At 72.4% G+C, this 115,343-nt stretch carries 99 protein-coding genes, 2 tRNA genes and 1 pseudogene (2 of these 102 running past the window's edge); 36 read left to right on the top strand and 66 right to left on the bottom strand.

The features are described 5' to 3' along the window. Positions 1-336, bottom strand: partial view of an ABC transporter permease gene (locus IE248_RS15925; RefSeq protein WP_190031006.1) — the 5' portion only. Its footprint begins 459 nt before the window's first position; only the first 336 of its 795 coding nucleotides appear in the window; the start codon lies at positions 334-336; the stop codon falls past the left edge of the window. A gap of 143 nt (positions 337-479) precedes the next feature. On the opposite strand from IE248_RS15925, the gene IE248_RS15920 reads away from it, so the two are divergent. Continuing rightward, positions 480-1,442: an ABC transporter ATP-binding protein gene (locus IE248_RS15920; protein WP_008742507.1), complete on the top strand. Its 963-nt coding sequence runs from the start codon at positions 480-482 to the stop codon at positions 1,440-1,442. 26 nt (positions 1,443-1,468) lie between these two features. Here the strand turns inward: IE248_RS15920 and IE248_RS15915 are convergent, their stop codons facing one another. Beyond that, positions 1,469-2,578 carry an alpha/beta hydrolase gene (locus IE248_RS15915; protein ID WP_073797944.1) on the bottom strand — a complete coding sequence of 370 codons (1,110 nt, stop codon included), beginning with the start codon at positions 2,576-2,578 and terminating at the stop codon, positions 1,469-1,471. Between the two features lie 152 nt (positions 2,579-2,730). Here IE248_RS15915 and IE248_RS15910 point away from each other — a divergent pair, with 152 nt between their 5' ends. From IE248_RS15910 to IE248_RS15885, 6 genes are all read left to right on the top strand, one after another. Next, positions 2,731-4,581 (top strand): phosphatidylglycerol lysyltransferase domain-containing protein, encoded by a 1,851-nt coding sequence (locus IE248_RS15910; protein WP_008742509.1) that lies wholly within the window; start codon positions 2,731-2,733, stop codon positions 4,579-4,581. A gap of 176 nt (positions 4,582-4,757) precedes the next feature. Continuing rightward, complete coding sequence (gene folP / locus IE248_RS15905; RefSeq protein ID WP_008742511.1) at positions 4,758-5,630, top strand: dihydropteroate synthase; 873 nt, start codon at positions 4,758-4,760, stop codon at positions 5,628-5,630. Positions 5,631-5,691: 61 nt separating this feature from the next. Beyond that, a complete protein-coding gene (locus IE248_RS15900; protein ID WP_008742512.1) occupies positions 5,692-6,135 on the top strand; it encodes a nuclear transport factor 2 family protein in 444 nt (147 codons plus the stop codon). A 129-nt stretch (positions 6,136-6,264) separates the two neighbouring features. Continuing rightward, complete coding sequence (folB, locus tag IE248_RS15895) at positions 6,265-6,624, top strand: dihydroneopterin aldolase (protein WP_037794153.1); 360 nt, start codon at positions 6,265-6,267, stop codon at positions 6,622-6,624. Further along, on the top strand, positions 6,621-7,229 hold the full coding sequence (gene folK / locus IE248_RS15890) for a 2-amino-4-hydroxy-6-hydroxymethyldihydropteridine diphosphokinase (RefSeq protein ID WP_229895340.1): 609 nt from the start codon (positions 6,621-6,623) through the stop codon (positions 7,227-7,229). Before folB ends, folK begins: the two co-directional genes overlap by 4 nt. Before the next feature lie 53 nt (positions 7,230-7,282). Continuing rightward, entirely contained in the window at positions 7,283-7,771 is a 489-nt protein-coding gene (locus IE248_RS15885) for a DUF3180 domain-containing protein (RefSeq protein ID WP_008742514.1), read from the top strand. A 64-nt stretch (positions 7,772-7,835) separates the two neighbouring features. Here the strand turns inward: IE248_RS15885 and folE are convergent, their stop codons facing one another. The 6 genes from folE to dacB all read right to left on the bottom strand — a co-directional run bounded on the left by folE (position 7,836) and on the right by dacB (position 15,374). Continuing rightward, positions 7,836-8,444, bottom strand: a complete 609-nt coding sequence (gene folE, locus IE248_RS15880; protein WP_073797943.1) for a GTP cyclohydrolase I FolE — start codon at positions 8,442-8,444, stop codon at positions 7,836-7,838. 116 nt (positions 8,445-8,560) lie between these two features. Beyond that, positions 8,561-10,588: an ATP-dependent zinc metalloprotease FtsH gene (ftsH, locus tag IE248_RS15875; protein WP_190031005.1), complete on the bottom strand. Its 2,028-nt coding sequence runs from the start codon at positions 10,586-10,588 to the stop codon at positions 8,561-8,563. A 196-nt stretch (positions 10,589-10,784) separates the two neighbouring features. Next, positions 10,785-11,345, bottom strand: a complete 561-nt coding sequence (gene hpt / locus IE248_RS15870; RefSeq protein ID WP_037794157.1) for a hypoxanthine phosphoribosyltransferase — start codon at positions 11,343-11,345, stop codon at positions 10,785-10,787. Between the two features lie 65 nt (positions 11,346-11,410). Next, positions 11,411-12,442, bottom strand: a complete 1,032-nt coding sequence (gene tilS, locus IE248_RS15865) for a tRNA lysidine(34) synthetase TilS (RefSeq protein WP_073774283.1) — start codon at positions 12,440-12,442, stop codon at positions 11,411-11,413. 286 nt (positions 12,443-12,728) lie between these two features. Then, positions 12,729-13,847 (bottom strand): Rv3626c family coenzyme F420 biosynthesis-associated protein, encoded by a 1,119-nt coding sequence (locus tag IE248_RS15860; protein ID WP_190031004.1) that lies wholly within the window; start codon positions 13,845-13,847, stop codon positions 12,729-12,731. Positions 13,848-13,886: 39 nt separating this feature from the next. After that, positions 13,887-15,374, bottom strand: a complete 1,488-nt coding sequence (gene dacB, locus IE248_RS15855; RefSeq protein WP_190031003.1) for a D-alanyl-D-alanine carboxypeptidase/D-alanyl-D-alanine endopeptidase — start codon at positions 15,372-15,374, stop codon at positions 13,887-13,889. 163 nt (positions 15,375-15,537) lie between these two features. Here dacB and IE248_RS15850 point away from each other — a divergent pair, with 163 nt between their 5' ends. Together IE248_RS15850 and IE248_RS15845 are read left to right on the top strand one after the other, a co-directional pair. Continuing rightward, positions 15,538-16,032, top strand: a complete 495-nt coding sequence (locus IE248_RS15850) for an inorganic diphosphatase (RefSeq protein WP_008742522.1) — start codon at positions 15,538-15,540, stop codon at positions 16,030-16,032. Positions 16,033-16,200: 168 nt separating this feature from the next. Then, positions 16,201-17,850 (top strand): threonine/serine exporter family protein, encoded by a 1,650-nt coding sequence (locus IE248_RS15845; RefSeq protein ID WP_073797941.1) that lies wholly within the window; start codon positions 16,201-16,203, stop codon positions 17,848-17,850. Between the two features lie 127 nt (positions 17,851-17,977). On the opposite strand, the pseudogene IE248_RS15840 reads toward IE248_RS15845, so the two are convergent. From IE248_RS15840 to IE248_RS15820, 5 genes and pseudogenes are all read right to left on the bottom strand, one after another. After that, positions 17,978-18,649 (bottom strand): annotated as a pseudogene (locus IE248_RS15840) (VTT domain-containing protein); the annotation flags it as partial. A 190-nt stretch (positions 18,650-18,839) separates the two neighbouring features. Further along, entirely contained in the window at positions 18,840-19,598 is a 759-nt protein-coding gene (locus tag IE248_RS15835; protein WP_100581120.1) for a MerR family transcriptional regulator, read from the bottom strand. A 75-nt stretch (positions 19,599-19,673) separates the two neighbouring features. Beyond that, positions 19,674-20,240 carry a DinB family protein gene (locus IE248_RS15830; protein ID WP_190031002.1) on the bottom strand — a complete coding sequence of 189 codons (567 nt, stop codon included), beginning with the start codon at positions 20,238-20,240 and terminating at the stop codon, positions 19,674-19,676. A gap of 106 nt (positions 20,241-20,346) precedes the next feature. Continuing rightward, positions 20,347-21,804: an aldehyde dehydrogenase family protein gene (locus IE248_RS15825; protein ID WP_008742527.1), complete on the bottom strand. Its 1,458-nt coding sequence runs from the start codon at positions 21,802-21,804 to the stop codon at positions 20,347-20,349. Positions 21,805-21,893: 89 nt separating this feature from the next. Then, positions 21,894-22,772 (bottom strand): Sco1979 family transcriptional regulator, encoded by an 879-nt coding sequence (locus tag IE248_RS15820; protein WP_047960644.1) that lies wholly within the window; start codon positions 22,770-22,772, stop codon positions 21,894-21,896. Positions 22,773-23,126: 354 nt separating this feature from the next. Here IE248_RS15820 and IE248_RS15815 point away from each other — a divergent pair, with 354 nt between their 5' ends. Next, entirely contained in the window at positions 23,127-23,636 is a 510-nt protein-coding gene (locus IE248_RS15815; protein ID WP_190031001.1) for an ATP-binding protein, read from the top strand. 191 nt (positions 23,637-23,827) lie between these two features. On the opposite strand, the gene IE248_RS15810 is transcribed toward IE248_RS15815, so the two are convergent. Next, entirely contained in the window at positions 23,828-24,064 is a 237-nt protein-coding gene (locus tag IE248_RS15810; RefSeq protein ID WP_008742531.1) for a DUF397 domain-containing protein, read from the bottom strand. 108 nt (positions 24,065-24,172) lie between these two features. Then, entirely contained in the window at positions 24,173-26,218 is a 2,046-nt protein-coding gene (locus IE248_RS15805) for an FUSC family protein (protein ID WP_190031000.1), read from the bottom strand. Between the two features lie 104 nt (positions 26,219-26,322). On the opposite strand from IE248_RS15805, the gene tatA reads away from it, so the two are divergent. Beyond that, positions 26,323-26,541 carry a Sec-independent protein translocase subunit TatA gene (gene tatA, locus IE248_RS15800; RefSeq protein ID WP_190030999.1) on the top strand — a complete coding sequence of 73 codons (219 nt, stop codon included), beginning with the start codon at positions 26,323-26,325 and terminating at the stop codon, positions 26,539-26,541. Here tatA and IE248_RS15795 read toward each other — a convergent pair. Continuing rightward, positions 26,538-27,716: a DUF2786 domain-containing protein gene (locus tag IE248_RS15795; RefSeq protein WP_073797935.1), complete on the bottom strand. Its 1,179-nt coding sequence runs from the start codon at positions 27,714-27,716 to the stop codon at positions 26,538-26,540. The genes tatA and IE248_RS15795 overlap by 4 nt on opposite strands. A 136-nt stretch (positions 27,717-27,852) precedes the next feature. Here IE248_RS15795 and IE248_RS15790 point away from each other — a divergent pair, with 136 nt between their 5' ends. Beyond that, positions 27,853-29,721, top strand: a complete 1,869-nt coding sequence (locus IE248_RS15790; RefSeq protein ID WP_190030997.1) for a bifunctional 3'-5' exonuclease/DNA polymerase — start codon at positions 27,853-27,855, stop codon at positions 29,719-29,721. A 4-nt stretch (positions 29,722-29,725) separates the two neighbouring features. Here IE248_RS15790 and IE248_RS15785 read toward each other — a convergent pair whose 3' ends face one another. The 6 genes from IE248_RS15785 to IE248_RS15760 all read right to left on the bottom strand — a co-directional run bounded on the left by IE248_RS15785 (position 29,726) and on the right by IE248_RS15760 (position 35,918). Then, positions 29,726-30,985: a hypothetical protein gene (locus tag IE248_RS15785; protein WP_190030996.1), complete on the bottom strand. Its 1,260-nt coding sequence runs from the start codon at positions 30,983-30,985 to the stop codon at positions 29,726-29,728. 77 nt (positions 30,986-31,062) lie between these two features. Continuing rightward, complete coding sequence (locus IE248_RS15780) at positions 31,063-31,581, bottom strand: SigE family RNA polymerase sigma factor (RefSeq protein ID WP_073797932.1); 519 nt, start codon at positions 31,579-31,581, stop codon at positions 31,063-31,065. 56 nt (positions 31,582-31,637) lie between these two features. Further along, on the bottom strand, positions 31,638-32,123 hold the full coding sequence (locus tag IE248_RS15775) for a GNAT family N-acetyltransferase (protein WP_229895339.1): 486 nt from the start codon (positions 32,121-32,123) through the stop codon (positions 31,638-31,640). Positions 32,124-32,189: 66 nt separating this feature from the next. Then, the gene (locus IE248_RS15770) at positions 32,190-33,458 is read right to left on the bottom strand and encodes a serine hydrolase domain-containing protein (RefSeq protein WP_190030995.1); all 1,269 of its coding nucleotides are present in this window, start codon (positions 33,456-33,458) and stop codon (positions 32,190-32,192) included. 90 nt (positions 33,459-33,548) lie between these two features. Then, positions 33,549-34,403, bottom strand: coding sequence for a mycothiol conjugate amidase Mca (mca, locus tag IE248_RS15765; protein WP_373301523.1), 855 nt, complete (start codon positions 34,401-34,403; stop codon positions 33,549-33,551). 105 nt (positions 34,404-34,508) lie between these two features. After that, a complete protein-coding gene (locus tag IE248_RS15760) occupies positions 34,509-35,918 on the bottom strand; it encodes an MDR family MFS transporter (RefSeq protein WP_229895338.1) in 1,410 nt (469 codons plus the stop codon). 104 nt (positions 35,919-36,022) lie between these two features. Here IE248_RS15760 and IE248_RS15755 point away from each other — a divergent pair, with 104 nt between their 5' ends. Then, entirely contained in the window at positions 36,023-36,685 is a 663-nt protein-coding gene (locus IE248_RS15755) for a TetR/AcrR family transcriptional regulator (RefSeq protein ID WP_190030993.1), read from the top strand. A 294-nt stretch (positions 36,686-36,979) separates the two neighbouring features. Beyond that, positions 36,980-37,053, top strand: a tRNA-Thr gene (locus IE248_RS15750). Between the two features lie 120 nt (positions 37,054-37,173). Here IE248_RS15750 and IE248_RS15745 read toward each other — a convergent pair. From IE248_RS15745 to bldG, 10 genes are all read right to left on the bottom strand, one after another. Then, positions 37,174-38,739 (bottom strand): alpha/beta hydrolase, encoded by a 1,566-nt coding sequence (locus tag IE248_RS15745; protein WP_073797925.1) that lies wholly within the window; start codon positions 38,737-38,739, stop codon positions 37,174-37,176. Between the two features lie 183 nt (positions 38,740-38,922). After that, on the bottom strand, positions 38,923-40,134 hold the full coding sequence (locus IE248_RS15740) for a DNA polymerase III subunit delta' (protein ID WP_073798014.1): 1,212 nt from the start codon (positions 40,132-40,134) through the stop codon (positions 38,923-38,925). A 120-nt stretch (positions 40,135-40,254) separates the two neighbouring features. Beyond that, entirely contained in the window at positions 40,255-43,461 is a 3,207-nt protein-coding gene (tmk, locus tag IE248_RS15735; protein ID WP_190030992.1) for a dTMP kinase, read from the bottom strand. A gap of 198 nt (positions 43,462-43,659) precedes the next feature. Further along, positions 43,660-46,524, bottom strand: a complete 2,865-nt coding sequence (topA, locus tag IE248_RS15730; RefSeq protein WP_008743043.1) for a type I DNA topoisomerase — start codon at positions 46,522-46,524, stop codon at positions 43,660-43,662. 267 nt (positions 46,525-46,791) lie between these two features. Then, positions 46,792-46,989 carry a hypothetical protein gene (locus tag IE248_RS15725; protein ID WP_008743042.1) on the bottom strand — a complete coding sequence of 66 codons (198 nt, stop codon included), beginning with the start codon at positions 46,987-46,989 and terminating at the stop codon, positions 46,792-46,794. A gap of 101 nt (positions 46,990-47,090) precedes the next feature. Beyond that, complete coding sequence (locus IE248_RS15720; protein ID WP_008743041.1) at positions 47,091-48,629, bottom strand: DUF7059 domain-containing protein; 1,539 nt, start codon at positions 48,627-48,629, stop codon at positions 47,091-47,093. 170 nt (positions 48,630-48,799) lie between these two features. Beyond that, complete coding sequence (locus IE248_RS15715; protein WP_008743040.1) at positions 48,800-49,363, bottom strand: hypothetical protein; 564 nt, start codon at positions 49,361-49,363, stop codon at positions 48,800-48,802. Between the two features lie 138 nt (positions 49,364-49,501). Next, positions 49,502-51,910 carry a sodium-translocating pyrophosphatase gene (locus tag IE248_RS15710; RefSeq protein WP_190030991.1) on the bottom strand — a complete coding sequence of 803 codons (2,409 nt, stop codon included), beginning with the start codon at positions 51,908-51,910 and terminating at the stop codon, positions 49,502-49,504. 385 nt (positions 51,911-52,295) lie between these two features. Continuing rightward, positions 52,296-52,724, bottom strand: coding sequence for an ATP-binding protein (locus IE248_RS15705; RefSeq protein WP_008743038.1), 429 nt, complete (start codon positions 52,722-52,724; stop codon positions 52,296-52,298). Positions 52,725-52,813: 89 nt separating this feature from the next. Beyond that, positions 52,814-53,155: an anti-sigma factor antagonist BldG gene (gene bldG, locus IE248_RS15700; protein ID WP_008743037.1), complete on the bottom strand. Its 342-nt coding sequence runs from the start codon at positions 53,153-53,155 to the stop codon at positions 52,814-52,816. A gap of 81 nt (positions 53,156-53,236) precedes the next feature. Between bldG and sftH the strand changes: the two genes are divergently transcribed. Beyond that, positions 53,237-55,708, top strand: a complete 2,472-nt coding sequence (sftH, locus tag IE248_RS15695; protein WP_190030990.1) for a DEAD/DEAH box helicase — start codon at positions 53,237-53,239, stop codon at positions 55,706-55,708. A 519-nt stretch (positions 55,709-56,227) separates the two neighbouring features. Here sftH and IE248_RS37390 read toward each other — a convergent pair. The 7 genes from IE248_RS37390 to ssd all read right to left on the bottom strand — a co-directional run bounded on the left by IE248_RS37390 (position 56,228) and on the right by ssd (position 61,291). Beyond that, positions 56,228-56,527 carry an Rv3654c family TadE-like protein gene (locus IE248_RS37390; protein ID WP_229895337.1) on the bottom strand — a complete coding sequence of 100 codons (300 nt, stop codon included), beginning with the start codon at positions 56,525-56,527 and terminating at the stop codon, positions 56,228-56,230. Positions 56,528-56,712: 185 nt separating this feature from the next. Further along, complete coding sequence (locus IE248_RS15685; protein ID WP_308438149.1) at positions 56,713-57,069, bottom strand: TadE family type IV pilus minor pilin; 357 nt, start codon at positions 57,067-57,069, stop codon at positions 56,713-56,715. 28 nt (positions 57,070-57,097) lie between these two features. Next, complete coding sequence (locus IE248_RS15680; RefSeq protein ID WP_190030988.1) at positions 57,098-57,295, bottom strand: DUF4244 domain-containing protein; 198 nt, start codon at positions 57,293-57,295, stop codon at positions 57,098-57,100. Positions 57,296-57,331: 36 nt separating this feature from the next. Beyond that, entirely contained in the window at positions 57,332-58,108 is a 777-nt protein-coding gene (locus tag IE248_RS15675; protein WP_190030987.1) for a type II secretion system F family protein, read from the bottom strand. Beyond that, positions 58,108-58,977, bottom strand: a complete 870-nt coding sequence (locus IE248_RS15670; RefSeq protein WP_373301519.1) for a type II secretion system F family protein — start codon at positions 58,975-58,977, stop codon at positions 58,108-58,110. Before IE248_RS15670 ends, IE248_RS15675 begins: the two co-directional genes overlap by 1 nt. Positions 58,978-58,988: 11 nt before the next feature. Next, positions 58,989-60,137, bottom strand: coding sequence for a TadA family conjugal transfer-associated ATPase (locus IE248_RS15665; protein WP_190030986.1), 1,149 nt, complete (start codon positions 60,135-60,137; stop codon positions 58,989-58,991). Continuing rightward, the gene (ssd, locus tag IE248_RS15660) at positions 60,134-61,291 is read right to left on the bottom strand and encodes a septum site-determining protein Ssd (RefSeq protein WP_190031041.1); all 1,158 of its coding nucleotides are present in this window, start codon (positions 61,289-61,291) and stop codon (positions 60,134-60,136) included. The genes IE248_RS15665 and ssd overlap by 4 nt, the downstream gene beginning before the upstream one ends. A 488-nt stretch (positions 61,292-61,779) precedes the next feature. On the opposite strand from ssd, the gene IE248_RS15655 reads away from it, so the two are divergent. Then, positions 61,780-62,646, top strand: coding sequence for an HAD family hydrolase (locus IE248_RS15655; protein ID WP_047960639.1), 867 nt, complete (start codon positions 61,780-61,782; stop codon positions 62,644-62,646). Positions 62,647-63,334: 688 nt separating this feature from the next. Here IE248_RS15655 and IE248_RS15650 read toward each other — a convergent pair. After that, positions 63,335-64,156: a Fic family protein gene (locus tag IE248_RS15650; RefSeq protein WP_190030985.1), complete on the bottom strand. Its 822-nt coding sequence runs from the start codon at positions 64,154-64,156 to the stop codon at positions 63,335-63,337. 109 nt (positions 64,157-64,265) lie between these two features. On the opposite strand from IE248_RS15650, the gene IE248_RS15645 reads away from it, so the two are divergent. Beyond that, complete coding sequence (locus IE248_RS15645) at positions 64,266-65,273, top strand: ATP-binding protein (RefSeq protein WP_100581394.1); 1,008 nt, start codon at positions 64,266-64,268, stop codon at positions 65,271-65,273. A gap of 36 nt (positions 65,274-65,309) precedes the next feature. Here the strand turns inward: IE248_RS15645 and IE248_RS15640 are convergent, their stop codons facing one another. After that, positions 65,310-66,614 (bottom strand): polysaccharide deacetylase family protein, encoded by a 1,305-nt coding sequence (locus tag IE248_RS15640; RefSeq protein WP_073797913.1) that lies wholly within the window; start codon positions 66,612-66,614, stop codon positions 65,310-65,312. 234 nt (positions 66,615-66,848) lie between these two features. Here IE248_RS15640 and IE248_RS15635 point away from each other — a divergent pair, with 234 nt between their 5' ends. The 6 genes from IE248_RS15635 to IE248_RS15610 all read left to right on the top strand — a co-directional run bounded on the left by IE248_RS15635 (position 66,849) and on the right by IE248_RS15610 (position 74,833). Next, positions 66,849-69,236, top strand: a complete 2,388-nt coding sequence (locus IE248_RS15635; protein ID WP_190030984.1) for a SulP family inorganic anion transporter — start codon at positions 66,849-66,851, stop codon at positions 69,234-69,236. Between the two features lie 193 nt (positions 69,237-69,429). Continuing rightward, a complete protein-coding gene (gene acs, locus IE248_RS15630) occupies positions 69,430-71,385 on the top strand; it encodes an acetate--CoA ligase (RefSeq protein ID WP_190030983.1) in 1,956 nt (651 codons plus the stop codon). 224 nt (positions 71,386-71,609) lie between these two features. Then, positions 71,610-73,031 carry a Na+/H+ antiporter NhaA gene (gene nhaA / locus IE248_RS15625; protein ID WP_190030982.1) on the top strand — a complete coding sequence of 474 codons (1,422 nt, stop codon included), beginning with the start codon at positions 71,610-71,612 and terminating at the stop codon, positions 73,029-73,031. Positions 73,032-73,089: 58 nt separating this feature from the next. Continuing rightward, entirely contained in the window at positions 73,090-73,548 is a 459-nt protein-coding gene (locus IE248_RS15620) for a phage holin family protein (protein WP_008742426.1), read from the top strand. Further along, positions 73,545-74,531, top strand: a complete 987-nt coding sequence (locus IE248_RS15615; RefSeq protein ID WP_100581184.1) for an alpha/beta fold hydrolase — start codon at positions 73,545-73,547, stop codon at positions 74,529-74,531. The genes IE248_RS15620 and IE248_RS15615 overlap by 4 nt, the downstream gene beginning before the upstream one ends. A gap of 128 nt (positions 74,532-74,659) precedes the next feature. Beyond that, entirely contained in the window at positions 74,660-74,833 is a 174-nt protein-coding gene (locus tag IE248_RS15610; protein ID WP_008742428.1) for a hypothetical protein, read from the top strand. Between the two features lie 128 nt (positions 74,834-74,961). On the opposite strand, the gene IE248_RS15605 is transcribed toward IE248_RS15610, so the two are convergent. From IE248_RS15605 to nth, 3 genes are all read right to left on the bottom strand, one after another. Beyond that, positions 74,962-76,164 (bottom strand): MarP family serine protease, encoded by a 1,203-nt coding sequence (locus tag IE248_RS15605; protein WP_008742429.1) that lies wholly within the window; start codon positions 76,162-76,164, stop codon positions 74,962-74,964. Positions 76,165-76,177: 13 nt separating this feature from the next. Further along, entirely contained in the window at positions 76,178-76,888 is a 711-nt protein-coding gene (locus IE248_RS15600; RefSeq protein WP_008742430.1) for an NUDIX hydrolase, read from the bottom strand. Positions 76,889-77,120: 232 nt separating this feature from the next. Next, positions 77,121-77,939, bottom strand: a complete 819-nt coding sequence (gene nth, locus IE248_RS15595) for an endonuclease III (protein ID WP_086025418.1) — start codon at positions 77,937-77,939, stop codon at positions 77,121-77,123. 293 nt (positions 77,940-78,232) lie between these two features. Between nth and IE248_RS15590 the strand changes: the two genes are divergently transcribed. After that, complete coding sequence (locus tag IE248_RS15590; protein WP_003981529.1) at positions 78,233-78,907, top strand: Crp/Fnr family transcriptional regulator; 675 nt, start codon at positions 78,233-78,235, stop codon at positions 78,905-78,907. A 148-nt stretch (positions 78,908-79,055) separates the two neighbouring features. Beyond that, positions 79,056-79,901, top strand: coding sequence for a nucleotidyltransferase domain-containing protein (locus tag IE248_RS15585; protein ID WP_190030981.1), 846 nt, complete (start codon positions 79,056-79,058; stop codon positions 79,899-79,901). A 115-nt stretch (positions 79,902-80,016) separates the two neighbouring features. Here the strand turns inward: IE248_RS15585 and IE248_RS15580 are convergent, their stop codons facing one another. From IE248_RS15580 to sp36, 5 genes are all read right to left on the bottom strand, one after another. After that, positions 80,017-80,298: a hypothetical protein gene (locus tag IE248_RS15580; RefSeq protein ID WP_073797907.1), complete on the bottom strand. Its 282-nt coding sequence runs from the start codon at positions 80,296-80,298 to the stop codon at positions 80,017-80,019. Further along, positions 80,295-81,140 (bottom strand): MBL fold metallo-hydrolase, encoded by an 846-nt coding sequence (locus IE248_RS15575; protein WP_073797906.1) that lies wholly within the window; start codon positions 81,138-81,140, stop codon positions 80,295-80,297. Before IE248_RS15575 ends, IE248_RS15580 begins: the two co-directional genes overlap by 4 nt. Further along, positions 81,137-82,051: an NUDIX hydrolase gene (locus tag IE248_RS15570; protein WP_008742435.1), complete on the bottom strand. Its 915-nt coding sequence runs from the start codon at positions 82,049-82,051 to the stop codon at positions 81,137-81,139. The genes IE248_RS15575 and IE248_RS15570 overlap by 4 nt, the downstream gene beginning before the upstream one ends. 232 nt (positions 82,052-82,283) lie before the next feature. Beyond that, positions 82,284-82,754, bottom strand: a complete 471-nt coding sequence (locus IE248_RS15565; protein WP_008742436.1) for a RidA family protein — start codon at positions 82,752-82,754, stop codon at positions 82,284-82,286. Further along, positions 82,751-82,912 (bottom strand): Sp36 family protein, encoded by a 162-nt coding sequence (gene sp36, locus IE248_RS15560; protein ID WP_008742438.1) that lies wholly within the window; start codon positions 82,910-82,912, stop codon positions 82,751-82,753. Before sp36 ends, IE248_RS15565 begins: the two co-directional genes overlap by 4 nt. Positions 82,913-82,996: 84 nt before the next feature. Here sp36 and bagA point away from each other — a divergent pair, with 84 nt between their 5' ends. Together bagA and bagB are read left to right on the top strand one after the other, a co-directional pair. Further along, entirely contained in the window at positions 82,997-83,980 is a 984-nt protein-coding gene (gene bagA / locus IE248_RS15555; protein ID WP_073774245.1) for an ATPase BagA, read from the top strand. Further along, the gene (gene bagB / locus IE248_RS15550) at positions 83,977-85,272 is read left to right on the top strand and encodes an ATPase BagB (protein WP_229895334.1); all 1,296 of its coding nucleotides are present in this window, start codon (positions 83,977-83,979) and stop codon (positions 85,270-85,272) included. The genes bagA and bagB overlap by 4 nt, the downstream gene beginning before the upstream one ends. Positions 85,273-85,335: 63 nt before the next feature. On the opposite strand, the gene IE248_RS15545 is transcribed toward bagB, so the two are convergent. After that, the gene (locus IE248_RS15545) at positions 85,336-85,686 is read right to left on the bottom strand and encodes a WhiB family transcriptional regulator (protein ID WP_008742440.1); all 351 of its coding nucleotides are present in this window, start codon (positions 85,684-85,686) and stop codon (positions 85,336-85,338) included. 386 nt (positions 85,687-86,072) lie between these two features. On the opposite strand from IE248_RS15545, the gene IE248_RS15540 reads away from it, so the two are divergent. After that, positions 86,073-88,406, top strand: coding sequence for a transglycosylase domain-containing protein (locus tag IE248_RS15540; protein WP_073774243.1), 2,334 nt, complete (start codon positions 86,073-86,075; stop codon positions 88,404-88,406). 81 nt (positions 88,407-88,487) lie between these two features. Here the strand turns inward: IE248_RS15540 and IE248_RS15535 are convergent, their stop codons facing one another. Further along, complete coding sequence (locus tag IE248_RS15535) at positions 88,488-88,949, bottom strand: GatB/YqeY domain-containing protein (RefSeq protein ID WP_073774358.1); 462 nt, start codon at positions 88,947-88,949, stop codon at positions 88,488-88,490. Positions 88,950-89,017: 68 nt separating this feature from the next. Between IE248_RS15535 and IE248_RS15530 the strand changes: the two genes are divergently transcribed. Next, on the top strand, positions 89,018-89,956 hold the full coding sequence (locus IE248_RS15530) for a metallophosphoesterase (RefSeq protein WP_008742444.1): 939 nt from the start codon (positions 89,018-89,020) through the stop codon (positions 89,954-89,956). A gap of 104 nt (positions 89,957-90,060) precedes the next feature. Next, a tRNA-Pro gene (locus IE248_RS15525) sits at positions 90,061-90,134 on the top strand. Positions 90,135-90,204: 70 nt separating this feature from the next. Here the strand turns inward: IE248_RS15525 and IE248_RS15520 are convergent. The 5 genes from IE248_RS15520 to IE248_RS15500 form a co-directional block, all read right to left on the bottom strand. Further along, a complete protein-coding gene (locus tag IE248_RS15520) occupies positions 90,205-90,624 on the bottom strand; it encodes a DUF7144 family membrane protein (protein WP_008742445.1) in 420 nt (139 codons plus the stop codon). Positions 90,625-90,728: 104 nt separating this feature from the next. Beyond that, on the bottom strand, positions 90,729-91,307 hold the full coding sequence (locus IE248_RS15515; RefSeq protein ID WP_190030980.1) for a DUF5956 family protein: 579 nt from the start codon (positions 91,305-91,307) through the stop codon (positions 90,729-90,731). Positions 91,308-91,340: 33 nt separating this feature from the next. Next, positions 91,341-92,642: a cytosine deaminase gene (gene codA, locus IE248_RS15510; protein ID WP_280922478.1), complete on the bottom strand. Its 1,302-nt coding sequence runs from the start codon at positions 92,640-92,642 to the stop codon at positions 91,341-91,343. Between the two features lie 37 nt (positions 92,643-92,679). Further along, the gene (locus IE248_RS15505) at positions 92,680-95,541 is read right to left on the bottom strand and encodes a stealth family protein (RefSeq protein WP_190030979.1); all 2,862 of its coding nucleotides are present in this window, start codon (positions 95,539-95,541) and stop codon (positions 92,680-92,682) included. A 78-nt stretch (positions 95,542-95,619) separates the two neighbouring features. Further along, a complete protein-coding gene (locus tag IE248_RS15500) occupies positions 95,620-96,675 on the bottom strand; it encodes a hypothetical protein (protein WP_190030978.1) in 1,056 nt (351 codons plus the stop codon). Positions 96,676-97,232: 557 nt separating this feature from the next. Here IE248_RS15500 and IE248_RS15495 point away from each other — a divergent pair. From IE248_RS15495 to IE248_RS15475, 5 genes are all read left to right on the top strand, one after another. Beyond that, positions 97,233-98,921, top strand: a complete 1,689-nt coding sequence (locus IE248_RS15495) for a stealth family protein (protein WP_190031039.1) — start codon at positions 97,233-97,235, stop codon at positions 98,919-98,921. Between the two features lie 165 nt (positions 98,922-99,086). Continuing rightward, entirely contained in the window at positions 99,087-101,000 is a 1,914-nt protein-coding gene (locus IE248_RS38180) for a PIG-L family deacetylase (protein ID WP_268254061.1), read from the top strand. After that, entirely contained in the window at positions 101,000-102,136 is a 1,137-nt protein-coding gene (locus tag IE248_RS15485; RefSeq protein WP_008742452.1) for an acyltransferase family protein, read from the top strand. The genes IE248_RS38180 and IE248_RS15485 overlap by 1 nt, the downstream gene beginning before the upstream one ends. Positions 102,137-102,247: 111 nt before the next feature. Beyond that, positions 102,248-104,053, top strand: a complete 1,806-nt coding sequence (locus tag IE248_RS15480; protein ID WP_008742453.1) for a S9 family peptidase — start codon at positions 102,248-102,250, stop codon at positions 104,051-104,053. 77 nt (positions 104,054-104,130) lie between these two features. Continuing rightward, entirely contained in the window at positions 104,131-104,922 is a 792-nt protein-coding gene (locus IE248_RS15475) for an SURF1 family protein (protein ID WP_037794081.1), read from the top strand. A gap of 56 nt (positions 104,923-104,978) precedes the next feature. On the opposite strand, the gene IE248_RS15470 is transcribed toward IE248_RS15475, so the two are convergent. From IE248_RS15470 to IE248_RS15440, 7 genes are all read right to left on the bottom strand, one after another. Continuing rightward, positions 104,979-106,088 carry a hypothetical protein gene (locus tag IE248_RS15470; protein WP_190030976.1) on the bottom strand — a complete coding sequence of 370 codons (1,110 nt, stop codon included), beginning with the start codon at positions 106,086-106,088 and terminating at the stop codon, positions 104,979-104,981. After that, entirely contained in the window at positions 106,085-106,801 is a 717-nt protein-coding gene (locus IE248_RS15465) for a SigE family RNA polymerase sigma factor (protein WP_190031038.1), read from the bottom strand. Before IE248_RS15465 ends, IE248_RS15470 begins: the two co-directional genes overlap by 4 nt. 307 nt (positions 106,802-107,108) lie before the next feature. Further along, positions 107,109-108,182 carry an aspartate-semialdehyde dehydrogenase gene (locus tag IE248_RS15460; RefSeq protein WP_008742458.1) on the bottom strand — a complete coding sequence of 358 codons (1,074 nt, stop codon included), beginning with the start codon at positions 108,180-108,182 and terminating at the stop codon, positions 107,109-107,111. Then, a complete protein-coding gene (locus tag IE248_RS15455) occupies positions 108,179-109,453 on the bottom strand; it encodes an aspartate kinase (protein WP_008742459.1) in 1,275 nt (424 codons plus the stop codon). Before IE248_RS15455 ends, IE248_RS15460 begins: the two co-directional genes overlap by 4 nt. A 124-nt stretch (positions 109,454-109,577) precedes the next feature. Further along, positions 109,578-110,246: a DUF5063 domain-containing protein gene (locus tag IE248_RS15450; RefSeq protein ID WP_008742460.1), complete on the bottom strand. Its 669-nt coding sequence runs from the start codon at positions 110,244-110,246 to the stop codon at positions 109,578-109,580. After that, positions 110,239-110,838: a recombination mediator RecR gene (gene recR / locus IE248_RS15445; RefSeq protein WP_008742461.1), complete on the bottom strand. Its 600-nt coding sequence runs from the start codon at positions 110,836-110,838 to the stop codon at positions 110,239-110,241. The genes IE248_RS15450 and recR overlap by 8 nt, the downstream gene beginning before the upstream one ends. A gap of 108 nt (positions 110,839-110,946) precedes the next feature. Beyond that, positions 110,947-111,291, bottom strand: a complete 345-nt coding sequence (locus tag IE248_RS15440; protein WP_008742462.1) for a YbaB/EbfC family nucleoid-associated protein — start codon at positions 111,289-111,291, stop codon at positions 110,947-110,949. Between the two features lie 272 nt (positions 111,292-111,563). On the opposite strand from IE248_RS15440, the gene IE248_RS15435 reads away from it, so the two are divergent. After that, positions 111,564-112,310, top strand: coding sequence for an SLATT domain-containing protein (locus IE248_RS15435; RefSeq protein WP_008742463.1), 747 nt, complete (start codon positions 111,564-111,566; stop codon positions 112,308-112,310). 79 nt (positions 112,311-112,389) lie between these two features. Here IE248_RS15435 and IE248_RS15430 read toward each other — a convergent pair whose 3' ends face one another. From IE248_RS15430 to IE248_RS15420, 3 genes are all read right to left on the bottom strand, one after another. Then, positions 112,390-113,040: a putative DNA-mimic protein gene (locus IE248_RS15430; protein WP_073797883.1), complete on the bottom strand. Its 651-nt coding sequence runs from the start codon at positions 113,038-113,040 to the stop codon at positions 112,390-112,392. Between the two features lie 231 nt (positions 113,041-113,271). Beyond that, positions 113,272-113,940 carry a GntR family transcriptional regulator gene (locus IE248_RS15425; RefSeq protein ID WP_073797882.1) on the bottom strand — a complete coding sequence of 223 codons (669 nt, stop codon included), beginning with the start codon at positions 113,938-113,940 and terminating at the stop codon, positions 113,272-113,274. Between the two features lie 97 nt (positions 113,941-114,037). Beyond that, positions 114,038-115,343 carry the 3' portion of an aspartate aminotransferase family protein gene (locus tag IE248_RS15420; protein ID WP_073797881.1) on the bottom strand. Its footprint extends 47 nt past the window's final position, so only the last 1,306 of its 1,353 coding nucleotides appear in the window; the start codon falls outside the window, past its right edge; the stop codon is at positions 114,038-114,040.

Raw genomic sequence — 115,343 nt, 5'->3', positions numbered from 1 at the left:
GGCCAGCACATTGCGGACCAGGATGGTCAGCGAGTAGAGCACCAGCCCGGTCACCACCAGCGACGCCGACAGGCCGAACAGCGGCAGCAGCAGCGAGAACATGGCGAGCGAGGGAATCGTGTAGAGCAGGGTGGTCAGGCCCAGCACGGGGGCCGCCCAGCGGCGGCCGCGGCGGGCCAGCAGCGCGAGCGGGACCGCCACGATCAGGCCGATCAGCACCGATATGCCCGTGATCCAGACATGCTCGACGGTGGCGTCGGTGAGTTCCCGGGAGCGGGAGGTGACGTACTCCCAGCAGATCCAGTCGTTCGCCACCAGGCAGCTTTGCCCCGCCATGCCCCTCACCCCCTGTCACCGAACATACGTCTGCACGAAAAACTCGCGATCGAACCCGACCCTAACCCCCGGCACCGACATTGGCCTGAATCCTTCGCAGGGGGGCAACACTGCCTTTACAAAACTGGTGAAAGAGTGGGGCTGTGATCCGATTCGAGCATGTGACCAAGCGCTACCCCGATGGGACGACCGCCGTCGAGGACCTGGACTTCGAGGTCGCCGAGGGTGAGCTGGTCACGCTCGTGGGCCCGTCCGGCTGCGGCAAGACGACCACGATGAAGATGGTCAACCGGCTGATCGAGCCGACCTCCGGGCGGATCCTCCTCGGCGGCGAGGACATCGCCGCCGCCGATCCGGTCGAGCTGCGCCGCCGCATCGGGTACGTGATCCAGCAGGTCGGGCTGTTCCCCCACAAGACGGTGCTGGAGAACACGGCGACCGTCCCGCAGCTGATCGGCACCCCCAAGGCCAAGGCCCGCGCGCGGGCGGCCGAGCTGCTCGAACTCGTCGGCCTGGACCCGGCCGTCTACGGGGGCCGGTACCCGGAGCAGCTGTCCGGCGGGCAGCGCCAGCGCGTCGGCGTGGCCCGCGCGCTCGCCGCGGACCCGCCGGTGCTGCTGATGGACGAACCGTTCGGGGCGGTGGACCCGGTGGTCCGCGAACGCCTCCAGAACGAGTTCCTCACCCTCCAGAAGACGGTGCGCAAGACGATCCTGCTCGTCACGCACGACCTGGAGGAGGCCATCCGGCTCGGCGACCGCATCGCCGTCTACGGGAACGGCACCATCGAGCAGTTCGCCCGCCCGGCGGCGGTGCTGGCCGCGCCGGCCACCGAGTACGTCGCGGGGTTCGTCGGCGCGGACCGGGGGCTCAAGCACCTCGCGGTCACCGCGGTGGCGCCGGCCGACGTGGAGGCGGCGGACGGAAAGGCCCCCACCGCCGAAGTGGCGCTGGGGGCGAGTCTGCGCGAGGCGCTCGCGCTGCTGCTGCGGGAGGACTCCGGCCGGATCGGGGTCAAGGATCCGGACACCGGCGCGCTGGTCGGCGTACTCACCCCGGAGGGGGTGCACCGGGCGCTGCGCCGGGCCCAGCTGCAGGAGGCGTAGGTACGGCGCCGCAGGGGCGCCGGCGGTCAGGCCTGGATGCGGCCGCTCATCCACACCAGCATCGGGGCGATCTCGCGGCGCCAGGTGTTGAAGTTGTGGCCGCCGCTGTCGAGGATGATCGAGGACACCCGGTCCGGGCCCTTGACCTTCTTGATGAACTTCTTGGTGTCGCCGAGGTTCGGCTCGCCCTTCTGGCTGCTGGTGACGAGGAACGACGTACCGCTCGGCTTCTTGTTCGCGACGCTGTGCAGGACGTCGGCACGCTTCTTCAGCTTCTCGTCCCCGTGGAACAGATTTCCGGTGGTCGGGTCGTCCGGGGCCTCGTAGTACGCGGACAGGCCGGCGGCGGCGCCGAAGGTCTGCGGGTAGTGCGTGGCGATCTTCAGGGCGCAGTAGCCGCCGGTGGAGTTGCCGATGAAGCCCATGTTCTGCGGCTTGTCACCGACCCGGAAGGTGCTCTGGATGGCCTTCGGCAGGTCCTGCCCGAAGAACGTCTCGGTCTGCGGGCCATCGGGTATGTCCACGCACTCGGTGTCGCGCGGCGGCGCGACGGTCGGCCGCAGCATCACCAGGATCATCGGCTTCATCTTGCCCGCCTTGGCCTGCTTGAAGGCCGTCATCGGGTAGTTCAGCCCTTTGATCAGGTTCTCGGCGGTGCCCGGGTACCCCGTCAGGACGACGGCCGCGGGGAAGTTCTTGTCCTTGTGCTGGGGCTGGAAGTACTCCGGCGGCAGCCACACGTAGCCGGGGCTCGTTATCTTCGACTTCTGCCCGGTTATGGCAATCTTCAGGATCTGTCCGCCGACCTGCGGCTTGCCGCCACCGGGCACGTCCAGCTTCTGCTTGTCGACGACCTTGATGTCCTCGCTGCTCATCGAGTGGTCGACGACCTTGCCCATCGACGTCTCCTGACCGAACAGGTCGGCCCAGGATCCATAGAAGAGGAACGACTTGTTAGCCGCGAGACCGACGGCCGAGAAGAGCGCCAGCTGGGTCACCAGCAGGAGGCCGATCCGGCCGACGAGGGCACGCCAGGTGCGGCCGGAAAGCTTTGGCCAGAACCAGACCGTGGCCGCGAACAGCAGCACACCGGCGACGATGGCCAGCGCCAGAACCGTATTACTGGTGAGACCCATGAGCAGTCAGTCGTCTTTCTGATGGCAGGACGAGTTTTTCTCGGCGGAAGAGTGAACCCGCTCCCCTCCGATGTCGTCCTAAGGGACGCACCACACTCCGGAGGCTGTCGCGGCCTTCGGCCACATGATCTCTCGCGGAGCAACGGGAAGCGATGTCTAGCAGGATAGATGGCGATAAGTCCGGACAGGTTCCGAGTCGGGCCGGGCGAATCTTGCGCGGACCACGACCGGAGACGGTGCCCGGCCTGGTGGGGATGGCCGTCACGGTCGTCGGTCTCCTGGACATCGCGGCAGGGGTGTTCCCGCGGTTCAGGCACAGCAGGATCCACGCGGTCACCGAGGTGCTGCCCGGATCCCTCGGCCCCTTCGCGGCGGCCCTCGCGCTGAGCGCGGGCGTCCTGCTGCTGCTGCTCGCGCACGGCCTCAAGCGCCGCAAGCGGCGGGCCTGGCGCGCGGCCGTGGTGCTGCTGCCCGCCGGCGCCGTGGCGCAGTTCACGTACCGGCACTCGGTCATCGGCGTGGTCATCGCGGCGGTGCTCCTCGCGCTGCTGCTGCGCCACCAGGGTGAATTCAAGGCGCTGCCGGACCCGCGCAGCCGCTGGAAGGCGCTCGCGAACTTCGTCCTGATGAGCGCCGGGTCCATCGGCCTCGGCCTGGTGATCGTCAACTCCCACCCGGGCAAGGTCGTCGGCAACCCCGGCATCTACGAGCAGATCAGCCACGTCGTCTACGGGCTCTTCGGCTTCGAGGGACCCGTCGACTACGCCGGCCGGGTCTCCTGGATCGTCGGCTACTCGCTCGGCGCCCTCGGCATGCTGACCGCGCTCACCACGATCTACCTGGCGTTCCGCCCCGAGCACCCGGCCGCGCGGCTCACCGCCGACGACGAGGTCAAGCTGCGCGAGCTGCTGGCCCGCCACGGCGGCCGCGACTCCCTCGGCCACTTCGCGCTCCGCCGCGACAAGGCCGTCGTCTTCTCCCCCAGCGGCAAGGCGGCCGTCACCTACCGCGTCGTCTCCGGCGTGATGCTCGCCTCCGGCGACCCGATCGGCGACGTCGAGGCCTGGCCCGGCGCCATCGAGCGGTTCATGGAGGAGGCCAAGGCCCACTCCTGGACCCCGGCCGTCATGGGCTGCAGCGAGACCGGCGGCGAGGTCTGGACCCGCGAGACGGGGCTGGACGCCCTGGAGCTGGGTGACGAGGCGATTGTCGATGTCAAAGACTTCTCCCTCTCGGGCCGCGCCATGCGCAATGTCCGCCAAATGGTGAAGCGCATCGAGCGCAACGGCTACACCACCAAGGTCCGCCGGGTCAGCGAGCTGACCGACACCGAGCTGGAGCAGGTGCGCGGCGCCGCCGCGGCGTGGCGCGGCACCGACACCGAGCGCGGGTTCTCCATGGCGCTCGGCCGGGTCGGCGACCCGGGCGACGGCGACTGCTTCATCGCCACCGCGCACCGGGTGGAGGAGGGCGACACCTCGCCGTTCGGCGACCTCAAGGCCGTCCTGCACTTCGTCCCGTGGGGCAAGGACGGCATGTCGCTGGAGCTGATGCGCCGCGACCGCGCCGCCGACCCCGGCATGAACGAGCTGCTGATCGTCGCCTCGCTGGAGGCGTCGCCGTCCCTGGGCATCGAGAAGGTCTCGCTGAACTTCGCGATGTTCCGCTCGGCCCTCGCCCGCGGCGAGAAGATCGGCGCCGGCCCCGTGCTGCGGATGTGGCGCAGCCTGCTGGTGTTCCTCTCGCGCTGGTTCCAGATCGAATCGCTGTACAAGTTCAACGCGAAGTTCAAGCCCCGCTGGGAGCCCCGCTTCGTGGTCTTCCGCACCACCCGTGACCTGCCCCGCATCGGCTTCGCCGCGATGCAGGCCGAGGGCTTCGTGACGCTGGCGCTGCCGCGCCTGTTCGCGAGCCGCCGCCGGCCCAAGCCGGTCCGTACCTGCGCCCACACGCACGTGAGCGCCGTCCCGTCCCCGTCGGACCGCGAGGTCGCCGCCGCCTGACCCGCCGGGGCGCGGGGCGTGGAGGAGGCCGGGGCTCGCACGAGCCCCGGCCTCCTCCGCGTCCGGCGGCCACCCCGCCCCGCCTGCGGCCGCCCCCGCCCGCGTCGCGCCTGGCCAGGGCGCCGGGCCGGTCCTCGCGTACCGGCCGCGCCGGGCACCGGCTCTACCCTGGGACCATGAACACGCACCGCGCGGCCACCGACAGGGGCCGGGTCACAGGTCTGCCGGAGTGGGACCGCTGCGGGGTCATGGGGGTCGTCAACGTCACCCCCGACTCCTTCTCCGACGGCGGCCGCTGGTTCGACACCACGGCGGCCGTCAAGCGCGGTCTCGACCTCGTCGCCGAGGGCGCCGACCTCATCGACGTCGGCGGTGAGTCCACCCGCCCCGGCGCCCCCCGCGTCGACGAGGAGGAAGAGCTGCGCCGGGTCGTCCCCGTCGTGCGCGGCCTCGCCTCCGAGGGCGTCGTCGTCTCCGTCGACACCATGCGCGCCTCCGTCGCCGCGCAGGCCGTCGCCGCCGGCGCGGCCCTGGTCAACGACGTCAGCGGCGGCCTCGCCGACCCCGGCATGATCCCGGCCGTCGCGGCCGCCGAGGTGCCCTTCGTGGTCATGCACTGGCGCGGCTTCAGCGACAACATGAACAGCCTCGCCGTCTACGACGACGTCCTCGCCGAGGTCACCGCCGAACTCCGCGCCCGCGTCGACGCCGTCATATCCGGCGGCATCGCCCCCGAGCGGCTCCTCGTCGACCCCGGCCTCGGCTTCGCCAAGAACGCCGAGCACGACCTGGCCCTCGTCGCCCACCTCGCCGAGCTGCGCGCGCTCGGCTTCCCGCTGCTGGTCGCCGCCTCGCGGAAGCGTTTCCTCGGCCGCGTCCTGGCCGGCGCCGCCGACGCCGCCCCGCCGCCCGCCCGCGAGCGGGACGCCGCCACGGCCGCCGTCTCCGCCCTCGCCGCGTACCAGGGCGCCTGGGCCGTACGGGTCCACGAGGTACGGGCGACCGCCGACGCGGTTCGGGTGGCCCGCGCCGTGGAAGGGGCTCTGTGATCCGGACACGCGTCCGGGCCGGCACCCGCAGCAGCATCCGTACAGGCAGGAAAGGGGCACGGTGAGCCGTACCGACATCGAAGCCGTCGAAGAGGCCAATACGGCCTTCTACGAGGCCATGGAGCGGGGGGACTTCGACGGACTGTCGGCGCTCTGGCTCGAAGACGAGATCTCCTGCGTGCACCCGGGCTGGCCGGTGCTCTCGGGCCGCGGCGAGGTGCTGCGCTCCTACGCGCTGATCATGTCCCACACGGAGTACATCCAGTTCTTCCTCACCGACACCAAGGTGGCCGTCATAGGCGACACCGCCCTCGTCACGTGTACGGAGAACATCCTCAGCGGGGGACCCGCCGAGGACGGCGGGGAACTCGGCCCGCTGGTCGGCCAGCTGGTCGTCGCGACAAATGTGTTCCGTCGCACACCGCAGGGCTGGCTGCTCTGGTCCCACCACGGTTCCCCGGTGCTCACGGACTCCGAAGAAGAGGACGAAGAGGACACGGACTGACCCCTCGCGCGGGAGGCGGGGTATATCGCGGGTAAATTCGAAGGTGGACGACGCCGACCGCACTCGGCGTAGGCCTATGGCCCCGGGAGTCCCGGGACCGGAAGAACCTACGAAACAGGAGTGATTCGCGTGGATCGTGTCGCGCTGCGCGGCCTCAAGGCTCGCGGGCACCACGGCGTCTTCCCCAGGGAACGCGAGGAAGGCCAGACCTTCATAGTCGACCTGGTGCTGCACCTCGACACCCGCCCCGCGGCGGCCGGGGACGACCTGGCCAAGACCGTGCACTACGGGGTCGTGGCCGAGGAAGTCGTCGACGTGGTCCAAGGCGAGCCCGTCGACCTCATCGAGACCCTTGCCGAGCGGATCGCCCAGCAGTGCCTCAAGCACGACGCCGTGGCACAGGTGGAGGTCGTCGTCCACAAGCCGGACGCGCCCATCACCGTTCCCTTCGACGACGTGACCATCACGATCACCCGGAGCCGCGCGTGAATCACGGACTGAACGCCCAGAGCGACCCCACCGTCCAGCCGGTACCGGCGTCCGTCGTCGAGACGGTCGACGCGGCGGACGTCACCCTGTCCAACCCGAGGTGGGCCGTCATCGCGCTCGGCTCGAACCTCGGCAACCGCCTGGAGACCCTCCAGGGCGCCATCGACGCCCTCGGTGACACGCCCGGCCTGCGGGTCAAGGCCGTCTCCCCCGTCTACGAGACCGAGCCCTGGGGCATCGAGCCCGGCTCGCAGCCCTCGTACCTCAACGCGGTCATCGCGCTGAAGACGACCCTGCCGCCGTCCTCGCTGCTGGAGCGCGGGCACGCGATCGAGGAGGCCTTCGACCGCGTCCGCGAGGAGCGCTGGGGCCCCCGCACCATCGACGTCGACATCGTCTCGTACGCCGAGGTGGTCTCCGACGACCCCACCCTCACCCTGCCGCACCCCAGGGCCCACCAGCGGGCCTTCGTCCTGGCCCCGTGGCACGACATCGACGCCGAGGCGCAGATCCCCGGCCACGGCCCGATCGCCGAGCTCCTGGCCGACGTCGGCCTGACGGGCGTGACCGCGCGCCCCGACCTGGAACTCCACCTCCCCGAGTAGTCGTTAGCCTGTTCACTGCTGACGAATCGGCTCAGAAAGCGGGGAACGGGCACGTGAAGCAACTGAGGCCGGCGGTCCTGGCGGGCATCTTCTTGGTCGCCGGGGTCCTGTCCTGGGCCGGCGCCCGCCTGTGGAACGCCTACGGCACCCTGCCGGGCGTCCCACTGGCCGCGCCGATCGTCCTGGCCGTCATCGCGGTGGTGCTGCTCGCCACGGCGCTGTCCCTGCGCGGCCGCCTCAAGGCGCAGCGCGAGCGGCGCCCGGGCGCCAAGGGCGTCGAGCCGCTGATGGCGGCCCGCGCGGTCGTCTTCGGCCAGGCCAGCGCGCTGGTCGCGGCCCTGGTGGCGGGCATGTACGGCGGCGTGGGCGTCTTCCTGTTCACCGACGCCCTCGACGTCCCGGCCCGCCGCGACCAGACCTGGTACGCCGGTGCCTCGGTCCTGGCGGGCGCCGCGGTCATCGCCGCCGCCCTCTTCCTGGAACACGTCCTCAAGCTCCCCGAGGACGACGACACCGCCACCGAATCCCCGTCCCACGCCTGACCGGCCCCCTCCGGGGGCCGGCTTCGGACCACGGACATCGCGGGGTGCTCCCCCGCCGCGGACGCTAGCGGGCCATGATCAGGCTCATGGCCTCGTTGCGCGTCGCGGGGTCGCGGAGCTGGCCGCGGACGGCCGAGGTGATGGTCTTCGCGCCCGGCTTGCGGACGCCGCGCATGGTCATGCACATGTGCTCGCACTCGATGACCACGATGACCCCGCGCGGATCCAGGATCTCCATGAGGGAGTCGGCTATCTGCGTCGTCAGCCGCTCCTGCACCTGCGGACGGCGGGCGAACACGTCCACGAGGCGGGCCAGCTTCGACAGCCCGGTGATCTTGCCGTCGGTGGACGGGATGTAGCCGACGTGGGCCACACCGTGGAACGGCACCAGATGGTGTTCACAGTTCGACATGACCTCGATGTCCTTGACCAGGACCATCTCGTCGTGGCCCAGGTCGAACGTCGTCGTCAGGACTTCCTCGGGCCGCTGGTACAGGCCGGCGAATATCTCCTTGTACGCGCGCGCGACCCTCGCCGGGGTCTCCAGGAGGCCCTCGCGGTCCGGGTCCTCGCCGACCGCGATCAGGAGCTCTCGGACTGCCGCCTCGGCGCGCTTCTCGTCGAACTCGCCGATCGTGCCCTCGCCACCGGTCAGGGTCACTGGGTCGGTCATCTCATCCTCGTTCCTGTGTGCCTGTGCGCTCGCGCTCGCGGGCACGCCAAAGTGCCGCGCCCCCCAGGCTAGAACCTGGGGGGCGCGGCATCCATTCCGGAGGGGTCGACCGCCGATTACTCGGGGCGATCCTCAGGGGCGGGCTCCGGGGCCTTTTCCACCGACACGGCCGGCGGGGTCGCCGAGGTGCCGTTCGCCGAGTTCGTCAGCTGGAGCTCCTTGGGAGAGAGCACCGGCGGACGGGTCGACGGGGTGCGGCGGGAGGAGCCGGTCCACGCGGGGCGGGCCGGACGCTTCACGATCGTCGAGAAGACCTCGGCGATCTGCTCCTTGTTCAGCGTCTCCTTCTCCAGCAGCGCGAGGACGAGGTTGTCGAGCACGTCGCGGTTCTCGACCAGGATCTCCCAGGCCTCGTTGTGCGCGGTCTCGATGAGCTTCTTGACCTCTTCGTCGACCAGCGCCGCGACCTCTTCCGAGTAGTCCCGCGGGTGCGACATCTCGCGGCCCAGGAACGGCTCGGTGTTGTCGCCGCCGAACTTGATCGCACCGAGACGCTCGGTCATGCCGTACTGCGTGACCATCGCGCGGGCCGTCGCCGTGGCCTTCTCGATGTCGTTCGCCGCGCCCGTGGTCGGGTCGTGGAAGACCAGCTCCTCGGCCGCGCGCCCGCCCAGCATGTACGCCAGCTGGTCGAGCATCTCGTTGCGCGTGGTCGAGTACTTGTCCTCATCGGGCAGGACCATGGTGTAACCCAGGGCCCGGCCGCGGGACAGGATCGTGATCTTGTGGACCGGGTCCGAGTTCGGAGAGGCCGCCGCGACCAGGGCGTGACCGCCCTCGTGGTACGCGGTGATCTTCTTTTCCCGGTCCGACATGATCCGGGTCCGCTTCTGCGGGCCCGCCACGACGCGGTCGATCGCCTCGTCCAGCATGTGGTTGTCGATCAGCTTCTTGTCCGAGCGGGCCGTGAGCAGCGCGGCCTCGTTCAGGACGTTGGAGAGATCGGCACCCGTGAAGCCGGGGGTGCGGCGGGCGACGGCCGAGAGGTCGACGTCCGGCGCGACCGGCTTGCCCTTCTGGTGGACCTTGAGGATCTCCAGACGGCCCTGCATGTCGGGACGGTCGACCGCGATCTGCCGGTCGAAACGGCCCGGGCGCAGCAGCGCCGGGTCGAGGATGTCCGGACGGTTCGTGGCGGCGATCAGGATGACGCCGCCCTTCACGTCGAAGCCGTCCATCTCGACGAGCAGCTGGTTGAGGGTCTGCTCGCGCTCGTCGTGACCGCCGCCGAGACCCGCACCGCGGTGCCGGCCGACGGCGTCGATCTCGTCGACGAAGACGATCGCCGGCGCGTTGGCCTTGGCCTGTTCGAACAGGTCACGGACACGCGAGGCACCGACACCGACGAACATCTCGACGAAGTCGGAACCGGAGATCGAGTAGAAGGGCACACCGGCCTCGCCCGCGACGGCACGCGCGAGCAGGGTCTTTCCGGTGCCGGGCGGGCCGTAGAGCAGCACGCCCTTGGGGATCTTGGCGCCGACGGCCTGGAACTTCGCCGGCTCCTGGAGGAACTCCTTGATCTCGTGGAGTTCCTCGACGGCCTCGTCGGAGCCCGCGACGTCGGCGAACGTCGTCTTCGGGGTGTCCTTGGTGATGAGCTTGGCCTTGGACTTCCCGAAGTTCATGACCCGGGAGCCGCCGCCCTGCATCTGGTTCATCAGGAACAGGAAGACCACGACGATGAGGACGAAGGGCAGGAGCGAGAGCAGCACGCTGAGGAACGGGCTGGCCTTGTCCGGCGAGACGGTGTACCCGTCCGGGATCTGACCCGCTTCGTACTTGGTCTGGAGGTTCTGGGCGAGCTGGACGCCCTGGTCCCCGATGTAGTTGGCCTGGAACTTGGTGCCGTCGTTGTCGCCGAGCTTCTGGCCCTTCTTCAGCTCGATCTTGATCATCTGGCTGTCACCGGTGGTCAGCTTGGCGCTGTCCACCTGGCCACTGTTGATCGCCTTGATGACCTCGCTGGTCTCCACCGACTTGTAGCCGCCGCCGGAGCCGACGACGTTCATCAACACGACCACGGCGAGGACGGCCAGCACGATCCACATGACCGGCCCACGGAAGTATCGCTTCACGTCCATCCATACGGGGCGCTGAGCACCCCGTCCCTCCTGCCCGTAGGTAAATGCTGCTGTGAGTAAAGACTGTTCTTCGGAATGTACCCCTGAATTGTCACCCGCGGCCTCGTGGGACGGCTGACAAACCCGCCTTCGCATGCTTCAACGGCGGGCGACGCCCTCAGGTTCCCCGTCCGGGGCCCGAGGGCGCGGGTGCGTGTCAGCCGCCGTACACGTGCGGGGCGAGCGTGCCCACGAACGGCAGGTTGCGGTACTTCTCCGCGTAGTCGAGGCCGTAGCCCACGACGAACTCGTTGGGGATGTCGAAGCCGACCCACTTCACGTCGATCGCGACCTTCGCGGCGTCGGGCTTGCGCAGCAGCGTGACGACCTCCAGGGAGGCCGGCTGGCGGGAGCCCAGGTTCGACAGCAGCCAGGACAGCGTCAGACCGGAGTCGATGATGTCCTCGACGATCAGGACGTGCTTGTCCTTGATGTCGGTGTCCAGGTCCTTGAGGATCCGGACCACGCCCGAGGACTGGGTCCCGGCGCCGTACGAGGACACCGCCATCCAGTCCATGGTGAGCGGGGTGGACAAGGCGCGCGCCAGGTCCGCCATCACCATCACCGCGCCCTTGAGCACGCCGACGATGAGCAGGTCCTTGCCCGCGTACTCCGCGTCGATCTTCGCGGCCAGCTCGGCCAGCTTCGCGTCGATCTCTTCCTTGGTGATGAGCACCGACTGGAGGTCGTCGCCCATGTCCTTCTCGTCCACCCGCATCACTTTCGTCGACGGCCGGGTCTCCGGGGGTGCCCCCGGAGGGCTCAGCCGTGTTTCAGCACCAATCAGCCCTGCCGGATGACAAGTCTGCCACCCTGCCGCTGGGCCTCCACCCGGCCGGGCAGGTTGATGGCGCCCTGACCGCGCCATCCGGTGATGAGGCGGTCGACTTCCTCGATGTGGCGGGCGAAGAGGGAACCGGCCGGGGAACCCGCCGCGACCACGGCCCGGCGCAGCACGCGGCGGCGCACGGCGGGGGGCAGGGCGTACAGCTTGGCGCACTCCAGCCGGCCGTCCGCGTCCCGTACGCCGGCCTCGGCGTCGGCGGCCCAGGAGTCCAGGGCGTCGGCGTCGTCGCGGGAGAGCTGGGCGGTGCGGGCGAGGGCCTCTACGACCCCTTTGCCCAGGGCCTTCTCCAGGGCGGGCAGCCCCTCGTGGCGCAGCCGGGAGCGGGTGTAGGCGGGGTCGAGGTTGTGCGGGTCGTCCCAGACGGGGAGGGACTGGACCATGCAGGCCTTGCGGGCGGTCTGCCGGTCGACCTGGAGGAAGGGGCGCCGGTAGCGGTTGGTGCGGCCGGGGCCGCCGGGGCCCGCCGAGACCTCGGGCATGCCGGACAGCGAGCGGATGCCGGAGCCGCGGGCGAGGCCCAGCAGGACGGTTTCGGCTTGGTCGTCCCGGGTGTGGCCGAGCAGTACGGCGGCGGCTCCGAGCCGGTCGGCGGCCTCGTCGAGGGCGCCGTAGCGGGCGTCGCGCGCGGCGGCCTCGGGGCCGCCCTCACGGCCGACGCGCACGGCGACGGACTCCACCGGGTCGAGGCGGAGTGCGGTCATGCGGGTGACGACCTCGGCGGCGCGCAGGTCCGAGCCGGGCTGGAGGCCGTGGTCGACGGTGACGCCGCCGGCCCGGATGCCGAGCTTGGGGGCCTCGAAGGCGAGGGCGGAGGCGAGCGCCATGGAGTCGGCGCCGCCGGAGCAGGCGACGAGGACGAGCGGCGCGGCGGCGCCGGGGGTGCGGCTGTCGGTGAGGTCGGTCAGGACGTCGTGGAGTACGCGGCGGACCGCCAGGCGTATCGCCGCGACCGCAGGATGGGGACCCATGTCCGGTGCCCTTCGGTGGAGTTCGGATGCCTCGGAGGCTTCGGGGTGTGCGGTGGGTGGTGCGTGCTCGGCGGGCGGGCCGCCGTGGTGCCGTGCTGCCCGCCCGGCCGTCCCCGCGGGGGCCGCCCGCGGGGAGAGGGTTGTCACTCAGAGTGCGTCGATGGTGACAGAGCCGAGCCGTTCCCCGAGCATCGCACGCCCTTCCACGCCCCACGGTCCCTCGGAAGGGTGACGCTGCTTCCCCCAGAGGGACACGTTTACGCCTCGCGGGCCGCTCTCGGTCGCCTCACTTCCCGTGTACGCGCGCCACCCAGTCCGACGGCTTGGCGATCTCGCTCTTGGTGGGCAGTGTGTTCGGGGAGGTCCACACCCGGTTGAAGCCGTCCATCCCCACCTCGCCGACGACGGCCCGTACGAACCGCTCCCCGTCCCGGTACTGCCGCAGCTTCGCGTCGAGCCCGAGCAGCTTGCGCAGGGCGGCGTCGAGGCGGCCCGCGCCGCTCGCCCGGCGCTGCTGGAACTTCTCCCGGATCTCGGCGACCGAGGCGACCACCCCGGGGCCGACGCCGTCCATCACGAAGTCGGCGTGCCCCTCCAGCAGGGACATGACGGCGGTGAGCCGCCCGAGCACCTCGCGCTGCTCGGGGGTCTGCACGAGCTCCACCAGCGAGCGGCCGTCCTCGCCGTGCTCGTCGGCGGGGCGGGCGCCCGCGAAGGACTGGGCGGCCTCGCGCAGCCGCTCCAGGACGTTCATCGGGTCCATCTCGGTGGCGCCGAGGAACGTCTGGATCTCGCCCTCCAGGTGGTCCCGGAGCCAGGGCACGGCGGTGAACTGGGTGCGGTGGGTCTCCTCGTGCAGGCACACCCACAGCCGGAAGTCGTGCGGGTCGACGCCCAGCTCGCGCTCCACGTGCACGATGTTCGGGGCGACGAGCAGCAGGCGCCCGCCGGTGGCCGGGCCCGGCAGGTCGAGGGCGGCCGGCGCGAAGGTCTCGTACTGGCCGAGCACCCGGGAGGCCAGGAAGCTGAGCAGCATGCCCAGCTCGACGCCGGTGACCTTGCCGCCGACCGCGCCGAGCACGGCGCCGCCGGGGGCGCTGCCGCGGCGTTCCTGCATCTTGCCGAGCAGGGGGCCCAGGAGTTCCCGGAAGCCGGCCACGTTGGCCTTGACCCAGCCGGCCCTGTCGACGACCAGGACGGGCGTGTCCTGCACCGTCGCGTTCTCGGGCACCATCCGCGTGTACTCGCGCACGTGCCGTTCAGAGGTCTTGGCGTGCCTGCGCAGCTCCGCCACCACGGCCCGGGCCTCGTGGCGGCTGACCTCCGGACCCGGCCGCACCAGCCGGGTCGCCGTCGCCACCGCGAGGTTCCAGTCGACCATCTCCGCACCACCGATGCTCGTCATGCGTCAACCGTACGTGGACCGGCGCCGCCGCGGACCCCCTCAGCGCGTGCCGGCGACGGCGGCCGCCAGCTTGTCGAGGGCCTTCTCGGCGCCTTCGGGCCCCGGGGTGTTCGCGGCCAGGAAGGCGAAGGCGAGGAGCCGCCCGGAGGGGTCCACGACGGTGCCCGCGAGGGCGTTCACGCCCGAGAGGGTGCCGGTCTTGGCCCGGACCAGGCCGGCGGCCGGGGAACCGCCGCTGTTGCGGCCCCGCAGGGTGCCGTTGAACCCGGCGACGGGCAGCCCGGTCAGGACGGGCCGCAGCTCCGGCCGCTGGGGGTCGGCGGCCTTGGCGAGCAGTGCGGTCAGCAGGCCGGCGCTGACCTTGTCGCTGCGGTCCAGGCCGCTCCCGTCGGCGAACCGGGCGCCGGTGGTGTCGATGCCGAGGGAGGCGAGCGTGGCGGCGACGGCATTCCCGGCGCCCTCGAAGCTGCCGGGCTGCCCGGAGGCGAGGGCGCTCTGGCGGGCGAGGGCCTCGGCGATGTCGTTGTCGCTGTTGGTCAGCATCCGCTCGACGAGGCCGCCGAGCGGGGTGGACAGGGTGGTCGCCAGCGGTTCGGCGTCGGCGGCGGCCCTGGCCTTCGCGGGCGCGCCGGTGACCTTGATGCCGCGGTCCGCCAGCAGGTCGGCGAAGGCGCGGGCGGTGTCCCCGGACGGGTCCTCGGAGCGGTCGGCGGGGCCCGAGAGGGAGTCGTTCAGGCGGCCCTCGTCGGCCGTCAGGGCGCTCAGCGGCGCGACGTTGGGGTTGAGGCCGATCGGGTGGCGGGCGGGCCCGGAGTAGAGGGAGTCGTCGTAGCCGAGGCTCACGCTGTCCGTGCCGGCCGCCTTGAGCGCCTGGGCGGTGTCGGCGGCGAGGGCGACGAGGCTGCCGCCGGAGCCGGCCGGCGGCTTCTTCCGCGCGGTCAGCGAGGGGTCGCCGCCGCCGACCAGGATGATCTGCCCGGGCGCGGCGCCCGGGGTCACGGTGGTGCGGAAGCGGTGCTCGGGGCCGAGAGCGGCCAGTACCGCCGTCGCGGTGGCGATCTTGACGGTGGAGGCGGGGGTCATCGGCTCGCGCGGCTTGGCCTCGTACAGCACCCGCCCGGTGGCGGTGTCGATGACGGAGGCGCTGCGCAGGCTCCCGAGCGCGGGGTCGGCGAACAGCGGCCGCAGCGCCCCGGCGAGGGCGTCGGAGCCGGAGCCGGTGCCCTCTCCGGTGCCGGTGCCCGGCTGCCGCCCGGCCTGCTCCCCCAGCGGGTTCCCGGCCTGCTTTTCGGCCTGGAGGGCCGCCGCGAGGCCGGAAAGCACCCCCGGGGCGCTGGGTGCGGCCTCCGGGAGCCGTCCGGAGCCGTGATCTACGCCACCCATCCGGCTCCAGGAGGCGGCCCTGTCCCGCTCGGCCTTACGCTGGCCGGAGTCCCAAGGGCCGGTGACGGAGACCGTCGCCGCCGACAGGACGAGGCCGGCGACGGCCGATGCCGCGATGAGCTGCCAGGTCTTGACCAAGGGCACCTCGGACCAGCCCCTTTCGCGATCACGGATATGCGTGAGGGACACTTAACCACTGCGACTTGCCGCGAGCATGGCACCCCACCCGGCAGGGCCGGGACGGACGTGCACGCAGGTGAACCAACGCAGTCTCGAAGCAATGAAGCTGATCATGGAGGAGCAGGACGTGGAGTTCGACGTCACCATCGAGATCCCCAAGGGTTCGCGGAACAAGTACGAGGTGGACCACGAGACCGGCCGGATCCGTCTGGACCGTCGCCTCTTCACCTCCACCAGCTACCCGGCCGACTACGGCTTCGTCGAGAACACCCTCGGTGAGGACGGCGACCCGCTGGACGCGCTGGTCATCCTGGACGAGCCGACCTTCCCGGGCTGCCTGATCAAGTGCCGCGCGATCGGCATGTTCCGCATGACGGACGAGGCGGGCGGCGACGACAAGCTGCTCTGCGTGCCGGCCTCGGACCCGCGTGTCGAGCACCTGCGCGACATCCACCACGTGTCGGAGTTCGACCGCCTGGAGATCCAGCACTTCTTCGAGGTCTACAAGGACCTGGAGCCGGGCAAGTCCGTCGAGGGCGCGAACTGGGTCGGCCGCACCGAGGCCGAGGCCGAGATCGAGGCCTCGTACAAGCGCCTGGAGGCGCAGGGCGGCCACCACTGAGCCGTCGCGCTCCGCTGGACGCCGGGTAGGCGGCACGTTCCGCCCGCCCCGTGACGTCCCGGGCGGTACCCCCCTCACGCGGGGGGTGCCGCCCGTTGTCGTTTGGTTTCGCCGGAAACGGACACGTTCCGCATACTGATACCCGGGCTGACCAGGACGGGAGGACGCGTGACGGAGGCCGATGGCTCCGGAGGCACCGAGGACCGGAAGCCGAAGTCCGATGAGGCGCGCAGCGCTTTCACGACCCCGGCCGGAATGGTGCCGGAGGCGATCGAGGAGGACCAGCCGACCTCGGAGTTCTCCGTGCCCGACGGTCTCGCGGCGCAGCTGCCCGAGCCGGAGGGATCGGCGTTCGCGCCGCCCGCCACCTACAGCGCCCACCACTCGCCGCCCGCCTTCACCCCCGTCCCGGGCATGCCGGTGTCCCGCATGACGGACTCCCTCTGGCAGGACCGCATGCGCACCATGCTCCGGATGCCGGTCGACGTCCGTCCGGTGCCCGAGCCCGCGCAGCGGCTCAGCGAGAGCGGGCCGGCCGTGGGCCGCGTCCTCGACCTCACCCTGCGCATCGGCGAGCTGCTGCTCGCGGGCGGCGAGGGCGCCGAGGACGTCGAGGCAGCCATGTTCGCGGTGGCGCGCAGCTACGGGCTCGACCGCTGTGAGCCGACGGTCACCTTCACGATGCTGTCGATCACCTACCACCCGTCCCTCGTCGACGACCCCGTCTCGGCGAACCGGACGGTGCGCCGCCGCGGTACCGACTACAACCGGCTCGCGGCCGTGTTCCAGCTGGTGGACGACATCAGTCACGCCGAGACCGACACCTCCCTCGAAGAGGCCTACCGCCGTCTCGCCGAGATCCGCCGCAACCGGCACCCGTACCCCGGCTGGATGCTGACCGCGGCGGCCGGCCTGCTGGCCGGGGCCGCCTCCACCCTCGTCGGCGGTGGCGTCGTCGTCTTCCTCGCCGCCGCGCTCGGGGCGGTCCTGGGCGACCGGCTCGCCTGGCTGTGCGCCGGCCGCGGGCTGCCGGAGTTCTACCAGTTCGTCGCGGCCGCGATGCCGCCCGCCGCGATCGGCGTGGCACTGAAGCTGGCCGAGATCGACGTCAGGGCCTCCGCGGTGATCACCGGTGGGCTGTTCGCGCTGCTGCCCGGGCGGGCCCTGGTCGCGGCCGTCCAGGACGGTCTGACCGGCTTCTACATCACCGCTTCCGCCCGGCTGCTGGAGGTCATGTACCTCTTCATCGGCATCATCACGGGCGTGCTGGTGGTGCTGTACCTGGGGCTCCAGCTGGGCGCCGCGCTCAATCCGGAGGAGGCCCTCCTGATCACGGAGCGGCCGCTGATCCAGATCGCGGCGTCGATGGTGCTGGTCTTCACCTTCGCGATCATGCTCCAGCAGGAACGTTCCACTGTGCTGATCGTGACCCTGAACGGCGGGGTCGCCTGGGTGACGTACGGGGCCCTGCACTACGCGGGCGGGATCGCCCCGGTCGCCTCCACGGCCATCGCCGCCGGGCTCGTCGGCCTCTTCGGGCAGCTGTTCTCGCGCTACCGGTTCGCCTCCGCGCTGCCGTACGTGACGGCAGCGATCGGCCCGCTGCTGCCCGGCTCGGCCACGTACTACGGGCTGCTGCTGATCGCCGAGAACAAGCTGACCGAGGGCATCGGCTCCCTGACCAACGCCGCCGCCATCGCCCTGGCCATCGCGATCGGGGTGAACCTCGGGTCCGAGACCTCCCGCCTGTTCATGCGCATCCCGGGCGCCACGAGCGCCGCCAAACGCCGCGCGGCGAAGCGGACCCGCGGCTTCTGAGGGCGGTACGGGTACGCGAACGCCCCGGGGACCACAGCGGGTCTCCGGGGCGTACGGGCGGGCCCGCAGGGGCCCGGCGGGGGCGGCAGGGGCGCCGCCCGCCGCGTCAGCGCTTGGCGTGACGGCCGCGCGGGGCCTGCGGCTGCTCGGCCGGACCGCCGCCCTCGGCGCCGCCGGCCGCCTTGGACTCCTTGCGGGCCTTCATCACCTCGAAGATCACCGGGATCAGGGAGATGAGGACGATCAGGACCAGGATCGCCTCGATGTTGTTCTTGATCAGTTCGATCTGGCCGAGCCAGTAGCCCGCGATCGTGATGCCCGCGCCCCAGCCGATGCCACCGATGACGTTGTACGTCAGGAAGGTGCGGTACTTCATCGAACCGGCGCCCGCGACCATCGGAGCGAAGGTGCGGATGATCGGCACGAACCGGGCGAGCACGATGGCCTTCGGGCCGTGCTTGTCCATGAACTCGTGCGCCTTGTCCAGGTTCTCCCGCTTGAAGACCTTGGACTTCGGACGGTTGAAGAGCTTCGGGCCGAAGAACTTCCCGATCATGTAGCCGACCTGGTCACCGATGATCGCGGCGGCCACGATCAGCGTGCAGACCAGCCACAGGGGCTGCTTGATGTACTCCCCGTTGGCGACCAGCAGGCCCGCCGTGAACAGCAGGGAGTCGCCGGGAAGGAAGGCGAACAGTCCCGATTCGGCGAAGACGATGACCAGGATGCCGATCAGGCCGAAGTGCGAGATCAGATAGTCCGGGGACAGCCACTCAGGGCCGAGCGCAAGCGTGTACACGAGTTCCGGGCTCTCCTGGATCGGGGGGGTCTGCGGGCGTCTGGGGGAAGTCCACAGGCCGGCACGGGCGGGCGGGCACGGGCAGGCAGGCGGACGCGACGGTGGTCCTCAATTTAGCAACGCCCACGGCCCCCACCGGGTTCCAGGTACCCGGTGGGGGCCGTGGGCGGGCGGTGACGCGGATATCCGGCTACACGCCCCGGACCGCGTTGGCGAGGATCGCGTCCCGCAGGAAGACCGCCAGACCGGGCCGCACGGCGTCGTAGAAGGCCGTGAACCGCTCGTCCGCGACGTACATCTCCCCGAGGCAGGTGTGCATCTCGTACGGGCACGCGTAGTGGTTGCGGCCCAGCCAGCCCCGGTGCTCCTCGGCGAGGTCCATGGCCCCGGCGGAGTCCGCCGCCGCGCCCGAGGCCATCAGCTCGCCGAGCCGCCGGTTCAGGTCCTCCATCTCGCTCTGGATCCGCTGCCAGTCGTCCTTGGAGTACGTGGCCGCCCGCCGGGCGGACTCCCGGTAGGCGTCGGTGCCGCCCCAGCGCCGCTCCGCCTCCCCGGCGTACTGGTCCGGGTCGAAGTCCCCGAAGACCTCGAACTTCTCCTCGGGCGTGAGGTTGATGCCCATTCTGTGCGCCTCCATGGCGTGCTCAACGGCCTCGGCCATCCGCTGGAGCCGGGCGATCCGGCCGGACAGGAGGGCGTGCTGCCGGCGCAGGTGCTCCCTCGCGTCCGCGTCCGGGTCGTTCAGCAGGACCGCGACCTCGTCGAGCGGGAAGCCGAGCTCCCGGTAGAACAGGATCCGCCCCAGCCGGTCGAGGTCGGCGTCGTCGTACCGCCTGTGACCCGCATGGCTGCGGCCGCTCGGGGAGAGCAGCCCGATCTCGTCGTAGTGGTGCAGCGTGCGCACCGTCACTCCGGCGAATCCGGCGACCTGGCCGACCGAGTAGCCCATCGCTTCCCGCTCCTCTGTTGGGGTACGCCCTTCACTGTGGCCCCTCACGTGACGTGAGGTGCAAGTCCGGAGCCCCTACGCTGTCCCGGCCGCGTTCCCCGCGTCCGCCTCCGCGGCCTGCGCCACCAGCTCGAAGGCCGTCTTGCCGTCCAGGGACTCCCGCACGATGTCCGCGTGCCCCGCGTGCCGGGCGATCTCCTCCACCAGGTGCAGCAGCATCCACCGCATCGAGACCTTGCCGTCCTTCGGGAACCACGGCGCCGGAGGCAGCGGGAAGGTCTCGTCCAGACCGGGCAGAGCGGCCACGAACTCCGCCGTCTGCGCGGCCACGTCGTCCCAGAAGGCGAGGATCTGCGGGACCGTCTCGTCGCCGACGAGCCGGAAGCTGTCACCCCAGGTCTCCTCGGTGCGCTGGAGCTCGTTCGGCCGCTGCTGCGCCAGCCGCAGCCAGTTGAGCTCGCACTCCGCGACGTGCTTCAGCAGCCCCGACAGGGACAGCTCGCTCGCGCTCGGCCGGCTCGCCGCCTGCGCCTCGCTCAGACCGAGCACCGAGCGGCGCAGCCCGCCGCGCTGGGCCTCCACGAAGGACAGGAGCGCGCCGCGCTCGTCGCCGTAGGACTCGGAGGGAACGTGAGTGACCATGCTGACCAACCGCCTTCGTGGGTTTCTCCTGCTGACGAGAACCACGCTACGGAGGGTTGCGGTCAGTTCCTGTCCTCAATGGACACCGGGAACCCGCGCGCCGGAACTAGAAGGGGAAGTGGCTGCGCCCGTGCTGGACCGAGATCCACTTCTGGGTGGTGAAGGCCTCCACCGTCGCGTCGCCGTTCAGCCGGCCCAGACCCGAGGCCTTCTCCCCGCCGAACGCGGCCAGCGGCTCGTCCCCGATGGTGGAGTCGTTGACGTGGATCATCCCCGTCTCGATGCGCTGCGCGAACCGGACCCCGCGCTCCACGTCCCGCGTGTGCACGGCGCCGCTCAGCCCGTACGGGGTCGCGTTGGTCAGCCGTACGGCCTCCTCCTCGCCGTCGAAGACGACCAGCAGCGCCACCGGGCCGAAGATCTCCTGCCCCAGCAGCGGGGAGTCCTCGGGAAGGCCGGCCAGGACGGTCGGCTCCACCAGGTTGCCGCGCGTAGACCCCCGTACGAGCGCTCGCGCGCCTTCCTCGACGGCGCGGTCCACCAGCGCGGTCAGGGCGTCGGCCTGGAAGGAGTTGATCAGCGGGCCGATCTGGGTGTCGGCCTCGTGCGGGTCGCCGGTCTTCAGGCCGCGCACCCGCGCGATGAACTTCTCGGTGAACTCCTCGGCGATCGAGGCGTCCACGAGGATCCGGTTGGCGGCCATGCAGACCTGGCCCTGGTAGACGAACCGGCTGAAGACGGCCGCGTCCACCGCGTAGTCGAGGTCGGCGTCGTCCAGGACGACCAGCGCGCTGTTGCCGCTGAGCTCCAGGACCGTCCGCTTGAAGTGCCGGGCGGCGACCTCGCCGACGTGCCGGCCGACCCGGTCGGAGCCGGCGAAGGAGATGACCTTCGGGACGGGGTGCGTCAGGAGGGCGTCGCCGATCTCGGCGATGTCGGTGACCAGCACGTTGAGCAGGCCGGCCGGCAGCCCGGCGTCCTCGAAGATCTTGGCGATGAGCCCGCCGCCGACCACCGGGGCGTTCTGGTTCGGCTTGATCACGACCGCGTTGCCCAGCGCCAGCGCCGGGGCGACCGACTTCAGGGTGACCAGGAACGGGAAGTTGAAGGGGCTGATCACGGTGATCACGCCGACCGGGAGGCGCTGCACCCGGTTCTCCTTGCCCGCGACGGGCGAGGAAAGGATCCGGCCCTCGGGGCGGACGGCCAGCTGGATCGACTCGCGGATGAACTCCTTGGCGAGGTAGACCTCGTACTCGGCCTTGGGACGGGTCCCGCCGAGCTCGTCGATCATCGCCTCGACGATTTCCTTCTCGCGCTCCTCGGTGATCCGCAGGGCGCGTTCGAGGATCTCGCGTCTGGTGTACGGGCTGGTGGCCGCCCATTCTCTCTGGGCACGCTCGGAGGCGCGGTAGGCCTGGTCCACCTGCTCGACGGTGGCCACGGTGATGGCCGCGAGCTTCTCACCGTTGTACGGATTGACGTCGATGATGTCCCACGAACCGGTTCCGGCCAGCCATTCGCCGTCTATGTACTGGTGGGCCACGTCGGTGAATATGGACATGCCATCCCTTACTGCGAGCGCGCACCCGTGCGCTGCACCGGAGACCGATCGGTCATCATGCACTGATCAGACGTCATACTACGTGCGAATCAAGACAGTTGGAGCAGGCCGCGTAGCAGATCCCGGGTCCGTTCGGGATCCGGGCAATCGGCCTGGAGCCGCTCCATCGCCCTTGCGTACTGCGCCACTTCCTCTTCTTTGTCCAGGTAGAGGGCACTGGTGAGCTGTTCCAGATAGACGATGTCCTGGAGGTCCGACTCGGGGAAACGGAGCAGGGTGAAGGCTCCGCTCTCGCCCGCGTGACCGCCGAAGGAGAAGGGCATCACCTGGAGCTGGACGTTGGGGCGCTGGGAGACCTCGATGAGGTGCTCCAGCTGACCCCGCATGACGTCCCGGTCGCCGTACGGGCGGCGCAGCGCGGCCTCGTCGAGGACGGCGTGGAAGACCGGGGCGTTCTCGGAGACAAGAACCTTCTGCCGCTCCAGGCGGAGCGCGACGCGGCGGTCGATCTCGGCCGCGGCGGCGCCGGGCATGCCGCGCTTGACGACGGCGTGCGCGTAGGCCTCGGTCTGGAGCAGGCCGTGGATGAACTGGACTTCGTAGATGCGGATCAGGGAGGCGGCGCCTTCGAGACCGATGTACGTCTGGAACCAGTTGGGCAGTACGTCGCCGTAACTGTGCCACCAGCCCGCCGCGTTGGCCTCGCGGACGAGCCCGAGGAGGGACTCCCGCTCCGCGCCGTCCGTGACCCCGTAGAGCGTGAGGAGGTCCTCGACGTCCCTGGCCTTGAAGCTCACCCTTCCCAACTCCAAGCGGCTGATCTTCGATTCGGATGCGCGGATCGAGTAGCCGGCCGCCTCACGTGTGATGCCGCGGGATTCTCGGAGTCGCCTGAGCTGTGAGCCCAGGAGGATGCGGCGCACCACAGAACCACTGGCTTCTGCGGTCACTTGTCCTGCCCTCCCCATCGCGATGGTTGCGCGTTGGTCTACGCGTGCGTGCTGCGTGTGCGTCGCGGGGCCCCCGCACCCCTAGGGGCCGCAGTCTGCCACCAAAACGCTTCGCTCCGTACTCGTTCTGTAACGGAATCCGGCACCCCGGAAAAGAAGTCCGTCAGGATGCGTAGGAAGAAATGAGCAAGAACCGTCACGGGAGTGGACAGGTCCGGCGCGTGCACGTGCATCTGCCCTTGCATCTGACTTCCGCATTCGGAACGATGGTCCCCGCGCACCTGCGTGCTCTTCGCGCCGGCGCCGGACCCACCCCGCAGTTCTTTTTGGACAGAGTCACCGCTCAGTCCGCGAATCCCGGGAGTGCCTCGCATGGGGACGAATGGATCGACCATGCTCGAGCCGTTACGGCAGGGGCTTCCCCCGGTCGACCCCACGGCTGTCTCCGGGTCCGCCTCCTGCGCTCTGCCCGCCCGCTACGAGGCGGTGCGGGGCGCCCGTTCGTTCACCAGGTCCACGCTGTCCCAGTGGGGCCTGGACGAGCGCTTCGACGACGTGGCCCTCGTCGTCTCCGAACTCGTCACCAACGCGCTGCGCCACGCCCTGCCGGACGACGCGCGCGGTACGGCGGGCGAGCCGGAGGCGCCGGTACGGCTGCACCTGATGCGGTGGAGCACCCGCCTGGTGTGCGCGGTACGGGACCCCAGCGAGGACCGGCCGGGGGGCTCGTTCACACCCGAGCGGACGGACGAGAACTGCGACCTGGAGTCCGGGCGCGGGCTGTTCCTGGTGGACTCGTACAGCGACACCTGGGGCTGGCACCCGCTCGCGGGACGGCTGACCGGCAAGGTGGTCTGGGCGCTGTTCATGCTCCAGGACTGAGCACGGGATCCGGCCGGGATCCGGCCGGAGGCCCGGCCCGGGGCCGGCTGGGGACCGGCCGGGGGCGACGGGGTGCCGCCCGGGGGACGAATCGTCAGACAAGCGACAACTGGCCGGGGTTGATCATTTCGATCAGTCCCGGCCAGTGCACGTGCATGGCGCGATCACGGCGCTGTTCCCTCGAATGCCCGTCAGGCGATCAGGTGGTCGAACTCGCCGTCCTTGACGCCCAGCAGCAGCGCCTCTATCTCGGCCGGCGTGTACACGAGTGCCGGGCCGTCCGGAAAGCGTGAATTGCGCATGGCGACACCGCCGCCCGGCAGTTTGGCGAACTCCACGCAGGATCCCTGCGAATTGCTGTGTCGGCTCTTCTGCCAGGTCACGCCGCCGAGTTCTGCAGCTGCCATCCCGTTGTACGCGTGGTCCACAGGAAGCCCCCGATAGTGCAGATGTCAACTCCACCGGATCATAGCTGTGTTCATAAGCGCCTGCATGGGCAGATGCACGTGCACGCGCAGTGCTCCCTTGATCACAGTTCAGGGGCGCAGCGCCTCGGAGAACGCCTCCAGCGATTCCAGCAGCTGGTCTGCGGCTCCCCGCAACACCCCTGACTCCGGGGCGTCCCAGCTGGTCAGCAGGGTGCGGACGTCCTCCCACTCCGGCACCCGGCGCTCGCGCACCGCTTTCGCCCCCGCCTCCGTCCGCGTCCGCAGGACCTCCGCGAGGGCGGCCGCGCCCGGCACCGGGGCCTGGGCCCGGTCCGGGACGTGGGCCTCCAGCAGCATGGCGCCCCGGCCCAGCGCGGCCAGGGCGTCGCCCGCGCCGTCGGCGGCCTCCCCGGAGGGGCCCCGGTGGCGCACCGGCTCCCCGGCCGCCCGCTCCAGGGCCTCCTGCCAGGCGATCCGGGCGTCCCGGGCGGCCAGCAGCGCCGCCCGCACCTCGGCCGGGCGGGCCCCGGCCGGATCGGCGTACTGGCCGAGCACGGCGGCCGCGTACCGCCCGGCGGCGGCGAGCCAGTCGGCGAGCCTGCCGTGCAGCCGGGGGCTCTCCCAGGCCGGGTAGACGGCGTACGCGAGCATCGCGAGCAGCCCGCCGACCAGGGTGAGGGCGACCCGGTCGGGCACGGTCTGGTCCCAGCGGAGGCCGCCCATGCCGAGCAGGAAGACGACGTACGCGGAGACGAAGGCCTGCGCGACCGCGTACCCGGTGCGCATCAGTACGTACATCAGGCCCGCGCTGACCACCGCGAGGAGGCCCGACAGGTACATCCCCGGCTGGGCGAGCCGCACGATCGCGGTGGCGGCCGTGACGCCGGCCAGGGTGCCGCCGAAGCGGGCGACGGCCCGCGCGTACGTCTGCGTGAAGTCGGGCCGCATCGCCATCACGCAGGCCATCGGCGCCCAGTAGCCGTGCCCGAACGGCAGCGCCTGCCCGATCAGGTACCCGGCCGAGGTGGCCGCCGTGAGGCGCACCGCGTGCCGCAGGATCGTCGACCCCGGGTGCAGTTCGCCCCGTACGTCCCTCAGCACCACCGGCACCAGGGACCGTAGGGTGGGCCGCAGCATCGACGCCGCGGGATCCGCGGTGCGGCCGGAGCCGGGCTCGGCCGTCTCCAGTACGCCGTCCAGCAGGGCGGCGAGCCGGCGCGCGGCCCGCAGGGGCGGGCCGGTCAGGACGTCGCCCAGGTCCGGGGCCTTCAGCACGGCCAGCGCCGGCGCGGGCAGCCGGACCGGCGCACCGCGGCGGATCGCCCGCGCGGCGGCGTCGAGCACCTCCGCCGCCGCGGCCAGCAGTTCCCGCACCCGGTCGCGGGCCGGGCCCTCGGCGGGCGCCCCGACCGCCGGGTCGGCGAGCGCGGCCAGCACGGGCCGGACCCTCTCCGCGAGCCCCCGCGCCCCGTGCAGCTCGGCGGGCCGCCGGCGGGCCTGGCGCACCGTCACGGCGGCGGCGTCCCGCGCCTTCATCAGGGGCTGCGGGTCGAAGGGCGCGGCGGGGTCCTGGCGCAGCCGCCGGGCGTAGTCGGCCTCGGCGGCGAGCGCGTCGGCCAGGGCGTCGCGGTGGGCGCCCCAGCGGCGGACCGGGAACACCACGATGAGCAGGGCCTGCACCACGCCGCCGGCGGCGATCATCGCGGCGTGCCCGGCGGCCTGGGCCACGGAGGTGGGCAGGGTGACGGTGACCAGCATGATCGCGACGTTGCCGGAGGCGATGATCCCGGCGGTGGCGCCGGCGGCCCACACCAGCCCCGTCAGGAAGGTCCAGACGGCGAGCAGGGCGAGGAACAGGGCGGTGTTCGAGGCGCCGACGAGGTAGCCGACGAAGGTGGAGACGGCCAGCGTCAGCCCGGAGGCGAGGGCGAGCACGGGGCGCGGGCGCCAGCTCGGCTGGAAGGCCGCGATGGCGGCCATGAAGGCGCCGAACGCGGAGCTGGCGGCGGCGCCGGGCCCGAGGAGGGCGAGACCGGCGCCGATGACGAGGGCGAGGCCGACGGTGGCGCGGAGGGCGACGAGGGGTTCGAGGGAGGCGCGCTCGATCGTCATGCCGGTGCGGACGGTGTGCTTCAGCGCCCGCGTCCAGCTCATGATGTCGAGATTAGGGCCTTCGTGACCTTTCAGGACTTCTTCAGCCGTGTCCCGCTACCGTCGGGTGGCCGCCGGCCGGCGGTCCTTGGAAGGTGGGTACGCGCATGCTCCGGAACGCCCTTCAGCCCTGGCACCTGGCGATCCTGCTGATCGTCTGTCTGCTGGTGTTCGGTTCGAAGAGGCTCCCCGACATGGCTCGCGGGGTCGGCAAGTCGCTGCGCATCCTCAAGGCGGAGACGCGGGCGCTGCGCACGGAGGAACAGCCTCCGCCGAAGGCGGCCGCCCGGGCGGAGGAGACGGCCCGGGCGGAGGAGACGGCCTAGCGCGGCAGGGGGGTGTGGCCGGCGCCCATCCGGGCCCGGTCGGCGGCCGCCGTGCCGTCCTCCCAGCCCGCGTGGTCGGTGGCGCCGCGCAGCCGGGTCGTGGTGGTCCGGGGGAACATCTCGTCGGCCCGGGAGGTCACCGCGACGTCGCGGGCGACCAGGGCGGGCAGGTTGTCCGGGGCCTCGCTCGCGGTGTGCTCGGCGGTCTCGGCGAGCCGCTGGCCGAGCCGGCTGGCGTAGGCGAGCAGGAAGGACTGCCTGAAGGTCTTGGTCCGCTTGCGGCCGCCGGAGCGCTGGGCCGCCTCGGCCCGGGTCATGGCGGCGTTCCCCTGCACGAGCAGCGAGGTGTGGAGCAGCTCGACGGCCTCCAGATCGCTCTCGAACCCCACCACCGTGGAGAACTCGAAGGCGCTGTTCCACACGGCCCGGCAGCGGTTCGCGGTGGCCACCGCGTCCAGCAGGACCGCCTTGGCCTCCTCGTACGGCGGCTCGACCCCGATCCGGCGGGCGCCGGGCAGCTGGGCCGGGCCCCTGCCGCTCGCCGCGAGGAGCGCCTCGTCCACGGTGTGCCGGGCCATCAGCTCCTGCGCCTTGGCGCTGAGCGCCTCCGCCTCCTCCGGGAAGGTGGTCGCCTCGGCCTTCGCGAGCAGGGCGCGGATCCGCCCCAGCATGCGCGGCTCGATGTGCGCGTGTTCCAGCGCGTCGGCCGCCGGGTCGCCCGGGACGGGGCCCACCGGTTCGATGGAGGGCAGCCGGACCAGCAGCCGCAGCACCTCCAGCAGCGCGGTCGCCAGGCTGAACCGGTCCGCCTTCTCGCGCCGCGCGAGCCGCTCCCCGTACGCGGCGTCGTCCGCGCCGTCCGTCCACCAGACCTCGGCGTCGGTCCACCCCTCGGGCAGCCGGGCGTAGCGCCGCGCCTCGCCGGCGATCAGGTCGCCGGTGATCCGTATGTGCCGCTCTTCGAGGTCCCGCCGCACCAGCCGCAGGACGTCGGCCGGCTGCCAGCCCCGCTCCCAGGCCTGCCTCAGGTACCCCTCGCCGCGCGCCAGCAGCTCCCGCCCGGCCTCGCCCCACCGGCCGGGATCGGCGGCGAGCAGCGAGGCGCCGGTGTCGAGCCCGGTGTCGTCCTGGGCGTAGAGGGCGGCGGCGAAGGCGCGGTCGACGGTGTCTTTCACACCACCCAGCTTGGCACGCCCGCCCCACCGCCCCCGCCCTGGCCGGACGCCGCCGATCCGGGCCGGGCCGGGCGGCGGGGGCGCCGCGCGGGGCGGTGGGCGGGCGGTGTCAGACCCGGGTGGGACACTCGCACCCATGAGCGACCCCACCCCCCACTGGGCCCTCGCCGAGGACGGCGACGGGTGGTGGCACGCCGCCCCGGTCGGCGGGGCCGGGGCGGCGGGCCCGTATCCCGGCCCGGCGCCCACGCCCGGCGGCGGGCCGGCGGGGCCGTACGCCGACCCCGCGCTGGGCGGCGGGCCGGCGGGGCGGTACGCCGACGGCGGCGGTGCGGCGGCGGGGTCGTATGCCCGCCCGGCCCCCGCGCCCGGCGCCGCCGGGGCGGCGGGCCGGTATGCCGACCCCGCCGCCGCGGTCGCCGCGGCGCCGGCCGGCACCCGGTGGATCTGGCGCTCCACCTCCGCCGTCTACCCCCGCCTCCTCGCCTCCGGCGTCACGGTCGAGCGCTGCTACGACATCGAGAACTCCGAGCTGCTCCTGCTCCGCCACGAGGGCCGCTACGGCGAACCCCGCTCGGCCGCCGCCGCCTGGGCCCGCCTCACCGGCGGCCCCATCCCGCCCGACCCCCCGCAGCGCGCCGCCGAGCCCGGCGCCCAGGACTCCCTCTTCGACCCCCGGCCGGCCCCGCTCCCCCTCGACGCCCTGCTCGCCGTCCACGCGGACCAGAGCGCCCGGCTCGCCCGTACCGCCCATCCCGACCGGATGCGCCTGCTGACCGCCTCCGAGTCGGCCGCGTTCCTCGTCGCCGCCGAGATGCACCGCGCCGGTCTGCCCTGGCGGGCCGACACCCACCGCGCCCTGCTCACCGAGCTGCTCGGCGAGCGCTACGCCGGCGGCGGCCAGCCCCGCCGCCTCGCCGAGCTCGCGGACCGGATCTCGGACGCGTTCGGCCGTCGCGTCCGCCCCGATCTGCCCGCCGACGTCATCAAGGCCTTCGCCGAGGCCGGCATCAAGCTCAAGTCCACCCGCCGCTGGGAGATCCAGGAGATCGACCACCCGGCCGTGGAGCCCCTCGTCGAGTTCAAGAAGCTGTACCGGATCTACACCGCGCACGGCTGGTCCTGGCTGGCCGACTGGGTCCACGACGGCCGGTTCCGCCCCGAGTTCATCCCCGGCGGCACCTTCACCGGCCGCTGGGTCACCAACGGCGGCGGGGCCCTGCAGATCCCGAAGGTGATCCGGCGGGCGGTCGTCGCCGACCCGGGCTGGCGGCTCGTCGTCGCCGACGCCGACCAGATGGAGCCCCGCGTGCTGGCCGCGATCTCCCGCGACCCCGCCTTCATGGAGGTCGCCGGCCGGCCGGAGGACCTCTACACCGCCATCTCCCGCCAAGGCTTCGCCGGTGACCGGGACATGGCCAAGCTCGCCGTCCTCGGCGCCGTCTACGGCCAGACCTCCGGGGACGGCCTGAAGAACCTGGCCGCGCTGCGCCGCCGCTTCCCCCGGGCCGTGGCCTACGTGGACGAGGCCGCCAAGGCCGGCGAGGAGGGCCGTCTCGTACGGACCTGGCTGGGCCGCACCTGCCCGCCCCCGGCCGCCTCCGAGCACGGCGACACCGACGGCGAGGCCGGGATCCCCCAGGCCGCCCCGCAGTCCTCCGCCCCGGACCGCGAGGACGGCCGGACCCCGGCCTACGCCTCCTCCCACAGCCGCGCCCGCGGCAGGTTCACCCGTAACTTCGTCGTCCAGGGCAGCGCCGCCGACTGGGCGCTGCTCCTGCTCGCCGCGCTCCGCCAGGCCATCGCCGCCGCCGGCATGCGCGCCGAGCTGGTGTTCTTCCAGCACGACGAGGTGATCGTGCACTGCCCCGCCGAGGAGGCCGAGGCCGTCGCCGAGGCCATCCGCGCGGCCGGGGACCGGGCGGGCCGCATCGCCTTCGGCGACACCCCGGTCCGGTTCCCCTTCACCACCGCGATCGTGGAGTGCTACGCCGACGCCAAGTGAGGCGTCAGCCGAACCACTTCGGGTCGAGCGCGATCGTCCTGAGCTGCTCCATCGTCAGGACGGGTTCCTTCCGCGTCGCCGGCTTGGACTGGTTGCCGGTGTTGAAGGCGGAGACCACCACCCGGCGGCCGTCGGGGCGCAGCGTGTCGGCCGACCACCAGAGCACGCCCTTGCCACCCTTCTCGCCGGGCTGCTTCGTCTCCAGCACCTTGGTGCCGTCGGGCAGGGTGGTGGCGCCGCTCATGTGGCCGCCGAGCGCCGCGCCCATCTGCTCCTGCACGTTGACCTGCACGAGCGAGGCGCCCTTGCCGTCGTCGAGCACGAGGTACGCGTAGTCGCCCCCGCCGCCCTTGGAGGCGACCGTGATCCCGTTCTTCGGGACGAGCGACTCCAGGACGGCGCGCGCGTCCGCCCCGACGGGGTCCGGGGCGGGGCCCTCGGCCGGGGCGGCCGGCAGGTCCCCGAGCGCCGGGTGCCACAGCGGCGAGGCGGCGAACGCCTTCAGCTGGGCGGGGCCCAGCGGCGGCGCGGGCCGCGAGACCTTCGCGCCCTTCTCGGCGGGGGCGTTCCACTCCATCACCTCGACCTGGAAGCCCTGCCTGGTCACCAGCGTCGCCCGCCACAGCTTCGTGGGCTCGCGGCGGTCGGGGTACTCGTACCCCTGGAAGACCATGACCTTCGAACCGTCGGCGAGCGTCTCGGTGGCGCAGGCCTCGTAGTCCGTCGTGTTCGCGTCGGGGCACTCCAGCGCTCCCGCCGTGGTCCGGCCGTCCGGGTCGGTCCGCGTGAGGGTGACGCCGATCTGCGCCGCGCCCTCGCCGTCGTCGTAGACGCCGCGGACGCTCGGGCCCTGCGGGGCGCCGGTGCCGCTCGCCTCGGTGTCCGTCACCTTCCCGCCCGGCAGCAGCTCCTTGAGTACGGAGACCAGCTGCGCGCCGGAGACCGCCCCGCTGCCGGTCCTCGACGACGGCCCGCCGCGGGCCGGTGCCTTCGTCGGGCCGGCCGACAGCTCCGGCGGTGCGGCGACATCGACCCGGCCGGGGCCGCCGCTGCCTCCCGCGCCGCCGAACAGGCCGCCGGTGTAGGCGCCGCCGGTGGCGACCACGGCCAGGGTGAGCACCGACCCGCCGACCACGGCCGCCCGGCGGCGCGCCACGAGGCGTCGGCCGCGCCGCTCGCCGGCCTCGACGAGGGCGTGCCCGTCGGTGGTGAAACCGTCCCCGGCCCGCCGGAGGGCGTTGCCGAGCTCATCTTCGAAGGGCATGCGGAACCAGACCTTTCCACTTCATGGTTACGGGGCAGGAACGGGCGGAAGGAGGGCCGGAAGGAGGGACCGCTCGTTCAGAGTTCGGCGAACTCGGCCAGACTGCCGCCCAGTTGCTCCCGCAGCCGGGCGAGCGCCCGCGTGCTGCGGGTCCGTACGGCCGCCGAGCTGGCGTTCATCGCATCGGCGGTCTCCTCGACGCTGCGGTCCTCCCAGTACCGCAGCACCAGCACCGCCCGGTCCTTCGGCGCCAGCCGCCCCAGGGCGTCCAGCAGCGTCAGCCGCAGCGCCGGATCGGCGCCGCCGGCCGCCCCCTGCGCATCGGGGAACTCCCCGACCGGGCGCTCCCCCGCCGAGCGGCGCCGCCGGTGCGTCAGGAACGCCCGCACCAGCACCGTCTGCGCGTAGGCCGCGGGGTTGTCGATCCGCGAGACCCGCCCCCAGAGCAGGTACATCCGCCCCAGGGTCTCCTGTACGAGGTCCTCCGCGAGGTGGGTGTCCCCGCTCGTCAGCAGACAGGCGGAGCGGTACAGGTGCCCCGACCGGCCCGCCGCGAACTCGCGGAACCCTGATCTGTCCCGGCGCCCCTGCCGCATGAACTCCCCCTCGTGTCCGTCTCATCCCACTGACGCGGTGACGGCACGGGAATGTTTCAGTCCAGCTCGTGGAAGTAGACGTGGAACTCCTCGCGCACGAAGCCCTCCGACTCGTACAGCGTCTGCGCGGCGTCGTTGTCGTACGCCGTCTCCAACTGCACGCCCGCCACCCCGGCTTCTCCGGCGCGCCGCAGCACCTCCCGCAGCAGCGCCCGGCCCGCGCCGCCGCGCCGCCCGGAGGGGGCCACGTACAGGTCGTACAGGATCCACACGGGCCGCATCGCGAGCGACGAGAACGTCCGGTAGACCTGCGCGAACCCGACCGTGCCGGCCCCGGGCAGGTCGGCGAGCAGGACCAGGGACTCGCCGGCCCGGATCCGCTCGGCGAGGAAGGCGCGGGGGCGGTCCGGGTCCTCGACGGCGACGCCGTAGAAGTCCAGGTAGCCGCGGAACAGCCCGGCCGCCGTCTCGATGTCGTCCTCGCCCGCGACGCGCAGCCCGACCGTGGGGTCGCCCTGCGGCGGAAGTGCCTGACCGCTCATGTACGTCTTCTCCCTCGCCCCCGGGCGCACGCCGGGGCCGGGGTCATTGTGCGCGGGAGCGGGGGTTCAGTGCGTTCCGGGGACCGGTTGGGCGCTGAGGCTGTAGACGTGGTCCGGGGTCACCGTTTCGGTGATGGCCTCGCCGAACAGGGAGCTGGGTTCGCGGCCCTGGTAGGAGATGTCCGTGTTGAGCAGCACCACCAGCGTCGCCTTCGCCCCGGGGAGGTACAGGGTCAGGGACTGGTAGCCGGGCAGCGAGCCGTTGTGCCCGATCCAGCCGCCCACGTTGAAGATGCCCAGGCCGTAGCCGGCGTCCGGCCGGTCGCCGGCCCGGGTGACCTTCAGCCGCTGGGCCTGGGTGGCGGGCGTGAGCAGCTCGCCGGTGGCCAGTACCTTCGCCCACTGCTTCAGGTCGCCGAGCTGGGAGATCATCGCTCCGGCCGCCCAGCCCCAGGAGGGGTTCCAGTCTGCGGAGTCCTCGACCTTGCCGGTCGCGGTCTGGTTCGTGTAGCCCTGGGAGTGCGGCCGGGGGAACTCCGCGCCCTTGGGGAAGAGCGTGTGGGTCAGCCCGGCGGGTTTGACGACCTTCTCGTTGATGTAGTCGGCGAGCTTCTGCCCGGTCAGCTTCTCCACCACCAGCCCCAGCAGGATCAGGTTGGTGTTGCAGTAGTCGAACTTCGCGCCGGGCGCGAACAGCACCGGGTGCTTGAAGGAGTAGCCGAGCAGCTCCTGCGGGGTGAAGGGGCGCCGCGGATCGCTCGTCAGGGCCTTGAAGAAGTCCGGGTCCTCGGAGTAGTTGTAGAGGCCGCTGCGCATCCCGGCCAGTTCGCGCAGGGTGATCCGGTCTCCGTTGGGCACGCCCGCGACGTACTTCCCGATGGGGTCGTCCAGCCCGGCCTTGCCCTCGTCGACGAGCTGGAGCAGGGCCGTCACCGTGAAGGTCTTGGTCTCGCTGCCTATGCGCATGTACATGTCGGTGGTGATCGGCGCGCGCGTCGCCTTGTCGGCGATCCCGAAGGTGCGGACGTACTCGCCCTTGCCCGGGGCCGACAGGGAGACCATCACCCCGGGCACCTTGGTCTCGGCCATCACCTGACGCACGACCTGGTCCAGCTGCCGGGCCACCTCCGGCGTCAGCCGGGGAAACGCGTCGGACCGAGGCTGCGGAGCCGGGGAGACCGCGGAGACCGAGGTCGAGGTCCCGCGCGCCGGGGCCTGCCCCGCGCTCCCCGCGTGGACCGCTCCCGCTCCCGCTCCCGATCCCGCTCCCAGGGGCACCACCACCAGCCCCGCCGCGACCGCTCCCACCGCGGCACCGCGCCACCGTGTCACCATGCCCGGCCTCCTGCCGCACGACGCCCAGGCCCCCCTGCCCCTCCAACGTATCCCCGCCCCCACCCCCCGGCGACCGGTGGGTGGGAGCCGTCAGCCGGCGGCGGGCGCGGTGGCGGCGACGCCGGCGAACAGGTCGTCCTCGGGCAGCGTCGTCGCCACGTGCGAGCGCGCCAGGTGGTAGTCCTCGGTGGGCCAGGCCGCCTGCTCGATGTCGAGGGGGCAGGACCGCTCGGGCCCGTCGGGGTTGATCTGCGTCTCGTGCGCGAGCAGGGCCCGCAGCCTGGCCGGGAACCACGCGGCGCACTCGACCTGGCTGGTGATCGCCCAGGGCTCCTCGAAGTCCGCGAGCTCCTTGAGCACCTCGCCGTGCGGGGAGTCCAGGCCGGCGGCCGTCATGGCCTCGTAGATCGCGCGGAAGTACGCCTTGCTGAAGGCGAGGGTGTAGTAGAGCTTGAGCGGCTGCCACGGCCCGCCGGTGCCCGGGTAGCGCTCCGGATCGCCCGCGGCGGCGAAGGCCTCGGCGCTGACCTGGTGGGTCTTGATGTGGTCCGGGTGCGGGTAGCCGCCGTTCTCGTCGTACGTGACCACCACGTGCGGCCGGAACGCGCGGATCGCCTCGACCAGCGGGCGGGCGGCCGTCTCCAGCGGCTCCAGGGCGAAGCAGCCGTCGGGCAGTTCCTCGCCGGCGGCGGGCAGTCCGGAGTCGACGAAGCCCATGAACTCCTGCCGTACGCCGAGGATCTCGCGGGCCCGGTCCATCTCCAGCCGGCGCAGCCGGGGCAGGTCGGCCCACACCTCGGGGCGGTCCATGGCCGGGTTGAGCACGTCGCCGCGCTCGCCCCCGGTCATGGTGCACACCAGCACCTCGGCGCCCTCGGCCACGTAACGGGCCATGGTCGCCGCGCCCTTGCTGGACTCGTCGTCCGGGTGGGCGTGCACGGCCATCATGCGCAGTCCGCGGCGCAGTCCCGAGGCGGCTGCGGGCGTGGGCTCGTCGGCGGGGGTGGTCTTGGTCATGGGGTTCTCCGATCGGCGGGAGGGGACGGGGGGTCAGGACCGGCCGGGTGCGCGGCGCGGGTAGAGGGCGGCGGGCACCAGGGTGAGCACGCCGAAGGCCAGCGCCCAGCCGAAGGTGTGGGCGTAGGCGGTCTGCGGCTCGGCTCCGCCGCCGCCCGCCAGCGCGTTCTGGAGGATGACGGCCAGCACGGCGGTGCCGACGGAGCCGCCCACCCGGTTCAGGACGGTACGGGCGCTGGTCGCGGCCGGGGCCTGGGAGCGGTCGACCGAGGTGTACGTGGCCGCGACGTTCGGCGGGACCACCGCGCCCAGGCCCACGCCCCGCAGGAACAGGGCGGCGATCAGCAGCGCCTCCGGCAGCGGATCGCCGGTCAGGACGAACGGGACGGTGCCGAGCACGGTGAGCCCGATGCCCGCGAGGACCACGCTGCGCGGCCCGTGCCGGTCGGTGAGCCGGCCGGCCAGCGGGGTGATCACCGCGCTGCCCAGTGCCTGCGGGGCCAGCAGCAGCCCCGCGTGCAGCGGGTCCATACCGCGGACCTGCGTGAAGTACAGCGGCAGCAGCATCATCGAGGAGTAGAGGGCGGCGCCGAGCAGGAAGGTGTTGATCCCGGCGAGGGTGAACCCGCGCCCCGCGAAGAGCCGCAGGTCGAGCAAGGGGGTCCGGGTGGTCCGCAGCGCGTGCGCCACGTAGCCGGCCAGGAGGGCGCACCCGGCCGCCGGCGCCACCGCCCGTACGGGGTCCCAGCCGCCCGTCCCCGGCTGCGCGAGCCCGTAGACCAGTGCGGCCAGGCCGGTCGGGAGCAGCGTCAGCCCGAGCACGTCCGGTCGTACGGCGGTGTCCCGTTCGGCCCCGTCCGCCGGTACGATCCGGGCGGCCAGCAGCAGCGCGAGCAGTCCGACGGGCACGTTGACGAGGAACAGCCAGCGCCAGCCGGCCCCTTGGACGATCAGTCCGCCGACGACGGGGCCGAGGATCGGCGCGACGGAGACCGGCACGGTGATGACGCCGATCAGCCGGCCGATCCGCCGGGGGCCCGCGTGCCGGGCCACCAGCGCCTGGCCGACGGGCTGCATCAGCCCGCCGCCGATGCCCTGGAGCAGCCGGAAGGCGATCAGCGAGGGCCCCGACCAGGCCAGGCCGCACAGCGCGGAGGCCGCGATGAACAGGGCGACGGAGCCGAGCCAGACCCGCTTGCCGCCGTAGCGCTTGTGCAGCCAGCCGGACAGCGGGGCGGCGAAGGCGACGGTGAGCAGGTATCCGGTACTGACCCACTGCACGGTGGTCACGGTGGTGCCGAGGCCGTCGGCCATGGCGCCCATGCCGACGCCGACGATCGTGGTGTCGAGCTGGGCGAGCACGGCGCCGAGGACCAGCACCGCGCCGAGCCTGACGAGGGCCGGATCGAGGCGGTCCTGCTCCTGCGCGGTCAACGTGCTCACGGAACCTCCTCCGATCAATGGGGACGACCGAAAATTATGTCGATCATGAATTTATGTCAAACCAAAATTTATGACGACTCAAGAGTCTGGCTAGGATGGTGCGCATGACCACCACACCCGCCGCATCCGCCGAGCGGGGCCTGCGCGACCGCAAGAAGCGCGAGACGCGTGACCGGCTGGCCCATGTCGCGACCCTGCTCTTCATCGAGCGCGGGTTCGAGCAGGTCACCATCGCGGAGATCGCCGAGGCCGCCCACGTCTCGAAGATGACCGTCAGCAACTACTTCCCCCTCAAGGAAGACCTGGTCTTCGACGCCGGCCAGAGCGTGCTGGACAGCCTCGCCCGCACGGTCCGCGAACGGACCCCCAGCGAATCGGCCCTGCACGCGCTGCGCCGCGCCTACCTCGCCACCCTGGGCGAACAGCACCCGCTCAACGGCCGCTGCACGCCCGGGTTCGCCCGGCTCGTCCACGACAGCCCCCGGCTGCGCGCCCGCGAGCGGGAGATCGACGAACAGCGCGAGGCCGCCCTCGCCGCGGCGCTCACCGAGGCGACGCGGGCCGCCGCGGAGGATCCCACGCCCGACTTGAGCGCGGCGCAACTGGCCTGCGTGCACCGCGTGCTGCACCGCACCGCCCGCGCCCTGATCCGACAGGACACCCCAGAGGACGCACTCGTGCAGCAGCTCACCTCCCTCGCCCACACCGCCTTCGCCGCACTGGAGCCCGCACTGGCCACCTACGCCACCCGGCCGGCGAACGACTAGCCCCTCTCACCCAGACCTACGCCCCCGCCTACGCGGCCTCGACCGACAAAGCCCTCCACACCGCGCCACACAGGGCTGAACTCCCGACCCTTGAACCGCCGAACCGCGCACGATCAAGCACCCCCTCCACCAGGGGCCACCACCCCGTTCCGGAGCCGGGCCCGAAACGCCCCGAAAAACCCCTTTCACCCCCCGCCCCAGAACCCTGTTCGGGGCACCCCGATTCACCCTGTAGACTTGGCGCCGCTGCTGATGAGCGCCTTCCTCACCCGGAAGACGTGTCTCCGCAGCGGCGCCGCCTTAGCTCAGTTGGCCAGAGCAACGCACTCGTAATGCGTAGGTCTCGGGTTCGAATCCCGAAGGCGGCTCTGTAGAAGCCCCAGGACTCACTCGCCGTGACCTGGGGCTTTTGCTATGTCCGGAGGAGCGGGTGGAGGCGGGGCGTCGTCAACGCCCCGCCGGGGTCACCGCGCCGGGTGTGGGTGCGCTCAGCACTTTTTGCCGGGAGCCGGGGGCTTGCCTTCCAGGAGATAGCGGTTGATCGCGGTGTCGATGCAGTCGCTGCCGCGTCCGTACGCCGTGTGGCCGTCGCCGTCGTAGGTGAGGAGGGTGCCCGACTCCAGCTGGTCCGCCAGCGCCTGCGCCCACTTGTACGGGGTCGCCGGGTCGCGCAGGGTGCCCACCACCACGATCGGCGGAGCGCCCTTCGCCGCCAGCGCCCGCGCCTCGCCCGTGGCCTTCACCGGCCAGTAGCCGCAGTTCAGCGAGGCCCAGGCGAGGCCCGCTCCGAACACCGGGGAGGCCTTCTCGAACGACGGCAGGGCCTTGTCCACCGCCTCCGGGCCGCTGAAGGCGGCGGGCTGGTCAACGCAGTTGACCGCGGCGTTCGCGAACATCAGGTTCGCGTACTTGCCGTCCGCGTCCCGCTCGTAATAGCTGTCGGCCAGGCCCAGCAGCCCGGATCCGTCGCCGTTCATCGCCCCCGTCAGCGCCTCGCGCAGCTGCGGCCAGGCGCTCTCGTCGTACAGCGCCGCGATCACCCCGGTGGTCGCGAGGGACTCGCCCAGCGGGCGGGCCGGGTCACCGGAGGGCACGGGCTGGGCGTCGACCTTGCGGAAGAACTCCTTCAGGCGCTGCGCCACCTCCTGCGGGCTGCCCTTGCCGAGCGGGCAGTCGGGCTGCTTGGCGCAGTCCTTGGCGAAGGAGGTGAAGGCGGTCTCGAAGCCCGCCGTCTGGTCCCGGTTGAGTTCGAGCGCCGGACGGGAGGGGTCCATCGCCCCGTCGAGGACCAGCCTGCCGACACGGCCCGGGAAGAGCTCGGCGTACGTCGCGCCGAGGAAGGTGCCGTAGGAGGCGCCGACGTACGACAGCTTCTTGTCGCCCAGCGCCGAGCGCAGGATGTCCATGTCGCGGGCGGCGTCCACGGTGGAGACGTGCGGCAGGATCCGTTGCGAGTGCTTCTCGCAGCCCGCCGCGAACTTCTTGAACGCCTCCACCAGCTTCGCTCGCTCCGCCGCGTCGTCCGGGGTCTGGTCCACCTGCGTGAACTGGTCCATCTCCGGGCCGGTCAGGCATTCGACGGGGCTGCTGCGGTCCACCCCGCGCGGGTCGAAGGAGACCATGTCGTACTGGGCGCGGACGGCCGCCGGGTAACCGATGCCCGCGTACGCCTGGAGGTACCCGATGCCGGAGCCGCCCGGTCCGCCCGGGTTGACCACGAGCGAGCCGAGCCGCTTGCCGGGCCCGGAGGCCTGGCGGCGGGCCACCGCGATGTCGATGTCCTGCCCGGATCCGGGCTTCGCGTAGTCCAGCGGGGCCTTCATCGTGGCGCACTGGAACCCGGGGACACCGCAGTCGCGCCAGCTCAGCTTCTGGTCGTAGTACGGGCGCAGCGCCGCCGGGATCTCGCCGGGCGCGGCGGAGCCGGCACCGGTCCCGGAGGACGACGCGGCGGCCCGGGGTGCTCCCGAACCGCCCGAGGTACACCCGGAGAGCAGCAGCCCGGCGGCTGCGATCACGGTCCCGGTGGTACGCAGCAGGCGACTGGTGTCCATGCCCGGGAGCCTACGGCCTGCCCGCGCCGCCCGCCGGGTGACGCCGGTCCCGCCCGGGCCGGCCCGCGTCCGGGACGGGCCCGCCGCCGCGCGCGGACCGGCACCCTCACGCGAGGGCCGCCGGATCACTCGGACGGGTGGGCCCGTCAACCGGGCGCCTCGGGCCACACCGGCCCGGCCCGCTCAGCCCGCCCGGAGCGACATCGTCATGGCCTCGACGGCGAGGAGCGGGGCCACGTTCCGGTCGAGGGCGCTGCGGCAGGCGATGATCGCCTCGATGCGCCGCAGCGTGCGCTCGGGACCCGACGCGCGGGCGATCCGGTCGAGGTCGTGGCGTATCTCCTCATTGGCGATGGCCACGGCCGAGCCGAGCTGGAGGGCCAGCACGTCCCGGTAGAACCCGGTCAGGTCGGTCAGAGCCAGGTCGAGGGTGTCGCGCTGGGTCCTCGTCCGGCGGCGCTTCTGCCGGTCCTCCAGCTCCTTCATCACGCCCGCCGTACCCCGGGGCATCCGGCCACCGGTCCCGGCGGCGGCGCCGAGCGCGGCCCGCAGCTCCTCGGTCTCCTTGGTGTCGACCTCCTCCGCGACCTGCTTGGCGTCCTCCGCGGCGGCGTCGATCAGCTCCTGCGCGGCCTTGAGGCAGCCGCCCACGTCGTCGACGCGGAGCGGGAGCTTCAGCACGGCGGCCCGGCGGGCCCGCGCCGCCTCGTCGGTGGCGAGCCGGCGGGCCCGGCCGATGTGGCCCTGGGTCGCGCGGGCGGCGGCCTCGGCGACGGCGGGGTCGATGCCGTCGCGCCGGACCAGCACATCGGCGACGGCGGAGACGGGCGGGGTGCGCAGGGTCAGATGCCGGCAGCGGGAGCGGATCGTGGGCAGCACGTCCTCCAGCGAGGGCGCGCACAGCAGCCACACCGTCCGCGGAGCGGGCTCCTCCACGGCCTTGAGCAGGACGTTGCCGGCGCCCTCGGTGAGCCGGTCGGCGTCCTCCAGGACGATGACCTGCCAGCGCCCCACGGCCGGCGACAGCTGGGCCCGGCGCACCAGGTCGCGGGTCTCCTTCACACCGATGGACAGCAGGTCGGTGCGGACGATCTCCACGTCGGCATGCGTACCGATCAGGGTGGTGTGGCAGCCGTCGCAGAATCCGCACCCGGGCTCGCCGCCGAGCGCGCGGTCCGGGCTGGTGCACTGGAGGGCGGCCGCGAAGGCACGGGCGGCGGTGGACCGCCCGGAGCCGGGCGGCCCGGTGAACAGCCAGGCGTGGGTCATCTTGGACGCGGCGGGCGGCGCGGTCCCCTCCGTGACGGCCGTGACGAGACCGTCGGCGTCACGGGCGGCGGCGGCCAGCTGCGTCTGCACCCGCTCCTGACCCACCAGGTCGTCCCATACGGGCATCCCGCCCACCGCCTTTCGCCGTTCCGTCCGGTACCGATGCGCCGCCGCCGGTCCCGTCCCCGGACGGAACCGACGGCGACCGTCTGCTCACAGTGTGGCGCGCGCCACTGACAATCCCCGTCAGCGGCGGCGGGACCGGCCTTCGCCGTCCTCGTCACCCCGCTGCGGACCGAGCAGTTCGTCCGCCAGGGACGGGAGGTCGTCCATCGGGGTCTCCTCGGCCCAGGCCGGGCGGCCCCGCCTCGGGCGGCCGTCCTCGGCGACGACCGGGAGCTCGCGGGTGGCGTCGTTGCCGGAGTCCCGGAAGATGCCCGGCGGCACGCGGCCGGCGGGGTCGTCGTCCGGGCGCCGGCCGGTCGGCCGCTCGGCCGAGGCCCGCCGCCCCGCCGCCCCGGCGCCCGCCTCGGGCGCCGCGGCGTCCCCGCGCTCCGGACGTACGGGCGGCAGCACCGCCGTCTCGTCCGCCGAGCCGGCCGGACGTACGGGCGGAAGCACCGCGGTCTCCTCGACGGAGGCCGGGTCGACCTTCGGCACGGGGACGGTCTGGGTCTCGTCGTCCGGCTGTACGACCCGCTTGACCATCCGGGTCTCGACGGTCACGGAGTCGTCCGGAAGCGGATCCTTGCGCATCGGCACCTTGGGAGCCGGAGCCGGAGCGGGCGCCGGATCCGCCGGAGCGGGCGCCGGAGCAGCGGCCGCGGCGGCAGCCGCGGCATCGGCGGCGGCCTTCGCGGCGGCCGCGGCAGCCGAGGCCTCCGCCAGCCTGCGCGCCTCCTCGGCCCGCACCAGAGCCTCCTCGGCCCGGCGCTGCTTCTCCAGCCGGCGCTCCTCGGCCTCGGCGCGCAGCCGGGCCTCCTCTTCGGCCTGCCTGCGCAGCCGCTCGGCCTCCGCCGCGCGGGCCCTCTCCTCGGCCTCCGCGCGCAGCCGCTCGGCCTCGGCCCGGGCCCGGGCCTCCTCCTTGGCGCGCAGCCGCTCCTCCTCCGCCTTGCGAGCGGCTTCCTCCTCGGCCTTGACCCGGGCTTCCTCGGCCTCGCGGGCCTTGCGGGCCTCCTCCTCGGCGCGCAGCCGCTCCTCCTCCGCCTTCCGGGCGGCTTCCTCCTCGGCCTTGCGCTTCGCCTCTTCCGCGGCGAGCCGGCGGGCCTCGATCTGCGCGGCCACCTCGGCCTCCGAGAGCGGGAGCATCCGGTCCAGGCGGTGGCGCACGACCGTGGACACCGACTCGGGGTCCTGGCCCGCGTCGACCACCAGGTAGCGCCCGGGGTCGGCGGCGGCCAGCGTCAGGAACCCGGCCCGCACCCGCTGGTGGAACTCCGCCGGCTCCGACTCCAGCCGGTCCGGGGCCTCGGTGAACCGCTCCCGCGCCGCCTCGGGCGACACGTCGAGCAGCACCGTCAGGTTCGGGACGAGCCCGCCGGTGGCCCAGCGCGAGATACGGGCGATCTCGGTCGGGGACAGGTCGCGCCCGGCGCCCTGGTAGGCCACCGAGGAGTCGATGTACCGGTCGGTGATGACGACGGCGCCGCGCTCCAGGGCGGGCCGGACCACCGTGTCCACGTGCTCCGCGCGGTCGGCGGCGTACAGCAGCGCCTCGGCGCGGTTGGACAGCCCGGCGGAGGACACGTCGAGCAGGATCGAGCGGAGCCGCTTGCCGACGGGGGTCGCCCCCGGCTCGCGCGTCACGACGACCTCGTGGCCCTTGCCCCGGATCCAGTCGGCGAGCGCCTGGACCTGCGTGGACTTGCCGGCCCCGTCGCCACCCTCCAGGGCGATGAAGAACCCGGCGTCGGAGGCGGCCTGTACCGGCTCCCCGCCGCGCAGCGCCTCGCGCAGGTCCCGGCGCAGCGGTACGCCGCCGCGGTCGTCGCCCTTGATCAGCACGACCACGGCGACCGGCAGCAGCAGGGCGCCGACCAGCATCAGCGTGAAGGCCGCGCCGCCGTGCTCGAAGACGACCTCGCCGTCGCCCAGCCGGTGCGGGCCGATCAGCGCCGCCAGGACGGGAGCGAGGATGGCGCCCACGCCCACGGCCACGCGGACGACCGCCTGGAGGTGCTCGGTGACCCGGGCCCGGCGCAGCTCCTCGGTCTCCTGGTCGAGCAGGGTGTGCCCGGTGTTGGCGACGACGCCCGCGGCGGTGCCGGCGAGCAGGGACAGGAACAGGACGGTCGCCGTGTCCGGGACCAGGCCGCTCAGCAGCAGCGCCAGCCCGGTCACCCCTATGGCGAGGGCCAGCAGCCGGCGCCGGGACAGGGCGGGCAGTACCTTCCCGGCCTGGGTGGCGCGGATGCCGAGGCCGGTACCGCCGATCAGGGCCAGCACCAGCAGGGCGAAGGTGGCCGGTCCGCCGCCCAGGTCGAAGGCGTGCAGGACGGCCACGGCAGCGGCAGAGGCCACGGCTCCGGCAACCGCCGCGCAGGCCAGGACGAGGAGCGGGACGGCTCCCGTACGCCCCTTCTCGGGCCGGTCGCCCACCTTGGGGGCGCGCAGGCCCTCCAGCGGGGAGCGCGGGCGCGGGGTCTTCGCGCCGGGCAACACCAGCGGCAGCAGCAGCGACACGGAGGCCGCGAACAGGCCGGCGGCCACGTACGAGGCGAGGGCGGCCTGGTTCGCGGCGAACCAGTCCACGCCGAGGCCGAGGGCCTTGCCGACCAGGGTCGCGGCGAGCAGTGCGGCGGCCGCGGCGGGCAGCGTCGCGAAAGCGGTACGCAGGGTCAGCCGGCGCAGCGCGTCGAGGTGGTCCGGCAGCGGCCGTACGGCCGCTCCCTCCAGCGGGGGTTCGGGCAGCAGGGCGGGCGCCGCGCTCTCCTTGGCCAGGGTCCACATCCGCTCGGCGGCGCCGGCGACGAAGACGGTGGCCAGCAGCGCGGTCAGCGCGTGTTCGGGGATCCAGTCGAGCCACAGCGGGGCGACGACGAACAGCGCGATGCGGACCCCGTCGGCTCCGACCATCGTCCAGCGGCGGTCGAGACGGCCGCCGGACTCCTTCGGGGCGAGGAGCTTGGCGAAGGGCCCGAGCAGGACCGCGCCGAAGGTGAGGGTGGCCAGCACCCGGACCCCGAAGACGGCCGCGACGGCGAGCGCCCAGCCCCGGTAGCCGTCACCGAAGGTGCTTTCGGAGACGGCCGCCTGGAGCGAGAGCAGCACCAGGACCAGCAGGGCGAGGGCATCGCCGATGCCGCTCACCAGCTGGGCGCTCCACAGGCGGCGGAGTCTGGGTGTGCGCAGCAGGGCGCGCACCGCTCGCTCGCGGGAGTCCGCGGCTAGGGCTTCGTCGTAGGTGGGGTTCTCGGCGGCGGTCACGACCGTTGGCTGCTCGGCTCGCGTCATCCGCCCAGCCTATCCGCTGTGCTTGGCAGGTGCGGAGGCCTGTGGACAACCTCGGATGTGACCCCCGTCCCCCTTCCGACCTGCGCCTCGAACACCGGCGGACCGGGCGGGCGGCGGCGGGGTCCCGGGGAACGCCCCGGGGCCCGTGCGGATCGCACGGGCCCCGGGGGCAACACTCGGGCGGAGGCGGCCCGGAGGCTACTCGTCCGCGGCGGCCGAGGCCGCCGAGGCCGAGGCGGCCGCGGTCTTCTTCGCCGCCGCCGTCTTCGCCGTCGCGGTCTTCGCCGTCGCCGTCTTGGCGGCCGTCTTCTTCGCGACGGCCTTCTTGGCGGTGGTCGTCTTCTTCGCGGCCGCCGCCTTCGTCGCCGTCGCCTTCTTGGCCGGGGCCTTCTTCGCCGGCGCCTTCTTCGCGGTCTTCTTCGCCGGGCCCTTCGCGCGCTTCTCGGCGAGCAGCTCGTAGCCCCGCTCCGGCGTGATCGTCTCGACGTCGTCGTCCCGCCGCAGCGTCGCGTTCGTCTCGCCGTCCGTCACGTACGGCCCGAAGCGACCGTCCTTGACGACGACCGGCTTCTCGCTGACCGGGTCCGTGCCCAGCTCCTTCAGCGGCGGCTTGGCCGCGGCCCGCCCGCGCTGCTTGGGCTGCGCGTAGATGGCGAGGGCCTCGTCCAGGGTGATCGAGAACAGCTGGTCCTCGGTCTCCAGCGACCGCGAGTCCGTGCCCTTCTTCAGGTACGGGCCGTAGCGGCCGTTCTGGGCCGTGATCTCCACGCCCTCGGCGTCCGCGCCCACCACGCGCGGCAGGGACATCAGCTTCAGCGCCTCGTCCAGCGTCACCGTGTCGAGGGTCATCGACTTGAACAGCGAGGCCGTCCGCGGCTTGACCGCGTTCTTGCCGGTCTTCGGCGTGCCCTCGGGCAGGATCTCCGTCACGTACGGCCCGTAGCGACCGTCCTTCGCGACGATTTCGTTCCCGCTCACCGGGTCCTTGCCCAGCTCGAACTCGCCGCTCGGCTTGGCGAACAGCTCCTCGGCGTACTCCACCGTCAGCTCGTCGGGTGCCAGGTCGTCCGGTACGTCGGCCCGCTGGTGGCCCTCCGCGTCCTTCTCGCCCCGCTCCACGTACGGCCCGTAGCGGCCGACGCGCAGTACGACGCCGTCACCGACCGGGAAGGAGGAGATCTCCCGGGCGTCGATCGCACCCAGGTCGGTGACCAGTTCCTTCAGGCCTCCGAGGTGGTCGCCGTTGGCCGGCACGACCTCGGTCGCGTCCTCGGAGCCGAAGTAGAAGCGCTTCAGCCACGGCACGGACTGGGCCTCGCCCCGCGCGATGCGGTCGAGGTCGTCCTCCATCTTGGCGGTGAAGTCGTAGTCGACGAGCCGCCCGAAGTGCGTCTCCAGCAGGTTGACCACGGCGAACGACAGGAAGGACGGCACGAGCGCCGTTCCCTTCTTGAAGACGTACCCGCGGTCCAGGATCGTGCCGATGATCGACGCGTACGTCGACGGGCGGCCGATCTCGCGCTCTTCCAGCTCCTTGACCAGCGAGGCCTCGGTGTACCGGGCCGGCGGCTTGGTCGAGTGGCCGTCGGCGGTGATCTCCTCGGCGCTCAGCGCGTCGCCCTCGGAGACCTGCGGCAGCCGCTTCTCGCGGTCGTCGAGCTCGGCGTTCGGGTCGTCCGCGCCCTCGACGTAGGCCTTCATGAAGCCGTGGAAGGTGATCGTCTTGCCGGAGGCGCTGAATTCGGCGTCGCGGCCGTCCGAGGCCCGGCCGCCGATCTTCACGGTGACCGAGTTGCCGACCGCGTCCTTCATCTGGGAGGCGACGGTCCGCTTCCAGATCAGCTCGTACAGGCGGAACTGGTCGCCGGTCAGGCCGGTCTCGGCCGGGGTGCGGAAACGATCACCCGAAGGGCGGATCGCCTCGTGCGCCTCCTGCGCGTTCTTGACCTTGCCCGCGTAGACGCGCGGCTTCTCCGGCAGGTAGTCGGCCCCGTAGAGCTGTGTGACCTGCGCCCGGGCCGCCGAGACCGCGGTCTCGGACAGCGTCGTGGAGTCCGTACGCATATAGGTGATGAAGCCGTTCTCGTACAGCTTCTGCGCCACCTGCATGGTCGCCTTCGCACCGAAGCCCAGCTTGCGCGAGGCCTCCTGCTGGAGCGTGGTCGTACGGAACGGGGCGTACGGGGAGCGGCGGTACGGCTTGGACTCGACCGAGCGGACGGCGAACGAGGTGTCCGCCAGCGCCGCGGCGAGCGCCCGCGCGTTCGCCTCGTCGAGGTGCAGCACCTCGCTCTTGAGCTGCCCGTTCGAGCCGAAGTCACGGCCCTGCGCGACGCGCTTGCCGTCCACCGTGTTCAGGCGGGCGACCAGCGTGGACGGGTCGGAGGCGTCACCGGCGCGGCCGGTGGAGAAGGTTCCGGTGAGGTCCCAGTACTCGGCGGTGCGGAAGGCGATGCGCTCGCGCTCCCGCTCGACGACGAGGCGGGTGGCCACCGACTGGACGCGGCCCGCCGACAGCTTCGGCATGACCTTCTTCCACAGGACCGGCGAGACCTCGTAGCCGTAGAGGCGGTCGAGGATGCGGCGGGTCTCCTGGGCGTCGACCATGCGCTGGTTCAGCTCGCGCGGGTTGGCGACGGCGTCGCGGATCGCGTCCTTGGTGATCTCGTGGAAGACCATCCGGTGGACGGGGACCTTGGGCTTGAGGACTTCCTGCAGGTGCCACGCGATGGCTTCGCCCTCGCGGTCCTCATCGGTGGCGAGGAAGAGTTCGTCGGACTCGGCCAGCAGCTCCTTGAGCTTCCTGACCTGGGCCTTCTTATCGGCGTTGACGACGTAGATCGGCGCGAAGTCGTGCTCGACGTCGACGCCGAGACGGCGGACCTCGCCGGTGTACTTGTCGGGAACCTCGGCCGCGCCGCTCGGGAGGTCGCGGATGTGCCCGACGCTCGCCTCGACGACGTATCCGGGGCCGAGGTAGCCCTTGATCGTCTTCGCCTTGGCAGGGGACTCGACGATGACGAGTCGGCGGCCGCCCTTTGCGGTCTCGCTAGTCGGGGACAACTTGGCTCTTCTCTCCGGTCGGCACTCGGTCGCAGTACGGCGACGCTGCGGAGTGTGACGGTACAACCCGCCCCCGTGTCAAACGGCACAAGCCCGCAACGGCCACTCGAACGGTAACCCGACAAGTGCCACTTCTGCCGCCCCGATACCGTGCCGGGCCCGTCCCGATCACCGGGCCGAGTGGCCAAAGGGCCGTCTGGCCCCGCTCCCGGGCGGCCTCCGGAACTCCCGCGCGACTCGTCGTTCACTTCGGCGCGCACGGCCGCGTCACAGCCGCGCCAGGCACCAGACGCCGAGGGCCAGGGCGGTCCCGCCGGCCAGTACGGCCAGCGGGACGGCCACGACGGGGCGCACGCCTTCAGCCACCGGCGCGCGGTGACGGACGCGCGCCCCCGTCCAGGCCAGCAGAGCGGCTCCGAACAGCAGGAACACGGCCGCCGCAAAGATCGCCGGACCGGTTTCCACGCTGCTCCCCTACCCCTGGGCCACTCCCGGGATCCCCCCGGATCCCGCCTGCCGACGAGCCTGACAGCCCCCGGGTAACAGCGGGAGAACCGTGGGTTACATCACGGTGCCGAGCGCTGCGCCGGGCCGCTCACGGGCTCCAGGAAGCCCTGCTCCACGAGCATCCGGATCGCCTCCGGAGTGCGGTCGCGCAGCACCACCGGGTCCTCCTGCATCAGCTGGGCGATCGCGTCGAGAATCCGGCCCGCGCTGAGTGAGCCGTCGCACACTCCGGCGAATCCGGCGCCGACCGTGTCGACCTTGGTGGCGCGCCGCATGCCGCGGTTCTGCCGGAGGACCACGTGTTCCGGATCCTCCGCGCCGGGCGCGCCGACCTGCTCCTGGACGACCTCGGCGGCCAGCAGGAAGTGCCCGGACAGCAGGGCCGCGTCGTCATGGGCGCGCAGGTAGTCCTGACGGGCGAAGTGCGCGAGGACCGCGTCGCCGAGCGGCTGCTCGACCGAGTGCGGCCACTCCTCGACGACGACCGAGGGCTCGGGCGCGTCGGTACGGCGCAGCGTGATCCAGCCGAAGCCGACGGCCTTGGTCTTGCTGGCCTCGAACTCGTCCAGCCAGTCCTCGTAGCGCCGCTGGTACTCGGCCGGGTCGGCGCGGTGGTCGCCCGCGTCGCGCAGCCACAGCTCCGCGTACTGCGTCACATCCTGCACGTCACGCTGCACGATCCACGCGTCACAGCCGCGCGGCACCCAGGAACGGACCCGGTCGTGCCAGTCCTCGCCCTCGACGTGCTGCCAGTTGCCGAGGAACTGCGCGTACCCGCCGGGGTTGAGGTGCGCGCCGGCCTCCTGGACCAGCGTCCGGCACAGGTCGTCGCCGCTCATGCCGCCGTCCCGGTACGTCAGCCGGGCGCCGGGCGAGATCACGAAGGGCGGGTTGGACACGATGAGGTCGTACGTCGCGTCGCCGACGGGCTCGAAGAGCGATCCGGCGAGCAGCTCGGCCTCGGGCGCCCCGGAGAGCGCCAGCGTGAGGCGGGTGAACTCCAGGGCCCTGGGGTTGACGTCGGTGGCGGTGACCCGGGTGGCGTGGTGGGCGGCGTGCAGGGCCTGGATGCCGGATCCGGTGCCGAGGTCCAGCGCGGTGGCGACCGGCACGCGGACGGTGATCCCGGCCAGCGTGGTGGAGGCGCCGCCGACGCCGAGGACCACGGCAGTGCCCGGCTCGCGCCCCCGGCTGCCGATCCCGCCGGCCCCGCCGACGGCGCAGCCGAGGTCCGAGACGATGAACCAGTCCTCGCCGTCCGGGCCGCCGTACGGGCGCACGTCCACCGTGGCGTGCACCTCGTCGCCCTCGCGCCGCAGCCACCCGTCGGCGAGCGCGGCCTCCACGGGCAGGGCGCCGGCGGCGTGCACGTACGGAGCGGGCTGCTGGAGCAGGAACAGCCGGACCAGCGTCGCGAGCGGGCCGTCCCCGCCGACGCGCGTGGCGCGCAGGGCGGGGACCGTCTCGCTCCGGGCCAGGGCGGCGTAGGCGGGGGCGCCGAGCAGGTCGAGCAGCCCGTCGGCGGTGAAGCCGGCGGAGAGCAGGGCCCCGCGGAGTTCGGCGGCGTGTTCGGGCGAGGGGAGGCTGGTGGTACTCACGCCCCCATTGTGTCCGCTGCCCCGGACAATCGCCGCGCCCTCCACGCCGCCACCCCGCGCGGCCGTGGTCGCGCCCGTCCGGGCGGAGTCGGCCCCGGTACGCGTCAGGGCGGCGCGGGGTCCGCTGGGGACCCCGGCCGCCCTGGTCGGCGTACCGCGGGAGCCGTGGGCTACTTCGGCGAGGCGACCACGGTGACCTGGCAGCCCTTCTGGCTGTTCATCACCTTGTCGAGGCCGCCCGCCTTCAGCTTGGCGAGCGCCTCCTCGCCGCCCTTGGTGGCCTCGGCGAGGCCGTTGGCCACGTCCTTGAGCCCCTCGGCGAACTTGTTCTGGTCCTTGACGTCGAGGGCGTCCACCTTCGTCTTCAGGTCCGCGTACCCCTTGGAGGTGTCCGCGAAGCCCTTCACGGCGGCGTCCTGGGTCGCCTGGCCCTCCTTGGCCGGCGGCACCCCCGCCCCCGTCAGAGCGGCGCCCATCGTCTTGTACGAGTCGGACATGGTCTGGAAGGCCTCGGAGTCCGTCTTCTGGACCTCCTCGGGCTTGTTGCTCTCCGACGACACGCGCTTGATGTCCGCGTTGGCCGTCTCGATCTTCCTCAGCTCGGGCTGCCAGGCGTCACAGACCTTCTTGGCCCAGGCCTCGGCCTTCTTGTCACTGTCGTCGCCGCCGCACCCGGACAGGACGAGCATCAGTACCGCACCGCCGGATACTGCGGCCGCAATCTTCTTGTTCACCGGGTTGGTCCCTTCGAAGGCTCTCGGCCGGAAGATACACGCCCTCGATCGGGCCACGCGGAAAGGCGGACGGACGGCGCGTCCGTGCGCGCCGTCCGTCCGCCGTTCGGTCGTACCCTTCCTCCGGTGGTCCTACGGTCAGGAAACCACCGCCGGGTCGGCCGGCTGGGCCACCCGCTCGGCGTTCGCGCCCTCGCCCTCGGCGTCGTCCCCGACCGCGATGCCGCGGCGCTTGGAGACGTACACCGCGCCGACGATGACGCCGATGGCGACGACCGCGACGATCGCGCGTACGGTCGCGCTGGTGTCCGGGCCGTAGCTGAACTGCACGACGGCCGGGGCGATCAGCAGGGCCACCAGGTTCATGACCTTGAGCAGCGGGTTGATCGCGGGGCCCGCGGTGTCCTTGAACGGGTCGCCGACCGTGTCGCCGATGACGGTCGCGGCGTGGGCGTCGCTGCCCTTGCCGCCGTGGTGGCCGTCCTCGACGAGCTTCTTGGCGTTGTCCCACGCGCCGCCGGAGTTCGCGAGGAACACCGCCATCAGGGTGCCGGTGCCGATGGCACCCGCGAGGAACGAGCCGAGCGCGCCGACGCCGAGGGAGAAGCCGACGGCGATCGGGGTGAGGACGGCGAGCAGGCCGGGCGTGGCGAGCTCGCGCAGCGCGTCCTTGGTGCAGATGTCCACGACGCGCCCGTACTCGGGCTTCTCGGAGTAGTCCATGATCCCGGGGTGCTCGCGGAACTGGCGGCGCACCTCGTAGACGACGGCGCCCGCGGAGCGGGAGACGGCGTTGATCGCGAGGCCGGAGAACAGGAACACGACGGCCGCGCCGAGGATCAGCCCGACCAGGTTGTTGGGCTGGGCGATGTCCAGGCTGAGGTTCATCTCCCCGGCCTTGGCGCCGACCTGCTTGACCGCGGTGGCGATGGCGTCGTTGTACGAGCCGAAGAGCGCGGCCGCGGCGAGCACGGCGGTGGCGATGGCGATGCCCTTGGTGATGGCCTTGGTGGTGTTGCCGACCGCGTCGAGGTCGGTCAGGACCTGCGCCCCGGCGCCCTCGACGTCACCGGACATCTCGGCGATGCCCTGGGCGTTGTCGGAGACGGGCCCGAAGGTGTCCATGGCCACGATGACGCCGACGGTGGTCAGCAGGCCGGTGCCGGCCAGGGCCACCGCGAAGAGCGCCAGCATGATCGAGGTGCCGCCGAGCAGGAACGCCCCGTAGACGCCGAGGCCGATGAGCAGCGCCGTGTAGACGGCGGACTCCAGGCCGACCGAGATTCCGGCGAGGACGACGGTGGCCGCGCCGGTCAGGGACGACTTGCCGATGTCCCGGACGGGACGGCGGGTGGTCTCGGTGAAGTAGCCGGTCAGCTGCTGGATCAGGGCGGCGAGGACGATGCCGATGGCCACGGCGACCAGGGCCAGGATCCGCGGGTCGCCGGAGTGGCTCGCGATCGCGGCGTCCTCGACGCCGATGAGCTCCTTGTAGGTGGCCGGCAGGTAGACGTAGACGGCGGCCGCGACCAGCGCCAGGGAGATCACGGCGGAGATGAAGAAGCCGCGGTTGATGGCGGTCATCCCGCTGCGGTCGGAGCGGCGCGGGGAGACCGCGAAGATGCCGATCATGGCCGTGACGACGCCGATGGCGGGGACGATCAGCGGGAAGGCGAGGCCGAGGTCGCCGAAGGCGGCCTTGCCGAGGATCAGCGCGGCCACGAGCGTGACGGCGTACGACTCGAAGAGGTCGGCCGCCATCCCGGCGCAGTCGCCGACGTTGTCGCCCACGTTGTCGGCGATGGTCGCGGCATTGCGCGGATCGTCCTCCGGAATGCCCTGCTCGACCTTGCCGACCAGGTCGGCGCCGACGTCGGCGGCCTTGGTGAAGATGCCGCCGCCGACACGCATGAACATCGCGATCAGCGCGGCGCCGAGGCCGAAGCCCTCCAGGACCTTGGGGGCGTCCGCGGCGTAGACCAGGACGACGCAGGAGGCGCCGAGCAGGCCGAGGCCGACGGTGAACATGCCGACCACGCCGCCCGTGCGGAAGGCGATCTTCATCGCCTTGTGGGACACCTCGGTCAGGTCCTTGGCGGGCTCGCCCTCGGCCGGAGTGGCCTCGCGGGCCGCGGCGGCGACGCGGACGTTGGCCCGGACCGCCAGCCGCATGCCGATGTAGCCGGTGGCGGCGGAGAAGAGCGCGCCGACGAGGAAGAAGGCGGACCGGCCGGCCCGCTGCGTCCAGTCGTCGGCGGGGAGCAGGAAGAGCAGGAAGAAGACCACGACGGCGAAGATGCCGAGGGTGCGCAGCTGCCGGCCGAGGTAGGCGTTGGCGCCTTCCTGGACGGCCGCGGCGATCTTCTTCATCGCATCGGTTCCCTCGTCGGCGGCGAGCACCTGGCGGACCAGGATCTGCGCGACGACGAGTGCGGCGAGTGCGACCGCCGCAATGACGATCACGATGAGCCGATTGTCATCAGTGAGTACTGCGGCTGCCAGATCTGAGTTACCGACCGGCGCGTTGGGGGTGAAGAGCCCCGTCATTCGTCCTCCTTGACGTGATGAGCTCAAGATGTGGACGGATTGTAGGGAGCGCGCCCCGATCAAAACAGTGCGCGGGAAACGGAATTGGCCTGCTCTTGCTCCTCAGCAATAGATCGCGCCACTTCATTACCCCCGAAAGCGGTAATGGGGCAAAAGCATTGACGCTTGATCAATTCCCGGAAAAGGGCGTGCGGGAGCATGAAAAAGGCCCTGCTCGAAGGTGCTCGGCAGGGCCTTGACGGGGTCTTGAATAAGATCAAAAGAAGATCAGGCCGTACGAGAAGAGGCGCGCGGGCACGACGAAACGCCCGGCTCCCCTCCCGTTGGCGCGCAGGCGCCACTTCGACGGGAGGACCGGGCCGGGGCCTGATCCGAAAGACAGGCCCTAGGCCACGTCGGACGCGCCGGCCACCGGCCAGCTCATCTTGATGGTCCCACCCGACTCTCCGGTGGTCACCTCGACGTCGTCGACGAGCCCGCTGATCACCGCGAGGCCCATCTCGTCCTCGCCCTCGATGTCCGGGTCGAGGACGGCGGCGATGCCCGGAACGGACTCGGCCGCACCGGGCACCCCGTCACCGACCTCGATGGAGAAGGTCTTCTCCTCCTCCGTCAACACCACCCGGACGGGCGCGAGCAGACCGTTGACGCGGTGCAGTCCGACGGCACGCGAGCAGGCTTCGCCCACGGCGAGGCGGACCTCGTCGAGCAGGGCCTCCTCGACTCCTGCCCGGCGCGCCACGGCGGCCGCGACCAGGCGGGCCGTCCGGACGTGTTCGGGCTGGGCGCTGAAGCGCAGTTCAACGGTGGCCATGCGCGTCCCCCTCGGACTACGGGCGTGCCTTGACAGGGGCCCGGACCGACCGACGGTCCGGTACCCCTGCTCCTGACGTTCAGGAGCCGTCAGTCTGTGGCGTTGACGGCGTCTTCCACCGTGGTGTGGATCGGGAACACCTTGGTCAGACCGGTGATCCGGAAGATCTTCAGGATGCGCTCCTGGTTGCACACCAGACGCAGCGAGCCCTCGTGCGCGCGAACGCGCTTGAGGCCTCCCACGAGCACACCGAGGCCGGTGGAGTCGAGGAAGTCCACTCGCTCCATGTCGACAACCAAGTGGTAGCTGCCGTCGTTCACCAACTCGACCAACTGCTCGCGCAGCTTGGGCGCGGTATACACATCAATCTCGCCACCGACCTCCACGACCGTACGGTCGCCGACAGTGCGAGTCGACAGGGACAGGTCCACGGATCCTCCAGCACCTTGCTATCGAGCGGCGCCCCCCAGGGGCCTCCCCACCCGAAGGTGGGCGAGGGATTGGCTGCCGCGATGGCATTCAATCACTTACCGGCAGGCGCGCACGACGCCTTGGGACCATTGTCCCGCACGCCAGTGACACACTCGGTTCCAATGGCCAACACTCACCGCCCCGGTCCGGCCACGGTACCGGCGGACCCTCGACCCTCCCCGGGCACGGTTCTGGACCGGCTCTCACGGGGGCCTTCCCGAGCTGCGCGCATCACCCATACGGAGCACTTGCCCCCTCGGGCGGGTCGTCATGCAGTCTGGCCCGACCGCATCCGAACGGATGTAGTAGCCGCCATTCGGGCCGCCGGGATCGAACACCCGTGGGAACACCAGGCCGCGGCCGCCGAGCACGCCCTCGACGGCGAGTCCGTGGTCGTCGCCACCGGCACCGCCTCGGGCAAGTCGCTGGCCTATCTGGCCCCCGTGCTCTCCGCCCTCGCCGACGGCGCCGAAGCCCCCAACGGGCGCGGCACGACCGCCCTGTACCTGGCCCCCACCAAGGCCCTCGCGGCCGACCAGCGGCGCGCCGTACGGGAACTGGCCGCCCCGCTCGGGAACGCCGTCCGGCCCGCCGTCTACGACGGGGACACGCCGTTCGAGGAACGCGAATGGGTGCGCCAGTACGCCAACTACGTCCTGACCAACCCCGACATGCTGCACCGGGGGATCCTGCCCGCCCACCCCCGCTGGGCCTCGTTCCTGAAGGCCCTGCGGTACGTCGTCATCGACGAATGCCACACCTACCGGGGAGTATTCGGCTCCCACGTCGCCCAGGTGCTGCGCCGGCTGCGGCGGCTGTGCGCCCGCTACGGCTCCGATCCCGTGTTCCTGCTGGCCTCCGCCACCGCGAGCGACCCGGCGGCCGCCGCCTCCCGGCTGACCGGGGTGCCGGTCACCGAGGTGGCCGACGACGCCTCCCCGCGCGGAGAGGTGGTCTTCGCCCTGTGGGAGCCGCCACTGCTGACCGAGCTGCGCGGCGAGAAGGGCGCCCCGGTGCGCCGCACGGCCACCGCCGAAACCGCCGACCTGCTGACCGACCTGGTGGTCCAGGGCGTCCGTACGGTCGCCTTCGTCCGCTCCCGGCGCGGCGCCGAGCTGATCGCCGTGATCGCCCAGGAGCGGCTCGCCGAGGTGGACCGCTCGCTGCCCGGGCGTGTCGCGGCCTACCGGGGCGGCTACCTGCCCGAGGAGCGCCGGGCCCTGGAGCGGGCCCTGCACTCCGGCCAGCTGCTGGGCCTGGCCGCGACCACCGCCCTGGAGCTGGGCGTGGACGTCTCCGGTCTGGACGCCGTGCTGATCACCGGCTACCCGGGCACCCGGGCCTCCCTGTGGCAGCAGGCGGGCCGCGCCGGACGGTCCGGGCAGGGCGCGCTGGCCGTCCTGGTCGCCCGGGACGACCCGCTGGACACCTACCTGGTCCACCACCCCGAGGCGCTGTTCCGGCAGCCCGTGGAAGCCACCGTCCTGGACCCGGACAACCCGTACGTCCTGGCCCCGCACCTGTGCGCGGCCGCCGCCGAGCTGCCCCTGACGGAGCCGGACCTCGCCCTGTTCGGCCCGGCCGCGCGGGAGCTGCTGCCGCAGCTGGAAGCCGCGAAACTGCTCCGCCGCCGGGCCACCGCCTGGCACTGGACCCGGCGGGAACGGGCCTGCGACCTCACCGACATCCGGGGCGGCGGGGGCCGCCCGGTGCAGATCGTCGAGGCCGCCACCGGGCGGCTGCTCGGCACGGTCGACGGGGACGCCGCGCACACCGCCGTCCACGACGGCGCCGTCCACCTCCACCAGGGCCGCACCTACCTGGTGAAACACCTGGACCTGGAGGACTCCGTCGCGCTGGTCGAGGAGGCCAGCCCGCCGTTCTCCACCACGGCCCGGGACACCACCGCCATCTCCGTCCTGGAGACCGACTCCGAGATCCCCTGGGGCCAGGGCAGGCTCTGCTTCGGCTCCGTCGAGGTGACCAACCAGGTCGTCTCGTACCTGCGGCGCAAGCTGATCACCGGCGAGGTGCTCGGCGAGGCCAAGCTGGACCTGCCGCCGCGCACCCTGCGCACCCGGGCCGTGTGGTGGACGGTCACCGAGGACCAGCTCGACGAGGCCCGGATCAACCCGGAGATCCTCGGCGGGGCCCTGCACGCCGCCGAACACGCCTCCATCGGCCTGCTGCCGCTGTTCGCCACCTGCGACCGCTGGGACATCGGCGGCGTCTCCGTGCCGCTCCACCCGGACACCCTCCTTCCGACGGTCTTCGTCTACGACGGCCACCCCGGCGGCGCCGGCTTCGCGGAGCGGGGCTTCCACACGGCCCGCGCCTGGCTGACCGCGACCCGTGACGCCATCGCCGCCTGCGAATGCGAGGCCGGCTGCCCTTCGTGCATCCAGTCCCCGAAGTGCGGCAACGCCAACGACCCCCTGCACAAACGCGGCGCCATCCGCCTCCTCACCCGCCTCCTCTCCGAATCCCCACCCCCCACCCCCGCCCCCCAGTAACCCCACCGACCAGGCCCAGCCGCCCCAACGCGAAGCCGAGCCGAGCCCGGTGCCGACGCGCCCGGGCCAAGGCCGGTGCCAACGCGAAGCCAGACCGAGCCCGGGGCCGACGTGGAGCCGGTCCGGGCCCCCACGAGGCCGCACACGGCACGTAGGCGCCGTCCGAGGGCCGCCGAGGCCCCGCTATCCGGACACCGACTGCCCGGCCCGCTCCTGCGCGCGAGGGCCCGCCTGGGCCCCCATCCGGCGCCAGCCGCCCACACGGACCTGCCGCCGGGCCGGGCGGGAGTCGCCCGCGAGGTCCCACCAGCGCTCCCGGCAGGAGCCGCCACGAGGTCCAGCCAGCGCTCGGCTCCTGTCGGCGGGGAGTCGCTGCGGGGATGCCGCCGGGCACGGCGGGACCCGCGCGGCGAGGAGTACGGGTCCCGACGGGAACCCCCGGTCCACGCCGGACCGCAGGGGCGACGGACACCGGGCCCGGGCGGAGCACAGGGCGGTGGTGCGGCCGGGCCCGGGCCGTTACCCGGAGGGCGGCAGGGGAGGGCCCGCGCGGGCGCTCACCGTGGGGGCGAAGGGGCCGGCCGGGGCACGGGCCGAGATCTCCGCGACCTCGCCCCGCAGGGCGCAGGCCGTCACGGTCGCCCCCTGGGCCCCGGCGACCCGTATCGCCGTGGCACACGCGGCCTCGGGGCCCTGCGCCCAGCCCGCCGCCGCCGCGAGCGCCGCCAGGTCGGCGGCGGACGCCGCCCGGTGCCGCGCGACCACCGCCTGCCCGAGCAGCAGCACGCCCCCGAACACCGCCGCCAACGCCGTGGCCACGACCAGCCCCCACACGGTCGCCGACCCCCGGTCCACCCCGATCCGCGCCGGCCTCGGGACCCGTCCGCGGCGGCGTTGCCAGTCCCGCACCCGGTCCCGGCGGGCTCGTCGCGGCTGTGGCGAAAGTGGCGGGCAATCTCGGGCGGGGACGTTGGGCCGGATGGGGGTCGGAGCCCGGGAACCGGTCATGGCGGGGGCCCCACGGTGTCCTCCGCCAAGGCGACCGCCAGCGCCCCGAGACGGACCGGGAGGCCGCGCGGGCCGGGTGGGGGCGCCGTCACGCGGACCCGCCACAGGTCGCCAGACCGCTCCAGCGCCACCTCCGCCCCCGGCGGGGCGGCGGCCTTCGCCGCCGCCACCGCGGTGTCCCCCGGCTCCGACCGGGCCGCCGCCCGCGCGCCGGCCCGCGCCGCATCCACGCACCGGATCTGCGCGGCGGCCGCCATGAGCGCCCACACCAGCAGCGCCGCGAGCAGCACCAGGGCCGGGATCACCAGAGCCGCCTCGGCCGTCAGATATCCCCGGTCGGCGGCCAGGCCCATTCGTTCCCGGCGTCGCCCCGGGTTTTTCTCAGAACGGCACATCGAGCGCCTTCCCGATGGTCGACTGAAGCGCCGTGGAGACCAACTCACTTGTCACCACCTTGTACAGAACGGCGGCGAACGCACACGCCGCGATCGTGCCCATGGCGTATTCCGAAGTGGACATCCCCGCATCGCTCCGGCGACCGCTCAGCACCGCCCGCACACGAAACCAGATGATCCTCATGTCAACCTCCAGTCGGTTTATGTTCTTGATGTGATTTCAGGTACGAGAGAGAAGTCCTGAGGCCATTCCGATCACCACCGGAGCCACCCCCACCGCGAGAAAGGCGGGAAGGAAACACAGGCCCACCGGCGCGGTGACGAGCACGGCCGCCCGCTGGGCGCGGGCTCCCGCCTGCCGGGTCCGGTCCTCCCGCAGGGCCGCCGCCATCCGCGAGACCGGCTCCGCCGAGGGCGCCCCGGTGCGGGCCGCCCGCTCCAGGCATTCCGCCAGCCCCCGCGCGCCCGGTATCTCCGCCAACCTCCCCCACGCTGCGCCCGGTTCGCCGCCGAGCCGGAGCTCCGCCCCGGCCAGGGCCAGCCGCTCGCCCACCGGGCCGCCCAGCGACTCCCCCACCACCTCGGCCGCCTCCACCGGACCCGCCCCGGCCACCAGACAGGCGGCCAACAGATCGGCGGCGAACGGCAGCTGACGCTCCGCCTCCTTCGGGTCCACCCCGGCCGGCGGTCGCGCCCGGCTCAGCCAGCGCCACGCCCCGAACGCCGCCCCGCAGCCGGTCAGCACCCCCGCCGCACCGCCGACCAGCACCCAGCCCGCCAGCAGCGCCCCGGCCGGCCAGGCCCAGGCCCGCACCACGCCCCGTATCCGCGCCCCCACCACCGGCCCGCGCCGCACCGGCGCCGCCGCCAGCAGGGACCCGATCCGGCGCCGGACGGTCCGCTCCCGCACCCGGGCGGCCACCGCCGACCCCGCGCACAGCGCCGCCACCGCGAGGCACAGCGCCATCCCCAGCCTGTGGATCGCGAACCCGCCCATCACCACTCCCCCGCCCGTACGATCCGCCGGCACCACAGCAGCCCCAGCGCCTCCAGCGCCCCTCCCACGGCCAGGCAGCCCCACCCGACCGGCGTGTGCAGCAGCACCCGCAGCGGGTCCGCCCCGAGCCCGGTACCGATCAGCAGGCCCACCAGCGGAAGCAGGGCCAGCACCACCGCCGTCGAACGGGCTCCGGCCAGCTGGGCCCGCAGCGACTCCCGCCGGTCCCGCTCGGCCCGCAGCGCCCCCTCCAGCCGGTCGAGCCCGGCCTCCAGCCCGGCGCCGCCGTCCACGGAGACCCGCCAGCAGGCCGCCATCCCGGCCAGCCCCTCGGCTCCCGGCTCCCGGGCCGCCAGCCGCAGCGCGCCCGGCACATCCCCGCCGAACGCCGCCGCGGCCAGCACCGCGGCCTCCGCAGCGCCCGGACCGCCGGGCCCCGCAGCCGTACGCCGTATCGCCGCGGTCAGCGCCTGCCCGGGCTGGGCTCCGGCCCGCAGCTCACCGACCGCCGCCCCGCACAGGGCCACCACCTCCGCCGCCCGGGCCGCCCTCGCGCGCTCCCGGTCCCGGACCCGCAGCCACCGCCGCACCAGCGGTACGGCCGCCGCACCCAACACTGCCGGGATCACCGAGCCGCCCAACAGTGCGACCAGCAGCCCGACCGCCGGGCAAGCCCACTCGCGCCGCTCCGCCGCCCGCACCCGGACCCCGACCACCAGCCGCTCCCAGCGCACCGGCCCGCCGGGCACCACGGGCCCGCCGCCGGCCAGCACCACCCGGGCCCGCCGGGACACCCGGCCGCCCCCGGCCAGCACCCAGGCCGCCGCCCCGGCGCACAGCACCGCTGCGAACACCGGCACCCCAGACACCGCCCCGGCGTTCACCGCGCACCGCCCATCAGCGGATCCAGCCGCTCCCAGCCGCGCTCCCGCACGAACCCGCACGCCGCCCAGCGCAGTGCGGGCACCGTGACGACCAGCCCCGCCGGATCCCGCTCCAGTACGTGCACCTCGGCGACGCGGCGGCGCCCGTCCCGGTCCCGGACGAGATGCACCACCAGGTTCAGCGCGGCCGCCAACTGGCTGTGCAGGGAGGCCCGGTCGAGCCCGGCGGCCGTCCCGAGCGCCTCCAAGCGGGCCGGGACATGCGCGGCCGCATTCGCGTGCACGGTGCCGCAGCCGCCTTCGTGCCCGGTGTTCAACGCGGCCAGCAGCGTGGCCACTTCGGCGCCCCGGACCTCGCCGACGACGAGCCGGTCCGGCCGCATCCGCAGCGCCTGCCGGACCAGATCGGCCAGCGTGACCAGGCCCGCGCCCTCCTGGTTGGCCGGCCTCGTCTCCAGCCGCACCACATGCGGGTGATCGGGGCGCAACTCGGCCGAATCCTCGGCCAGTACGATCCGCTCCGCCGGGCCCACCAGCCCCAACAGGGCACTGAGCAGGGTCGTCTTGCCCGTCCCGGTACCTCCGGAGACGAGGAACGACAGCCGGGCCTCCACCATCGCCCGGAGCAGTTTCTGCCCACCGGGCGGCAGCGTCCCGGCGGCGACCAGCTCCTCCAGCGTGAACGCCCGGGGCCGCACCACCCGCAGGGACAGGCAGGTCGAGCCGACCGCGACCGGCGGCAGGACCGCGTGGAGCCTGGTTCCGTCCGGCATCCGGGCGTCCACCCACGGCCGGGCGTCATCCAGCCGCCGTCCCGCGACGGCGGCGAGCCGCTGGGCGAGCCTGCGCACGGCCTCGGCGTCCCGGAAGGTCACCCCGGTAAGCTCCAGCCCCCCGCCGCGGTCCACCCACACCCGGTCCGGGGCCGCCACCAGCACATCGGTGACTTCCGGATCGGCGAGCAGCGCCTCCAGCGGGCCCGCTCCCACCAGCTCGGACCGTAACTCGGCTGCCACGCCCAGCACTTCCGCATCACCGAGCAGCCGGCCCTGGGCCCGCAGGGCGGCCGCGACCCTCGCCGGAGTCGGCTCCGCGCCGCTCTCGGCGAGCCGCTGGCGCACCGCGTCCAGCAGTACCGCGCTCATGCCGGCACCCCCGGGGCGGCGCCGAGCGCCCGCTGCCAGAAGCCGTCGCAGAACCGGGCCAGCGCGCCGCGCCGCTGCGCACCCGGCGGTTCCCCCTCGGCCACCCGCCCGGGCAGTCCCAGCTCGACCGGGACCTCGCCGGCCAGCGGAACGCCCAGCAGCCCGGCCACCGTCTCGGCATCGAGCCCGCCGGGGCAGCGGCCCCGTACGACGACGCGGACGTCCCGGGCGACCATCCGCACCCCGGCGGCGACGCGGCCCGCCGCGGCCACCGACCGCAACTCGCCCGGCACCACCATCAGCACCAGGTCCAGCTGGGCCAGCACCTCGGCCACGGCCTCATCGACCCGGCGCGGCAGGTCCACCACCACGACCCCGCCCCGGCGGCGGGCGGCGGCGAGCACCGACCGCATCGCGGCGGGCGGCACCACCACCCGCTCCCCCCGGTCCCAGCTGAGCACCCGCAGCGCGTGCAGCTCGGGCAGGGACTCCTCCAGCGCTCCGGCGCCGACCCGGCCCCGCGACCCGGCGAAGTCCGGCCAGCGCAGCCCCTCGGCGCCCTCGCCGCCCAGCAGGACATCCATGCCGCCGCCGAGCGGGTCGCCGTCGATGAGGATGGTCCGCTCGCCGGCCCGGGCCGCCCGGATCGCGAGGGCGCAGGCGAGCGTTGAAGCGCCGGCCCCGCCGCTGCCGCCGATCACCCCGACGGCGAGGGCCGGCTTCCCGGCGCCTTCCACCACATCGGCGATGCGGTCGACGAGCCGGCTCTCGGCGTCGGGGAGCCGCAGCACCTCCTCGGCGCCGATCTCCACCGCCCGCTGCCACACCAGGGGATCGTCCAGCTCCCGGCCGACGAGGAACACGCCGTCCCGGCGGGGCGCACCGCGGACCCTCCGGGCGGCGTCGTCCCCGACGAGCACGAGCGGCGCGCACTCCCAGCCGACTCCCCCGCGCACCTCTTCGGCACCCCCCGCACCGCCGGTACCGCTTTGCTCGGGCATCGAGTGGCGCACATGCGGCTCGGCGCCCGCGGCGGCGCAGAGCCGCAGCAGGTCATCGAGCAGCAAGGGGTCCTCGGTGATGATCAGCGGCCGCCCGCCCGCCGCCCCGGCGCCGACCGCACGGGCCGGCCTCCCGCCTCCACCGACGAGCACGCGCTCCGGTGCTTCACACGACTTCGATCCAGCCACGATCTCCGCCCCCTTCTCACCGCAAATCCGAAGGCCGCGGACTTCGCGGCTGGAATCACGGTGACGGGATCCGGAAAAACAAGTGGATCTTGCCCGAAAACTGTGGACAACCCTGCCGTTGTGAATAACTTCGCCACCCCGTCAGGTGAGTTCCAGAGCGCGCCGGAACAACTACGGAGCGTCACGCGTCTGACGGGGTGAAGGGCCTGCGGCACGCGGGCCCACGAAGAGGAGGGCCGGGGAGATGGTCACCAAGGGCCGAAGGCAGAGGACGCAAACCGCGTCCGGACATGCGACGACCCCCGCCGGGGGGGAGAGCGGGGGTCGTCCCCACAGTCCGACTCGGGGGGGGAGGAGCCAGACCGGGTTAGCACGGTCGCGAACGATCCGTGACTTCCATGGTGTACCCGAGAGCCTTCTCAGGCAAACCCACGCGCCACACCTTACGCCGAATGGTGGGCGCATATGCTCGGGGCGTGGAAAACCAGCCCTTGCCGCACTCCTCGCCTCGTACCGCAGCCTTCTTCGACTTGGACAAGACGGTCATTGCGAAGTCGAGCACTCTGACGTTCAGCAAGTCCTTCTACCAAGGCGGTCTGATCAACCGCCGGGCCGTGCTGCGCACCGCGTACACCCAGTTCATCTTCCTGGCCGGTGGCGCCGACCACGACCAGATGGAACGGATGCGGGAGTACCTGTCCGCCCTGTGCAAGGGGTGGAACGTGCAGCAGGTGCGCGAGATCGTCGCCGAGGCCCTGCACGACCTCATCGACCCGATCATCTACGACGAGGCCGCGTCCCTGATCGAGGCCCACCACACGGCGGGCCGTGACGTGGTGATCGTGTCGACCTCCGGCGCGGAAGTGGTCGAGCCGATCGGGGAGATGCTCGGCGCGGACCGGGTCGTCGCCACGCGGATGGTGGTCGGCGACGACGGCTGCTTCACCGGGGAGATCGAGTACTACGCCTACGGCCCGACGAAGGCGGAAGCCGTACGGGAACTCGCGGAGTCCGAGGGGTACGACCTGGCGCGGTGCTACGCGTACAGCGACTCGATCACGGACGTGCCGATGCTGGAGGCCGTGGGGCATCCGCACGCGGTCAATCCCGACCGGGCGTTGCGGCGGGAGGCGGTGGCGCGGGAGTGGCCGGTGCTGGTGTTCAACCGGCCGGTGCGGTTGAAGCAGCGGCTGCCGGGGTTCTCGATGGGCGGGCGGCCGGCGTTGGTCGCTGCCGCCGCCGTCGGGGCTGCCGCCGCTACCGCCGGGCTGGTTTGGTACGCCAGTCGGCGGCGTGCGATGGCCGGCGGCTCGGCCTGACGCCGGGCCCGGGCCGGGGCGGGGCGAGCCCGGGGCGCCCCTGACCCCGGCTCGGGCCCGGACGCCCGTCGGGCCGAGCCCGGCGCCCCGTCGGCCCGCCGGATCGCTGCCCCCGCTGCGCGGGCTTTCTCCCCGCCCCGCCCTTTCACCGTTTCCCGGGCTCTGCCCGGACCCGCGCCTCAAACGCCGGCGAGGCTGGAGGGGCGGGCTCCGCCCCGACCGCGCCTCACACCCAGGTGTGTCAGCGCGCCGCAAATGCCAGGGAGGCTGGAGGGGCGGGCTCGACCCCGACCGCGCCTCAAGCACCGGCCAGGCTGAAGGGCGGTGGGTTGCAGTGGCGGCGGGGGTGAGACGGCGATGTCCGGATCAGGGGGAAACGTCCTGGAAAGTAAAGAACCGGGGCCAGGGGTTCCGCATGGCTCGGAAGCGGAGTACAAAGGAGTCAACGGCCCGCGAGACCAAAGAACATCCGAGAGGATCATCTTTAAAACGCAGTAAGGCCCACGGACCGAAGCATGAACGTCGAGCACCCACGCGACGTCGACCCGTCGATTACGGGCCAGCCGCACCAGGTGACGGGCAAAGTTCCCGACCTGATGGGCATATATCGAGGACGCTTGGTACCTGGACGTGAATGCCAGCGGCGACACCAAAGTTGGACGGTGTCGCCGCAACCCGTTGTCAGGGGTCAGGCCGCGCCGCGCTGCAGGGCTTCGCAGACCGCCGTCGACTCGCGGACCCCGAGCTCGATCGCCCGGCCGCAGTGCGCGATCCAGGCCGACATCCCCTCCGGAGTGCCGGAGACATAGCCCTCGAAGGCCGCCAGGTACGCGTCCGAGCCCTGCTCCGCGTGGCCGACCTCCGCCGGGCAGATCGCCTTCGGGTCGAGCCCGCTGTTGATCAGCACGATGCGCTCCGCGGCCCGCGCGACCAGGCCGTTGTACGAGCCGAACGGCCGGAGGGCGAGGAGTTCGCCGTGCACCACCGAGGCCGTGATCAGCGCCGGGGCGGAACCTCCCGCGATGATGAGCCGGGACAGCCCGTCCAGACGGCCCGCGACCTCCTGAGCGCTCGGCAGCGGCAGCTCGACCAGCGGCTCGTCGACCGGCTCCCCCGCCAGGCGGGGGCGGCCCACGATGTCCCCGTCGGCGGTCGTGCCCGAGGCCACCAGGTGCAGCCGCGCGAGCACCCGTAGCGGCGACTGGCGCCAGATGCTCAGCAGCTGCCCGGCCTCCGCCGTCAGCCGCAGCGCCGCGCCCACGACGCGCGCCTCGCTCTCCGCGCCGAAGTCGGTCCGGCGGCGCACCTCCTCCAGCCCCCAGTCCGCGCCGGACAGCGCCGCGCTCCCGCGGGCCCCGCGCAGGGCGGCCTCCGAGGTGATCTCCCCGCTGCGCCGGCGCATGACCCGGTGGCCGTAGACCCGGTCCACGGCCTTGCGTACGGAATCCACGGACTCGGCCACACCCGGGAGCGCACCCAGGGGGGCCAGCGGGTCAGAAGCGCTACTCATAAGTAGGGAGCCTACGCACTGCGCACCCCTACCACCGACCCCTCCTTGGAGTGGTCTTCTTCACTCACCCAGAGCACTCACCGCGACCGACCCGCTACGCTTGGTGAACATGAAGATCGCTTTCGTGGGAAAGGGCGGCAGCGGGAAGACCACGCTGTCCTCCCTCTTCATCCGCCACCTCGCCGCCAATGAAGCCGCTGTCGTCGCGGTGGACGCCGACATCAACCAGCACCTCGGCGCCGCCCTCGGCCTCGGCGAGGACGAGGCCGCCGCGCTGCCCGCCATGGGCGCGCACCTGCCCCTGATCAAGGAGTACCTGCGCGGCGCCAACGCCCGCATCGCGTCCGCCGACACCATGATCAAGACGACCCCGCCCGGGTCCGGCTCGCGCCTGCTGCGGGTCTCCGAGGACAACCCCGTGTACGAGGCCTGCGCGCGCACGGTCCTGCTCGACGGGGAACCCGTGCGGCTGATGGCCACCGGCCCGTTCACCGAGTCCGACCTGGGCGTGGCCTGCTACCACTCGAAGGTCGGGGCGGTGGAGCTCTGCCTCAACCACCTGGTCGACGGCCGCGACGAGTACGTCGTCGTCGACATGACGGCCGGCTCCGACTCCTTCGCGTCGGGCATGTTCACCCGCTTCGACGTGACCTTCCTGGTCGCCGAACCGACCCGCAAGGGCGTCTCCGTCTACCGCCAGTACAAGGAGTACGCGCGCGACTTCGGGGTCTGCCTGAAGGTGATCGGCAACAAGGTCCAGGGGCCGGAGGACGTCGAGTTCCTCCAGGACGAGGTGGGCGAGGACCTGCTGGTCACCGTCGGGCACTCCGAATGGGTGCGGGCGATGGAGAAGGGCCGGCCGGCCGCCTTCGAGCTGCTGGAGGCGACCAACCGGTTCGCCCTCCAGACGCTCCAGGACGCGGCGGACGACTCGTACGCCCACCGCGACTGGGACCGGTACACCGAGCAGATGGTCCACTTCCACCTGCGCAACGCGGAGAGCTGGGGCAACACCAAGACCGGGGTCGACCTGGCGGCGCAGGTCGACCCCGAGTTCGTGCTCCACGAGGGGCTGAGCAAGGGGATGGAGGGGAGCCTCGTCAGCGGCCCCCGCTAACCCCTGCCGGCCCCCGCCGGCCGCGGCCGGGTCCCGTCAGCGCTCCTCCTCGGACTCCGACGCGGCCGCGCCCGCGGCCGGCTTGGCCTCGACGGGGGCGGCCGGCCGCGGCGGCGGACCCGCCGTCAGGAACTTCGTCCAGCCGTCCTTCGGCGCCTCGCCGACGTCGAGGCCCCGCATCCACTCCAGCGTCTTGGGGTCCTGCGCGTCCAGCCAGTCGGCCAGCTCGCGGAACGGCACGCAGCGGACCTCCTTCTGGGTACACATGCTCTTGATGGAGTCCTCCACCGCGTGCATGTAGGTGCCGCCGTTCCAGGACTCGAAGTGGTTGCCGATGATCAGCGGGGCGCGGTTGCCCTGGTAGACCCGCTCGAAGGCCTGGAGCAGTCCGTCCCGCATCTGCTCGCCCCAGTACGCGTGCTGCGAGGGGTCGCCCTGGGTGGTCGTGCCGGACTGGTTGACCATGTAGTTGTAGTCCATGCTCAGCGTGTCGAAGGCACGGCCCGGCATGGGCACCAGCTGGAGCGGGAGGTCCCAGAGCCCTTCCGTCTTCTTGGGCCAGATCTGCTTGCTGATCCCGCTGGAGTCGTAGCGGAATCCGAGGTCCTTCGCCGCCAGCATGAAGTTCTTCTGGCCTTCGAGGCAGGGGGTGCGGGCGCCGATGAGTTCCTTGTCGTAGTCGAAGGGCAGCGGGTCCATGCTCTTCAGCCCGGCGTTGGTCTTCCAGTTCTTGACGAACGACTTGGCCTGGCTGATCTCGCTCTTCCACTCGTCCACCGACCAGGTGCCGACGCCGCCCTCGGGGCCGCAGAAGTGGCCGTTGAAGTGGGTGCCGATCTCGTTGCCCTCCATCCAGGCCGCGCGGACCTGGGTGGCGGTGTCCTTGATGCCCTGGAGGTCGCCGAAGCCGATCTCGGAGTGGCCCGGGGAGTGCTGCGGGGCCGTGTAGAGGTCCCGCTTCTCCTCCGGGAGCATGTACACGCCGCTGAGGAAGTACGTCATGCGGGCGTTGTACTTCTTGCCGACCTCCCGGAAGTGGGAGAAGAGCTTCTGGCTGTCCTCGCCAGCCCCGTCCCACGAGAACACCACGAACTGCGGCGGCTTTTCGCCGGGCTTCAGCTTCTGCGCCTTCTGTACGTTCGGCTGCGGGCCGGTGTACGCGGTCGAACCGTCGCCGATGGGCCGCAGGACACTGCCGGGGGCCACCGGGGCGGCGGCCCCGTTCGGGCCGTTGCGGCCGGTGCCGGACGGGGACTTCCCGGACTCCGAGCAGCCGGCAGCGCACAGGACCAGCGTCGCGGCGACCAGGCCACCGGCGATCTTCTTCGTGGCGGTGATCATCCGTCCACCTCTCCCTCGCAGTTCCATCGCAGGACTTCCGCGCCGCAACGTCCCACGCGATCCGCTTAGAAGAAGATGTGACAAGCCGTACAAAATGCTTAATCACCCGTCAGCGCTAATTCATAGGCCGTTTGCTCCCATTCCCCACCGCAGGCCTTTACTCTCCATTACCATTCATTTACTGAGTGTTGAACCTCCCGCCGCTTCACCCCTCCCCCGAGGAGACGGGACCAAATGAAGGCCACCTCCCCCGACCGCATCGCCAAGGACCTCCCCTCCCGGCTTCCCCCCGACCTCCCGGCGGACCTGTCCGCCTCCATCGCCGTCTTCCTGATCGCCCTGCCGCTCTCCCTCGGCATCGCCCTGGCCACCGGCGCCCCGCTCCAGGCCGGGCTGGTGGCCGCGGCCGTCGGCGGAATCGTGGCCGGGCGGCTCGGTGGCGCCCCGCTCCAGGTGAGCGGGCCCGCCGCCGGACTCACCGTGGTCACCGCCGAGTTGATCCAGCGCTACGGATGGCGGACCACCTGCGCCATCACGGTGCTCGCCGGCTTCTGTCAGCTCGGCCTCGCCCTGCTGCGCACCGCCCGGTCGGCGCTGATGGTCAGCCCGGCCATCGTGCACGGCATGCTCGCGGGCATCGGCGTGACCATCGCCGTCGCGCAACTGCACATCGTGCTCGGCGGCACCCCGCAGAGCTCCGTCGTGGCCAATGTCCGCGGGCTGCCCGCCCAGTTGGCCGATCTGCATCCGGTCGCGCTCGGCATCAGCGCGCTGACGATGACCGTCCTGCTCAGCTGGCCCCGGCTGCCCGGGCGGGCCGGCCGGATGCTGCGCAAGGTGCCGGCCGCGCTCGCCGCCGTCGCCGCCGCCACCGCGTTCGCGTCGCTCGCCGGGCTCAGCCTGCCCCGGGTCGACCTGCCGTCCTGGCGCAGCCACGCGCTGCCCGAGCTGCCCGAGGGCCCGGTGCTCGGCCTCATCGCCGCCGTACTGACGATCACCCTCGTCGGCAGCGTGGAGTCGCTGCTGTCGTCGGTCGCGACCGACAAGCTGATCGCCTCCGAGCGGGATACAGACAACCGCCCGCCGCGCGCCGACCTCAACCGGGAGCTGCGCGGCCAGGGCGCGGCCAACATCGTCTCCGGGGCGCTGGGCGGGCTGCCCATCACCGGAGTGGCCGTCCGCAGCGTGGCGAACGTCAAGTCAGGTGCGGCCAGCCGGAAGTCGGCCATGTTCCACGGGCTGTGGGTACTGCTCGCGGCCGGGCTGCTCGCGCCCGTCCTCGACCTGATCCCGCTGGCCGCGCTGGCCGCGCTGGTGATGGCGGTGGGCGTGCAGATGGTCAGCATCACGCACCTGCGCAGTGTCACGCGGCACCGCGAGGCCCTCGTCTACGCCACGACCATCGTGGGCGTGGTGCTCGGCGGGGTGCTGGAGGGGGTCGCGATCGGCATCGCGGTCGCCGTCGCGCTGGCCCTGTACCGGCTGACGCGGACGCGGATCACGGTGGAGGTGCTCGACGGGGTCCACCGGGTGTGGGCGCACGGGCAGTTGACCTTCCTTGCGGTGCCCCGGCTGAGCCGGGTGCTGAACCAGATCCCGCACGAAGCGCCCGCGGTGGTCGAGCTGGACGGCTCGTTCATGGACCACGCGGCGTACGAGACGCTCCAGGACTGGCAGGACTCCCACCTGGCGCACGGGGGCTCGGTGGAGGTCACCGGCCGCTCCGGCGCCCGAATCCCCGACACCGACCGGCACGAACGCGGGGCCCACCACTGCTGCCGCCCCTGGACCCCGTGGCAGAACCACTGCGCCCACCGCTCGGCCGCCGATCGTACGGGGACCGGCGCGGCGGCGTCCGCGGGCGCGGCCGAAGCGGCCCGGGCGGAGCCCCGTCGCCGCGGGGCGGGCCAATTGGCCAGCGGTATCAGCGCGTTCCAGCGGGACACCGCACCTCATGTCCGCGATGAACTGGCCCGGCTCGCCCGCGAGGGGCAGCGGCCCTCGCAGCTGTTCCTCACCTGCGCCGATTCCCGTCTGGTCACGAGCATGATCACGGCCAGCGGCCCGGGCGACCTCTTCACGGTCCGCAACGTCGGCAACCTGGTCCCGCTGCCAGGGGCCGAGTCCACGGACGACTCGGTCGCGGCGGCCATCGAGTACGCCGTGGACGTACTGAAGGTGGACAGCATCACGGTGTGCGGGCACTCGGGCTGCGGGGCCATGCAGGCCCTGCTGAGCTCCACGCCCGGAGCCCCGCCGACCCCGCTGCGCCGGTGGCTGCGGCACGGGCTGCCCAGCCTGGAGCGGATGGCCAGCCGCCACCACGCCTGGGCCCGGATCTCCGGACGGCTCCCGGCGGACGCGGTGGAGCAGCTCTGCCTGACCAATGTGGTGCAGCAGCTGGAGCACCTGCGGGCCCACGAGTCGGTGGCCCGGCGGCTCGCCGAAGGCACGCTGGAGCTGCACGGGATGTACTTCCACGTGGGCGAGGCCCAGGCGTACCTGCTGTCCGAGGGCGAGGACTTCTTCGACTGCCGGGTCTTCGACAGCGTCCGGCCGACGGGCCGCGGACCGGGGGAGCCGAGCCCCGCGGCCCACGGCGTGGCGTCCTCGCGGGTGTGAACCGATACCCTCCGGATTCCGTGCAACGCAGTGGCCCCTTCCCGCATCCTGCAGCGGGAAGGGGCCACTCGCTCGTGTGGCCCGTACGTGATATAGGTCTAAACCAATTTCCGGCTAGCCCTTGTCACCTGGTCGTCTGACTGATGAGCTATGCCCCGGGGACACAACGGACACCCTGGGAAAGGGAGATGTCGTGAGCAACGAAAGCCTGGCCAATCTGCTCAAGGAAGAGCGGCGGTTCGCACCGCCCGCCGATCTGGCCGCCGCCGCCAATGTGACCGAGGCTGCGTACGCACAGGCCGATGCGGACCGGCTGGGCTTCTGGGCCGAGCAGGCCCGGCGGCTGACCTGGGACACGGAGCCGACCGAGACGCTCGACTGGAGCAACCCGCCCTTCGCCAAGTGGTTCGCCGACGGCAAGCTGAACGTCGCGTACAACTGCGTGGACCGACACGTCGAGGCCGGCAACGGCGACCGCGTCGCCATCCACTTCGAGGGCGAGCCCGGCGACAGCCGGTCGATCACCTACGCGCAGCTCAAGGACGAGGTCTCGCGGGCCGCCAACGCCCTGACCGAGCTGGGCGTACAGGCCGGCGACCGCGTCGCCGTGTACCTGCCGATGATCCCGGAGGCGGTCGTCGCGATGCTCGCGTGCGCCCGCGTCGGCGCCGCGCACTCCGTGGTCTTCGGCGGTTTCTCCGCCGATGCCGTGGCCTCTCGCATCCAGGACGCCGACGCCAAGCTCGTGATCACCGCCGACGGCGGCTACCGCCGCGGCAAGCCCAGCGCCCTCAAGCCCGCCATCGACGAGGCCGTCGGCAAGTGTCCGCAGGTCAAGAACGTCCTGGTGGTGCGGCGCACCGGCCAGGACACCGCCTTCACCGAGGGCCGCGACGTCTGGTGGCACGAGATCGTCGGCCGGCAGTCGACCGAGCACGCGCCGCAGCCCTTCGACGCCGAGCACCCGCTGTTCATCCTCTACACCTCGGGGACCACGGGGAAGCCCAAGGGCATCCTGCACACCTCGGGCGGCTACCTCACGCAGGCCGCGTACACCCACCACGCGGTGTTCGACCTGAAGCCGGAGACCGACGTCTACTGGTGCACCGCCGACATCGGCTGGGTGACCGGGCACTCCTACATCGTCTACGGGCCGCTCGCCAACGGCGCCACCCAGGTGATCTACGAGGGCACCCCGGACACCCCGCACCAGGGCCGCTTCTGGGAGGTCGTGCAGAAGTACGGCGTCACCATCCTCTACACGGCGCCCACGGCCATCCGGACGTTCATGAAGTGGGGCGACGACATCCCCGCGAAGTTCGACCTGTCGAGCCTGCGCGTCCTGGGCTCGGTCGGCGAGCCGATCAACCCCGAGGCCTGGATCTGGTACCGCAAGCACATCGGCGGCGACCGCTGCCCGATCGTGGACACCTGGTGGCAGACCGAGACCGGCGCGATGATGATCTCGCCGCTGCCCGGCGTCACCCACACCAAGCCCGGCTCGGCGCAGCGCGCGCTGCCCGGGATCTCCGCCACCGTCGTGGACGACGAGGCGCGCGAGGTCCCGGACGGCGGGGGCGGCTACCTGGTCCTCACCGAGCCGTGGCCGTCGATGCTGCGCACCATCTGGGGCGACGACCAGCGGTTCATCGACACCTACTGGTCGCGCTTCGAGGGCAAGTACTTCGCGGGCGACGGCGCCAAGAAGGACGAGGACGGCGACATCTGGCTGCTCGGCCGGGTGGATGACGTGATGCTGGTGTCCGGCCACAACATCTCGACGACCGAGGTCGAGTCGGCGCTGGTCTCGCACCCCTCGGTCGCCGAGGCGGCCGTGGTCGGCGCGGCCGACGAGACCACCGGCCAGGCCATCGTGGCCTTCGTGATCCTGCGCGGCACCGCCCACGAGACCGAGGGCCTGGTCGCGGAGCTGCGCAACCACGTGGGCGCCACGCTCGGCCCGATCGCGAAGCCGAAGCGGATCCTGCCGGTCCAGGAGCTGCCGAAGACCCGCTCGGGCAAGATCATGAGGCGTCTGCTGCGCGATGTCGCCGAGAACCGGGCGGTCGGCGATGTCACCACGCTGGCCGACTCCTCGGTGATGAGCCTGATCCAGAGCAAGCTGCCGGCGGCGGGCAGCGAGGACTGATCCGGCGGGGCCGGCTGCGCGACGGGCGGCCGGCCCGGCAAGGCGACGGGCATGTGGCGCGACGCGCCGCATGCCCGTTTCGCGCTTAAAGTGACGATCATCCAGTAAGACCTTGCGTACGCCCTGTAAAGTAGTGAAAGCGTCAATTTCTTAACAGGGTGCGCCGGGAAGTCTGGTCGGCAACAGGTTTTGTCATGCCGTCGACCATCCGGAGGTGCCCACCCGTGGCCACGCCCACACCCCGCCGCAAGCTGCTCGGACGTCTCTCCCTCCCCGAGCGCCGCTTCGTCGCCGACGCGCTGCGCGCCGAGACCGTCGGCGGTGTGCTGCTCCTCGTGGCCGCGATCGCCGCCCTCCTGTGGGCGAACATCCCCGCCGTCTCCGCCAGCTACGACAGCGTCCTGTCCTTCCACATAGGACCCGCCGCCCTGGGCCTGGACCTCTCGCTCCAGCACTGGGCGGCCGACGGCCTGCTCGCCGTCTTCTTCTTCGTCGCCGGCATCGAGCTCAAGCGCGAACTCGTCGCGGGCGATCTACGGGACCCCAAGGCGGCCGCCCTCCCGGTGATCGCCGCCGTCTGCGGGATGGCCACGCCCGCGCTGGTCTACGTACTGGTCAACGCCTTCGGCGGCGGCGCGATGAACGGCTGGGCCGTCCCGACCGCCACCGACATCGCCTTCGCGCTCGCCGTCCTCGCGGTCATCGGCACCTCGCTGCCGTCCGCCCTGCGGGCGTTCCTGCTGACCCTGGCCGTGGTCGACGACCTCTTCGCCATCATGATCATCGCGGTGTTCTTCACCAGCGAGATCGACTTCCTGGCCCTCGGCGGCGCGGTCGTGGGCCTGGTCCTCTTCTGGTTCCTGCTCCGCAAGGGCGTCCACGGCTGGTACGTCTACGTTCCGCTCGCCCTGGTCATCTGGGGCCTGATGTACAACTCCGGCGTCCACGCCACCATCGCCGGTGTCGCCATGGGCCTGATGCTGCGCTGCTCCCGCAAGGAGGGCGAGCGGCAGCCCCCCGGCGAGCACATCGAGCACCTCGTACGCCCCTTCTCCGCCGGGATCGCCGTTCCCCTCTTCGCCCTGTTCTCCGCCGGGGTCTCCCTCTCCGACAAGTCCATCGCGCAGGTCTTCACCCGGCCAGAGACCCTCGGCGTGCTCCTCGGCCTGGTCGTCGGCAAGGCGGTGGGCATCTTCGGCGGCACCTGGCTGGCCGCCCGCTTCACCAAGGCCGAACTGAACGAGGACCTCGCCTGGCCCGACGTGCTGGCCGTCGCCTCGCTCGCCGGCATCGGCTTCACCGTCTCGCTCCTGATCGGCGAGCTCGCCTTCACCGACGACGCCACCCTCACCGACGAGGTCAAGGCCGCCGTCCTGATCGGCTCGCTCATCGCCGCGATCGTCGCGAGCGTGCTGCTGAAGCTGCGCGACCGCAAGTACCGGGCGCTGACCGAGGCCGAGGAGCTCGACGAGGACCTCGACGGCATCCCCGACATCTACGAGCAGGACAAGCCGGAGTACCACCTGCGCATGGCGCGCATCCACGAGGCGAAGGCCGCCGAACACCGTCGCAAGGCCGCCGCCGCGATGGCCTCCGGCGCGCAAGCCACGGCCGGGTCCAGCGCCGAGGACGGCCGTCCGGCATGATCTGACTGACGACGGAGGACAGACAGCCGCCGACAGCAGACGACAGAGGGAGAGAGCGATGAGTGCAGTGGACCAAGGGGCAGAAGGCGCCGAGCGCACACTCGGCCAGCTGGTCGCCTCGGCCACCGCCGAGATGTCCGCCCTGGTGCACGACGAGATCGCCCTCGCCAAGGCGGAGATCCGCCAGGACGTCAAGCGCGCGGGGATCGGTGGCACCGCCATCGGTATCGCCGGAGTGTTCGCGCTGTTCTCGCTGCCGGTGCTGAGCTTCGCCGCGGCGTACGGGATCCACAACCTCGGTCTCGGGCTCGCCTGGTCCTTCCTCATCGTCGGCGTGGCGTTCCTGCTGCTCGCGGGCCTGCTCGCGCTGATCGCCGTGTCGAAGTTCAAGAAGGTCAAGCCGCCGGAGAAGACGATCGCCTCGGTCAAGCAGACCGCCGCGCTGGTCGGGACCGTCAAGCCCCATCCCCGGCCGGTCAGTGACAAGGCCGTGGGTGTGGCACGCTCGACCTCATGACAGCTCCCTCGCCGGACTTCGGCAGTACCCCGCCCACCGCCGCCACGGCGGTCCGGCTCGGCGTGCCCGGCGGGAGAGCGGTGATCCACCGGGACGTCGCGGCCAACGGGGCCCGCTTCCACGTCGCCGAGCTGGGTGACGGGCCGCTGGTCCTGCTGCTGCACGGGTTCCCGCAGTTCTGGTGGACCTGGCGGCACCAGCTGGTCGCGCTGGCCGACGCCGGGTACCGCGCGGTCGCCATGGACCTGCGCGGGGTGGGCGGCAGCGACCGCACCCCGCGCGGTTACGACCCCGCGAACCTGGCGCTCGACATCACCGGGGTCATCCGGTCCCTCGGCGAGCCGGACGCCGCGCTCGTCGGACACGACCTGGGCGGCTACCTCGCGTGGACGGCGGCCGTGATGCGGCCCAAGCTGGTCCGCCGGCTCGTGGTGTCCTCGATGCCGCATCCGCGGCGGTGGCGCGCCGCGATGCTCGCGGACTTCGGGCAGACCCGGGCGAGTTCGCACATCTGGGGCTTCCAGCGGCCGTTCATCCCCGAGCGGCAGCTCGTCGCCGATGACGGGGCGCTCGTGGGGCAGCTGATCCGGGACTGGTCCGGGCCGCTGCTGCGGGACGAGGACGAGAGGGACGCCGAGGGCAACGAGCGCATCGCCGCGTACCGGCGGGCCATGTGCATCCCCTCCACCGCGCACTGCTCCATCGAGCCGTACCGCTGGATGATGCGGTCCATGGCGCGGCCGGACGGCCTCCAGTTCAACCGGCGGATGAAGCGGCCGGTGCGGGTGCCGACGCTGCACCTGCACGGTTCCCTCGACCCCGTGATGCGCACGCGCAGCGCGGCCGGTTCCGGGCAGTACGTCGAAGCCCCCTACCGGTGGCGGCTGTTCGACGGCCTGGGGCACTTCCCGCACGAAGAGGACCCGGCGGCCTTCTCCACCGAGCTGGTGAACTGGCTCAAGGACCCCGAGCCGGACCGCTGATCGCAGGGCGGACCGCCCAACCCACCTCTCGTGGGCTTGTCTTACGAACATTCAATTGCCCGGCGCATAGGCCAATTGGCCGCCCCGGACGGGATTACCGACCTTGGGGCCCGGGCACAGCTCGATGTATGGGCTGGACGCACGACTACGGTGACACCGCACACGAAGGCCGCTCGGCAGCGACGCCGGGCACCCACGAGAGGGCCGGCCGCGACGGCCACGACCCCCGACTCGGCATCCCCCGCATCCTGCGCCGCCGGGCCCGCTGGGTCTCGGCGCGCCTGCGCCATCCGCGGATGTAGAGCTCCGGCGGCCGCGCCGGCGGTCCTGACGGGTCAGGCCGCCGGGCGCGGTGCCGCCGGGCAGGGCGGCCCGGAGCGGGGCGGCCCGGAGCGGAGTGGCCCCGGGGGGAGTGGCCCCGGGCGGGTGGTCAGAGGGCGCAGCCCTGGCTGTCGGTCCGCCGGTTCGCCGTCTTCCCCAGCTGGATGTCATCGCGGATCTCGTCCGCCGTCAGGGCGTATCCGGTGTTCGGGTCGTCGAGGGACTTGGCGAAGACGACCCCGTACACCTTGCCGTCGGGCGTCAGCAGCGGGCCGCCGGAGTTGCCCTGACGGACCGTGGCGAACAGCGAGTACACATCGCGCCGGACGGTGCCCCGGTGGTAGATGTCCGGGCCGTTGGCGTTGATCCGCGTACGGACCCGGGCGGCGCGGACGTCGTACCCGCCGTTCTCGGGGAACCCGGCGACGATCGCGTCGCTGCCGGTCACCGCGTCCTTCTCGGTGAACTCCAGCACGGGCGCCTTCAGCTTGGGCACGTCCAGGACGGCGATGTCGCGCTGCCAGTCGTAGAGCACGACCTTGCCGTCGTAGAGCTTGCCCTCGCCGCCGATCTGCACGGTCGGCTCGCCGACGCCGCCGACGACATGGGCGTTGGTCATCACCTTGCCCGGCGCGAAGACGAAGCCGGTGCCCTCCAGCACCTTGCTGCAACTGGGCGCGGTGCCGACGACCTTCACGATCGAGCGCTTGGCCGCCGCGGCGACGGGCCCGGTGGCGAGGTCCGGGTCGGGCGCCTGCACCGCGGTGATGGGCTCGTTGGAGAACGGGCTGAAGACCTGCGGGAAGCCGTTGCGGGCCAGCGTCGAACTGAAGTCCGAGAACCAGGTGTTCGTCTGGGTCGGCACCACCCGCGACACGCCGAGCAGCACCTTGGAGTTGCGCACCTGCTTGCCGAGGGTGGGCAGCGAGGTCCCGGCGAGCGCCGAGCCGATCAGCCACGCCACCAGCAGCATCGCCACGACGTTGACCAGCGCCCCGCCGGTCGCGTCGAGGGCGCGGGCGGGCGACCACGTGATGTTGCGGCGCAGCCGGTTGCCCAGATGGGTGGTCAGGGCCTGGCCGATCGAGGCACAGATGATGATCGCGACGACGGCGATCACGACGACCGGGGTGGTGACCTCGGTGCCGTTGTTCGTCGCCCAGTCCCAGATCAACGGGAGCAGGGCCACGGCGACGAGACCACCGCCGAGGAAGCCGATCACCGACAGGATGCCGACGACGAACCCCTGGCGGTAGCCGACGATCGCGAACCACACGGCGGCGACCAGCAACAGGATGTCCAGCACGTTCACGAGGGTCACCGTCTCATGCGCGCCAGTCGAGCGGGACCTCGCGCGAGCGGTCCCAGGGCTGCTCCCAGCCCGCGAAATGCAGGAGCCGGTCGATCACACCGGCGGTAAATCCCCAGACCAGAGCCGATTCGACGGTGAAGGCGGGGCCCTGGAAGCCGCCGGGGTGGACCACGGTGACCCGATGATCGGGATCCGTGAGATCCGCCACGGGAACCGTGAAGACCCGGGCCGTCTCTGCCGGGTCGACGGCGCCGACCGGGCTCGGGGCGCGCCACCAGCCGAGGACCGGGGTCACGACGAACTCGCTGACCGGGATGTAGAGCCGGGGCAGCACCCCGAAGAGCTGGACCCCGGCCGGATCCAGGCCGGTTTCCTCCTCGGCCTCGCGCAGGGCGGCCCGCAGCGGGCCGGTGGTCTGCGGATCGCCGTCCTGCGGGTCCAGGGCGCCGCCGGGGAAGGAGGGCTGGCCCGCGTGCGAGCGGAGGCTGCCGGCGCGCTCCTGGAGCAGCAGCTCGGGGCCGCGGGGGCCCTCGCCGAAGAGGACGAGGACGGCGGACTGGCGGCCCCGCCCGTCCTCGGGGGGCAGGAAGCGGCTCAGCTGCGTCGGCCTGACCGTGCGCGCGGCACGGACCACGGGATCGAGCCAGCCGGGCAGCCCGTCGGTGGAGAGGGCGGGGGCCTCGCGGACGCCGTCGCCGGCTTCGTCGCGGAGACCGTCGCGCACGCCGCCGTGGCCGCCGTGGCCGCCGTGGCTGCTGTGACTGCCGTGGCCCTCGTACGGGCCCTGCCGGCCCGGCCGGGCGTGCAGTGGGGGCGGGGCCGGCTGGGCGGCCACGCTCTCGTCCCGCGTCCCGCTACCGCTTCCGCGCGTCATAGGCACCCCTGCTCCCTGTCGTTCCCGACACCGGCACAACGCGGGCCGTGGCCGGATTCGTTCCTCGGTGTGTGCTGCGTGCTCAGGATGCCGGGGTGGCGCCCAGGGGCGGGGCCGGCCGGCCCGGGTAGTCCGGCGGCGGGCTCAGGCGCTGGCCCGGCTGTCCGCCCTTCTCGTACTTGAGGAGCTTGCGGGCCTTCTCCGGGTCCGTCTCGCCCTCCCCGTAGGCCGGGCAGAGCGGGGCGATCGGGCAGGCGCCGCAGGCGGGCTTGCGGGCGTGGCAGATCCGGCGGCCGTGGAAGACGACGCGGTGCGAGAGCATCGTCCACTCGCTCTTGGGGAAGAGCGCGCAGATCTCCGCCTCGACCTTCTCCGGGTCCTCCTGCTCGGTCCACTTCCAGCGGCGCACCAGACGCCCGAAGTGGGTGTCCACGGTGATCCCCGGGACGCCGAACGCGTTGCCGAGGACCACGTTGGCCGTTTTGCGGCCGACGCCGGGGAGGCTCACCAGGTCCTCGATCCGGCCGGGGACCTCACCGCCGAAGTTGTCGCGCAGGGCCTGCGAGAGGCCGAGGAGGGACTTCGACTTCGCCCGGAAGAACCCGGTCGGCCGGATGATCTCCTCCAGAGCCTCCGGAGCGGCCTGCGCCATGTCCTCCGGGGTCGGGTAGGCGGCGAAGAGGGCCGGGGTCGTCTGGTTCACGCGGAGGTCGGTCGTCTGGGCGGAGAGGACGGTCGCGACCAGCAGCTCGAAGGGATTCCGGAAGTCCAGTTCCGGATGGGCGTACGGATACACCTCGGCCAGCTCCCGGTTGATCCGGCGGGCCCGCCGGACCAGGGCGACGCGGGATTCCGCCTTCGGTTTCTTGGCCGAAGTTTTGCCCTGGGGGGTCGATGGGATCTTCGGGGACGCCTTCGCGGGGGCTTGTTCGCCCACGGCTGAATTACGGACCCCCGGCACTGCCGCGGACCCCTTGGCCTGTGCTCTCACCGGCTTATTGGACACCCGGCCAGCCTAAGGCCGGGCGCTGACACCCGCCCGGACCTCAGGTAACACCACCCCGAAAGGCATCTCGCCGCACAGCACACCCGTGCGTCCGGCATCCTTGTGATTGATCGCACTGCACTGTTTGAGCCGTCCGGCAAAATGGGGAGCACGGTCCCCTGGAGCTGGTCGACATAGGAGAGAGACTCGTGGACGACGTACTGCGGCGTGCCCCGCTCTTCGCGGCGCTCGATGACGAGCAGGCCGCGGAGCTCCGCGCCTCCATGGGCGAGGTGACCCTCGCACGCGGTGACGCCCTGTTCCACGAGGGCGACCCCGGTGACCGGCTGTACGTCGTCACCGAGGGCAAGGTGAAGCTGCACCGCACCTCCCCCGACGGCCGCGAGAACATGCTGGCCGTCCTCGGCCCCGGCGAGCTGATCGGCGAGCTGTCGCTGTTCGACCCGGGCCCGCGCACCGCCACGGCGACGGCGCTGACCGAGGTCAAGCTGCTCGGCCTCGGCCACGGCGACCTCCAGCCCTGGCTGAACGCCCGCCCCGAGGTCGCGACCGCGCTGCTGCGCGCCGTGGCCCGGCGCCTGCGCAAGACGAACGACCAGATGTCCGACCTGGTCTTCTCCGACGTCCCGGGCCGCGTGGCCCGCGCCCTCCTGGACCTGTCGCGCCGCTTCGGCGTGCAGTCCGAGGAAGGCATCCACGTCGTGCACGACCTCACGCAGGAAGAGCTGGCCCAGCTCGTCGGCGCCTCGCGCGAGACCGTGAACAAGGCGCTGGCCGACTTCGCGGGCCGCGGCTGGCTCCGCCTGGAGGCGCGCGCGGTGATCCTGCTGGACGTGGAGCGCCTGGCGAAGCGCTCGCGCTGATCCGGAGCACGACTTCGCGGAGGGGTTCCGCCCGGAAGGGCGGGGCCCCTCCGCGCGTTTCGCGCCGCGGCGCGCCATACGGGCGCGGCCGGATCCGGCCGGATCAAACCCTTCGAACCCCGGCCCCCGGAAGGGCAGAGTGGGCGGCATGGAGCACAGCGGGCTGGACGCGTACGGGTACTTCGAGCAGGAGGGCTCCCTCGGGCGGGTCCAGCGGGAGTTCGCCCCCGTCGTCGCGGCCGCGCGCTCGCGGATCGCGGAGGCGTACGGGCGGCGGCTGCACAGCGCGTACCTGTACGGGTCCGTCCCGCGCGGCACCGCCCGCCCCGGGCGGTCCGACCTCGACCTCCTGCTCGCCCTGCACCACGAGCCCGGGGACGACGACCGCGACGCCGCCGAGGTGCTCGCGCGCGGGCTCGACGAGGACTTCCCGCAGATCGACGGCGCGGGGATCCTGCTGTACGGCAAGGACGCCCTGCTGAGCGAGCAGGAACGATTCGACCTGGGCTGGTTCCTGGCCTGCCTGTGCACCCCGCTGCTCGGCGCGGACCTGGCAGAGCACCTGCCCCGCTACCGGCCGGACAGCCTGCTCGCCCGTGAGACCAACGGCGGCCTGGCCGGCGTGCTCCCCACCTGGCGGGAGCGCGCCCGGGCGGCCGGCACGCCCGAGGAGCACCGGAAGCTGAGCCGGGCCTTCGCACGGCACCTGGTGCGCACGGGGTTCACGCTGGTCATGCCCCGCTACGAGGGCTGGACCAGCGATCTCGCAGAGTCCGCGGAGATCTTCGGCCGGTACTACCCCGAGCGCGCCGCGCAGATGCGGGCCGCGGCGGCCGTGGCGCTGGACCCCGTCGGGGACCCGGCCGTGGTGCGCGGCCTCGTGGAGGACCTCGGACCGTGGCTCGCGGACGAGTACACCGCCCGGCACGGCACGAAGGCGCCGCGCCAGGGCCCGCCGGAGCAGGACCCGCCGGAGCCCGCGGAAGCACACTGAGGCGACTGAGGCCCGCCGGGCTCCGCCGGAGCGGAGTGCGCCGAAAGCCCGCCGGGAGGGCCCGCAGGAGCGCCTGAGGCCCGCCGCAAGGCCCTCAGGAGCCCGCCTGGGCCCGCTAGAGGGCTTCGACCGCCTGCTTCGCCTCGCGCAGGTCCGCGCCCGTGACCCGGCGGTAGACCCGGATCGCCTCGATGGTGCGGCCGTCGCGCGCGAGGGCCCGTACCTCGTCCAGCCCGGCCGGCTCCGGCTCCTCGATGTCGAAGTGGTCCAGGACCAGGCCGAGGCGGTGCTCCAGCCGGTCGGCCCGGCGCTCCAGCGCCTTCATCCGCTGGGACACCGTCGCCGTGATCCACGCGGCGGTGCCGATGAGCGCGAGCAGCAGGTACAGCGTCGTCATTCAGATCCCCCCGGGATGAGTCCGTGATCTTGAAGGTACTCCAGCTGCGCCCGGACGGACCATTGCGCGGCCGGCCACAGCGAGCGGTCCACGTCCGCGTAGACGTGGGCGACCACCTGCTCGGGCGTGACGTGCCCGTTCTCGACGGCGGTCTCCACCTGGGCGAGCCGGTGCGCGCGGTGGGCCAGGTAGAACTCCACCGCGCCCTGGGCGTCGTCGAGGACCGGACCGTGCCCGGGGAGGACGACGTGCACCCCGTCGTCGACGGTCAGCGAGCGCAGCCGGCGCAGGGAGGCCAGGTAGTCGCCGAGACGGCCGTCGGGGTGCGCGACGACGGTGGTGCCGCGGCCGAGGATCGTGTCGCCGGTCAGGACGGCCCGGTCGGCGGGCAGGTGGAAGCAGAGCGAGTCCGAGGTGTGGCCGGGGGTCGGCACCACCCGCATCTCCAGCCCACCGGTGCGGATGACGTCCCCGGCGGCGAGCCCCTCGTCACCGAGGCGCAGCGCCGGGTCGAGGGCGCGGACGTTGGTCCGGGTCAGCTCGGCGAAGCGGGCGGCGCCCTCGGCGTGGTCGGGGTGGCCGTGGGTGAGCAGGGTCAGGGCGACCCGCTTGCCCGCCCGCTCGGCGGTGTCGATGACCGCCCGCAGGTGTACGTCGTCCAGCGGCCCGGGGTCGATCACGACGGCGAGGTCGGAGTCGGGCTCGGAGACGAGCCAGGTGTTCGTGCCGTCCAGGGTCATCGCGGAGGCGTTGGGGGCCAGGACGTTCACCGCGCGGGCGGTGGCCCGCCCGGAGGTGACCGTGCCGCGGGGCTGGCCGGGGAGTGCGGCGGCGTCGGTCATGCGGAGGCTCCTCCGGGGCGCCCGAGGCGCACGCGCTTGGTGAATTCGTCGTGGCCCGGCCAGCTGAGGACCACCTCGCCGTCCTCCAGGGCGGCCTGGGCGAGGACGGGAGTGAGGTCCTGGGCCACAGCGCCGGTCAGGGCCTCGGCGGCGCTCTCGTACGGCTCCAGGGACCGCAGCGTGGAGATGGTGGGCGGCATCATCAGCAGCTCGCCCTCGTCGTAGCCGCGCGCCGCGTCCGACGGGCGGATCCAGACGGTCCGGTCGGCCTCGGTCGAGGCGTTGCGGGTGCGCTGCCCCTCGGGGAGGGCGGCGACGAAGAACCAGGTGTCGTAGCGGCGCGGCTCGAACGCGGGGGTGATCCAGCGGGCCCAGGCGCCGAGCAGGTCGGAGCGCAGCAGGAGGCCGCGGCGGTCGAGGAACTCGGCGAAGGACAGCTCGCGGGCCACCAGGGCCGCGCGGTCGGCCTCCCAGTCGTCGGCGGTGGTGTCGTCGACGACGGTGTCGGGGGTCTCGCCCGCGAGGAGTACGCCGGCCTCCTCGAAGGTCTCCCGGACGGCTCCGCAGACGATCGCCTGGGCGGTACGGGGATCCGTGCCGAGGCGCTCGGCCCAGTCGGCCAGCGCGGGGCCGGCCCAGCCGATGCGGTGGTCCTCGTCGCGGGGGTCCACGCCGCCGCCGGGGTAGGCGTACGCACCGCCGGCGAAGGCCATCGAGGCGCGTCGGCGGAGCATGTGCACGGCGGGGCCGTCGGGGGTGTCGCGCAGCAGCATCACCGTCGCGGCGCGTTTGGGGTCCACCGGGGTGAGGGCGCCGTCCGCGAGGGCGCGGATGCGGTCGGGCCACTCCGGGGGGTACCACTGGCCTCCGGAGGGGGGCTGGCTCTGCGTTCCGTTCTCACCGTTCGGCATGGCGGGATGCTACGGCCATCCGGCCCGATGTTCGAGGGGCCACCCGCGCCGCCCGGCCCCGGCTGTCGCCGCCGAGCCACCGGTGCGGCGCCGCGGCCGGGGACGCCGGACGGGCCGGGCGCATGCGCACCCGGCCCGTCCGTGAACGACTCCGCGGCCCGGAACGGGGGCCTCCCCGCAGCGGGCGCGGCTGGCGACCCGCGGCTCGCGGCCCGGCCAGCCCCCCGGAGGGTCAGGCTCCGGGAACGAGCTCGACCTGGATCTCGACCTCGACCGGGGCGTCCAGCGGGAGGACGGCCACGCCGACCGCGCTGCGGGCGTGCACGCCCTTCTCGCCGAGGACCTCGCCCAGCAGCTCGCTCGCACCGTTCAGCACGCCCGGCTGGGCCGTGAAGTCGGGGGCGGAGGCGATGAAGCCGACGACCTTCACGACGCGCGCGATCTTGTCGAGGTCGCCGATGACGGACTTGACGGCGGCCAGGGCGTTCAGCGCGCAGACCGCCGCCAGCTCCTTGGCCTGCTCCGCCGAGACCTCCGCACCGACCTTGCCGGTGATCGGCATGCTGCCCTTGACCATCGGCAGCTGGCCCGCGGTGAAGACGTACGAACCCGAGCGCACGGCCGGCTGGTACGCGGCCAGCGGCGGGACGACCTCCGGCAGCGTCAGGCCGAGCTCGGCCAGCTTCGCCTCGACGGCACTCATGCCTTCTCCCGCTTGAGGTAGGCGACGAGCTGCTCGGGGTTGTTCGGACCGGGCACGACCTGGACGAGCTCCCAGCCGTCCTCGCCCCAGGTGTCCAGGATCTGCTTGGTGGCGTGGACCAGCAGCGGGACCGTCGCGTATTCGAACTTCTTAGACATGGGAGCGAGGGTAGCCGCCGCGACAGCGCCACATCGCCACCCGGCACCACCGGTGTCGTGACGGAGGAATTAGGCTCGGGCGCTGTGAGCAGGCTCCAGGTGGTCAGCGGCAAGGGCGGCACCGGCAAGACCACGGTCGCCGCGGCACTCGCGCTGGCCCTCGCGCGCGAGGGCAGGCGGACTCTACTCGTGGAGGTCGAGGGCAGGCAGGGAATCGCGCAGCTCTTCGGCGCGGAGGCGCTCCCGTACGAGGAGCGGAAGATCGCCGTGGCACCGGGCGGCGGCGGTGAGGTGTACGCGCTCGCCATCGACGCCGAACGGGCGCTCCTCGACTACCTCCAGATGTTCTACAAGCTCGGCTCGGCCGGCCGCGCGCTCAAGAAGCTCGGCGCGATCGACTTCGCGACGACCATCGCGCCGGGGCTGCGGGACGTCCTGCTGACCGGCAAGGCGTGCGAGGCGGTCCGGCGCAAGGACAAGGCCGGGAAGTTCGTCTACGACCACGTGATCATGGACGCCCCGCCGACCGGGCGGATCACCCGGTTCCTCAACGTCAACGACGAGGTGGCCGGGCTGGCCCGGTTCGGGCCGATCCACAACCAGGCCCAGGCCGTGATGAAGGTGCTGAAGTCGCCGGAGACGGCCGTCCACCTGGTCACGCTGCTGGAGGAGATGCCCGTCCAGGAGACCGCCGACGGGATCGAGGAACTGCGCGCGGCCGGGCTCCCGATCGGGCGGGTCATCGTCAACATGGTGCGCCCGCACCATCTGGACGAAGACGCCCTGCGCGCCGCCTCCGGGGAGCGCCGGGCCGATGTCGCCAAGGCGCTGTCCCGGGCCGGGCTCGGCGGCGCCCGGCGCGGCGGACTGGCCGAGCGGCTGGTGGACCCGCTGGTCGCGCAGGCCGCCGAGCACGCGAGCCGGGTGGAGCTGGAGCGCGGGCAGCGCACCGTACTGGAGGGGCTGGACACGGCGACGTACGAACTCCCGCTGCTCGGCGCGGGGATGGACCTGGCCGGGCTGTACGAGCTGGCGACGGAACTCCGGAAACAGGCGGACGACGAATGAGCGAGGCGGGCATGGCCATGGACGAGCCGGCGCGGCTGGAGGTCGACCGGCTGCTGGACGACCACGAGACCCGGATCATCGTGTGCTGCGGCTCGGGCGGGGTCGGCAAGACCACCACCGCCGCCGCCCTGGGCCTGCGGGCTGCCGAGCGCGGCCGCAGGGCGGTGGTCCTCACCATCGACCCGGCGCGGCGGCTCGCCCAGTCGATGGGGATCGACTCGCTGGACAACACGCCCCGCAAGGTCACCGGGGTCGGGGCCGGCGGCGACGGCGACGGCCGCGCCCCGGGCGAACTGCACGCCATGATGCTGGACATGAAGCGGACCTTCGACGAGATCGTCGAGGGCCACACGGACCCGGAGCGCGCCGAGGCGATCCTGGCCAACCCGTTCTACCAGTCCCTGTCCGCCGGGTTCGCCGGCACGCAGGAGTACATGGCGATGGAGAAGCTGGGGCAGCTCCGGGCCCGGGACGACTGGGACCTGATCGTCGTGGACACCCCGCCGAGCCGGTCCGCGCTGGACTTCCTGGACGCGCCGAAGCGCCTGGGGTCCTTCCTGGACGGGAAGTTCATCCGGGTGCTGATGGCCCCCGCGAAGGTGGGCGGCCGCGCCGGGATGAAGTTCCTCAACGTCGGCATGTCGCTGATGACCGGCACCCTGAGCAAGCTGATGGGCGCCTCGCTGCTGAAGGACGTACAGACCTTCGTGGCCGCGATGGACACCATGTTCGGCGGCTTCCGCACCCGCGCGGACGCCACCTTCCGGCTGCTCCAGGCACCCGGTACGGCCTTCCTCGTGGTCGCGGCGCCCGAGCCGGACGCCCTGCGCGAGGCGGCGTACTTCGTCGAGCGGCTGGCCGCGGAGCGGATGCCGCTGGCCGGGCTGGTGCTGAACCGCGTACACGGCAGTGACGCCGATCAGCTGTCCGCCGAGCGGGCGTTGGCGGCCGCGGAGAATCTTGAGGAGGGCGGCATTGTCGATCAGGAGTCCGGGAAAGCTGGACTTCGTGACGACGACCGCTCCACTCCCGATACCGGTCTCGACGACGGTGGCGACACCGCTGCCGAGGCCGATGCCGACGTCGACGAGATCACGGCAGGGCTGCTGCGCCTGCACGCCGAGCGGATGCAGGTGATCGCGCGCGAACAGCGCACGCGCGACCGCTTCACCTCGCTGCATCCCGAGGTGGCGGTGGCCGAGGTGGCCGCCCTGCCCGGCGATGTGCACGACCTCGCCGGGCTGCGGGCCATCGGAGAGCGACTCGCGGCCGGGGTTCCGGCCGGAGCATAGGCCTTCCGTACGCCACGCCCCTGGATGCGGAGGCGTCCGTACGCGGGACGGCGCGGGTGTGGTTTACCCGGCTGCCGCGTACGTCTCGTACGGAATGTCAACCTCCGTATCCACATCCACGGTCAGGATGCCCGTACTGCGCTCGTACTCCGTGCGCGCGGTTTCGAGCAGCCGTCGCCACGAAGTGACGGTGGGACGCCGGCGCAGCAGCGCCCGTCGTTCCCGCTCTGTCATACCGCCCCACACGCCGAACTCGACACGATTGTCGAGCGCGTCGGCCAGGCACTCGGTCCGCACCGGACATCCGGTGCACACCGCCTTGGCCCTGTTCTGTGCCGCTCCTTGAACGAACAGTTCATCCGGATCGGTAGTGCGGCAGGCTGCCTGCGCACTCCAGTCGGTAACCCAGCCCATCCCGGCGCCGTCCTCTCCCGAATCGAGGCTCCCCCACGGCGGAAGCGGCATATTCACCGCTGCCAGTTGAGGACGTTACGGAAGGAGGACACAGCGCAACACCCCCGACGGGCCCAATCTTGAATGGTCCGAACGGACTATGGGTAAGCGGCAGATCACCCGACGGAGTGATCGGACGACATGCCCGACCATTCCGGCAATTCGGGTGGAATCGGCGGCAAGCCATCAGAGTGAGGGACAAGATTCGGACATCAGTCCACCCCATTCGGGAAGGGTGAAAATCAAGCCGAGGGGTTGATGTCGCACCACACTGCTGTGACAGTTGGGGTCAGCTTAGGCCAAGGCATTCTCGTGTGTCCGGCGAATGAGAACGTAGGCTGCCCTCCATGGGAAAGAAGCGCTCGGGCGGCGGGCTCACCGGGCCACAGCAGGCCGCCAAGTTCCTCGGAGTGTCCGTCCTCTCCGGAGTCGTCCTGGCAGGCATCGCGATCCCGGGCGCAGGCGCCCTCGGACTCGCGGCCAAGGGGACGGTCGAAGGATTCGATGAGATCCCGGCCAATCTCAAGACACCCCCACTGAGCCAGCGCACGACGATTCTGGACGCCGAGGGTGGCCTGATCGCCACGGTCTATTCACGGGACCGTCAGGTGGTCCCCCTGACGGCGATCTCCCCGTACATGCAGAAGGCGATCGTCGCGATCGAGGACTCGCGTTTCTACGAGCACGGCGCGGTCGACCTCAAGGGCATCCTGCGCGCGGTCAACCGCAACGCGCAGGAGGGCGGCGCCGCACAGGGCGCCTCCACGCTGACGCAGCAGTACGTGAAGAACGTGTTCGTCGAGGAAGCCGGCGACGACGAGACGAAGGTCCGCGAGGCCCAGGAGAAGAGCCTCGGCCGCAAGGTCCGCGAGCTGAAGTACTCGATCCAGGTCGAGGAGGAACTCGGGAAGAAGAAGATCCTCGAGAACTACCTCAACATCACGTACTTCGGCCAGCAGGCGTACGGAATCGAATCCGCCGCGCAGCGCTACTTCAGCAAGCCGGCCAAGGACCTGACCCTGGACGAGTCGGCGCTGCTCGCCGGGCTCGTGCAGTCGCCGAGCCGCTACGACCCGGTGAACGACGCACAGGAGGCGCTCAAGCGCCGCAACACCGTCCTGCAGCGGATGGTCGACATGAAGGACGTCTCGCAGGCGGAGGCGGACGCCGCGAAGGCCAAGCCCGTCCAGCTGAAGGTGACCAGGCCGAGGAACGGCTGCATCACCGCGGTCAAGGGCGCGGGCTTCTTCTGCGACTACGTCCGCAACTCCTTCCTCACCGACGCGGTGTTCGGCAAGACGCGCGAGGAGCGGGCGAAGGTCTGGAACCAGGGCGGTCTGACGATCCGCACCACCCTGGACCCGCAGTCGCAGGAGGGCGCCAACGCCTCGATCAAGGACCACGTCTACCAGGACGACTCGATCGCGACGGCCGTGACCATGGTCCAGCCGGGCACCGGCCGGGTACTGGCGATGGGCCAGTCGAAGCCGTACGGCTTCGGCAAGAACGAGACGCAGATCAACTTCTCCGTGGACAAGCGGATGGGCGGCTCCAACTTCGGCTTCCAGGTCGGCTCCACGTTCAAGCCGTTCATCGCGGCCGCCGCGCTGGAGCAGGGCATGCCGGCGACCAAGGTGTTCTCGGCGCCGAACAAGATGGACTACCCGTCCCCGATCGCGCGCTGCGACGGGACGCAGTACCTGAACAACAACAGGAACAAGCGGGAGACGGCGGAGAACGAGACCGAGGACGAGGTCGGTCCGTACGCGCTCCGGACCGCCATGGAGAAGTCGATCAACACGTACTTCGTGCAGCTGATCGACGAGATCGGGCTCTGCCCGGTCACCGAGATGACGCAGAAGCTGGGCGTCGTCCCGGCGAGCGGCGTCAAGCTCCCCGAGACTCCGTCCATCGCGCTCGGCTCGGCCGAGCTGTCGCCGCTGACGATGGCCAACGCGTACGCCACCTTCGCCAACCGCGGCGTCTACTGCACCCCGGTCGCCATCGAGTCGATCACCGACTCGCACGGCAAGGCGCTCTCGGTGCCGAAGTCCAAGTGCGACCGGGCGATGTCGGAGACGACGGCGGACACCGTCAACACCCTGCTGCGCGGTGTGGTCGACTCCGGTACCGGTGAGAAGGCCGGTCTGACCGACCGCGACAGCGCGGGCAAGACCGGTACGACGGACTCCCGGCACAACGCCTGGTTCGTCGGCTACACCCCGAACATGTCGGGCGCGGTGTGGGTCGGCTCGGGCGGCGCGAAGAAGATCTCGATGGAGAACATCACCATCGGCGGGCAGTACTACCCGAAGGTCTTCGGTGGCGGCCTGCCCGGCCCGATCTGGAAGGACGCGGTCTCGGACGCGCTGTCCGGGCGCGAGGCCCCGAGCTTCAGCACGGTGCACATCGCCGAGCCGTCGACCCCGAACGGCGGCGGCCGGCCCTCCACGCAGACCCCGGGCCCGAACAAGCCCGGGAAGCCGAACAAGCCGGGCGGCGGTGACAACAAGCCGGGCGGCCGCCCCGGAGGCGCGACGAACGCCGGGGCCGGCAACGGCGGCGGGAACGGCGGCCCGGGCGGGAACGGTGGAAATGGCGGGAACGGCGGGAACGGCGGGAACACGTTCCCGGATCCGCCGGTCGTGCCGGGCCTGAACGGCGGAGGCGAGACGCAGTAGGAGCGAGCAGAAGAGGGAGGGGCCCGGCCGAACGGCCGGGCCCCTCCCTCGTTCATTCCCTACTCATTCCCTACCGCGGCCTCAGCTGAGGAGCTGCTTGACGACGGCGGCGACGCGCCCGCCCTCCGCCAGCCCGGCCACCTTCGGGTTCACGATCTTCATGACGGCGCCCATGGCCCGCGGCCCCTCGGCGCCCGCCGCCTTGGCCTCCTCGACGGCCTGCGCCACGATCGCGCGCAGCTCGTCGTCGCCGAGCTGCTTGGGCAGGTAGGTGTCGAGGAACTCGCCCTCCGCGGTCTCCCGCGCGGCCTGCTCCGGACGGCCACCCTGGGCGAAGGCGTCCGCGGCCTCGCGGCGCTTCTTCGCCTCCTTGGCGATCACCTTGAGGACTTCGTCGTCGGAGAGCACGCGCGCTTCCTTGCCCGCGACCTCCTCCTTGGTGATGGCGGCGAGGGTCAGGCGCAGCGTGGACGAGTGCAGCTCGTCGCGCGCCTTGATGGCGGTGGTGAGGTCTTCCTGGAGCTTGGCCTTGAGCGTGGTCATGCCCATGAGTCTGCCAGGTGCGGGGCGGATGGCGCCCGCCGGTTTTCCGGGTCTGCGACGATGGGGGCATGCGCGCGCGTTACGGAGTACCCCTGAAGGTCACCGCCGGGATCGCGGCGGTGGGGGCCGCAGGTCTGGCCTATGCCGCCGGTTTCGAGGCGCGGTCGTTCCGCCTGCGCCGGGTGACGGTACCGGTGCTGCCCCGGGGGATGCGCCCGCTGCGCGTGCTCCAGGTGTCGGACATCCACATGGTCAGCGGCCAGCACAAGAAGCGGGCTTGGCTGCAGTCCCTCGCCGGCCTGCGCCCCGACTTCGTCGTGAACACCGGCGACAACCTCTCCGACACGGAGGGCGTGCCCGAGGTGCTCGACGCCCTCGGTCCGCTGATGGAGTTCCCCGGGGCCTACGTCTTCGGGTCGAACGACTACTACGGGCCGCGGCTGCGCAACCCGGGGCGCTACCTCATCGAGAAGGCCCAGGGCCGGCACGGGCTGAACGGCAACAAGCCCGTCGTCGGCGCCGTCCACAACCCGTGGGAGGAGCTGCGCGACGCCTTCGACACCGCGGGCTGGCTGAACCTCACCAACACGCGGGCCCGGATGAAGCTGGAAGGGCTGGAGCTCGCCTTCACCGGCCTGGACGACCCCCACATCAAGCGCGACCGCTACGAGGCGGTCGCGGGCGGCCCCGAGGCGGACGCGGACTTCTCGCTGGCCGTCGTACACGCCCCGTACCTGCGCGTCCTCGAAGCGTTCACCGCCGACCGCTACCCCCTGATCCTGGCCGGCCACACGCACGGCGGGCAGCTGTGCATCCCCTTCTACGGGGCGCTCGTCACCAACTGCGACCTGGACACCGACCGGGTGAAGGGCCTCTCGACGCACGAGGCCGCGGGACACCGCTCGTACCTCCACGTCTCGGCGGGCTGCGGGACGAACCGCTTCACCCCGGTCCGCTTCGCCTGCCCCCCGGAAGCCACCCTCCTGACCCTGACCCCGAAGGCCTGACGCCCCCGAACCCCGACCCCGCCGAAACCGGATTTCGTCTCCGGCCAAGGGTCCGCTAAAGTAATCGATGTCGCCAGGACAGCGAGAGCTGCCAAGGCGACGATCGGGGTGTAGCGCAGCTTGGCAGCGCGCTTCGTTCGGGACGAAGAGGTCGTGGGTTCAAATCCCGCCACCCCGACACTGTAGTACCAGATCAGGGGCCTGATCCGAGAAATCGGATCAGGCCCCTGTTTAGCGTTCGTCTGTCGTCATGTGCGGGGAGGGATCTCCTGGTGCATGCCGTGGCAGAGGGCCCAGACGATGAAGATGTTGACGACGACCAGGACCAGCGCCCAGAGCGGGTAGTACGGGATCCACAGGAAGTTGGCGATCGCGCCGAGGCTGGCGATGAAGACGCCGAGGTAGCGCGCCCACACGGCTCCGGTGATGACGGCGCAGCCGGTGAGGACGAGGACGATGCCCAGGATGAGGTGGACCCAGCCCCAGCCCGTCAGGTTGAACTCGAAGACGTAGTGGCGGGTCGCGAGGAACACGTCGTCCTTGGCGATGGCGGAGATGCCCTCGAAGATCGCCATCGCGCCACCGAAGATCATCAGGGCTGCCGCGAAGGTGGTGCTACCGGATACAGGCGCGTGGGTCGCTCGGGATCGGGCGGCGTCTGTGGCCATGCCGGCCTCCTTGGGTGTCGGGGCCGCCGGTCGGTGGAGCGGGTGACCGGGGCTGTCCCCCGTATCAGCGTGGCACGGCGGCACCCGCTCGGCATTCCGGAGGGCTACGGGGGTCCGGAGCCGGTCAGGGTCGCGAGTTCGGCGCGGGTGAGGCTCAGCAGCTCGGGCGAGGCCCGGAACTCGATTCCGCGCTCCCGCGCCACCGACCGCAGGTGGTCGAGGACCGCCCCGACGGCCGGGTAGGGGCCGATCGGGCGGAGCAGCCAGAGGCGGCCGGGCGGGCGGTGCGGCAGGCCGAGGGCGTCCAGCAGCTCCTCGGTCTCGCGGTCGAGGTCGTGGAGCTCGGCCTCGGCGAGCGGGGTGGCTTCCACGCCGGTGACGTGGCCGTGGCCGTCGAGGCGGGTGTCGACGGCCCAGTGGGTGGAGCGGTCCGGGATCCAGGTGCGGTCGGCCGGGGGCCAGACGTAGGGCAGGAACACCCAGGCCAGCTCCTCCGGGGCGGGCTCCCAGCCGAGCGCCTCCAGCTCCCGGACCTCCGGCAGCCGGTCGGGCTCCTGCTCGCTGCGGCCGGTCCGGCGCAGGGCGAGCGGGTGCGGGGGCCCGTCCTCGTCCCACGAGCCCGTCGCATCCCACGGGCCCGGCGCGTCCCACGGGCCCGGCGCGTCACGCGAGTCCCTCGACATGACCGCAGGCTACCCCCGGGTCCGCGCCCGTGCTCAGCCGCCGACCCTGAAGTCCACCTCCGACGGCGTCGCCTCCCCCGGCCAGTTCAGCCGGGTCGGGTTCGGCGGGGTCTCGGCGAGGACGCTGCCGCGCGAGACGACGTAGCGCGGGCGGACCTGGCGGCGGATCGCGTCGGCGGGGCTGTCGGCCGGCAGCAGCACGAAGGAGGCGGGGGCGCCCTCGGCGATGCCGTACTCGGACGGGCCGAGGCCCAGCACGCGCGCCGCGCGGTCCGTCACCATCGAGAAGGCCACCGGGATCTCGTCCGCCCCGGTGAGCTGGGCGGCGTACAGGCCGACGAGGGCGGTCTGGAGCGGGTTCGCGGTGCCGAGCGCGTTCCACGGGTCCATCACGTCGTCGTGTCCGAAGGCGACGTTGACGCCCGCCGCCAGCATCTCCTTGACCTGGGTGAGGCCGCGCCGCTTGGGGTACGCGTCGAAGCGGCCCTGGAGGTTGAGGTTGGCGAACGGGTTGGAGACCAGGTTGATCCCCGAACGGGCCAGCAGGCGCTGGAGTTTGAAGCTGTACGCGCCGCCGTAGGAACCCATCGCCGTCGTGTGCGAGGCGGTGGCCCGCTCGCGCAGCCCCGAGCGCAGGGCGAGGGTGGCCAGCACCTCCACGAAGCGGGACTGGTCGTCGTCGATCTCGTCGCAGTGGGCGTCCACGCGCAGCCCGTACTCCTCGGCCAGCGCGAACGCGGTCCCGAGGGAGGCGATCCCGTCCTCGCGGGTGTCCTCGAAGTGCGGGATCGCCCCGACGACGTCCGCGCCGCGCCGGACGGCCTCGCGCAGCAGCGCCTCGCCGTCGGGGAAGGAGACGATGCCCTCCTGCGGGAACGCGACGATCTGCAGCGTCATGACGTCCCGCACCCGGTCGCGGACCTCCGCCAGCGCGTCGAGCGCGGTCAGCGCCGGGTCCGTGGTGTCGCAGTGGGTACGGACGTGCAGCACGCCCTGCGCCGCCTGCCAGCGCAGCACCTCGGTGGCCCGCGCGACCACGTCCTCGCGGGTCAGGGTCCGCTTGCGCTCGCTCCAGCGGGCGATGCCCTCCCAGAGCGTGCCGGAGACGTTCGGGCGCGGATCGCCGGCCGTCAGGGCCGTGTCCAGGTGGATGTGCGGCTCGACGAACGGGGGCGACAGCAGCCCGCCGTGCGCCTCGATCAGCACCCCGGTGGCGGGCGGCTCCTTCTGGTCGTCGCACGGCACCACCCGCGCGATCCGGCCGTCCTCGCCGACCTCCACGTCGACCCGGCCTTCGGTCCCCTGCACCCGGGCGCCCCGGACGATCATCCGCATACGGGGCACCCTACGGCCGCGGGAACGCGCGGGCGCGTCAGCCGGACGCGCTCCCGTGGCGGCTGTTGCGCACCGAGCCCTTCTCGTACTGCGAGGCCACCGGGAAGTAGCTGGCCAGGAAGACGGCGATCGCGTCCGCCTGCTCCTCCTCAGGCACGTCCCCGTCGTGGTAGTCGTTGATGCAGAACACGTCGTGCGAGCGCGCGGCCAGCAGCCGGTGCAGCCGTACGTGGTGGTCGCGCAGACCGACGTTGACGAACGCCGAGCTGATCGCGCTGGGGACGCTGCGCCCGGTGAGGATCCCGTACCAGTGGTGCAGGGACGAGGGGATCGCGAGGTCGGTGCGGGCGCGGAACTGCGCCGACGCCGTGAGGGCGACCTCCTCCGGGAACCGCTTCTCGATCTCCTCCAGCGTGCTGCGGCGCAGCGGGTGCGGGGTGTGCAGGAAGGTGTTGGCGACCGTCTTGCCGAACTCCCGCTCGATCAGGGCGCGGTTGTTCTTCGCGGCGGAGAACACCAGGTCGCTGTCCAGCGAGGGGTCGCCGGCCGGGACCGAGGTGGGCGACATGAAGCACTTGGCGGTGCCGCTGCCGAGGAAGAAGGACTCGGCCTTCATGGGCCGGCCGAGGAAGACGTCGTCGTTGAAGTACAGGACGTGCTCGGACAGGCCCTCGATGCGGTGCAGCCGGCTCTCGATGGCGTGCGAGTTGTACGAGGGCAGCTTGCCCGTGTCGCCGAAGACCTCGCGGTGGCTGACCACGCGCACGCGCGGGTGGTCGGTGTCGAGCCAGTCGGGGGTCTGGTCGTCGGTGACGAGGTAGATGTTGCGGACCCACGGGGCGTGCAGGTCCAGCGAGCGCAGCGAATAGCGGAGCTCGTCGCGGTTGCGGAAGCGGGCGGAGCTGCCGGCGGAGGCGGCCGCGAGCCGGCCGTGCTCCTCCTGCACCTCGGTGTTGCGCTTCAGCCAGACGGGGTCGGTGTTGTCGACCCAGGTGTAGACGACGTCGATGGGGAAGTCGACCTGGTCCACGAACGTCTTGGTGTAGGCGCCGAGGGTGTCGTACTCCCGGCCGCCGAGGGTGGTCTTGGCGGCATCGGCCAGCACCGCGCGCGGCAGGGTCGCGCCGTAGCGGGTGCCGCCCGGGATGGTCACGGTGTTCTCGTCGTCCTCGGTGTCGCGCCAGAACGCGACGTCGCACCCGTAGACGCCGCTGACGCGCAGCTGGCCGCGGCCGGTGAGGACGGGGCGGAAGACGCGTACGGTGCCGCACGACTCGGGGAGCATCGCCGGGGTGAGCACGGCCGCCAGGACGGTGCGCAGCACGGCGCCGCGCTCGTTGAGCACGGCCACGTACACCGGCTCGTCGCGGTAGCGCTCGGCGAAGTCCTTCACGAACGCCTCGCGGCGCGCGCCGTCCACGGCGAGGGTGTGGCGCAGCTGGGGGGTCTCGGTGAGCGCGTACGGAATCGCGAGCGACTCCAGTACGTCGACCGCCAGGTCGAGGTTGTCGCGCATCACCTCGAACGGCGTGGTGTCCTCGCGGACCAGGCAGATCTGCCCGCCGGCCCGCTTGACGTCCGCACGGGCCGCCTCGATCCGCACTTCCTGGGCCTTGGCGGCCACGGAGGACTGCGGCCGGTCGACGACGAGCGGCACGGCGGCGCCGACGATCCCACCCTGGGCGTCGGCCGCGGCCTGGAGGAACCGGCGACGGGCCTTGTCGGCGTCACGGTTCCCGCCGGCGCGGTACGCGGCCAGGTCGTCCAGGAGCCCGTTCCACTGCTGGGCCACCTTGCCGTCGGTGAACCGCTCGGAGGTCTTCTGCGCGGCGGCGCCCATCCGGTGGCGCAGCTCGTCGTCGTCCATCAGCTTGGCGAGGGCGGCGGCCAGCTCGCCTTCGTCGCCGAGGGGAACGAGCAGGCCGTCGTGGCCGTCGGTGAGGATCTCGGCAGGGCCGTTGGGGCAGTCGTAGGCGATGACGGGCACGCCGGCGGCCTGCGCCTCGACGATCACCAGGCCGAACGCCTCGACGCGCGAGGTGAGTACGGCGACGGACGCCTTCGCCCACTCCTCGGACATGTTGGGGGTGCTGCCCACGAGCTGCACCTGGTCGGCGACGCCGTGCTGGCCGGCGATGCCCTTCAGGGCGCGCATCCGGGGACCGTCGCCGAGGATGCGCAGGTTCCAGCGCGGCCGGTCGGCGGCGACGGTGGCGAAGGCGCGGATGGCGTCCTCGATCTGCTTCTCCGCCGCGAGCCGGGCGCCCAGGACCACCGTCCGGGTCTCCAGGGTGGAGCGCGGACGGAAGCCGTCCGGGAGGGCGTTGCCGATGGTGGCGAGGCGGGGGGCGCAGTCGCCGAGGGTGTCGGCGAACCAGTCCTGGGTGCGCTCGGTGAGCGACACCAGCCCGTCGATGTGCGAGGTGAACAGGCGCAGCGGCTCACCGGAGGTGCCGCGCAGCTCCGAGACGCGGTGGTCCAGGTGCACGGTGAGGACGTGGTCCGGGGCCAGCTGCGCCATGTAGGCCATCAGCGGCGGCGTGGTGGAGATCAGCACGTCCGTGTCGATAGTGCGCAGCGCCTCGGTGAGTTCGAGGTCGGTGAGCCGGTTGAAGGCGGCTTCCCACTCGGGGCGCACCAGCTCGCTGGGCGTGGCCGCGAGGCGGCGGTACGCGGCGCTCAGGTCGGGGTCGCCGTCCACCGGGCGCTGGGCGCCCCGCTTGTCCACGAGGTTGCGGACGCTGACGGATTCGCTCGTGAAGAACGCCTCGTTCTGCGTCCGGAAGACGCTGAGGATGCTCACCTCGTGCTGCTGGGACAGCAGCTCGGCGAGCGTCATGGTGGCGATCTCGGTCCCGCCGATCGTGTCGGCAGAAGTCAGCAGAAAGGTGATTTTCACAGCGGCCTTCGATGGGTGCGGCGGTCCGGGTGCGGTGGCCTCGGTCGGCTGGACGGTGGCGGGGACGCGTCCGGTCCCTCAGGGGGTACCGGACTTCCTCGGCGTACAGACGAGCTGGAGGGCGCCGCGGCGGGTGTACTGGGGCTTGACCTCGACGAACGTGCCGTCCTCGGCCCGGACCGTGAACTTGGGCGGAGTGAGCACCTTGCGGGGGGACCGCAGGTCGTGGCCGTGGCGGCCGATCTCCAGCGGCTTGCCGCCGCGCGGTCCGGGCACGAGCCGCAGCGACCAGGTCTGGCGGGCGGAGGTGTCCATCAGCCGGCCCAGCGGCAGGGTCACGCGCCAGGCGGTCGCGTCCGCGGGCAGCGGTTCGGCGGTGTGGCGCAGCACCGTCCGGCGCTGCTGCTCGACCAGTTCCACGACCGGCGGCGCGGCGGCGTCGCGGGCCGCGTCCGGGCCGTAGACGGCGAACAGGACGCTGGTACCGGTGAAGGCGCGGTTGACGCGCAGTACCTCGGCGCGGGCCACGGCCGGTGCGATGGTCAGCCGGAGCCGGCCGGCCGGGGTGAGGCCGAGGCGGTGGCGGCGGCCGGTGCGGACACAGGTGTCCAGGGGGCGCGTCGGGCCGCCGTAGGCGGGCGCGCCGTCGCCGATGAGCTGGAGGCGGACGGGCGCCGGGGAGCCGGAGTCGAGCTCCAGGCCCAGGGTCCAGCGGCCGAGGGTGACCGACACTCCGCCGATGTCCTCGCCGAGCAGCACGGTCGCCTGAACGGACGTCTGGCCGTCGCGCTCGCGGTGCAGCCGGGCCGCGGCCCGTATTCGGGTGCCGCCGCTGATGAACAGGACGTGCGCCCGCGCGGGGGCGTCGCCGTCGGCACCGGCGGCGTCAGCTCCGGAGGCGCCCGGGACGGGGACGCCCGCCGGGAGCAGGGCGCGCAGGTTCAGGGTGTGGCCGTCGAGCACGGCGGCGTACTGGACGCGCGCCGCGGAGCCCTGTGCGGCGGGCATCAGGACGGAGTCGACGAGGGTGCTGCGCCCGCTGGCCAGGCCGGCGGCGGCGCGGCGGCGCACCGAGGCGCCGACCTTCATCGCCGGGCTGCGGCGCAGCGCGATGCCCGCGGATTTCTTGATCACGCTCAGTGCGTGGCGGGGCGCGGTCACCGACGTACCCCCCGGCCGCCCGCCGTCGGCACGTGGCCGAGCTCGGTTCGCGGGTTCTGCGGGCTCAGCGGGTTCCCGGAAGGCGTGATCTGGAAGTGCACCCAAGCAGAGTAACCGGATCCCCGGGGTCGGCATGCTGGCCGCATGGTGCGGGGGGCGCGTTGCTGTGTCAATGCCCACACGCGTGCGCCCCTCACGCCCGTCGCCGCGGCCGGATCCATTCCCGAGGCCAGGGACCCACCACCTAGAATGGGGAGAAATCCCGCTGCGCACTGCTCTCGGAGCACGTTTGTGACGGGGACGTTCGCAGGGGGTTTTCTTGACTCTCACCCCGTGCATGGGCTTCCTTAAGCCCGGCATGATAGGCGACGGATCCGTTTTCGAGGAGCAGGGATGAGGCGCAGCACATCGTGACCGTACCGTCGCTGAAGCAGGAGCCGGCCGCCGCGCAGGTGCCGCCGGCACCCACCGCAGGCAGCGGGCGGCCCAACGCCGAGGGCTCCGCGCTCGTCGGCGTCTACCGCAAGGTGATGCCGACCCGTCTGCGCCGCGTGGTCGCCGCCCGCTACTCCCCCGAGACCCGCCGCCGCATCAAGCAGTCCATCGGCTCCGGCGGCGTCGGCCAGATGCCGGGCAAGGTGCGCGGCGCGAGCCTGGCCACCCTGCGCCGCTCCCTCGTCGCCGGTTCCGGCGCCCTCGTCATAACCGTGGGCGGACGGCCGCGCATCGCCTTCGTCGATGACGGCCTGTCGCCCGAGACCACCCGCCGCGCCGGCCTCGGCGCGGTCACCGCGGCCCTCGACTCCGCGGGCGTCGACTACTTCTGCGTGCGCAACCAGGAGCGCCAGGCCACCACCGTGGCCGTCGCCGACTCCGACCGCGCCCGCGCCCTGGCCGCCCTCCAGGAGCTGAGCCGGACGCTGCCCGCCTACTTCGGCCCGCGCGGCCCGGAGAGCAAGCGGATCGTCCCCGCCTACCAGCCCGCCAACTGGCGCCGGTTCTCGCGCGCCCGCACCCTGCGCCTGTTCTGGTACCGGACCGACCCGGGCCAGAACGTGGTCCTGGGCCCCGAGAACGGCTGCGACATCGAGTTCTGGGCCCGTGAGGACGACCGGCTGGTCGCCCCGCGCCGCAACTTCATCACCGAGTCCGTGCCGGTCGAGGCCCCCTCCGTGGAGGTCCCGGCGACCACGTTCACGGCGCCCTGGGGCACCCGTACCAGCACCGCCATGACGGTGCGCACCCGTGCGGAGTTCACCACCAAGGTCCCCGGCGACATCCCCTTCCCCGTCGACGTCGTCTACACCTGGGTGGACGGCTCCGACCCCGCGTGGCTGCGCCGCCGGTCCGAGTTCACCGGCGCCGACTACCACGCCGAGGCCGCGAACGCGGCGCGCTACGCCAACCACGACGAACTGCGCTACTCCCTGCGTTCGCTGGCCACCTACGCGCCCTGGGTCCGCACGATCTACCTGGTCACCGACGACCAGACCCCCGAGTGGCTGGACACCGAGCAGCCCGGGATCAAGGTGGTCAGCCACCGCGAGATCTTCACCGACCCGGCCGCGCTGCCCACCTTCAACTCGCACGCCATCGAGAGCCAGCTCCACCACATCGACGGCCTCGCCGAGCACTTCCTCTACTTCAACGACGACGTGTTCCTCGGCCGCGAGATGGCTCCGGGGGACTTCTTCCTGGCCAACGGCCTGACCCAGTTCTTCCCCTCCCCCGCCCTGGTGCCGCTCGGCCCGCCGTCCAGCGACGACGTGCCCGTCTCCATCGCGGGCAAGAACAACCGGGCCCTGATCCAGGAGCGCTTCGGCACCACCCCGGTGCAGAAGATGCGGCACGTCCCGCACGCGCTGAACCGCACCGTCCTCAGCGAGATCGAGGACGAGTTCGCGGAGCAGCACCGGGCCACCGCCGCGCAGCGTTTCCGCAGCCCGGAGGACATCGCGATCCCCTCCTCGCTGTACCACTACTACGCGTTCCACACCGGGCGCGCGCTGGCCGGAGATCTCGAATACGTCTACATCGACGTCTCCCTGCCCAACGCAGGCAACCGATTGGACCGTTTGCTCCTCTCACGTGACAGAGACGTGTTCTGCCTGAACGACACTCTCTCCACGGAAGAGGATTTCGACCGCAGCACCCGGCTTCTGCACCCCTTCCTGGAGTCCTATTTTCCAGTGCCGAGCCGGTACGAGCGGCCTGCGTAACCACGAGAGAGCTCCGTGACCGTACGTCCGACCCGGCGCACTGTTGTCGCCGGTCTCGTCGCCATTGCCGCGGCGGGCTGCACCACCGACTCAGACGGCAAGAAGAAGCCCGCCCCGAAGGCTCCGCCCCAGGACCGGGCTTCCCTACCCGCGGGGAAGGACGGTATGAGCGGCGCTCGGATCATGCAGATCGTGGCCCATCCGGACGACGACCTGTACTTCATGAACCCGGAGCTCCAGCAGTCGATCGCCGACAACGACCGCGTAGTCAGCGTCTACGTCAACTGCGGCGAGAGCTCGGGCGTCAACAAGGTCCCCGGTGACAAGCAGCCCCCCAAGCCCGACATCCCGGGCTACGCGGGGGCCCGCCGGCAGGGCCTGCGCCAGGCGTACGCGCTGATGGCGACCGGCAAGGACCAGTCGCCGTGGAAGCTGGAGGCCAAGCCGCTGCCCGACGGCACGGTCATCGAGGTGGACACGCTGGTGGGGCACCCCGGCATCCAGCTGGTGTTCGTCGGCGTCCGCCAGCACGCGGGCGGCAACCGCCCGGGCAACAGCCTGCCCGCCCTGTGGGCGGACCCGTCCATGTCGACCAGCACCCTGGCCACCACCGGGTCCCCGGCCCAGTCCATGCACGAGGTGACCCGCGAGAGCCTGATCGCCGCGCTCGCCGCGCTGCTGAACGAGCACAAGCCGACGCTCGTCCGCACCCTGGACCCCGACCCCGACCTTCAGATCCACGACTCGAAGAACCGGCCGCACCACGACCAGCCCGGCTACTCCGACCACCCGGACCACACCGCCGCGGCCCTCTTCGCGTACGCCGCCCTGGAGCGCTACCAGGGGCCCGGCGACGGCGGCTCGTACTCCGTCATGAGCTACCGCGGCTACTACAACGAGCGCTGGCCGCACAATCTGCCGCCCCAGATCCAGCGCGCCAAGGCCGACGTCCTCAACGCCTACGGCGGCTCCCCGGACCGCTGCGACTTCGTCGCCGGATGCGGCGACTACGACGTCGGCCAGGACCGCTCGTACGGCCCCGGCTGGCTCCAGCGCACCTCCCAGCGCCAGCCCACCGCCGCGCCCCGGATCCAGCAGGCCCCCGGCGGCCGGCTCACCGCCTTCGGCGTGCTCGCCGGCCAGGCCGCCATGTGGCAGGAGTCCGCACCCGGCAGCGGCAAGTGGGGCAGTCCCAAGCTGCTCGGCGGCGACGGACTGCTGCCCGGACTGGCCGCCGTCCTCACCCCGGACGGCCGCTGGCAGCTGTACGCCCAGCGCGTCGCCGGTCTGGGCGCGAAGGCCGACGAGAACCTGCGCGAGCTCGTCACGGCCGAGCAGCAGAAGGCCGGCGGCCCGTTCGGCGCCTGGAGCTCGCTCGGCAACCCCGAGAAGGACCCGGAGCGCGGCCGCCGCGTGGGCGCCCCCGTGGTGGCCATCGCCGGCGACGGCGCCGCCCACCTCTTCGCGCGCAACTGGTCCAAGGGCGTCTCCACCCGCCGCCGCGGCGGCGACGGCGCCTGGAGCGCCTGGCGCGACCTCGGCGGCGCCGAGGTGCAGGAGGGCCTGGCGGTCACCACCGACGCCAAGGGCCGCGTCCACGTCCTGGCCGCCGCGCACGACACCATCCACCACTGGACGCACGACCAGCCCGGCCAGGAACTGTCCCTGGTCCCCTCCGGGCTGCCCGTCGCCGCGGACCCGCCGACCGTGCTGGCCCGCCCCGACGGATCGCTGCTCCTGGCGTTCCGCCAGCCGAAGACCGGCTGCCCGCAGCTCCACCGCCGCCCGGTGGACGGCGGCGCGTGGACCGATGCCAAACTCGACCTCGCGGGCCGCGGCTACGGGCCGCTCACCCTCCTCCCGCTCCGCGAGGGAGTCCTCATGGCGGCCCGCAACAACGACGGCGGCACCAGTCTGGCTACCCTCGATACCGGCGCCACCCCCCGATGGACCAGTATCAAGGGCGCCGCCGTCGGTCAGGCCGCCCTGGCCACCGACTCCGCGAACCGCCCCGTCCTCGCCCGCCTGGCGCCCGACGCGACCCTCGTGACGAGTGCCATCCCACAGACAAGCCACTGATGACCACACCAGCCGTCCCCGCTGTCATACCCGCTCAAGCAGGGGCCCCCCACCCTGCTCCCGGCCCCGCCCGGCGCGGGCGTCTCTACACGCTCGACGGGCTGCGGCTGGTCGCCGCACTGATCGTCGTCGCCTTCCACTTCGTCGCCTTCGACAACTGGTCGACGCCGGTGTGGGGCAAGTCCACCTCCGTGATCTTCCCGACGGCGCACCCGATCGCCTCGTACGGCTGGCTGGGCGTGCAGCTGTTCTTCCTGATCAGCGGCTTCGTGATCTGCATGTCCTGCTGGGGCCGCTCGGTCAAGGACTTCGCGATCTCCCGGGTGATCCGGCTCTACCCCGCGTACTGGTTCGCCGTACTGCTCACCGCCGGCGTGATGCTGTGGGCCCACGGGATGGCGCAGACGGGGTACACCCCCTCCAAGATCCTCGCGAACCTGACGATGCTCCAGGAGCCGATGGGCGCGGGCGACATAGACCCCGTCTACTGGACGCTCTGGACCGAGCTGCGCTTCTACCTGCTGTTCGGCATCGTCGCCGCCCTCGGCGTCACCTACCGCCGGGTGGTCGTCTTCTGCGCGGTGTGGCTGCTGATGTCGGTGCTCGCCCCCCACTCCGGCATCGACCTCATCCAGCTGATGGCGATGCCGGACGCGGCCCCCTTCTTCGTCGCGGGCGTGGTGATGTTCCTGATGCACCGGTTCGGCACCAAGCCCGAGCTGTGGCTGCTGCTCGGACTGTCCTGGCTGCTCGCCCAGAACCAGCTGCCCAACCTGATGAAGACCGCCGAGGGCTCGGTCAAGCACCAGCTGTCGTGGGGCATCTGCCTCGCCGTGATCACCGTGTTCTACCTGCTCGTGCTCGGCGTGGCCCTCGGCCGCCTGCGCTTCTTCAACCGCAAGTGGCTCACCACCGCCGGAGCGCTCACCTTCCCGCTGTACCTGCTGCACGAGGAACTGGGCTGGGAGATCATCCGCCGCCTGCACACCGACGTGGCGGCCTGGCCGCTGCTCGGCGGCATCCTCGCGGTCATGCTGATCGCCTCCTGGCTGGTGCACCGCTTCATCGAGCGGCCGAGCGCCAAGGCCATGAAGAAGTGGCTCACCGGGGCCGGTCAGAGCGCCCCCCGGAGCTGAGGCACCCGGGAGCGGCGTAGCGCGCGTGAAGGGGCGGGACGGGAAACCGTCCCGCCCCTTCGTCGTACGGAGGGTGCCGCGCCCCCTGCGCCGTGCCGCAAGAATGGGGCCATGACCAGCGACAGCGATGTGACCCCCGACTGGCCCGACTGGGAGAAGCGGTTCCGCGCGCCGCGCGTCGGGCTGCCCGAATGGGCGGAGGACGCCCCCGACCGCGCGCTCTTCGTCTCCAACGCGACCGGCACCTTCGAGCTCTACGCCTGGGACCGCGCCACCGGCGGTCAGCGGCAGGCCACCGACCGCCCCAACGGCACCACCGACGGCACCCTCTCCCCCGACGGCGAGTGGATCTGGTGGTTCTCCGACACCGACGGCGACGAGTTCGGCACCTGGGTGCGCCAGCCCTTCGCGGGCGGCCCCGACGAGCCGGCCACCCCGGGCCTGGAGCCCTCGTACCCGGCCGGGCTGGCCATCGGTCGCGACGGCACGGCGGTCGTGGGCCGCTCCACCGACGAGGACGGCTCGACCGTCCACGTGGTGCGGCCGGGCGGCGCGGAGCCCGTGGTGATCTACCGGCACCGCGAGTCGGCCGGCGTCGGCGACCTGTCCCGGGACGGGACCCTGATCGCCATCGAGCACACCGAGCACGGCGACGCCATGCACTCCGCGCTGCGCGTGGTCACCCTCGACGGCGCCACGGTCGCGGAGCTCGACGACTCCGAGGGCGGCACGCGGGAGCTCGGCCTGGAGGTGCTCGGCTTCGCCCCGGTCGCCGGGGACACCCGGCTGCTCATCGGCCACCAGCGGCGCGGCCGCTGGGAGCCGATGGTGTGGGACGTGACCGCCGGCACCCAGGAGGACCTGGCGATCGACCTGCCGGGCGACGTCAGCGCCGAGTGGTACCCGGACGGCTCGGCGCTGCTGATCGCGCACAGCTTCGAGGCGCGCAGCGAGCTGTGGCGCTACGACCTGGCCGCGCGGGAACTCGTACGGGTGGACACGCCGCCGGGGACGGTCTCGGGGGCGACCGCGCGGCCGGACGGGACGGTGGAGTACCAGTGGTCCTCGGCGGCCGAGCCCGCCGCCGTACGGTCCACCGCGGGCGGCGTCGTCCTCGACCCGCCGGGATTCCGGCCGCCGGCCTCGGTGCCGGTGGAGGACATGTGGGTGGAGGGCCCGGGCGGGCGGATCCACGCGCTGGCGCAGCGGCCGGTGGGGCACGGTGACGGCCCCTTCCCGACCGTCTTCGAGATCCACGGCGGCCCCACCTGGCACGACAGCGACGCCTTCGCGGCGACCCCGGCGGCCTGGCTCGACCACGGCTTCGCGGTCGTCCGGGTCAACTACCGGGGCTCCACGGGCTACGGGCGCGAGTGGACCGACGCCCTCAAGCACCGGGTCGGCCTGATCGAGCTGGAGGACATCGGCGCGGTCCGCGCGTGGGCGGTGGCCTCCGGCCTGGCGGACCCGGCGCGGCTGGTGCTGTCGGGCGGCTCGTGGGGCGGGTACCTGGCGCTGCTGGGCATCGGCACGCAGCCGGGGGACTGGGCGGTCGGGCTGGCCGCCGTACCGGTCGCGGACTACGTGAGCGCCTACGAGGACGAGATGGAGGCGCTGAAGTCCCTGGACCGCACCCTCTTCGGCGGCACGCCCGAGGAGGTCCCGGAGCGCTTCGAGGCGTCCTCGCCGCTGACGTACGTGGACGCGGTGCGGGCGCCGGTGCACATCGCGGCCGGGGTGAACGACCCGCGCTGCCCGATCCGGCAGATCGAGAACTACGTCGACCGGCTGGCGGCCCGCGGCGCGGTGCACGAGGTGTACCGGTACGACGCCGGGCACGGCTCGCTCGTCGTGGAGGAGCGGATCAAGCAGGTCCGGATGGAGCTGGAGTTCGCGCTGAAGCACCTTCCGAACTGAGCCGCGGGCGGGACCCGGAGCCGGTCCCGCCCAACCCCGGCAGCTCTGATCCGGTGCACCCCCCGTACGGTGGTGGGGTGCACCGGTTTCTCCTGACCCCGCGCTGGTGGGGGATCAACGTCTTCGTCGCGCTCGGCGTTCCCTTCTGCCTGTTCATGGGGTCCTGGCAGCTCGGCCGGTTCGAGGACCGCGTCGACAGCCACCGCGAGGCGACCGCGAACGCCGAACGGCCCGCGGACCGGACGGCCGCGCCGCTGGACTCGCTGCTCCCGGTGGACAAGAACACCTCCGGACGGCTCGCCTCCGCCAGTGGGGAGTACGGGGAGCAGCTGCTGGTCCCGGAGCGGACGCTCGACGGGAAGGCTGGGTTCTACGTCCTGACGATGCTGAAGACCGACTCCGGCAAGGCCGTTCCCGTGGTCCGGGGCTGGCTGCCGGGCGCGGCGGACGCGGCGAGGGCCCCGGCCGCGCCGACCGGGCGGGTGGAGGTGACGGGCGCGCTCCAGGCCTCGGAGAACGCCGGTACCAAGGGCGTGCACGCGGAGGGTGGTCTGCCGGCCGGTCAGCTCGGCGTGATCGCTGCGGCCTCGCTGGTCAACATCGTGCCGGGTGAGCTGTACGACGCGTGGCTGACGGTGCAGACCGCGGCGGACGGGCTGACTCCGGTGCCCGCGCAGGCCCCGGCCAACACCGGGCTGGACCTGAAGGCCTTCCAGAACCTCGGCTACACCGGCGAGTGGTTCGTCTTCGCCGCGTTCGTGCTGTTCATGTGGTTCCGGCTGTACCGGCGCGAGGTGGAGACCCTGCGGGACACCGAGGCGGGACTCCTGCCGGAGACCGAGCCGGCCGGCACCGCCGCCAAGGCCTGACGCCGACGCCTGACGGGGCCTGACGCCGGCCGGAACTCTCCGGCCCGGCCCCCGCCCTACGGCTTCGGGGCGTCCAGGGGGATCGCGCCCGTGCGGTAGACCGTCCCGCCGCAGGCGCTGGGGATGGTGGTCTGCGTGGTCGGCGCACCCGACACCGGCGTGTGCGACACCTCCACCCCGCTCGCCTCCGGGGCCGCCCCGCCGCCGCCGGCCCGCGGATCGGCGGCCGCGGCCGAATCGCCGCCGCCCGCCGCCTCGGCTCCCGCCGCCGCCTCGGCCGGCTTCTCCGACGGCTTGGCACCCGGCTCCGGGCTCGCCGCCGGGCAGGGCTCGCCCGAGGGCACCCAGGCGAACTGGACCTCGTACGCCGCGTTGGGCTGGAGCGTCAGCACCGGCGGCTCCGCCGAAGGATCGGTCAGCAGCGCGCTCGCCGGATCGCCCGGCCGGTGGCCCACGACGCTCACCGCCGGGGCCTGGCCGGTGGCGGCGCCGGGCGCGGGGGCCGCCGTCACGGTGTCCGGGCCGGTGACCGCGCAGCCCTTGCCGGAGACGTTGGTGACCTTGAAGCTGCCGAACACCTTGCCGTCGGCCTGCGGGGCACGGGCGCTGACGTGCACGCCGAGCTGGGCGGCTCCGCATCCGGGCAGCCCCGCGGCGGCGGCCGGGGGCAGCGGGTTCTTGCCCGTCGCCGTACCCGGGGTGGCCGGGCCGGACTCCGCGCCGGCCGTCGCGGCGCCGGGCGCCTGGGAGTCGGGCTGCGCACCCGTGGCGCCCAGGCCCTCGCCGCTCTTGCCGGGGGCCTTCGGGGGCTTCTGGGCGAGGGCGCCCGATCCGTTCTGGTGCGGGTCGGAGGCGGCGCCGTGCTTGCCGCCCTGCTGCTCCCCGTGCCCGGCGATGGCCGAGTGCCCCGTGGTGGCGTCCTCGGCGGCCGTCAGCCGGATCGCGGTGGGGATCGCCGTACCGGCCAGCAGCACGGCCGCTGCGGCTCCGACGAGCACCTGCCGTTTGCGCGCCCGGCGGGCGGGGACGGCGTACCGCAGCCGCTCCAGCGCGCCCTCGGAGGGCCGGAGGTCCTGGACGGCGCCACTGAGCAGGCTCCGCAGCACCGCTTCCTCGCCGCTCTCACCGAGTCCGTGGTCCGGCGCGTTCTTGTGGTCGTCCCTCATGACTGCGCAGCCTCCATCGCCACCCGCAGCGCGGCAATGCCCCGCGATCCGTACGCCTTCACCGAGCCGAGCGAGACGCCGAGCGTCTCGGCGACCTGGGACTCCGTCATGTCCGCGAAGTACCGCAGCACCAGTACCTCGCGCTGGCGCCGCTGGAGTCCCCGCATCGCCTTGATGAGGTCGTCCCGCTCCAGCTGGTCGTACGCGCCCTCCTCGGCGCTGGCCATGTCCGGCATCGGTTTCGACAGCAGCTTGAGGCCGAGGATCCGGCGGCGCAGTGCGGAGCGCGAGAGGTTGACGACGGTCTGGCGCAGGTACGCCAGCGTCTTGTCGCGGTCCCGGACCCGGTTGCGGGCCGAGTGGACGCGTATGAAGGCCTCCTGGACCACGTCCTCGCAGGAGGCGGTGTCGTCGAGGAGCAGCGCGGCGAGCCCGAGGAGCGAGCGGTAGTGCGCCTGGTAGGTCTCCGTGAGGTGGTCGACGGTGGTACCGGCCACCACGACCTTCTCGGCGCTCTCGGCGCTCTCGGCGCTCTCGCCGCCCGCGGCGCTCTCCGCCGTCGGTGCGGTCTCCGCCGTCTCGGCCGCACCGGCGCTCCCCGCGGTCCCGGAGGTCGCCGCCGGGGTGTCGCCCCCGACGCCTTCCGAGCTATCGCGGGGTGAGGGCACGCGGCCGCCCCGGGTCGGTGCCACGGGCGGTGACGCAACGGGCAGCGGTGTGACGGGAGTCGCGCCGGTGGGCGGGACGGGCATGATCACCTGGATCTCGCCGGGTAGGCGGGACCGCCGGCGCGACGGACCGATTCCGGTGCGCGCCGGTACGACGGCGAAGTCGAGCAATGCCTCTGCCACGCCCGTTGGACACGCGTCCCCCCGTCAGGGTTGTACGCGCGAGGCAGACCATCCAGCAATATTCCGATTGCCCTCATGCGTACCCGCTCTTCCCGATTGCCCCGTCTTTCGAGACGGCAGTCGGGCCATCACCTTGATCAAGGGATCGACACCGATCCTACAAAGTGAATTACGCAGATTCACCTGCGATCAGTTCCGAGATCTGAGTCGCATTCAGGGCCGCGCCCTTGCGGAGATTGTCGGCGCAGACGAAGAACTCCAGCGCGTGATCGTCATCGAGCGAGGCGCGCACCCGGCCCACCCACGCCGGATCCGTCCCGGCCGCGTCCGCCGGAGTCGGGAACTCCCCCGCCGCCGGGTCGTCGACGAGGACCACCCCGGGCGCCCCCTCCAGGATCTCGCGCGCGTGCGCCGCGTCCACCCGGTTCTCGAACCGCGCCCGGACCGTCAGCGAATGCCCGGCCAGCACCGGTACCTGTACGCAGGTCACCGCCACCGGCAGGTCCGGCAGCTCCAGGATCCGCCGGGTCTCCGCCCGTACGGCCAGCTCGTGCGAGGACCAGCCGCCCTCGCGCAGCTCCCCGGACCACGGCAGCACGTTGAGGGCGAGCGGGCCCGCGAAGGGCCCGGTGTCCTCGCCCACGGCACGGCGCACGTCCCCGGGCTTCTCCCCCAGGTCGGTCCCGGCGACCAGCGACAACTGGCGCCGCAGCGCCTCCGAGCCGGCCCGCCCCGCCGCGCTCGCGGCCTGGTACGAGGAGACGCCCAGGTCGGCCAGCGCGTACTCGGCGTGCAGCGCGCCCACCGCCGCGATCATCGCGGCGGTCACGCAGTCGGGCCCGGCGACGATCCCGCGCGGCCGGATCCGTACCGCGTGGGCGTTCACCTCGGGCACCACCAGCGGCACCTCGGGGTCCTCGCGGAAGGCGGCCGACTGGTCGACGGCCACCGCCCCGCGCGTGGTGACCACGGGCGCCCACTGGGCCGAGATCTCGGGCGGGGTCAGGAAGATCACCACGTCGCCCGGCCCGAAGCCCTCGAAGGCGTCCTCGGTGAGGGCGAGCACCTCGGCCTCCTCCCCGCGCACGGCCAGCACACGGCCGGCCGAGCGCGCGGAGGCGATCAGGCGTATGTCGCCCCAGACGTCGGCGCGCTGGGACAGGATCGGGAGCAGTACGGAACCGACTGCCCCGGTCGCCCCGACCACGGCGAGCGCCGGGCCGGAGGACCGGTCGGCGGTCATCGTCCGGTGCCTCCGTAGACGACGGCCTCGTCGCTGTCGGAGTCGAGGCCGAAGGCCGTGTGCACGGCGCGGACGGCCTCGTTGACGTCGTCCTGGCGGGTCACGACCGAGATGCGGATCTCGGAGGTCGAGATCAGCTCGATGTTGACGCCCGCGTCGGACAGCGCCTGGAAGAACGAGGCGGTGACGCCCGGGTTCGTCTTCATGCCGGCGCCGACGAGGGAGATCTTGCCGATCTGGTCGTCGTAGCGCAGCGAGTCGAAGCCGATCTTGCCCTTGGCCTTCTCCAGCGCCTCGATGGCCTTGTGGCCCTCGGACTTGGGGAGGGTGAAGGAGATGTCGGTCAGACCCGTGGAGGCGGCCGACACGTTCTGCACGATCATGTCGATGTTGATCTCGGCGTCCGCGATGGCGCGGAAGATCGCCGCGGCCTCGCCCGGCTTGTCCGGAACGCCGACGACCGTGATCTTGGCTTCGGAGACGTCGTGCGCGACTCCGGAGATGATGGCGTGCTCCACCTGCGCGTCCCCTTGCGGATTCTCGTTGCTGACCCAGGTGCCCGGCAGTCCGGAGAAGGACGAGCGCACGTGGATCGGGATGTTGTAGCGGCGGGCGTACTCGACGCAGCGGTGCAGCAGCACCTTGGAGCCGGAGGCCGCGAGCTCCAGCATGTCCTCGGAGGAGATCCAGTCCATCTTCCGGGCCTTCTTCACGACGCGGGGGTCCGCGGTGAAGACGCCGTCGACGTCGGTGTAGATCTCGCAGACCTCGGCGTCCAGCGCCGCGGCGAGCGCGACGGCGGTGGTGTCCGAGCCGCCGCGGCCGAGGGTGGTGATGTCCTTGCTGTCCGCCGACACGCCCTGGAAGCCGGCGACGATGGCGATGTTGCCCCCGTCCAGCGCGGTGCGGATACGGCCCGGCGTGACATCGATGATGCGCGCTTTGTTGTGGACCGAGTCGGTGATGACGCCTGCCTGGCTACCGGTGAACGACTGGGCCTCGTGGCCCAGGTTTTTGATCGCCATGGCCAGCAGGGCCATGGAGATCCGCTCTCCGGCGGTCAGCAGCATGTCGAATTCGCGCCCGGCAGGCATCGGGGATACCTGCTCGGCGAGATCGATCAGCTCGTCCGTCGTGTCGCCCATCGCGGAAACCACGACGACCACCTGGTGGCCGTTCTTCTTGGCATCCACGATCCGCTTGGCGACGCGCTTGATGCCCTCGGCATCGGCTACGGAGGAGCCTCCGTACTTCTGCACGACAAGGCCCACGTGCGCTCCTCGCTCAGTCCGTCTCATTGCTGGTGCAGTGTAACGAGCGACCGGGATCCGACCGCCTCGTACCACATCATGAGACGAAAAGATCAAAGGACAGGTTCCGCATATTCCGGGCGTTTTACCGCCGCGCGCCGCCGCCCGGCAGCCCCAGCGGACCGGCGATCTCCTCGGCCATCACCCGTCCGGCCTGCTCCGCGAGGTCCTCCTCGGCCAGGTCCTCGTCCGTGTCCAGCCCGTCCAGGGCCTCCAGCGGCTGGTCCAGGCGCACGTGCGCCACGAGCGACTGCAGGGCCCGCAGGGTGGCCGAGGCCGTCGAGCCCCAGTTGGAGAAGTAGGAGAACTGCCACCACCACAGCGCCTCGGTCGTCCGCCCCGCGCGGTAGTGCGCCAGCCCGTGCCGCAGGTCGGTCACCACGTCCGCGATGTCGTCGGAGATCCGGTGCGCGACGGGCGACTTGCGCGGCTCGTACGGGTCGAAGACCTCGGAGTACACGTCGACCGGTTCCAGCATGTAGGCGAACCGCTCGCGCAGCTCGTCCACATCCGGCTCGGGGCCGAGGTCGGGCTCGTACCGCTCGTCGGGCAGGACGTCCTGGTACGCGCCCAGCCGGCCGCCCGCCAGCAGCAGCTGGGACACCTCCAGGAGGAGGAAGGGCACCGCGCTGTCCGGGTCCTCGCCCTTGGCCACCTCGGTGACCGCGACGATGAAGGACTCGATCTGGTCCGCGATCTGGACGGCGAAGTCGTCCGGATCCTGGCCCAAAGCGTGCAGCGTTGCGTCAGACATCGAGAAGTCGCCTTCCTTCAAAGGCCCGCCCGAGCGTGACCTCGTCCGCGTACTCCAGATCTCCCCCGACGGGGAGGCCGCTGGCCAGGCGGGTGACCTTCAGGCCCATGGGCTTGATCATGCGGGCGAGGTACGTGGCGGTCGCCTCGCCCTCCAGGTTCGGGTCGGTCGCGAGGATCAGCTCGGTGACCACGCCGTCCGCGAGCCGCGCCAGCAGCTCCCGGATGCGCAGATCGTCCGGTCCGACGCCCTCGATCGGGCTGATCGCGCCGCCGAGGACGTGGTACTTGCCCCGGAACTCGCGGGTCCGCTCGATCGCGACGACGTCCTTCGGCTCCTCCACGACACAGATGACCGTCGTGTCGCGGCGCGGATCGCGGCAGATGGTGCACCGCTCCTCCTGCGCCACGTTCCCGCACACCGCGCAGAACCGGACCTTGTCCTTCACCTCAAGCAGCGCGTGCGCGAGGCGGCGGACGTCGGTGGGCTCGGCCTGCAGGATGTGGAAGGCGATCCGCTGCGCGCTCTTGGGCCCGACGCCGGGCAGCCTGCCCAGTTCGTCGATCAGGTCCTGGACCACGCCTTCGTACAACGGACTGCCTCTTTCGCTATGGGGTGTGTGGGGAACGGCCTGGCCGGATGGCCCCGACCGGACGGCCCCGGACGGACAGTCCGCAACGGACGGCCCGGAGGGGACGGCCTAGAACGGAAGGCCGGGAATGCCGCTGCCGCCGCCCAGCCCGGAGGCCAGGGGGCCCAGCTTCTCCTGCTGGAGCGCCTGGGCGTTCTCGTTGGCGGCCTGCACCGCCGCGACCACCAGGTCGGCCAGCGTCTCGGTGTCCGTGGGGTCTACGGCCTTGGGGTCGATCACCAGCGCCCGCAGCTCGCCCGAACCCGTGACCGTCGCCTTGACGAGACCGCCGCCGGACTGCCCCTCGACCTCGGCCAGCGCCAGGGCCTCCTGGGCCGCCGCGAGGTCTTGCTGCATCTTCTGGGCCTGCTGGAGCAGCTGCTGCATGTTGGGCTGGCCACCACCGGGAATCACAGGTAATCACTCCAAATACCGTCGGGACGTCGGGACCGCGCAATGCTTGGTCAATCTGAGCCTACGTGCTCCCCGGGCAGCGCGCCCTACGCCGTGAGGACCAACTCTTTCGAGTGAAGGTCGGGGCATGCGCGTACCTGCTGGAGACCTCCTTGCGAGCGGAAAACCGGGGATTCGTCGCCCATGGCCCGTCATTCGAAGGTAGGAAGAGCATGCGCACCATTGCGCACACGCGCACCACCACACGTCAGCGCGGGCAGAGGGAGTGCCGGGTGAGCCAGCCGGAGATGCAGCCCGAGGGGCCACCCCGGGATCCCCGGGAGGAGGGCAGCGGGCCGATGGCGGCGGGCGATCTGACCGGCAAGCCGTTCCCCCTGGGAGACTGGGGCGAGCCCGCGGAGCGGCTCGACGAGCTCTACCGGCGAGTAGAGGCCGATGCGCTGCGCACGGCGGAGTGGTACCTGTCCGACCGGGCGTGGAAGCGCCGCGGCGCGCGGATCCTGCGGGCGGGGGCGGCGGGGGGCGCCGTCGTGGGCGCAGCGATGCCGCTGCTGGAACTCACCGGGTCCGCCGCTGGGGCGGCCTCGTACGGCTACCTGTGCCTGCTGCTGGGCGCGGCCTGCCTGGCCTGCGACCGGTTCTTCGGGCTGACGTCGGGCTGGATGCGGGACGTAGCCACCGCGCAGGCGGTCCAGCGCCGTCTCCAGACGCTCCAGTTCGACTGGGCCTCGGAGAACGTACGGGAGGTGCTGGGCCCGACGGAGGGCACGGCCGGCGAGGCGGCGGAACGCTGCCTGACCGTGCTGCGGCGCTTCTCGGAGGACGTGACGGAGCTCGTCCGCTCCGAGACCGCGCAGTGGATGGTGGAGTTCTCCTCCGGCCCCGCGCCGCTGGTGATGCAGTCCATGGGCGCCGCCGCCGGGCGCGCGGACTCCGGTGTCCCCCCGGCCCGCTTCCCCCTGCCCCCGGGCACCCGCCCGAACATGCCCCGCCAGCGCCCCCCGGAACAGCCCCGCTGAGCCCGGCGTCCCCGGGCTGAGCCCCGGGGGGCCGGGAAGGCCGGGGGACGGGGCCCGGCGGGGCTCCGGCGGGGCCCGGCTAGCTGAAGATGATCATCGATCCCTGCCCCAGGCTGCGGGTCGCCGCCGCGTGCAGCCCCAGCCACACGTGCCGCTCCCGCGCGAACGGGCTGTCGTCGTGCGGCATCGGCCCCGCCGGCTCCTCCAGGGAGGTCGGCCGCCCCGGCGGCGCGGGCGCCGGCGGCGGGTTCAGCGGGTCGATCCCGATCGCCGGCGCGACGAACCCGAGCTCCCGCAGCAGCCCCTGCGCCGACCCCAGCGGCCCGCCCCCCGCCAGCAGCTCCTCGTTGGCCAGCGGCGCCGGGAAGTCCACGGGCACGTACGCCCCGGCGTGGTCGTAGTGCCACACCAGGTGCGACTGCTGCGCCGTCGGCTCGAACATCTCCAGCAGCTGCTCGTAGTCGCCGCCCAGCTCGTCCACCGGGGTCACCGGCAGCCCGCAGATCTGCAGCAGGTACGCCCGCCGCAGGAAGTGCAGGGCGTCGTAGTCGAATCCGGCCACCGGGGCGACGTCCCCGGACAGCCCCGGCATGTACGCGAACACGGGCACCGACGGGAGCCCGGCCTCACCCAGCGCCTTGTCGTACGAGGCGATCTCTTCCGCGAAGGGGTTGTCGGGGCTGTGGCACAGCACATCGACAAGGGGGACCAGCCACAGGTCACAGGCCACGCGGCCTCCGATCAGTCGTTGCCGCCGATCGTGCCAGCGTAATGCGCCGAACACCCTCCGCGAAGGGGTGCGCAGAACTGGACCGGCCCCGAGGCGCGCTCCGGAGCCCGCTCCGGCGCCGTCCGGGGGCTCAACCCCAGGCCCCCCGGCACCCGGCTGAGGCGCCCGCCCCAGCGCCCGGCTGAGGCGCTCGCCCCGGCGCCCGGTTGGGCACCCGGCTGGGCGCCCGGCTCAGAGCCCGGCCGCCCACTCCAGCCCGTGCTGGTTGTACGCGTGCACCAGCCGCCGCACCTCGTCCGGGTCCGCCCGCGTCACCGCCTCCACCAGCTCGCGGTGCCCGTTCCACAGGGCCTCCCGCATCAGCTCCGGCTGCCGCTGGAGGTGCGGGACCGCGAAGACCCAGGTCTGCACCCGGATCCGGTGCAGGAACTCCGAGATGTACGTGTTCCCGACCAGCCCGCTCAGCTCCCGCCAGAACCGCAGGTCGTAGCCGATCAGCACTTCGAGGGAACCGCTGTGCGCGGCCCGCCGCGCCTCCTCCGCCCGGCGCCGTACCGACACCAGCATCTCGGCCGCGCCCGGCGCGGTCCCGCGCTCGACGAGCCGGCGGAAGATCCCGTCCACGATCAGCGTGCGGGCTTCGATCATGCCCACGAAATCGGCCACGGAGTAGATCCGGACCCGGAACCCGCGGTGCTGGACGGACTCCAGCAGCCCCTGCGCCGCGAGGTCCACGAGCGCCTCGCGCACCGGGGTGGCGGAGACCTCGTACTGCTCGGCGATCTGCTTCACCGTGAACTCGGTCCCCGGCGGCAGGCGTCCCGCGAGCACCTCGTCGCGCAGCGCGTCCGCGATCTGCTGGCGGAGCGTGTTGCGGGTGACAGCTCCGCTGCCTGGCATAGGGGTCCGTCTCCTCTGTAGAGCTTGGGACACCTTAAGGCCAGGCAGCGAGGCCGAAACCGATCGATTCGCGGTCGTTATACGGATGAACCGCCCGCTATCCGGCGACCGCGTGCCGGTCCGCGACCGTCAGCGCCTCGTCGAGGAGCGCCAGCCCTTCCTTCGCCTCCGCCTCGGTGACGGTGCAGGGCGGGACGACGTGGGTCCGGTTCATGTTCACGAAGGGCCACAGCCCGGACTTCTTGCAGGCCGCCGCGAACTCGGCCATCGGCGCGTTGTCGGCGCCCGCCGCGTTGTACGGGACGAGCGGCTCGCGCGTCTCCTTGTCCCGTACGAGTTCCAGCGCCCAGAACACGCCCAGACCCCGGACCTCGCCGACCGAGGGGTGCCGCTCGGCGATCTCGGCGAGCGCCGGGCCGATCACGTCCTCGCCGATGCGGGCGGCGTTCTCGACGACGCCCTCCTCCTCCATGACGTTGATCGTCGCGACGGCGGCGGCGCAGGCCAGGGGGTGCCCGGAGTACGTCAGTCCGCCCGGGTAGGGGCGGGTGGCGAAGGTCTCGGCGATCTCGGCCGAGATGGCGACGCCGCCGAGCGGGACGTAACCGCTGTTCACGCCCTTGGCGAAGGTGATCAGGTCGGGGGTGACGTCCCAGTGCTCGGCCGCGAACCACTTGCCGGTGCGCCCGAAGCCGGCCATGACCTCGTCGAGGACGAAGACGATCCCGTGGCGGTCGCACAGCTCGCGCACCCCGGCGAGGTACCCGGCCGGCGGGGTCATGATCCCGGCGGTGCCCGGCACGCTCTCCAGGATGATCGCGGCGATGGTCTGCGGGCCCTCGAAGGCGATGGTGTCGGCGAGGTGGGTGAGGGCGCGGGCGCACTCCTCGGCCTCGGTGGTCGCGTGGAACGGCGAGCGGTAGAGGAACGGGCCCCAGAAGTGCACGACGCCGGCGGCGGCCGTGTCCGAGGGCCAGCGGCGCGGGTCGCCGGTCAGGTTGATCGCGGCGGCGGTGGCGCCGTGGTACGAGCGGTAGGTGGACAGCACCTTCTGGCGGCCGGTGTGCAGCCGGGCCATCCGTACGGCGTTCTCGACGGCCTCGGCGCCGCCGTTGGTGAAGAAGATCTTGTCCAGGTCGCCGGGGGTCCGCTCGGCGATCAGCCGGGCGGCCTCGGAACGGGCCTCCACGGCGAAGCCGGGGGCCAGGGTGCAGAGCTTGGCAGCCTGCTCCTGGATGGCGGCGACGACCTTGGGGTGCTGGTGCCCGATGTTGGTGTTCACCAGCTGGGAGGAGAAGTCGAGGAAGCGGTTCCCGTCGTAGTCCCAGAAGTACGAGCCCTCGGCCCCGGCCACGGCGAGCGGGTCGATCAGGGCCTGGGCGGACCAGGAGTGGAACACGTGA

This window comes from Streptomyces goshikiensis (assembly GCF_014650555.1).
GTDB lineage: Bacteria > Actinomycetota > Actinomycetes > Streptomycetales > Streptomycetaceae > Streptomyces > Streptomyces goshikiensis.
Note: the sequence above shows the minus strand (reverse complement) of the source record. Positions and strands in the feature narration are given on the sequence as shown.

Bases quoted from the DNA above. Each gene is read 5' to 3' on its own strand.
- IE248_RS15915 (WP_073797944.1), bottom strand. From the start codon at position 2,578: ATGGGTCTCACCAGTAATACGGTTCTGGCGCTGGCCATCGTCGCCGGT.
- IE248_RS15910 (WP_008742509.1), top strand. From the start codon at position 2,731: ATGTCTAGCAGGATAGATGGCGATAAGTCCGGACAGGTTCCGAGTCGG.
- folP (WP_008742511.1), top strand. From the start codon at position 4,758: ATGAACACGCACCGCGCGGCCACCGACAGGGGCCGGGTCACAGGTCTG.
- folE (WP_073797943.1), bottom strand. From the start codon at position 8,444: ATGACCGACCCAGTGACCCTGACCGGTGGCGAGGGCACGATCGGCGAG.
- ftsH (WP_190031005.1), bottom strand. From the start codon at position 10,588: ATGGACGTGAAGCGATACTTCCGTGGGCCGGTCATGTGGATCGTGCTG.
- hpt (WP_037794157.1), bottom strand. From the start codon at position 11,345: ATGCGGGTGGACGAGAAGGACATGGGCGACGACCTCCAGTCGGTGCTC.
- tilS (WP_073774283.1), bottom strand. From the start codon at position 12,442: ATGGGTCCCCATCCTGCGGTCGCGGCGATACGCCTGGCGGTCCGCCGC.
- IE248_RS15860 (WP_190031004.1), bottom strand. From the start codon at position 13,847: ATGACGAGCATCGGTGGTGCGGAGATGGTCGACTGGAACCTCGCGGTG.
- IE248_RS15835 (WP_100581120.1), bottom strand. From the start codon at position 19,598: ATGGGCTACTCGGTCGGCCAGGTCGCCGGATTCGCCGGAGTGACGGTG.
- IE248_RS15830 (WP_190031002.1), bottom strand. From the start codon at position 20,240: ATGGTCACTCACGTTCCCTCCGAGTCCTACGGCGACGAGCGCGGCGCG.
- IE248_RS15825 (WP_008742527.1), bottom strand. From the start codon at position 21,804: ATGTCCATATTCACCGACGTGGCCCACCAGTACATAGACGGCGAATGG.
- IE248_RS15820 (WP_047960644.1), bottom strand. From the start codon at position 22,772: ATGGGGAGGGCAGGACAAGTGACCGCAGAAGCCAGTGGTTCTGTGGTG.
- IE248_RS15815 (WP_190031001.1), top strand. From the start codon at position 23,127: ATGGGGACGAATGGATCGACCATGCTCGAGCCGTTACGGCAGGGGCTT.
- IE248_RS15805 (WP_190031000.1), bottom strand. From the start codon at position 26,218: ATGAGCTGGACGCGGGCGCTGAAGCACACCGTCCGCACCGGCATGACG.
- tatA (WP_190030999.1), top strand. From the start codon at position 26,323: ATGCTCCGGAACGCCCTTCAGCCCTGGCACCTGGCGATCCTGCTGATC.
- IE248_RS15790 (WP_190030997.1), top strand. From the start codon at position 27,853: ATGAGCGACCCCACCCCCCACTGGGCCCTCGCCGAGGACGGCGACGGG.
- IE248_RS15785 (WP_190030996.1), bottom strand. From the start codon at position 30,985: ATGCCCTTCGAAGATGAGCTCGGCAACGCCCTCCGGCGGGCCGGGGAC.
- IE248_RS15780 (WP_073797932.1), bottom strand. From the start codon at position 31,581: ATGCGGCAGGGGCGCCGGGACAGATCAGGGTTCCGCGAGTTCGCGGCG.
- IE248_RS15775 (WP_229895339.1), bottom strand. From the start codon at position 32,123: ATGAGCGGTCAGGCACTTCCGCCGCAGGGCGACCCCACGGTCGGGCTG.
- IE248_RS15770 (WP_190030995.1), bottom strand. From the start codon at position 33,458: ATGGTGACACGGTGGCGCGGTGCCGCGGTGGGAGCGGTCGCGGCGGGG.
- mca (WP_373301523.1), bottom strand. From the start codon at position 34,403: ATGGCCGTGCACGCCCACCCGGACGACGAGTCCAGCAAGGGCGCGGCG.
- IE248_RS15755 (WP_190030993.1), top strand. From the start codon at position 36,023: ATGACCACCACACCCGCCGCATCCGCCGAGCGGGGCCTGCGCGACCGC.
- IE248_RS15745 (WP_073797925.1), bottom strand. From the start codon at position 38,739: ATGGACACCAGTCGCCTGCTGCGTACCACCGGGACCGTGATCGCAGCC.
- IE248_RS15740 (WP_073798014.1), bottom strand. From the start codon at position 40,134: ATGCCCGTATGGGACGACCTGGTGGGTCAGGAGCGGGTGCAGACGCAG.
- tmk (WP_190030992.1), bottom strand. From the start codon at position 43,461: ATGACGCGAGCCGAGCAGCCAACGGTCGTGACCGCCGCCGAGAACCCC.
- IE248_RS15710 (WP_190030991.1), bottom strand. From the start codon at position 51,910: ATGACGGGGCTCTTCACCCCCAACGCGCCGGTCGGTAACTCAGATCTG.
- IE248_RS15705 (WP_008743038.1), bottom strand. From the start codon at position 52,724: ATGGCCACCGTTGAACTGCGCTTCAGCGCCCAGCCCGAACACGTCCGG.
- sftH (WP_190030990.1), top strand. From the start codon at position 53,237: ATGGCATTCAATCACTTACCGGCAGGCGCGCACGACGCCTTGGGACCA.
- IE248_RS15685 (WP_308438149.1), bottom strand. From the start codon at position 57,069: ATGGGCCTGGCCGCCGACCGGGGATATCTGACGGCCGAGGCGGCTCTG.
- IE248_RS15680 (WP_190030988.1), bottom strand. From the start codon at position 57,295: ATGAGGATCATCTGGTTTCGTGTGCGGGCGGTGCTGAGCGGTCGCCGG.
- IE248_RS15675 (WP_190030987.1), bottom strand. From the start codon at position 58,108: ATGGGCGGGTTCGCGATCCACAGGCTGGGGATGGCGCTGTGCCTCGCG.
- IE248_RS15665 (WP_190030986.1), bottom strand. From the start codon at position 60,137: ATGAGCGCGGTACTGCTGGACGCGGTGCGCCAGCGGCTCGCCGAGAGC.
- IE248_RS15655 (WP_047960639.1), top strand. From the start codon at position 61,780: ATGGTGGGCGCATATGCTCGGGGCGTGGAAAACCAGCCCTTGCCGCAC.
- IE248_RS15650 (WP_190030985.1), bottom strand. From the start codon at position 64,156: ATGAGTAGCGCTTCTGACCCGCTGGCCCCCCTGGGTGCGCTCCCGGGT.
- IE248_RS15645 (WP_100581394.1), top strand. From the start codon at position 64,266: ATGAAGATCGCTTTCGTGGGAAAGGGCGGCAGCGGGAAGACCACGCTG.
- IE248_RS15640 (WP_073797913.1), bottom strand. From the start codon at position 66,614: ATGATCACCGCCACGAAGAAGATCGCCGGTGGCCTGGTCGCCGCGACG.
- IE248_RS15635 (WP_190030984.1), top strand. From the start codon at position 66,849: ATGAAGGCCACCTCCCCCGACCGCATCGCCAAGGACCTCCCCTCCCGG.
- IE248_RS15620 (WP_008742426.1), top strand. From the start codon at position 73,090: ATGAGTGCAGTGGACCAAGGGGCAGAAGGCGCCGAGCGCACACTCGGC.
- IE248_RS15615 (WP_100581184.1), top strand. From the start codon at position 73,545: ATGACAGCTCCCTCGCCGGACTTCGGCAGTACCCCGCCCACCGCCGCC.
- IE248_RS15610 (WP_008742428.1), top strand. From the start codon at position 74,660: ATGGGCTGGACGCACGACTACGGTGACACCGCACACGAAGGCCGCTCG.
- IE248_RS15585 (WP_190030981.1), top strand. From the start codon at position 79,056: ATGGAGCACAGCGGGCTGGACGCGTACGGGTACTTCGAGCAGGAGGGC.
- IE248_RS15580 (WP_073797907.1), bottom strand. From the start codon at position 80,298: ATGACGACGCTGTACCTGCTGCTCGCGCTCATCGGCACCGCCGCGTGG.
- IE248_RS15575 (WP_073797906.1), bottom strand. From the start codon at position 81,140: ATGACCGACGCCGCCGCACTCCCCGGCCAGCCCCGCGGCACGGTCACC.
- IE248_RS15570 (WP_008742435.1), bottom strand. From the start codon at position 82,051: ATGCCGAACGGTGAGAACGGAACGCAGAGCCAGCCCCCCTCCGGAGGC.
- IE248_RS15565 (WP_008742436.1), bottom strand. From the start codon at position 82,754: ATGAGTGCCGTCGAGGCGAAGCTGGCCGAGCTCGGCCTGACGCTGCCG.
- sp36 (WP_008742438.1), bottom strand. From the start codon at position 82,912: ATGTCTAAGAAGTTCGAATACGCGACGGTCCCGCTGCTGGTCCACGCC.
- bagB (WP_229895334.1), top strand. From the start codon at position 83,977: ATGAGCGAGGCGGGCATGGCCATGGACGAGCCGGCGCGGCTGGAGGTC.
- IE248_RS15545 (WP_008742440.1), bottom strand. From the start codon at position 85,686: ATGGGCTGGGTTACCGACTGGAGTGCGCAGGCAGCCTGCCGCACTACC.
- IE248_RS15540 (WP_073774243.1), top strand. From the start codon at position 86,073: ATGGGAAAGAAGCGCTCGGGCGGCGGGCTCACCGGGCCACAGCAGGCC.
- IE248_RS15535 (WP_073774358.1), bottom strand. From the start codon at position 88,949: ATGACCACGCTCAAGGCCAAGCTCCAGGAAGACCTCACCACCGCCATC.
- IE248_RS15530 (WP_008742444.1), top strand. From the start codon at position 89,018: ATGCGCGCGCGTTACGGAGTACCCCTGAAGGTCACCGCCGGGATCGCG.
- IE248_RS15520 (WP_008742445.1), bottom strand. From the start codon at position 90,624: ATGGCCACAGACGCCGCCCGATCCCGAGCGACCCACGCGCCTGTATCC.
- IE248_RS15515 (WP_190030980.1), bottom strand. From the start codon at position 91,307: ATGTCGAGGGACTCGCGTGACGCGCCGGGCCCGTGGGACGCGCCGGGC.
- codA (WP_280922478.1), bottom strand. From the start codon at position 92,642: ATGCGGATGATCGTCCGGGGCGCCCGGGTGCAGGGGACCGAAGGCCGG.
- IE248_RS15495 (WP_190031039.1), top strand. From the start codon at position 97,233: ATGCCGACCCGTCTGCGCCGCGTGGTCGCCGCCCGCTACTCCCCCGAG.
- IE248_RS38180 (WP_268254061.1), top strand. From the start codon at position 99,087: ATGAGCGGCGCTCGGATCATGCAGATCGTGGCCCATCCGGACGACGAC.
- IE248_RS15485 (WP_008742452.1), top strand. From the start codon at position 101,000: ATGACCACACCAGCCGTCCCCGCTGTCATACCCGCTCAAGCAGGGGCC.
- IE248_RS15480 (WP_008742453.1), top strand. From the start codon at position 102,248: ATGACCAGCGACAGCGATGTGACCCCCGACTGGCCCGACTGGGAGAAG.
- IE248_RS15470 (WP_190030976.1), bottom strand. From the start codon at position 106,088: ATGAGGGACGACCACAAGAACGCGCCGGACCACGGACTCGGTGAGAGC.
- IE248_RS15460 (WP_008742458.1), bottom strand. From the start codon at position 108,182: ATGACCGCCGACCGGTCCTCCGGCCCGGCGCTCGCCGTGGTCGGGGCG.
- IE248_RS15450 (WP_008742460.1), bottom strand. From the start codon at position 110,246: ATGTCTGACGCAACGCTGCACGCTTTGGGCCAGGATCCGGACGACTTC.
- IE248_RS15425 (WP_073797882.1), bottom strand. From the start codon at position 113,940: ATGCCAGGCAGCGGAGCTGTCACCCGCAACACGCTCCGCCAGCAGATC.